Origin of the sequence: Alteromonas sp. MTD1, assembly GCF_042848195.1 — a bacterium.
Classification (GTDB): Bacteria; Pseudomonadota; Gammaproteobacteria; order Enterobacterales; family Alteromonadaceae; genus Alteromonas.
In genome coordinates, this window is sequence record NZ_BTGG01000009.1 from 173015 (window position 1) to 259207 (window position 86193).

Sequence of the window (86193 nt, forward strand, 5' to 3'; positions counted from 1 at the left end):
CAGTATCATCCTGCACTTCTGACAGTTCACTAGGTTCTTCTTCATCGACTTCATCAGCATTTAATTCGTCACTATCAACGTCTGATAATGCGTCTTCAATTTGCTGGTCGTCAGTTATCGGCTCTTCTGTTGTGTCGCCGGTTAGCTCAGTCTCATCTATTTCGCTTTCTGGCTCTGGCTCTGGCTCTGGCTCTGGCTCTGGCTCTGGCTCTGGCTCTGGCTCTGGCTCTGGCTCTGGCTCTGGCTCTGGCTCTGGCTCTGGCTCTGGCTCTGGCAGGGTGTCTTCAGTTGCTAATTCATCGTCAAGGGCATTTGACGCATCACTATCGTCAATTGACAGCTCAGTCTCAAGCGCATCTTCTAATTCAGCGCCTGCATTGTCATCACTTGTTAAAGCATCTTCGCTAGTATCATCGTCTATTTCATCAGCTTCAGAATCAACTTCAGACAGCTCTTCTTGATTTATGCTTTCTTGATCTAAGCTTTCTTGATCTAAGTCTTCTAGCTCGGAAACTTCTTGAACTGTATCCTCTGGCTCAGCATCGTCCTGCTGATCGTGGACCTGCTGATCAGGGCTTTGCTCATCATGGTCTGCAACTTCATCTGAACCGAACTCGACGGCGCTTTCAGCTAAAGTTTCATCATCTGGAGCTGAATTCTCTTCAGCTTCTGCATCTATTTCATCGTCGACAGATTGTTCAGCGATTTCATCTTCTAATGCGTTTTCCGTGATTTCGTTTTCGGCTTCTTCAGTAAGCTCTTCCGTAGCGCCTTCATCACTTTCTTCACTGGCTACTTCATCGAAGTCAACATCTTGTTCTGCTGTTTGCTCTGACTGCTGTTCTTCTGATTCTTCTAGTTCTTCAGCAAGCTCTTCATCGTCTTCTTCCGATAGCTCCGACAATAGCTCATCACTGAGAGAGTCTATATCGTCAGCATCTGTTTCTTCGGCCTCTAGCTCAGCAAGCAGTTCATCGGTTAGCGGGTCACTGAAATCATCTTCAATTTCGTCGCTTTCAGAGTCTTCAACGTTAACAGAGTCTTCAACGCCAACAGAGTCTTCAACGTTATCAGCGCTGTCATCCGAGCTCGGGCTTACTTCTTCTTCCGAATCGAGCTCAGCCTCAAGCTCAGCAAGTAACTCGTCGGTTAACGAATCGTCTAAATCATTTTCTTGCTCAGATTCAACACCAAATTCGTCATTGCCCTCATCTTCGGCCTGCAACTCGGCGATTAACTCATCAGAAAGCGGATCGCTAAAATCGGTATCACTTTCAATTTCCTCGTCAATCACTTCATCTAAATCATCGGTAATTGCATCAAGGCTTTGAATAGACTGCGGCGATGGTGTCGACGTATCGATGTCTTCTTCTTCATCATCGTCGTCGAAGTCATCAAGGCCGCCCATCATTTCAATTTGCTCAATTTCATTCAGCAAATCGTCTGTTATCTTGTTTATTTCTTTGTTCTGCTGGTTTATCTCATCATCAAGTTTTCCCAGCATGTCTTCATTAATTAAATCGTCGTTGCTGTCTAACTCATCAGTTAAACCAGCATCTACGCCGTGTTCTTCCAACAGGTCATCAATGCTTATTTCAGGCTTGTCGTCTTCGTCTTCAACACTAGGAAGTAACGATGTGGTTTCATCATTTTCTGAATCGACATTATCGTCGCTATTGTCTGTGCCAGCCCCTTCTAACAGGGCATCGATATCGTCATCATCAACGGTTTCGTTGCTGTCCTCATCAGTTTCATTATCGCTTTGCGCTACTTCTGCGAGGATGTCATCGGGGTCTACGCTTTCTTCGCTGTCAGCACTTTGGTCTTGAACACCGTCAATTAAATCGTCAACATCGAAATCGTCTGTATTGCTGTCGGCGTCACTTGTCGTCTCACTTTCATCGGTAGACTCAGCATCGTCGGTAGCTTCTTCAAAAACGTCGTCATCACCTGAAAGGTCGAACCCTTCTAAGTCATCGTTATCTTCATTAAGTACTTTGTCTGATAAATCATCGTCATCAAACAAACTATCTAATTCACTTTGATCAAGCTCATCACCACCTTCTTCAAACAATTCTTCATTGTCTTCATCAGGCACCAACATATCGTCTTCAAGGTCGGCAAACGTCTCTAGCTCATCGTCCAAGCTTTCTTCTAAATCAGAAGTAAGCACATCATCGAGCAAATCGTCGTCGTTGAATAAATCGTCATCTGATAAGTCGGCGGTATCATCTAAGTCGGCGTTGAGCGCACTCGACAAGTCAGCAACGTCCGATTCAGGCACCGGCACATCGTCGTTACCAGCGGTAATTGGAGGTGTGGTTTCAGGAGCTTGCTGCGGCGTTGAATTACGTTTGAGCAACCAGGTAATAAGACCGCCAACTAGCAGCAGCGACAAAATAGACGAACCAATGATTAAACTTAATGGGCTGGTAAGCGCAGATAAAACTGAGGTTTCTTTTTCGGCCTCTCGCTGTGCTTGTTCAGCTTTTATCATATCAAGCAACTCTTGCTGCAACGCTACTTGCATATCAAGCTGCGCCTTAACATCGCCTTCCACTTGGCCGCGCAGATTTTCTATCTCGCCGTTTACCGCGTCCACGCGCTCGTAAAGCTTTTTATTTTCGTCAAGCAGTGCCTGAACGTTATCCAGTGATGCTGCGAACTGCATGCGAAGTTCGTCGAACTGACGGTTTTGCTCAGCATCAAGCGCAGTAATTTTCTGTTCGATATCGTTTTGCGTTTGCGATAGGTCGTTTTGATTTACCAGTGGAGACGCAGGCTTGATGTTTTTAACACTGCTCCCTGGCTCATTGAGCATTTTTGCAAATTCACGGTCGTCTTGCTCGGCACGCATTTGCGCTTTGTTTTTGTCGATGCGGGCTATATAACGCTCGGAAGGCAGCTTTAACACGGCGCCATCAACCAGCAGGTTTAAGTTACCGTTTTCAAAAGCATTGGGGTTTAATTCGTAGATTGCGCTCATCACTTGATAAACGCTTAAATTGTTGTTTTGACGATAGCGTTCTGCAATGCGCCATAACGTATCGTTAGAGTCTATTGGGCCGTATTCAAGGCCTGAAAATTGATCGCTGGCGTCTTTAGGGCCTTTTAACAGGGTATTGCGCTCCTGTGCATCGACAGTAGCGATAGGGGCAGACAAACAAAGTGTAAGTAGAAGTAAGCCCGTCAAATGCAATTTCATAGCTATCCTATATGCCCTCAAGCGTCTTTACCGCCCATGACGATAAGGCGGATTTACAGCCAATCGTTTTTATAAGAAGTGTATTGGCTTTTATTTTTATTTTTTAATCACCGGCGCACCTAACATTTGGCGGTGACATATACTGTCAGCACATGTTTATCGCTAGGCTATTTCCGGAAACATGAAACACCCTAAGTAACTGACTTAATGCTATTTTTATAAAACGTCGATAAAACGACTTAATGCTATTACTCAAACTATAAACCAGTTATTCAGGTCAATCTAGTTTGACAACATGTTTTGCTGATTTCACTTGTACTCCTAGTCTATCGGCAAGCATAGAAAAAGGTTTACTTTTTCTATGCTTAGCCATTACGCCTAGAGAACTAAGCCCAGAAAGCTAGGCCTAAAAAACAAGGCATAGATTACGCCGCTTGCCACAATTACAAGTAATCGCGAATAAGCGTTTCAGCAATTTGGATGCTGTTTGTAGCAGCGCCCTTACGGATATTGTCTGATACTACCCATAAGTTAAGACCACAAGGGTGCGTAATATCGTTACGAATTCGGCCTACATGCACAATGTCGTTGCCGCTTGCACTAGATACTTGAGTTGGAAACTGCTCATTCGTGTCGTAAACCGTCACGCCGGGTGCATCCGCTAAAAGTTGCTTCACTTGCTCCGCGTCGATAGGCGAGCGCGTTTCCAAATGAATTGCTTCGGCATGACCGTAAAAAACGGGCACGCGAACCGCAGTAGCATTTACTAAAATGCTTTCGTCACCCATTATTTTCTGCGTTTCCCACAACATTTTCATTTCTTCTTTGGTGTAATCGTTATCTTGGAATACATCAATTTGAGGAATAACGTTGAATGCAATTTGGCGGCTGAATGCTTCGTTCTTAACTTCTCTGGCGTTAAGCAACCCCGCCGTTTGTTTTGCAAGCTCTTCCATTGCTTCTTTACCGGCGCCAGACACTGACTGGTAGGTACATACGTTAATTCTGTCTATACCTACGGCGTCTTGAATAGGCTTAAGTGCTACCAACATTTGAATAGTTGAGCAGTTAGGGTTAGCAATGATGTTGCGATTTCTGAAGTCAGCCAGCGCATGAGCATTTACTTCTGGTACTACAAGAGGAATGTCTGGCTCGTATCTGAAGTGTGACGTGTTGTCGATAACAATGCATCCCTCTTCTGCTGCTCTTGGGGCAAACTTCTCTGAAATGCTACCACCTGCTGAGAAGAACCCGAATTGAACAAGAGACCAATCGAAATCATCAGCATCTAGCACCTCAATATCTTCGCCTTTAAACGACACGGTGGTACCTGCTGAACGTTTACTTGCAAGCGGATACAAACGATTTACAGGAAAATCACGCTCTTCTAATAGTTCAATCATGGTTTGGCCCACTAAACCTGTGGCACCCAATACCGCTACGTCAAACGCTTGCGACATAATGCTTAATGCTCCTACTTTGGTCAAACAAGCTTGTTCTGCTTTGCTTGTTTAAAAATGAAAACTGACGTGTTTTGGTACGCCTTTATTTTGTTGTACCGTGATAATAAAGTAATAACGCTCTTTGTTTTAGCGCTATCTATTGCCTGTTAGGCTGGTTGATTACTTTTCAATCGTTATTAGTAAAACGACAAATTACATTCAGCCAAGCTGCACATAAAAACCCAATGCTGAAAAGATATTCTGTATGCTTTTGCTTGTATCGCATGGCAGCATTAATCTGTAAGCACTGCATTCTCTTCGCACACGGTATTGCTTACGCAAAGAGGCAAATATAGCGCCTTTATCGTGTAAAGCTTCGCTGTCAGATTGCGCCATTGCGCGGCGCGTGTGCTGATCGTCTATGCTGATGTCGTACACTTGATGAAATACTTTCGCTAAGTCTTCAAACACTAGTTTTTCACATTGCGCAAAATTAAGCTCAGCAGAAATAGGTGAAGTGGACTCTAGAAAATCATCTAACGATTTAGTAGCTTTTGCGCCAACAACCTCACAAATCTGTTCATAAATCATTTGTGTACCGCGCACTTTCCCCTCAACCGAGTGACCTGCGATATGCGGCGTTACAAACCATGCATGGTCAAACAAGCGTGTATCGATATTGGGTTCGTTATCGAATACATCAAGCACAATCGTGGGCGCGTTATCCTGCTTTAATCTTGCTAGCAGCGCACTTTCATCTATTACTTCACCGCGACATGCATTAATTAACATCTGTTTACTTGTAAGTGCAGCCAAAAAATCTTGGTCAATTAAATGTCCTGTGGGATGGGCGCCCGCTTTAACGTAAGGAACATGGAGTGAAATAACATCGCAGTTCGCTATTTCATGTAAACTTGAAAAACGCCTAGCATCGCCAGCCTCGTCAAGCGGCGGATCGCACAACAAATGCTTTATATTTAGCACTGAAAGAATTCGCGATAACGTGCTACCCACATTGCCTGCGCCAACAATACCCACGGTTGCAGTGTTTAAATCTACCTTGCCTGCTACATGGGCATGCAGCATTACACTTAGCACATATTCAGCTACGGCTACCGCATTACACCCCGCCGCCGAATTAAAGCCAATATTTGCGTTTGATAAATAGTCTTTATCTAGATGATTCGTACCTGCAGTTGCAGTGGTAACAAAACTAAGATGCTTTGCATTTGCAAGTAATTCAGGCGTAACTTTTGTTGTCGACCTAAGAGCAAGAATATTAGTGTGCTGCAGATCTTCAGGTTTAAGCGATTGCCACGCATAGGTGGTAACGTCACCTAGATCATCGAGGTAGTCGCGACCGAAAGGAATAGTGTCTTCAAGGAGTATTTTCATAGCGCTAAGTGTAACGCAAAGCCATGGTTTACACCTAGCGCTATGCAGCTTCTTTTACGTTTTAGTTAAAGAACCTGCCATTTGCTTTTGACTTGTTATTCATCAAAACCCGGAAAATGACGTGCAACACGACGTTTAATACCCGGCCATGCTAACGCACCGCCAGCACCTTTTGTAACCTGTTCAGCCTGCGCCCTAATACCGTCCAAAATAGCAGAATGGATAGGAATAAGCGGCTGGTTTGTAGCTTGTGCTTTAAGCTGTATTTCGCATGCGCGCTGTAAAATAAACATAAAAAGGAATGCGTCTGCAATATTGTCAGCACAGGTTAACAAGCCATGATTGCGTAAAATCATAAACTGCGTATTACCCAAATCGCGTACTAGCCGTGCTTTCTCATCAGGATTTAGGGCTACACCTTCGTACGCGTGATAAGACAGTGATGCCAATGGAAACAACGACTGTTGAGAATACGGTTGGAGCCCTTCTTCTAAAATAGAAACTGCAACGCCCTCGGCTGTGTGCAAATGTAATACACACTTTGCGTCTTCTCTTGCCTCATGCACGGCGCTGTGAATAGTAAATCCTGCCGGATTTACTTCGTGTTCACTGTCCATCACTTTGTTTCCTTGAAGATCCACTTTCACCAAGCTTGACGCAGTAACTTCGTCGAACATCATGCCATAAGGGTTTATGAGGAAGTGATGGTCGGGCCCCGGAACGCGTGCAGATATGTGGGTAAAAATTAAATCGTCCCATCCGTACATAGCCACTGCGCGATAGCATGCAGCAAGGTCAACACGCGTTTGCCATTCTTGTTCGCTTACTTGGTCTTTTACCGATTGTGTCATATCGTCCACCCCCAATACTGTTTTTGCCCGCGTTTTGTGCCCACGCGAGTCACGCTTGTAATAAGGCTACATTACTCGCTGAAACTGCTATACACTGTCGTAAACACGACAATGTTAGCAATTTGTTAAATGAAAGACTTCAAAGCAGTCCTTACAAGCTCAATCTGGTTCAGCGATATCCCAGCCTATTTACAAGATGCAATGCTTGATAAAATGCGACTAAAGTATTTAAAAGCTGGCCAACAGCTTCACGCAAAAGGTGAGGAGGGCGTTGGTTTTTATGGTGTTTGCGAGGGAAGATTGCGCGTTGTATCGGTAGGATTAGATGGCAGAGAGATGCTGTTTGCACTTTTAGGGCCTGGTACTTGGTTTGGCGAAATATCAATGTTTGATGACCTGCCCCGCACCCACGATAATTTTTGTGAAACCCCTTGTACCGTTGCCATTATCCAGAAGCCTGTTTTTAAAACACTGCTCTCACAATACCCTGAGCTGTACCCGCATTTTACGCGATTGTTGTGTACTCGCGTGCGTAGCGCGTTTCAATTTATAGACTCAAGTGCAGGGCTAAGCTTGAAGCATCAGTTGGTAAAGCGCCTACTGATGTTAACCACCAGCTATGGCCAACAATTACCAAAGCACGACGCTATAACATTAACACTGTCGCAAGAGTCCTTGGCGCAAATGATAAATAGCAGCAGACAAACCGTGAACCAGTTATTAGGTGAACTGCAAAAAGAAGGACTGATAACCCTTCACTACGGAAAGATAACCATAGGCGCTCCTGATGCACTTTTTAGTCGCTATCAGTTCTAGCTTTTTGATGATGAATAAAAAACATAAAAAAAGCGCATTGCAGCCAAGCAATGCGCTTTTGTTTAACTCTTCTTAGAATTAGCCGTTATAACGCTGCATAACAAGTGTTGCGTTAGTACCGCCGAAGCCAAAGCTATTAGACATAATAGTATTTAGCTGCGTCTCGCGCGCTTGAGTGACAATATCTAACCCTTGTGCTGCTTCGTCCAACGTATCGATATTAATAGACGGCGCAATGAAATTATTTTCCATCATGAGTAAGCTATAAATGGCTTCATTCACACCGGCTGCGCCAAGCGCATGACCTGTCAGCGACTTAGTTGCGCTAATTGGTACTCCAGATTGCCCAAACACTTCTTGAATAGCAGCGAGTTCTTTTACGTCGCCCACCGGCGTTGATGTGCCGTGTGTATTTAAGTAATCAATAGGACCATTTACATTCTGCATTGCCATCTTCATACAGCGAATTGCGCCTTCACCCGACGGAGCCACCATATCAAAACCGTCTGACGTTGCGCCGTAGCCCACTACTTCACCGTAAATTTTTGCGCCACGAGCAAGAGCATGTTCTAGTTCTTCAACCACAACCATACCGCCACCGCCAGAGCTTACAAAGCCGTCACGGGCTGCGTCGTAGGTACGTGAAGCAACAGCTGGGTTGTCGTTGTACTTTGAGCTTAGTGCTCCCATTGCGTCAAACTGACTAGACAAAGACCAATGCAGTTCCTCGCCGCCGCCGGCAAAGACAACATCCTGTTTACCAAGCTGAATAAGCTCTAGTGCGTTACCAATACAGTGAGCACTAGTAGCACATGCTGAGGCAATGGAATAGTTAACGCCACGAATTTTAAATGGCGTTGCTAAACAAGCAGAAACGGTAGACGCCATACAACGAGGTACCATGTAAGGTCCAACGCGTTTTACGCCCTTCTCTCGTAACACATCGGCTGACAATACTTGGTTCTCAGATGATGCGCCACCAGAGCCAGCAATAATACCCGTACGCTCGTTTGAAATGTCTTTTTCTTCAAGGCCCGAGTCGCTAATTGCTTGCTGCATAGCCACATAAGCATAACCGGCGGCATCGCCCATAAAGCGCATTGCTTTTCTGTCGATGTGCTCTTTCAAATCAATGTCGATATTGCCCCACACTTGACTGCGTAGACCCATTTCTGCGAATTGCTCTGAAAATGTAATTCCTGATTTACCCGCTTTCAATGAAGCAAGTACGTCTTCTTTATTCACGCCGATACTTGATACGATGCCAAGACCGGTGATAACTGCTCTTCTCATAGTTTATCCTTTGCGTTATTGCGGCTTATGGTAACGATTTTGATTGGTAAAGTGGTCTGCTTTGAGCACTTTATGTTGATAACAACTTTCGAAATCTTCGGTGCCGTTTACGCTATGTTATTGTTGCGAAATTACTTTTACGCACAAACTCAGCGTACACTTGTAAGCAATTTAAATCAATTCAGCGAGCGCAACAAACAAAACATCCCAAATAGATCTAAATCACGCGATTCAAACTATGTTGTTTTGAACTATCGAAAGTACGATTCCAATTAGAGCGTTACATAGTGACATTTGCCCGTGTTATTATTCACATAACTGCCTAGAACGTATGTATAACTGCCCAGAGCGTTTATATAACTGCCTAGAGCGTTTATATAACTACCCAGAGCGTTTATATAACTACCCAGAGCGTTTATTACACACTACGCTTTTTACAAACGAGAGCCTACACGGATAACCTAACAACAATGTTCTTATTAAATTTCTGCAAACGTTTCTGTTTTAGTTCGTTTTTGCTAGCCACGATAGCATGCAAAACGCTTGTGGCTAAAGAGATCACAACAGCGCTCTCATTGCCTCCACTTCCACAAGCTTCAACAAACAATGCAGTAGCAACGTTAAAGATTAATGACACGCAGTTTGTGTTCAGTTTTATGGGGTTATTTAAAGGTAAAACGCATCACGACGTACACAACAAAGCATGGCAATTGAAAATCGAAGACGGTGTATCAGGTCAGTGGCAGGTAATACCCGACGTACCTTCAAGTTTATCGCTTAAAGGGCGGTTAGCGTCTGTAGCAGTAGGTGTAAACCAGGCAGCATATCTTTTTGGCGGCTATACCGTTGCCAGTGATCACAGTGAAATAAGTACGCCAGACGTGTACAAGTACGATCCGTTATACGCCACGTATTCTCGTCTTGCATCCATGCCCGTTCCGGTTGATGACGCAGTAGCGTTAGTTTATGAATCGCGCTACGTGTATCTTGTGTCAGGCTGGCATAACGATGGTAATGTAAACCTAGTTCAAATATACGACACAGTTGAAAACACGTGGCAGCAAGCAAGTCCGTTTTTAGGTAAGCCTGTTTTTGGTCATGCTGGCGGGATCGTAGACAACATCATGGTAATTTGTGACGGTGTTTCTGTTGTCCCACATGAGAACAAGCGTCGCTCTTTTGCCGCAGAAACCGCCTGCTTTCGAGGTGAAATAAACATAAAAAATCCAACAAAGATTGACTGGCGTGTTATCCCTCATCCAACTCAGCAAGCACGATATAGAATGGCCAGTGCCGGCGACGCTGAACAAAAGCTTGTACATTTTGTTGGAGGGTCGACAAACCCTTACAATTACAACGGCATGGGCTACAACGGAAAACCTGCTGAGCCAGACAATGCCATTTGGTCGTATAATATTGCCAAGGGTACGTGGTCTGTCCGTTCGTCTAAGCACAGTACAATGGACCATAGAGGTTTACTGAACATTGATGGTGGCTGGTTTACTGTGGGCGGCATGAAGGCTAATCAAGTTGTTACTCATGACGCAATTCTACACTTGTAAGTGCGTTCCCCCCTTTATTGATTGTTAAGATAATTAAAAACGACGGAGACAACACTCGAGTGAAATCTAAACATGCACAGGTTGAATTTAACGACAGCGGTACACCTGTGGCCACACATTTCGATGACGTTTATTTTTCAAACGACAGTGGTATTGATGAAACCCAACATGTATTTATAGAGGGCAACGACCTCACCTCGCGTTGGTTAATGTGGGAAAAGCCAACTTTTGTTATTGCCGAAACAGGGTTTGGCACTGGGCTGAATTTCTTGGTTGCTATGCATGCCTTTAACGCGTTTAAGGCAGCGAACCCTAAACACCCGCTCAAACAATTATTTTTTATTACTACTGAAAAGTTTCCGCTTCCTCAGCACGATATGCAAAGGGCGCTGTCAGCTTTTCCAGCATTAAAGCAAGAAGCTGATGCGTTAAGTGCCAAATACCCTATGGGGCTAGAGGGTTGTCATAGACTGGATTTCCCTGAATATTCAACCACGTTAGATTTGTGGATGGGTGATGTACATGAGTTGCTGCCTCAATGGCACTGCCCGCAAAATGGCTTAATAGACGCGTGGTTTTTAGATGGTTTTGCCCCAAGTAAAAATCCAGATATGTGGACAGATGCACTGTTCTCACAAATGGCTAGATTGTCAAAATCAGGTACCACATTTGGTACTTTTACTGCCGCAGGTATTGTTAAGCGAGGCCTTGCAGCTGTGGGCTTTACCATTAAAAAGCGAAACGGTTTTGGCCGCAAACGCGACATGCTGACTGGCGTATTTGATGACGCCAACGAGCATGTGCCTACAAAGCTACGCGCCCCTCAAGGGCCTTATTACCGATATTCAAACAAAGTAAATGTGAATACAGACACTGTGGTTGTAGTTGGGTCTGGGCTTGGAGCAGCAAGTACGTGTTTATCGTTAGTAAAACGCGGTATAAAAACCACCTTGTGTTTTGATGGCCACACACCTGCTACAGGCGCTTCTGGTAACCCTCAAGGTGGTTTTTATCCTCAGCTTCACAGCGAAGCAAGTATTGCTAGCCGTATTCAAGCGCACAGTTTTTTGTATGCCAGGCAGTGTTATGACGATGTTTTGCGTTATCAGCCTGACATACCACATGCTTTTTGCGGCGTTATTCAATTAAGCTTCAACGAAAAAGTAGCCGCACGACAAACCAAATTAGGCGCTTCAGAAATTTGGCCCGACGCGTTAGTGCGCTTAATAGACGAAAACGAAGTAAGCCAAAAAGCAAACCTTAGTTTGCCCTATTCAGGGCTGTGGATTGAACAAGGTGGTTGGCTTTCACCACCCTCACTTGTAAGCGCAATGATTGCGCAGGCTGAAGCAACAGGGCTTTTAGAAGTAAAAACGAATCATCGCTATATTGGTCACACTGAAGTGAGTCAAAGTGACACTAGCAAGAATAAAACACTTCACATTTCATTCGAGGTTGGTTCTGACACTGATACTGCTCCCACTATAAACAAGCAGGCCAAAGCAAAGAGTGGACAGGAAGATGCTGTTGCAGACGCCTCTTCGCAGGTTACGCTATGCGCAAACCATTTAATATTGGCGCTTGGTGCTGGTGCTGTTACTTCAGATGTTTTTGCTTCGCTTCCACTTCGCCCTGTTCGCGGTCAGGTAGAAGCCATTCCTACGCAAGCTCCTATTTCAGCTTTAAACACGGTGTTATGTCACAAAGGCTACATGACCCCTGCCATGAACCAACGCCACGCGCTTGGTTCGACGTACGTAAAAAATGACTTATCAACGGTGGTAAGAGAGGAAGAAACACATACAAACTTGCTTACCCATGAGCAAGCATTGGAAAACACGTCTTTATTGGCAGAATTAAAGCATGATGGTGAAGCCCGAGCCGCGACGCGTTTAGGCTCTCCTGATCATCAGCCAGTTGTAGGCGCTTTACACAACTTTGATGTGCTAAAAGACGAATACAGCGACTTAGGGCAAGGTAAACCATTACAGCAGTCGCCACTGTTACCGAGCAGCTATGTATCTACGCTAACGTGTTTAGGCTCTAGAGGGCTGACTACTGCCCCGTTGATGGCCGAAGTATTAGTGAGCAGTTTATGTAACGAGCCATTACCGCTTAATAACGACCTACTAAATGCGGTGAATACAAGCCGTTTTATGACCCGACAAGCTATTCGCGGTGAGTAGGAAACATGGTTTAGCAGGCTTGCAGGTTTACTGGCGAGGCAAGCCCGCGACTTTGTTTAAATCCATTACAACAAATGCGGGGATAAAAACATTGGCGCTTGCCACTACCTGTTTACCGGTAAGTGAAACAATGCGCGCGTTTACTCGCACGCCTCTGTCATCTTCAATAATAGTGCCGGTAACTACGTGGTCCATTTCTACCTGCTTAGCAAGCTTCTCGCCGTTTCGAGTAAGTACAAAGTCACCAACTGGCGTAAGTGTAATGCCACCTGCCAGTTTGAAGTCGACAATAGCTAACCCAAAGTCTTGAAGCTCGGCAATAAGATATTCAGAAAGCTGATTTCCTAATACCGTGCTGTCGTTTAGCGACTGATTTAAACGTACAAAACTGGCAACGCCAACCCGGTCTTGATGGGTAAGGCGCGTGGCATTCTCCATCAATTCCATGGCAAGCTGCGATGCGTAGTCGTTCAAACGTTTGTGCGTTTGAGAGGGGAAAAAGCCGGTATGAAGAGGGTCTTTATAACCAGGCTCCACCGCTACGTGCTGCTGATACTCTCGGTCTCTAGAGTCAGGGGTGTATTCTAGGCCTGAGCGACTTGGCACAGGTACAGGCTCGGCATCGTGCCTAATTTCACCACTCTCGCCTAACCAAAACGACCCAATTGAATCGGTCGTTGTGCAGCCACTTAGCAAAACTGCGCCAGCTAGTACGGCGACGTATTTGATATTCAACAAAGCCGCCAATCGATTAATGTAGCTACGTTTTATGTTGGATGGCTTAATGGTACATAGTTTACGCATACCTACCCCTTAGCCTCGGCTTAGCTTAACGCCATCGCGCATACCATTTTGTTCGCTACCATCACTTGGAATAAGCGCATCAACCACATAAAACGGTACTAACATTTGTGCACTTGCAACCACGGCACGCGACTGCATTCCAAGAATACGTGCATTAACTAATACGCCACCTTGATGCTTGGTCATGGTGCCAGTAAGTACGTATTCAATTGGCAAGCTGCTGCTAAGCTCTAAATAATCTCTACTCAATACAAAGTCACCGTCTTCGGTGATACGAATATATTCGGTAGCTTTAAAGTCGATAACCGGTACACGGAATTTGTGTAATTCATGGACAAAAGATTCAGCCATTTGTCGGCCAAGCAAGTCAGTTTGCTGAAGATTTGTATCTAGCAGTGCAAAGTGGGTAACGCCAATGGGGGTTTTGTCGTTTACGTATTCCATGTTAGCAATAAGATCTTGCGTCATGTTCTTAACGTAGTCGCCAATATGCTTGGTAAGCGGTCGCCCTTTGTAAGCGCCTTGCACACTTGAATATAGCGGCGGCTGACCAATAGCACCGTACGCATCCATACCGCGAGGTTGAGTTTCGTCGGATGATGTTGCTGTAACTGGCGTTCTGTCTTCAGCCGTTACATCAATAACGTTCATGACCGGACGCGTTGGCTGCTGCTCAGCCATTTCTTCTTCGCCCATCATCATTGAGCAACCGTTAAGCGATAAAGCACAAACCGACAGTATGAATGCTGAATTAAGACGCTGATTTTTCATATTATTACCTCATACCTTCGGTTCTATAAAGTTTACCGTTTCGCGTAGTGACCTTTTCTTCCTGCCAAAATAATTCTGCTGGAAAAAAGCGTGTAGCTGCTGCTACCACGTTCTTTGTACGTGCACTGATTACACGAGCATTCACTACCGCACCAGACTCTTGGTGTATCATTGTGCCCGTGATATAAAAATCGACGCGTTCTATTGAAGAAAGTTGGTCAATGTTACGCGTTAAAATACGGTCGCTTTCGTCATTTACAATTATATCGTTCGACAACTTAAATTCTTGAGTAGAAAAGCCTCTTTTCGTGGCCTCTGTAATCATGCCTTGCTCTAGCTGATGCCCAAGCAGCATCAGTGGGTGCTGATGCTGTGCGTCGTATTTAAGTGAATCTGCCGGCACAAAGCCCACTACCGCATAACGCGATTGCGTGGCCGGCCCTACATCGGCGAAAAGCTCATTTGCGAGTAAATAAGTGTAATATTCAATATTTCCAAGCGCAGAGACGGTAGATAAATTAGTTTGAGTAAGCTGACTTTTCGAATCATCAGCCGATGAACAGGCTGAAAGTACCACTGCTAAAAGCACAACAATACTGTACTTAATGCAGCACGTAATATTGGTGCATTGATTCACACCAAACCTTTTTAAACGTTGGAAACTTGTCATCGCTATTGTTCCGCTTATGAATTCATTTTCGCCATAAAATCGGCGCTTACTTACTGTAATAAGCGCTAGGATGCAAAAAACGCTCCACCTCGCCTAACTCATCCATAACAAAGCAAGAAGTAACAAAAAGCAGTGAAACACATGCAAACGAAGGTACTAAGTTGAATTAATTAGTGAAGGATTTGGCGGAAAAGGCTTGCCACTTTTTGACAACTTATGCCGCTTTGTGCAGGTTTTTGCTCAGGTAACTGAAGGGAGGCCCTTAAAGAAAAAAGCTTGAGCAAAAGGCTAGAGAAAAAGGCTTCGGAAAAAAATAGCGCTATCGCATTGGGAACCACACATAGAAAATTGATAGCGCCTTCCAAAAGTCTAACGGGAAAAAGTGAATTCTGTTTACATTGGGTCAAGTGTAAGTAACATCCTCTTTGCTCCTTCTGAAACTGGGCACGAGCGATGCAGCGCAAGGCCTTCGCGATTGGTCAGGATATGATTGAGCACTGTTGTTTTACCAGTGCCTAAGAAGCCTGATAGCACTATAACGGGTAATACAATTGACGTAGACATAGTTGCTTCTTCACAAATTCACAAGCTTACTCACATTCACTCGATGTTATAACATAACACTTCAAATGAAAAGTGTGAGTGTGCTTGTCTACCATCGAGCATATTTTCCAATGCAAAAAAAGACGAATTACAAAAAGCACCTACATAAGGCGCAACACCAAAGAAATAATAACGCCGGTGATGAACAGCTGTACTAAGCAGTAGCCCATAATGTCTTTGGCTCGAAGCCCTGCAATAGCGAGCACAGGTAAGGCCCAAAACGGTTGTATTAGGTTAGTCCAAGCGTCTCCCCACGCTACAGCCATTGCGACTTTGTTTACGTCGGCGCCAAGCTCCAATGCTGCCGGTAATACAACCGGGGCCTGCACTGCCCATTGCCCACCGCCAGATGGCACAAAGATATTCACTATGCCCGCGCTTATAAAACTAAACACTGCCAGCGTATCGGCAGACGCTAAGCTTATGAGCGCCTCAGACATGCTTTGTGCCAGTCCGGACTGCACCATAACAGCCATAATACCGGCGTAAAAAGGAAACTGAATGACAATACCGCTACCTCCCTGAATGGCTTGCTGTAAGCTGAACAGCAAACTTTTTGGTGTACCGTGAAGCACAATAGCCAGAAACAGGAAAAGCGTGTTTACAATGTTTAGGTTTAATCCGCCGCCACTAAAGAAGTAGTTTATTAAATATGCCAGCCCGGCAAACCCAACCAAAATTGCAAGCGGCGTGCTGTTTTCAAGCTTTTCGGCAGGGCTAGCGCTTTCACTTTTCTGAAGTATTGGGTCTTCTAGCTTACTGGTATCAACAATAACGCTGTCGTCTTCAGATGGCAGCATTAATCGGTTAACGAGCGGAATAACCACAAACAAAATGGCTAAAAGCGTTAAATTGAAGGTACTGAAAATAGTTTGCGACGTTGATACTACGCCAATTTGGTCTGCTGAGAAGTGCCCCGGCGTAGCAATAGTGAGCGGTACCGAGCCTGCTAAACCGCCATGCCACACTACAAAACCAGAATATGCACTGGCGACTAGCAACCGATAGTCTACCCGCGTTTGCTTTGCCAAGGTTTTGGCAAAAAGCGCCCCCACCACTAAACCAAAGCCCCAATTTATCCAGCTTGCCATTAGCGACACAAGTGTAACTAAAACAATCGCCTTGCCGGGTGAACTACCCAACGCTGCTAGACTGTCTAACAACTTTTTCATAAGCGGTGTTGAAGCAAGCATGAAACCGGTAACCAGTACCAATAACATCTGCATAGAAAAGGTTAGTAAGCCCCAAAAACCATTGCCCCAAACGCTAATAACGGATAACACGGGTTGTTGCTGCAGAACCACAGCTGCAGCCAATGTTATTAACGTGAGCAATAAAACAAATACAAAAGGGTCTGGAAGGAAGCGCTCTACTAGCTTTACAAAGGGCTTAGACGCACGGTTTAGCATTACTTCACTCGCAATTTGTTAAAAACTTGTTGCTTGTATCGTAACGCAATTAGCGAATAAGTGAATAGCGCGTGTATTCAACGCGCTACAAATATGACAGTGAGAAGTGTGCTCTTGTTATATGAATGGCTTAATTTGCAGCGTTAAAAAGGCGTGACCATAATTGCTTTACTTGTGCGGCGTCATCACCTTCAAGCTCTTTGTTGTTAAAGGCGCTGTTTAAGCTGTCCATCATTTTTTCATCTAGAAGGGTGAGCGACGCATCGGCATGCATTTCTAACTGTCTGGCTTCAACGGCAAAATGCCCCTGCAAATAACTTGCTATAAACAACTCATCATCACTACCGTGATTTACGACGTCATCAAGTGAAGCTTCAATTTTAGCAATCGCATTTACCACTTCTTGTGGTGCAGCAGCAGGTGGTAACAAACCTATCTCCTTTTATGTTAAAAACAGTGCGTACAAGTGAGAACCTCCCCACTATACGGCGTTATATAATACTTTGTCTTTGTAGCCCGTGACGATGGTAAAAGCACCAGCGAGCGAGGCATCTAGTTCAGCGTCACCGGAATCAAGGCGAAGTGGGCGTCCATCAAGGGCTTGAATTTTTTGTTTGGTAGCCACAACCAGCATATTTGCTTTGCCAATTTGGCGAATAAACGCTGGGCTTAACTGCTGATTCCCGCGCCCCAAAATATGGCCTTGCCCACCTATTACCGTTAATACGACTTTACATGGGCTACCGTGGGTTATTTCAATAAGCGAGGGGGCAGTAACATCAGTCGCAACAAGCTCTCCGGCTTTAACAACATCTACACCAAGTAACGTGTTATCAAGGCCAAGGTATTCCATAATTGCACCAACGGTTGACCCCGACCCCATTACAAAATAGGTATCAGGCTCGTCTTCCATCAACTCACTAACAAACGCGGCTATATCGTCTAGCACAAGGGCTTCATCTTCTTTACCGCCCATTTTTACCGCTTGCACATAGCTAAGCTCAGCAGGCACGCGCATTTCACCGTAGTGTTTTGCAATTACTTTACCGCGCCTGAACGCGTCTTCATCAATATCACGAACCTCAGCGTCCATTTCACTCACCAACTCGCCAGCAATCATTTGGCTAACCACGTGTCCGGCAGCCGATGGTGAAACGCAATAAACCCCAGAATGAATTTTGCACCCTGCGGGTACTCCAAGTACGGGAACCGCACTGCCTACCACACTACAAATGTTGCGGGCAGTACCATCGCCTCCCGCGAATAATAGCAGGTCTACATTTGCCTCAACCAACGCCTTTGCTGCGCGTTCTGAATCCTCACCTTCTGTTTGTGCCTGAGGCGGAGAGTAAATAACCTCGTGCTCGAACCCCATAGATTTACACACATCCTCACCCATCTCGCCAGCCGCCGTGACAACCAAAAACTGCCCAGACAGGGCTTCTAATACGCTCAGGGCTTTCGCCATTTTTTCGTTTGCTTTTTTCTCGGCACCACTGGCAAGCGCTTTTTCACGAATGTCCTTGCCATCGCTGCCTTTTAACGCCAATGCTCCACCTATACCGGCGAACGGGTTTACTATTACACCTAAGCGAAAAGTAGGTTTACTCATGCGACTGAGGCTCCAATCTGGGTTCGATTTGAAAATGTAGCTTCGAGCGCTGCGATAAAACGCGCTGCGCGTTCAGGGTATCCGTGCTGCTCGTAGAGCGAGCGCTGTTGCGCCACGTTTTTTGTAAAGCCTTCACGGTCTGGCTCTGCACCATTTAAATTATCGGTGCTTACCTGAAAGCGTCGCCCCGCGGCTTCAGTAAACGCCCACTCTATGGCTTGAGGCTTTATTTCAACCTTCTCGAAACTGGCCTGCTGCTTTGCATCGCGACCATCAGGGCAATACCAGTATCCATAATCTTCTAGTAATCGGCGGGCCTCTCCAGCAATACACCAATGTGCAATTTCATGTAATGCACTAGAAAAAAAGCCGTGTGCAAACACGATTTGATGAAAACTACAGGTCTCATTGGCTGGCAAATAAACAGGTACATCATTACCAAGAACTAAACGTGTATTAAAATCTTCAAACGTACTGTTAAACAGTGCGATAAGCACTGGAACATCGGCATCGTTATCAAATTTCTGTGCGCCAGTTTGTGGCTGTTGAGAAAGACTTGTCATACTTCTAGAGTGGGTCGTTAAACGTTACGGTTTATCATAAAAACATAGAATTAAAAAACGCGCACAGTATATCAGGTAACATAACACTTCTCACTTGATAGCAGCGCTTTCACCAACCACTTTTGTAAAGTAGCTTAGCTTTAAAAGATAAACACAAGCGAGGTACGCGTAGTTATTACTTATTTATTTGTACGTTTAAAACACTAAATACGTGCTATGGTGCGTATAAAGATGTTCAACTAAGTTGTTGGAATCATTGTACATGGGAGCGTTGTAATTGGCACAAGCTATTATTAAACATATACACCGCGTAAACGCGCTTAGAGACTTAGCGCTCAAGCTAAACATAATGCCGCTGATCCACGCGCTTCAAGAATGGCAGTGTGAAAGGCTTTTGGTATCTCATGACGATTTAGCGCAGCAGGTGCGCTATCAAAAAGCCATGGCATTCTTTGTTGAAGAGCTCTATGGCCCGAAAGACTTCAGCCAAAGGGATGCTGACATAGCGCGGGTTATTCCCAAACTCGCCAAAGTGCTACCCGACAAAGCAATGAATGCAATGGACGACGCGCTTTCACTAAATGCATTGTCGTTCAACTTAGATATGGACATGGCACAGTACTTAAATTCGCACTATCCCAATGCCCCCATTACCAGAGACACCTACGCAGAAGCTTATCGTAATGTTGGCCGTCAAGACGACAGGCAACATCAGATAGATATTATATCTCATTTGGGCGACCAGCTTGCTGATGTGGTCAAAATTCCCGGTATAGGTATGTTGATAAAGTTATCTCGTCGACCCGCTAAACTTGCTGGCGTGTTAGCATTACACGAATTTTTAGAAAGAGGGTTTAATGCGTTTAAAGCGATTGGCGATGTGCAAAGCTTTATTCAACCCGTACTCGAGCGAGAAAAAGCGTTAATGTACAATCTTTTCGAGCCAACGCTATCGCTACCTGATGATAATCCTCTTCCTCACGTTTAATTGCAAAAAGGACCTACTGTGAACGACGACGCACTTCCATGGATGTTTGAATCTCCATTCATTAAAACGTGGCGAATAGACCATACGCATATTGACCATTATAAGCATGTAAACAATGTTGCTTATCTAGCACAAGCAGAGAAATTGGCGTGGTCACACTCAAACGCCTTAGGTCTTCATTTTGCCGATTACCAAGACCTTAACAGAGGTATGGTGATAAAGCGTCACGAGTTGAACTATCACCTGCCCTCACATGTAGACGATGAATTAAAGTGCGCTACATGGATTGTTGACTGCGACGACCGATTAACACTTAAACGCCAGTTTCAGTTTATTTGCCCTGAGCGCAAAAAAACGGTGTTTGATGCACTGACTACGTTTGTTTGCGTAAGCCTAGATACCGGTGTGCCAAAACGAATGCCAGAACTGTTCAAAAATGCTTATGGCGATGCCTGCATTTCTCACCGCAATCAAACCGCTTAGTTGAGAATGGTAAATGGCTAGATGGATAACAATACTTTTAATGGCTTTGCTTGGTTTATCGCTGGCAGTAAATGTTTATCTGTGGACAGCGTTGAATTCAACAAGTAACAGCGATGTATTTGGTGATGGCTTGCTTCTTTCTAACAAAGCACGTTCTAATAGCGCGCCTTCAGCTAGCGTTAGCTCCCCTGTTGGCAATACAGAAGCTCAACACACATCTTCTAGTGAATTGAGTAACAATAGACGCAGTGCAAATAGGGTTGAAACAACAGAAACCGGCGGCAATACCCCTTCACTTGAAATGCTTCTTGAAAAGCGGCAATTCGACCGTTTGGCTCTTGAGTTATCTAATGCGTTAAAGCAATCTCCTTTTGATGAGCGTTTGTTATTACTTGAAGCAGAAATGATTCGGCTAAATAAGCCATTAAGTATTGCTCTTGTCCATTTATACGACCTTGCCGAGCTGCCTTTGTCAGTTGATGCGCTTAAAGAGATAGGTAAAAAAATAGCGACACTGTATGAGCAAGCTCAAGAGCAGCTAAGTCGAGATCAGCAATGGGAACTGCTGGCAAAACTCAACGAGCCACTTTTTCAGCGCGTACCAGATTCACGGCAGTATGCGCTAAATTTAGCGCGGGCCTATGCCCATCAAAGAAAGCAAACGTTAATGGAAGATGCGCTTGCTCCACTGCCGTTCGACGATGCACAAGCCCAAGCAATAAGGGCGATTGCTTATACAGAAGCTGATACAAACGATGATACGTTTGGCGATACAGAATTTAACGACATGCAAGGCGACACAACAGATACAGGTTCGACACGGGTGGCACTTGTGCGCGTTGGCGACCAATATCGTTTAGATGCAAAAGCGCTGAATCAGAAAGCGGTTATGATTTTAGATACAGGTGCTAGCACAACCGCAATTTCTTCGCGGCTTTACGCTAGGTTGGGTAGAACAAGGCGATTAACGTTTATTGGCAATTTCAACGTGCGTACTGCATCGGGAACGATTGAAGCGCCTTTGGTGAAAATACCACAGTTTTATTTTGCTGGTTATGAATTTACCGACGTTTCGGCAATTGTATTACCCGAGGAAGCCTTACCAGATACTGACGGCCTATTGGGTATGAATGTATTAGGAGAGTTCGACTTTTCTATTTTGCCGCAGTCGAATGAGTTAAGGCTTGAAAAGCGGTCTTAGATTTAATGTTCGAACGCCTAACGCAGTAATTCTAAATGCCATTAATTCTTTAAACCGTTAATTCTTCAAACCGTTTACGTCTAAACCACGAGTAAGAGAACAACACAAAAAAAGCACCGCAATTGCGGTGCTTTTTGTATTTAATGTTAGCTATTACACAGCTGCACAGATACGCGTGCCCTGATCAATAGCGCGCTTCGCATCAAGCTCAAGCGCTTCATCTGCGCCCCCGATCAAGTGATACGGCATTTTTAACCCATCAACAATGTCACGCATTGGCTCTTGGCCTGCACAAATAATAACATTGTCTACAGGAAGTACCTGCTGGTTACCTTCTACCGTAATATGCAACCCTTCATCGTCAATCTTGTCGTACGACACGCCAGAGATCATGGTCACGCCCTTGGCCAACAAACCCGCACGATGTGCCCACCCTGTTGTTTTACCAAGGCCTGCACCGACTTTCGATGATTTACGCTGTAGCAAGAAAATTTCACGCGGCGAAGGCTCTGGCTGCGGCTTAACGCCTTCAATACCCGCTCGTGCAGAGAACGTCATATCAATACCCCACTCGCGCATAAAGGCTGGGATATCTTGACTTGGCGTCTCTTTACCGTGTGATAAGTATTCTGCTGTATCAAAGCCAATACCACCGGCGCCAATAATGGCAACCTTTTGACCAACAGGCTTTTTCTCTTTAAGCACTTCAAGGTAAGTTAATACTTTATCGTGCTCAATACCTTCAATGGCTGGCATGCGAGGCTTAATTCCCGTTGCCACCATTACTTCATCAAAGCCTTCATCGTTTAACGCAGCAGCATCAACAAACGTATTTAATTTAAGCGTAATATTTTTATGAAGCTCGATTTGGCGCGCAAAATAGCGAAGAGTTTCGTAGAACTCTTCTTTTCCTGGAATTTGTTTAGCCACATTAAATTGGCCGCCAATTTCACTCGCCCCATCATAAATAACAACGTCGTGACCGCGCTGCGCCGACGTAACCGCGGCAGCTAGCCCTGCAGGCCCTGCGCCAACCACTGCAACACGTTTCTTGGTTGATGCGGGTTCAATATTAATTTCAAGTTCGTGACAGGCACGTGGGTTCACCAAACAGCTTGTCATCTTCCCGCCGAATACGTGGTCAAGACAGGCCTGATTACAACCAATACAGGTATTAATTTCGTCGGCTTTGTTTTGCTGTGCTTTTCGCACAAAATCAGGGTCCGCCAAAAATGGGCGCGCCATAGATACCATATCCGCATCGCCACGAGCCAGCACGTCTTCGGCAACTTCTGGTGTATTAATTCGGTTTGATGTGATCACGGGAATAGACAAGGCTTCTCGGAATTTTGCAGTAACCCACGTAAATGCAGCTCGGGGGACTTTCGTGGCAATAGTAGGAATACGTGCCTCGTGCCAGCCAATACCGGTGTTGATGATAGTCGCACCCGCTTTTTCTATTTCTTTACCCAGCTGCACCACTTCTTCGTAGGTTGAGCCTCCCTCAACCAGATCAAGCATTGATAGGCGGTAAATAATAATAAAGCTTTTACCCACGGCTTCACGCACGCGACGCACTACTTCAATAGGTAAACGAATACGATTTTCATATTCCCCCCCCCACGCATCGTCACGGTGGTTAGTGCGCTTCGCAATAAACTGGTTCAGGAAATAACCTTCAGAACCCATTATTTCAACACCATCATAACCTGCTCGTTGAGCTTGTGTTGCTGCGGTGATGAAATCTTGAATTTGCTTTTCAATTTCATCAGCTTCTAATGCTTTAGGTTTGAAGGGGTTAATAGGTGCCTGAACCGCTGACGGTGCTACCAACTTAGGGCTATATGCATAGCGGCCAGTGTGCAGAATTTGCATGCAAATTTTACCACCCGCGATATGAACGGCATCGGTCACTTCTTTATGATTTGCAACCGCTTCATCTGTATCTAAACGAAATGTTGACGGATGAGTAGCGCCCTCTTCATTGGGCCCAATACCGCCGGTAACAATAAGCCCTACACCACCTCGTGCACGCTCGCTGTAAAATGCCGCCATACGCTTGTGTCCATCTGGCATTTCTTCAAGACCGGTATGCATTGAACCCATCAATACGCGGTTCTTTAACGTGGTGAAGCCCAAATCAAGTGGGCGGAATAAGTGTGGGTATACGGGATGATCAGTCACGGTCTGGTTCATGATAAATTCCTAAAAAAGCCCTTCGAAAAGCGTTGAATCAATGTTCAAAGAAAGATGTTATGCATTCTCTTTAAACGCTTTATCAATCTCAATAAATTAATAGTTTACAAGCGCAGGCCGCATGCCTGTTATTGCGGCGCTACACCGTTTTTTCGTGTCTATAATGTTTTTGGCGTTAGTCGCTATTGTGAATTCATTTTTTTCACTGCGCCGTACAGCGGCGGGTAATCGGGTAGTTGCTGCGTTTTTTGTGCTTCCATAGCTTTAAAAACATCTTCCATTTGGAACATACCGGCTTGCCACGTTGCCATGTAATTCAAACTTTCACTAACGGTATGCTCGGCGGCATAATTAATCATGGTTTTAGTGCCCGATACCGCCAGTGGTGAATTAGCGGCAATTTGCTGCGCAATTTTCATTACGCCTTCAAGCATACTTTGCTGATCATCAAAAACCTGATTCACAAAGCCCAAAGCGCGAGACTCTTCAGCACCAAAGTTGCGTCCCGTATATGCAAGTTCTTTTACAACACCAATAGGAATGAGCTTCGGCAAGCGCTGCAACGTGCCTACGTCAGCAGTCATACCTAGCTGGGTTTCTTTAATGGTGAAAAACGCATCTTTTGTGCAATAACGGATGTCGCATGCACTAAGCAAATCTACCGCCCCGCCAATAGCGCCGCCTTGCACTGCGCCAATAACCGGCATTCTGGCCTGCTCTATGGCGGTAAAGCTGTCTTGCAGCAACATAACAGTTCTACGCATACGCTCGGCACGTCGAGAAGGGTCACCCTTGAAGTCTTCCTTCATATTCAAAAACACCGACAAGTCCATGCCAGCAGAGAAGTGTTTACCCGTTGAGGAAATAACAATCACTCGCGCTTCAGCGGTATCATCAATGGCTCTGATAGCTGCAGGAAATTCGGTCCAAAAATCGGGGTTCATGCTATTCATCGCATCAGGGCGATTTAGGATAAGATGAGCGATATGCTCTTCTTGTTTTACTTCTAGCGTAGAGTACTTCATGGTTTGCGCTGTCTCCATGGTGATTTCCTATTAACATTTTTGCAAACTAGACAGCGTCAAGATAAAAGGCTATGTTGACACTGTCAAGATAAAAAGTAATCTAAGCGCTGTTGATTTTGTTAGAATCAGCAGTACTTAGTAAATGTAGATGTTTTTACGGAATTAGTATCAGAATATGGCAAGTGCAGCGCAAAGCTATCACCATGGCGACTTACGAAGCGCATTACTTAGTGCGGCAACCAAACGTTTGGCTGAACATGGCGTTGATAGTTTGTCTTTGCGAAAATTAGCAGAAGATGCAGGCGTATCGCGAACAGCGCCCTACCATCATTTTAAAGATAAAAGCGCACTGTTGAGCGCTATCGCTGCCAAAGGTTTTAGCGACTGGCACAGCGCTGCCAGCCGTATATTCGACCAAGAACAGAAAACCGCCCAAGCTCGATTTAGAGAGTTTGTACACGAATACGTTGGCTATGCTGCCGATAACCCTGAAATGTATGAATTAATGTTCGGTAGAACTATTTGGCAAAATAACGCGGCGACTGACGACCTTAAAAATGTAGCCTTTCCATGTTTTCAGTTTCAAGTCACCATGACACGCTATTGGCAGGAAAAAGGATTGCTTCCTGATAACCAAGATGCGCTGCGACTGGCCCAAGTTACTTGGGGAACACTACACGGAATTGCACGCTTGCTTATTGATGGGATTTACGCCGACAGCAGCCACATTGAGGAAATGTGTAACTGTGCTGCCGACCTTTTTATGCGTGTACCTGAAGCAAAATAACCGGGTATTAAATAGGTACTAAATGGGTACTGGCTGCCCTTCATGGGTAGCTTTGATAAATTCCGCCGCTCGCTCAGCAATCATTATGGTAGGCGCGTTTGTATTACCACCTATAAGACTGGGCATTACCGACGCGTCTACCACCCGCAGCCCTTCAATCCCTCGCACTTTAAGCTCGTTATTCACCACGGCCATTGGGTCGTCATCACTACCCATTTTGCAGGTGCCAATGGGGTGATAAATAGTTTCACTTCGCTCGCGCAGAAACTCTACAATTTCTTCATCCTTTTCAGCGTCTGCACCGGGGTAAAGTTCGGTTCCTTGGAACTGCTCAAACTCTGGTGCCGCAAGTATTTTTCTTGCTATGCGCACGCCGTCAATCATCACTTTTTGATCATCAGGATGAGACAAATAATTAGGGTCGATAAGTGCTTGGTCAGCCGGATGATTACTTTGAAGCGAAATAGTACCGCGACTTTTCGGATACAAACAGCACACATGAAGGCCATATCCATAACCAAAGGCAAGCTGCCGGCCGTGGTCATTTAAAATGGCGGGCAAAAAGTGAAACTGAATGTCAGGGCCCTGAGTAGCTAAACTTGAGCTTACAAAGCCACCAGCTTCTGCAATATTTGAAGAAAAAATGCCTTTTCGCTTAAAAGCATAATCTGCTGTCGCTTTTACATAAGACGGTAATGCGCCAAAGGCAACGGCATACCCTTCTCGCGCTTTACACGTAAATTGAACAATAGCATCTAGGTGGTCTTGAAGGTTCTTTCCCACTCCCGGCAAGTCTTGCTGTACAAAAATACCTTTTTCTTCAAGCTCAGCGCGTGGTCCTATGCCAGATAACATAAGTAATTGCGGCGAGTTGATAGCGCCACCACACAAAATAACTTCGCTGGTGGCAAAGTACCTGTTTACAGCGCCTTTTTCTCTTACTTGTACACCTATTGCACGTCCTTCTTTCAGCAGTACTTTTTCCGCTGCAACTTTTGTTAACACGGTAAGGTTATTGCGATGTTTTGCTTGCGTTAAATAGCCTTTAGCCGTTGAACAGCGCTGGCCATTGGCTTGAGTTACATGATAATAACCAAGCCCTTCTCGTTCATCGCGATTAAAATCATCTAGCTCTTTATACCCAGCATGAGAGGCTGAATTTACAAAAGCATCAGATAACACGCAAGTATGACGAAGCTTACTTACATTCAGTGGCCCGCCTGTGCCATGATATTCATCCGCCCCACCTTCAAAGTTCTCAGAACGTTTGAAATAAGGTAATACTTCGTCAAAAGACCAGCCCTTTGCGCCCTCTTCAAACGCCCAACGGTCGTAGTCTTCTCGCTGCCCTCTGATATAGCACATTGCATTTACAGAGCTACTTCCACCTAAGGTTTTTCCTCGCGGCCAAAATAATTCTCTATCATACATCTCTTTCTGCGGTGCCGTGTGGTAGCCCCAGCCAATTCCTTCAAAACGGCTGAGAAGCGACAAGCCAAACGGTATGTGAATGAAAGGGTTAGAGTCTTTGGACCCTGCTTCTAGTAATAACACATCCACCGCCGGGTTTTCTGAAAGACGAGTAGCAAGCACCGCACCTGCGGATCCACCTCCAACAATGATGTAATCATATTTACCTTGCACTTCACTCATTGTGTTAGCTCCTTACAGCAGGTTTAGCGAGATACCCTGAAATAGAAAAATGTTAATAAAACGTTGTGGTACGACCAGATTAACAAATTACATGATTTTGAGAACTGTTTTATTTGTAACTTTTAATAAATCTAGTGCTTTTTTAATGTCTTTTTAACCGTTTTCTGGCAAAAAGCTTAAGCAATGCCCCTGTAATAAAGGTCATCCCCCTTTGAGCAATGTTGTCAAAACGAACCAGCTAGAAGAAAGCAGACATTCATGCTTTTCTCTCGACACCTTATGGGTTTATGGTCATTATTAACGTTTATTCGCTATGCCCAGAAAATAACTACAGCATGCTGTCTAATGAATTAACCTTTAAAGAACGTGTAAAAGTCTTCGTTGCCCAAATTTTGGTTAAGTGGGGAAAGCTCACTCATGACGACTTTACACGACAAGAGCTACAAGACTTAGTTAAAGATGTGTTCCCTTATACATTTAACTTCGATATTCCAGTGGGCGCGGGTAAAATTACAGTGCTAGAAGGTAATGTTACCCTTAACAACAAGCACAATCGCATTGGCATTCAATGCCTAGCCGCTTTGAAGGTTGAAGTAGCAAAAAGCACGATTTATCGTGCCCATGTCATTTTTTCGCTTAGCGCTACACCAAGCTACAATCGAGAAAAAGCCACCCTCTTCTTGAAAGATTTAACAACCGACAACATTACCTTGGTTAATGACGATTACGCGCTTATCAAAGACACACAGTTTATCATCAGTAAATTCTTCCCAAAGCAAGTTAATACGCTGCTTGGTAAACCATTACGATCGGCACTATCGCTAATGACTGCTGGCACATCAGATATCGCGGCGAATTATCTGCAGCTTTATACCAGTGGTTCTAAACAAGCGGTACTCGATTATCACAAACCACAAATTCACAACGCGATAGCAAGTCAGTTTACGCCTGACGACTTAAGCCACAGCATGCGCGCGTCACAATGGCGCGAAGTACTGTTCTCTAGGCTTGGTAAATCGGTGCGGGTTGAAGAAAATGTATTGCGTTTTTACTTAACCGCCCCTTCTAACACTGACCAAAATTAAAATGGCTGATGGCTAAAGCCAATGCTGTTTAAATTGTTTCTAGGCTAATTATCGGCGACTATTGAAACTGGTACTTCCTCAATTTGCTCGCCAATGTCTTCGATGTTAAGCCTTGGGTTATCGACACTTGCCTCTAACATATCAAATGCTTCTGATACATAACGCGCCAACGGTTGCAGTGACTCAATGTTTTTATTACAGCAAACTAAACCCACATTAGCCGTCCCAGCATAGGTCATCAGAGTAATATTTACGCCACCACCAGGTGTCATGGTAGAGATAGGATAACAAGCCAGAAGCTCTGCGTCTTTCAAATACCTTGTATCGGTCGGTCCAGGGACGTTTGATATCAAGATATTTGCAATTGGCTTAACCACATTCGATAAGCGAAGCCATTCAAATACCAGTGCTAAAGATTGAATAACAATAGTGTATCCGCTAAACGCAGCCGGCCTAGCGTGCTGAGCTGCGTGCTTCACAATTCTGTGGTTAACCACAATTTGTCGTAGCCTTAAGTATGGATCTGTCTCGCCGTGGGCAAGCTGTACCGGCACAATCGCTATCTTGTTCCCTGTTGTTTTCTCGCCGGGCTTTCTTAAATTAATTGGCATATTAGTGAAAAGCGCCTTTTTAAAAACCTGACCATGATTTTGTAGCAACTTATGCACGCCAATATCAAAGGCGCACAACAGCACCTCATTGGCAGTTGAGCGCGTGCGTCTTGCTAGCGCTTTTACCCGAGTAAAGTCCAAATCCATAGTTGCAACAGCGCGACCTGCTTTTACCTGTCCGGTCAATACGGTTTTGGTGCCGGTAAATGGAATTGGCATATAGTGTGGATTCACACGAAGTAACTTCATGAAGATACGCAAGAAGATAATAAGCAGGTCAAGGGCCGTTTTGAGTGCATAACCAATACTTAAAAGCCGCTTAACGATACTGACTGGCTCGCGTTTTCTGTGTCGTAAACGCTTAACTGCCCATACGGGCGTAAACTTGCTGTCGTGAGAGTAAGGCACGTATCCCGACTGAAACCAGCGTACAAGCGTAGCGCCGTCGCCATACATATGGTGAACACGCGCATAAATGGCGAACGTGTCGCTGTTATCGTCAAAGATAAAATGGTATTGCCACAATGGTTTATCTGGGTCTAGCCGAGATGCATGCAGCCTTGCTACAAACGCATCAAGGGCTTCTCGATTTGTTACATCAGACACACGGTGGATTTGAACGTGATAATCCATATTCAATTTTTTAACTGGCACAAAACCGACGGGATAACCCAAAACCGTTTTCACTGCGCAATTAAAAGGCGACGTAGCGCGGGCGAAACTTCTTATTTCATTAAACAGTTCAGGAACATATTTCGTGCTATCAGCGCCTTTTGGCATGGCGAGAAGCTGAAGACACGCCACATGCTTCGGGTTCTCATCAGACTCGGTGATCCAAAACGACTTATCTAAGAAACTGAGCGTTTTTGCCATTTTTATTCCTTTAAGCGAAATCAAGGGGCGACTGTGTTTTAAAATCTTTTACAAACTCATGAGATTTAAGCACATGTTCAAGGTAAGACTTTTCACTATCAGACAAAGTAAGCCTAGGTAAAATAGTGACCATCATCAATGACAGCGCGTGAAAACGCTGCATTTCATCATCCATGTGATTGTTTAGCTCATCAAATTGGCACGACTGCGTAATTATAAGCAAGGCCAAATCAACCAACAGAGTACGGTCTGCTTTGCTTGCTACCAGGACGTTTCGCTGACTTAAAGAGTCAAACAGAAACGCTAACTGAACACGTAGTTGCTTTTGAATATTAGCCCGCGGCCGCGTAATAGAAGGATATTTTTCTGCTAGGTCTGCTGGACTGCGATAGAAAAATCGGAATACGTGAATACTGTCTACAAGCAGATACAGGTAATACATGATGTCTTCAGCGTGCAGCGTTTCAAGCTTATCGCGTCGAAGCACTTTCTGCATTTGTTGTTCATGCATTTTCATTAATGCCGTCACAAGGCTGTCCTTGCCCTTAAAGTGGTAATACAAATTTCCCGGACTAATGTCCAACTCCACCGCTATATCAACGCTAGTTACAGTGTTCTCTCCATGCTCATTGAACATGGTAAGCGCGGTAAGCAAAATTCTTTGCGCGGTTTTCATTTTCTTTTTTACCTCTAGCTACGTCTAGTGGCACCAAAACCCAAAGAGCGTATACCAATAACTTAGCCCTAGCGTACCGCAACATCCTTAACCGCTGGGGCTTTTTGGTGTTGCGCTACATGAATACAAAATATAGCTGCGCAAAGCCTGCCAACATACCCAGCAGTGCGCCTGTTACAATAAGCTTCCATTCGTCTTGCTGGTACGCAGGACGAAGCACACCTTCGAACTCTTCTGACGACAATGCCTGCATACGCTCACTAAGGTCCTGACCAACATGCAGTGCGCCGTTGGCGTAATCAAACGCGTAAAGTAAGTATTTATCAGAATGATCGAAAATTTGCTGTACTGCTAGCGATTTCATTTTGTGATAATTTTCCGAGCCAACGCCCAACGCGAAGTAAGGCTGTGCGATAGACACGTATCGCTCGATAGCATCATTAACGTGTAATTCAATTAGCTCTAGCAGCTGAGCTGAACCGGACCCATGTAGAATTATGTGCGTAATATTTTTCGGCGTTATCAGCTTTTCTTCTATAATAGACGCGTAAACCTGTGATACTTCTTTCTGCCGTTTTAAAAACATACCTTGAATAGTAACTGGCCCTAGTTTGCGCGGGCGTTTTGGCTCGAAGATAATTTTGATTGCAATCCAGTTAGTGGCGTAACCTACCAAAAGACCGCCCAGTGGCAAAATCCACCACGCCTGATAGAAGTACCACAACAGCATGGTGGGCAAACCGAACAAAAAGCCAAAATAAAAGCCGCTTTTTACAATGAACGGAAATTCTTTGCTGCCCGCCGTTAAGAAAATCTCATTTATGAGTTCAGGGGAATTGACAAGCTGCTCAACCACAAGCTCTTTAATATCGAGAATTTCCGAAATATTGTGTTGGAAGTCATCCACCATTTTATGCACAACATTTGGAATGTCGTTTTCTATACGCTGATAAACAAGATTTTTCCCTTGAACCGGAAGGGCTGCCCATAACTGAGGTGCGGATTCAGCCATTACGTCGTTCACCACTTTGCGCACGACTTGGCTGAGTCTTCGCTCTATGGCTTTGGTTAGCTCGTCAGGGTCTAATCGTTGAGCAAGCTCTTCAACGCTAAGCAACTTACCAAGCACAAGCTCAACTTCAATTTCTGCCATTTGCCGACGTTTTGCAGGAATGAGCCCTTGCCAGCCAAAAATGGGTTTTATTCCCACAAAATCTATAGGGTAAAACATCATTTTTACCGCAAGGTAATTAGTTAGCCAGCCAACAACGGCACTTATCAACGGGATTGATAAAAGGCTTAGCGTTTCAAAATTCCATTCCATACTGCGAACAAGTGGTCCGATTTTATTATTCTACTACTCAGGCTACTGAGTGGTTGGGATTTGGTCAATGTAAAAAGTAAAATTAGTGCTAATTGTTGATTGAAAACAATGCTGCATACAGCTAAATAATAATGATTGTGACGAGAACGTACCAATTAGGTAGTAGATTCTAACTTTTGTGCATACAGTGAAATATGATCAAAGATGCGACCGCTGGGCGAAGCGTCTTTCAAACTGAATAGGTAGTTGCCATGGCAGTATTCGATTTGCGATTAAAAAAAATAGAGCACGACATCGAGCATGCACAAAGTTACGATGAGTATGAAGCGGCGTGCCTAGCGCATGATGCGTTATCGGGTGCTGAAGAATGGAAAGCCACAGACGAGAGTGACAACTACGACCACCTGCTCATTCGCAAGCGTGTTCAGCGACTTCAAATTGCGCGAGGCAAAGGCGATATTCACGCGCTTATGTCTATATTACACGAGGGCCTTCATGGCAACTTAGGCAATATTGCCAATCCCATACTGCTCAGCCATTGTAAAATTGGCACAAAATACCTCATTGAACAGTTTATTGATGAAGTGACACTTGCCTTAGAACAAATTTTTAATGCAGACGAAAACGAAGTCGATTTCTACGAAAAGTTATATTTTTTTGAAGAAACCGCTCACGCGTTTGGGCGTAGCTGCTTAATGCTATCTGGTGGCGCCGGCTTGGGTTTCTTTCATGCAGGCGTTGTAAAGTCGTTAAACGAAAAAGGCCTATTACCTACCGTTGTTTCAGGAGCAAGCGCGGGCTCTATTATTGCCGCCATGCTTGGCACACGAAACCACGACGAACTGATTGAATCTTTAAGTGCCGAATTTATTTATGAAACTTTTAAGCACTGGCGCAGTTTCGCAGGTTTAGGTAAGAAGAGTTTGTTCGATAGCTCTGTACTTGAAAACGCACTAATTGAACTTTTCGACTTAACGACGTTTGAAGAGGCGTTCAAAAAAACCGGTCGTCATATTACCGTTACAGTATCCCCTGCCGACCTACACCAACACTCAAGATTACTAAACGCTAAAACATCGCCAAACGCCATTATTGCTCAAGCTGTTCGTGCATCGTGTGCAGTGCCAGTCATTTTCAGTCCGGTACAGCTTAGAGCGAAAACGCAAAGCGGTGAAATTGTGCCTTATATTCCCAACAGACGTTTCGCCGATGGCTCGTTGATGGCAGACCTTCCCTTTGAGCGCTTAGCGCGACTCTATGGTGTTAACCACAGTATTGTAAGCCAAACCAACCCTTTGGCGGTTCCTTTTATATCGAACAATCGTGTAGATCCAAATTCACTATGGGATATGTCGACAAGGCACTTAGGCCAGCTGGCTAAGTCGAACAGCATTTTTGCCATTGATATCATTGAACGACTTACAGGCAACAAAAGCGCAAAGCTGGCTATACATAAAGTACGCTCTATTATTGACCAACAGTACGTAGGGAACATTAATATACTTCCTAAGCGACAGCTTAGAAACTTGTCGCAAGTGCTATCTAATCCTACGCAAGAAAGCATTCAAAATCTTATTACCAGTGGTGAGAGAGCGTCGTGGCCTCAACTGCATGTTATTAAAAGAAATACTAAAATAAGTGAAAACTTACGCTATCATTTAACAAAGCTGAAAAAACGAGAAGCGGTAGAGCTTGGTCACGCCTAAGTTTAAGATTTACTGAATATAGTAAGACTGACAGCAAACGCTTATCGTAAGACCTTCAATAGATAACAGCCTAGTTAAGGACTCCGGTGAGCGTACATCCCCCAAACCCTGACAGCATGTATACGCAGCAGGTAAAGCAACTCATAAATATGGTATACCCACAAGAAGCGGGGTACGGCTCTATTTTTGAAGATGCACGTCACTATTTTTCTTCTGCCCCAGAACAAGAGAAACAAATACAAACATTAAAAGCGCAGCTAGCTAACGCGACTGAAAAAGAATCGGATAGCAAAGAGCAGCTTGAAGCTAAATTGAAAAAAAACACCGCGCTATTAAATAGTGACCGCAATGGGAGACTTGAGCGGTTGCAGGCGGTTATAAATAAGATTGTTCAACTTTGCGAGGGTGACTCTTTTGACGAAACTCAGCTGTTAAGCGCAAAATTTTTGGGGACATTATTGCTGCTTACTCGCGGTAATGAAGGTAACTTTGCGAAAATACATCAGCGCTACAAACCTATTTATAAAGCAGTGTTAACACTGCGTTTGGTTGATAAGCTTTTGCGACATAAAACAGTTGCACATACCTATTTATCGAAATACAAAAATACGCTGTCACGCTTCGATGACGAACAAGAGGGCTTTACAAGGTGGAAGGAAGCGCTTGCAACACCCCTTATTACCGCCGCATTGCTGCAGGATGTTGGGTTGCACTGCCCCGATGCGCTAAACATTTTAAAAGGGGAAAATGGTGATCTTGACGAATTCAGACTGCTTGAAGAGACTCAACGAAAATCCCTGCTTAAAATAAATTTTCACAATACGCTAAAGTACCTGTCGGAAGGTTTGGGTACCCCAACTTATATCGGCAATGACAAGGCAGAAAGAGAAGCATTTAATGCAAAGCAAAAAGATGCCCATGCATTTTTACTTTCCGTGGTTAAAGACGCATTTATTTCAAAAACAGGTTTAGGTGAACTTGTTAAAATTCCACAAATTTACGTGTCAATTGTACTGTCGACAAAACCCGACTACACAAGATTAAGCCTACCGAAGGGCTATATGCTTATAGAGCAACTAGCCAAGAAAGGAAGTTTAAACAAACAGCTAGCCCAAGATTTCATCGATATTGTTGGCTATTTCCCGCAAGGTTTCGGCGTAACCTTCATTCCTGTTAACGAAAAGGGTTACGAAAAAAATCAATTCGAGTGCGCTATTGTAACTGGCTTAAACCCAAGCAACCCTGCTGAGCCTACTTGTAAAGTGGTAACTCGAAATCAAAACTACATTAGCAGCGGCGCAATGGAAGTGATACCAAAGGCGCGCAATTTATATTTCCAAGGCAATAGGAAAAAGCTTATGCGAATGGGCAAAGAACGTTTAATGGAAATAATTAATCAGCTTTCAAGTAATGTAAGCTCAGATGCAGTTGAAGACTTAGTACCCAGCTTTTGGGAGCCGCATGACTTTTTTGGGTACAAAAAGCATCAAAATTTGTGGGTAAAAAAACAATAGCGCTTAGGTTCATATACAAAAAGTTCATATACCCAAAATCCAGGCACAAAAAAGCAAGCGTTAGCGCTTGCTTTTTTTCATCGTGAGCAAATAATGCGTTCGGCGTTTTAGCCCTCGCCTTTCTCTGCGTTAGCACTAGTATCTTGCGTTTTCGCCGCTGTTTTTCGTGTTGATGTACTTGCACGCTTAGAAGCGGTGCCAGACGCCGACGTTGTTTTCTTAGCTGCGGTACTTGTGCTGCGTTTAGCAGTGGTACTTGCTTTACGCGTCGTCGATGCTTTTCTTGCAGGCGCTTTTGTAGTTGCTGCTTTGGCATCAGTCGCTTTAGCTGTAGCAGCTTTAGCAGCAGGTTTTGCAGCGGCTGCGCTCTTTGTAGTACTTTTAGTAGCAGCCTTTTCAGATGCTTTGGCTGCAGCTTCTTTGGCAGCTAAAAGGGCCACTTGCTCAACCAGTAAATCTACTTTTGCGTTAAGTAATGCAAGCTGCTTGTCTTTTTTCTGACGCTTTTTACTTCCCGATAACGCACTTACCACTGGGTTGCCCAGCACTATCTTTTGCGCGGTATCGACAATTGCCATCGGATTGAGCGTACGCTTTAATTCACTTTCAACTTCAAGGCCTTTCGCCTGCATAGTTTGAATTGCTTCATGGGTATCGTCTATTCGCTGGCTTACCATACCTGCAGCAGTATCTAATTTAGCTGCAATAAGATCTGAACCGGCGGCTAGCCAACCGAATAACGGTGAAGATTTAATTGAAGATGACACGTTGCCTTCAAGTGCATTTGCAACTGCAGCGGCATCTTTATCAGTAGTCTTTGTACTCATAACGCCTCCTAACAAGGAGATTGGGGAAAATATTAGCGGGCACATGGCCCGCTACAAAGCACTAAGAATTAGTGCAGTATTTTGAACAGTAAATAAAGACGGGCAAGGTGCCCATCAGCATTACTTACTTGCAGCTAGCTTAGCTACCGCTTCAGTTAGCGCGTCAATCTTTGCAGAAAGCTCTTCAATACGCTGATCTGCAGGCTCTGAATCTAGACCAAGCTTCTTACGTACGTCTGCTACGCGGTTTTCGACGTCGTTAGTTGTTGATTTAAACTTAGTGCGAGCGTCTTCTTCAAGGGTTTCGCCTTTGCTTACCAAATCGTCGAACATCTTGTTCGCTTCTTCACTAAGCTTTTCGTAGCGACCTTGCGCTTCTTCTACGCTTTTTCCATAAGCGCCAAGACCTGCCAACCAAATTTTACGAGCCATTTCTTCAGCTTCGTTGATTTTGCCTTTAATTGTTTCTGTAGTAGTCATTTTTCAGCTCCTATGAATGCTAAATTTGAGTGTTCTTTAACACTATGTCTTAACTTTACGCATAACAATTAGAAACCGCATACTAAAAAACGAAAAAATAAAAAAAAGCCCGACATTTAGTTCGGGCTTTCATCTAAAAGCATGATTTATTGAGCATTATTTATAATGCTTTGACAACGTTATAGCTCTACGTCCGCAAGATGCATTACGAACGCGTATTCTAGTGCAGTAGATTCAAAACGCTTGAAGCGCCCTGATGCACCACCATGACCGGCCTCCATATTAGTTTGGAACAGAAGCAAATTATCGTCGGTTTTGAATTCTCTTAACTTAGCCACCCATTTCATTGGCTCGAAATACTGCACCTGAGAGTCATGTAAACCAGTTGTGACCAGCATATTGGGGTACCCTTTAGCCTCAACCTGGTCGTACGGTGAATAAGAAAGCATGTATTCAAATTCAGCTTTGCTTGCTGGGTTACCCCATTCTGTATACTCACCGGTTGTAAGCGGAATAGATGGGTCGCTCATAGTTGTTACTACGTCAACAAACGGCACGTGTGCACTCACACCTCGATACAGCGATGGCTCCATATTTACAATGGCCCCCATAAGTAGGCCGCCAGCACTGCCGCCCATAGCAAATACGCGGTCTTTGTCGGCATAGTTTTGAGCTACCAAGCCTTTAGATACATCAATAAAGTCAGTAAACGTATTAACTTTGTTTTCCATTTTCCCGTCTTCGTACCACTCTCGGCCAAGCATTTGACCACCACGAATATGGGCAATAGCAACTACAAAACCGCGGTCAAGCAAAGATACCCAACTGCTTCTGAAGGTTGGCTCTACCGTTGAGCCGTATGAACCATAGGCATATTGGTAAAGAGGATTTGTACCGTCTTTCTTAAAGCGTGCTTTTTTGTACACTAGTGAAACCGGAACCTGCGTGCCGTCTCTTGCGTCAACCATTACACGTTCAGACGCATATTCGTTTGAATCGAATGTGTCAGAAACACGGGTTTGCTTCATAACCTTGGTTTCAAAAGTGTCTAGGTTTACGTCTAGTATTGAGCCAGGTGTAGTAAGCGAGCTGTAGTAAATACGAAGTACATTGGTATCTACTTGAGTATTGGCATTGAAATATGCGCCGTAGATGGGATCTTGCGTTGGTAACACTTTCTGTTCGCCGGTTTCAATATTGTGAACCACCAAACGGAGCATGCCGTTTTCTTTCTCTTTCACCACAAGGTGATTCGCTAACACTTCAATACTTTGCACAAATACATCAGAACGATGAGGCACGACTTCTTCCCACGTCGACAAATCGTTTTTTGTCTCTGCAGGAGCCTTCATTACCTTAAAGTTCTTGGCATCAATGTTTGTTAGCACGTAATACTCATCGCCAAGCTTCGCCACGCTGTATTCTTGTCCATCTTTGATAGGCAGGAAAATTTCAGGTGCTTGCGTCGGGTTATTTGCATCAATAATCGTAACACCCGTTTTTTCGGTGTTGCTGTGATAGATGTAAATCTCATCAGCGTCTTTACTCTTGCCAATAAACGTATAAAACGTTTCATCGGTCTCTTCGTAAACTAATACGTCATCAGTCTGAGGAGTGCCCAATTTATGGCGATATACTTGATAACCCAAAAGGGTTTGAGGGTCTTTCTTTACGTAAAACAGGTGCGTGTTGTCGTTCGCCCAAAGAATAGTGCCAGATATGCCTTCTAAAACGTCATTAAGTTTTTCACCTGTCTTGAGGTTTTTTACATATGCAGTGTAAATACGACGGCTAAGGGTATCTTGTGAATAAGCTAACAGCTCATTGTTTTCACTTACTGAGTAATCACCAATACTAAAATAATCATGCCCTTCAGACATCACATTGGCATCAAGTAATACCTCTGGATCGCTGTCTAGGGTAGACTTACGTAGGTAGATAGGATACTCGTTTTCACCCGAGTAGCTCGTGTAGTACCAATACCCATTGTAAAAAGCAGGTACCGTTGAATCGTCTTTCTCAATGCGTGAGACAAGCTCTTCATAAAGCTTTTCTCGCGTTTCTTTGAGCGGGCTTAGCACCGATTCAACATAAGCATTCTCAGCTTCTAAATGCGCTAATATTTCTTTATTTGTGCGAGAGTCATCTCTCATCCAATAATAATTGTCGGTACGGTTAATACCGTGTGCCGTCATTTCAAACGGCACTTTTTTAGCAACTGGCGCAGGTACATCGGTGTTAAGCATCACGTTAGGTGCCTGTTGTTGAGAAATGGTGTTGGCTGGTTCCTGCTGCTTCTCTGCGCTGCAACCCGCTAGCAGACCGCTAACAGCAGCGGCTATCCATAAGTGTTTCATCATCTTTCCTATATATCAAAGCGCTCGACGCACGCCCTTTTTTGTTCTTGGATTCAGTATATCCAAATAATAATGTCGTTCTAGCGGTTACTGGTCAACTTCTACGGTACTGCAATATTTAAATGTTACAAGATGTGATGAACTGCGAATACACTGTCTCGTCAACGCTCAAAAAGCGATAGATACAATAAAGGCGCCATTAAGGCGCCTTTATAAATGTATTCATTTGCTAACAATGTAATTGTTAGTCTACGATGTCTTTGGGCATGTCATCGCGAATTTCCTGCCAAACTTTTCCGCTCTCAATACCATATTTTCTCACAACAACAGGCACACGGTCGTATTCGCCCTTCTCTGCCACTTCGAGAAGATCTGCGTAGTATTTGTTAGCTACATCACGCGCTTGCTGATAATCGAAAAAGAAACCACCAATACGTGAATAAAGACCTCTGAACCCATTCATCATTAGAACGAATACGTTGTTGTTCGACGCTAACGCAAGGTCGTGAGACATTTGATAATCGAACTGAGCAAATGCAAGCCCCTCTTGTTCAACATCCTTGTAACGCGCAATAATTGCTGCTGATTCTTGAGGATTGTTACGAATTGCGCCTCGGATGAATACTGCACTTAGGTTTGTGCGCGCAGCAAGCAAGTTATCGACAAGCTCGGGAATGCCTTCTTGGTCTAAACGGGCAAGCGTTTCTAATATATTCAAGCCGCATGTTTCCCAAAAGTTATTCACTTTTGTTGGCTTGCCGTGCTGTATAGTCAACCAGCCATCACGCGCTAAGCGCTGAAGTACTTCACGTAATGTTGTTCTTGTTACACCAATGAGCTCAGATAACTCTCGCTCTGCAGGCAGAATGGTGCCTGGAGGAAAGCGTCCGCTCCAAATTGACTCAACAATATATTCTTCGGCGAATCCAGCGGGACTCTGCGCCTTATAAATCATAACTAATCGCCTGCACGTTATTGTTATTTTGTAACTGATTGTACCAGATGCTCATTTATTATCACAATGAAATATGCGCCGTCCAGCAAAGGTTTTAACATCTTGTTAAAACAAACCGGTACATTTACCACATTCATTTCTCATAATGTGCATTTATTGAGCATTGCCACGAGCATTTACCGCCTAAATGATCAACATTTTGAAAATTAGACAAATATTCAGGTACTTTCACAGGGTGGGGTCTGTGAATTGCTTTCTCAAGGCGTTAATATCATGTACGCTTAAATTCCGTCTATAATGACAGCAGCGAAATCGCTTAAACTCGAAAAATATCGCGTATTCAGAGCGGTTTACGTATGCAATAACCGGAAATACACAATGTAAAGTTACACAAAAACGTGTGCTTTGTTGTAAAAGGAACAGGAACTCATGCAAACTTCAATGATCGCGGCGATCTATCAGAATTTCCTGGGACACGCGCCCGACTGGTACAAGAAAACCATAATTGCCTTTCTCATTGTAAATCCAATCATTTTTATGGTTGACCCTTACATTGCAGGTTGGACTCTTGTTATACAGTTCATATTCACCCTGGCAATGGCGCTAAAGTGCTACCCACTGCAGCCCGGGGGATTGTTACTCATTGAAGCCATGTTTATTGGGATGACCTCGCCCGGACATATGATGCATGAGATTGAGGTAAACCTTGAAGTATTGCTTCTTTTAGTATTTATGGTTGCAGGTATCTATTTTATGAAAGACCTGCTGATGTACTTGTTTACCAAACTGGTTATAAAAGTACGTAACAAACTTGTGCTTTCACTGGCCTTTATCGTTGCCTCAGCGTTTTTATCAGCTTTCTTGGATGCTCTTACCGTTGTGGCGGTAATCATAAGCGTAGGCTTAGGCTTTTATTCTATTTATCATAAAGTGGCTTCGGGCAAGGAGTTTCATTCAGACCATGACCACACCAGCGATGATGAACTGGGCAGCCACGATTTAGAAGACTTTCGTGCTTTTCTTCGCAACCTTATGATGCACTCAGCGGTTGGTACGGCGCTGGGCGGTGTAATGACGATGGTTGGCGAACCACAAAACCTAATTATTGCAGACAAAGCGGGATGGAACTTCGTAGAATTCTTTATTCGCATGGCCCCTGTCACGCTGCCTGTTTTCGTATTCGGTCTATTAACCACCATTGTTCTAGAGAAGACTGGCCTATTTACCTACGGCGCCAAGCTACCCTCTGCTGTTAGACAAATCCTTGTTGATTACAACGACCATATGGACAAAGGTCGCAGCAAACGCGAGAGCGCCAAACTTATCGTTCAAGCACTTATTGGTATTTGGCTAATTGTAGGTCTTGCTACACACATGGCTTCAGTTGGACTTATCGGCCTATCGGTTATTGTACTTGCTACATCGGCAAGTGGTGTAATTGAAGAACATGCGCTTGGTAAAGCGTTTGAAGAAGCACTGCCTTTTACTGCACTGCTATGTGTTTTCTTCGGGGTCGTGGCCGTTATTATCGACCAAGGCTTATTCCAACCTGTTATTCACTGGGTACTTTCGTTTGAAGGTGAAACGCAAATGGTTATGTTCTACCTAGCCAACGGCGTACTTTCTATGGTCAGCGACAACGTATTTGTTGGTTCCGTATACATTACTGAAGTAACGGCTGCATTAGAAGCAGGCCAAATTACGCGTGACCAATACGACATGTTAGCAGTTGCTATTAACACGGGTACAAACTTACCAAGTGTTGCTACACCAAATGGACAAGCCGCATTCCTGTTCTTGTTAACCTCTGCGATTGCGCCACTGCTTCGTCTATCTTATGGCCGCATGGTAATTATGGCGCTTCCGTACACGGTAGTACTAACCATTGTGGGTTTATTAGCAACTTACCTTGGCCTTGCAGATGCAACACAAGTGCTTTACGACATGCACTTAATTGAGCACCACACTGCCGCTGAAGCTGGCATGAAAGCGGTGGGGCATTAATTAATGCGTTCACTTATTAGAAGTATTAGCCAATGGGCAGAGCACAAGTCTTCATGGCTTGTGCTTTTTGCTACTTCTCTTGGTTTAGAAATTGCTGCGCTGTATTTTCAATATGGCATGGGCCTGAAGCCTTGCATCATGTGCATCTATCAGCGCACAGCTATGTATGGCATTGTGCTTTCGGCACTCATTGTTTTATTTAAAAACAATGGCCTTACTCGCATGATAGGTTTTGCCGGTTGGGCAGTGTCTGCTGGCTGGGGTTTTCTTATTGCAAAAGAACACATTGGCATTTTAAATGCTGCTAACCCGTTTTTTGCAAGTTGTGAAATTGTTCCTAACTTCCCTTCATGGCTACAGCTGCACGAATGGATCCCCGCTGTATTTGCAGCTGAAGGGGACTGTATGGAGGATAGCTGGCAGTTTCTTTCTATGGGAATGGCTGAGTGGATGCAAATAATCTTTGCTGCGTATTTTGCAGTATTTGCTATCGTGTTTGCGTGCCGCCTATTGGATAAAAAGCCCTTTTGATTGATTTATCCATTTTACCCTCTCGGCTACCCCCTATCCACACCGAGCAAGGTCCAGTAACCATACAACGCATCGCGCATAAACATTGCGATGCGTTGTGTGAAGCAGGTCAAAAATCTATTCATCATGTTAAGCCCTGGTTTGGTGCCTCTGTTTGCCCTGTAACACCAGCATTAGCAAAGCAGTGTATAGAGAATATGGAAAAGGCCCGTGACACCGGCTACGGGTTAACCTATTTACTTATGCACGATGAAACCTGTTTGGGTATGGGCATTATCAACTACATTAACCACACGCACCTAACAGCTAATTTGGGTTACTGGTTAAGTCCGCAGGCATGTGGAAAAGGGCTGGCCACGGCAATTTGTGAAGCGCTTAAGAAGCTGGCCTTTTCACAAATGAACTTGCACCGACTGGAGTGCTATGTAGAGCCCAACAACAAGGCCAGTTTGCGCGTTGCCGAGCGAATTGGTGGTGTTAAAGAAGGTTTATGCCGTAAGCGTATTTTTGGCAGAGACGCCCTGCTCTACGCCATTGTTAATGACTAAATCAAGCACCAGCGTCCGTTGCTTCCATCTCTTTTCTAAAAGAAGCGCTCTTCTGATCTGCGCTTTCTAATCTAAGTCTTCTAGCGGCCAAATGGCGATATAGTCTTCAAACTCGTTTAAGTCTACATCTGATTCAAACACCGTTTTGTTTCGTACCGACATGCCTGCTGCATGCATCGCATGCTTTTTACCTTTGTTTAGCAATGGATGCCACGACGGTAGCCCTCTTCCTTCGTGTAAGCGCCTGTATGCACAACTGGTAGGCATAAAGAAGATATCTTTAAGGTTGTCTTTAGTAAGCTTCACACAGTCAGGCACAAGCTCGGTGCGCCTTGCATATTGGGTACACTCACACTTTTTTGTGTTTAGGTAAGAGCAGACAATATTGGTGTAGTGAATTTGCTCATTCGCTTTTATGTGATCGGTAGGTGAATATTCCTCAACACTCTCGTCATCTATGAACTTGTGTAGGCAACATTTCGCACATCCATCGCACAACGACTCCCACTCAGTTTGGGTCATTTCCTCTAACGATTTAGTTTCCCAGAATGCCTGTGTCATTCGTTAATTACCTCGGTATCTAAGGTCAGATGCCCTTTTAGCTCCACGCTAACTTTATCACCTGCGAACAAAGGGCCTACCCCTTTTGGCGTGCCTGTAAGCACTACGTCACCAGCATCTAATCTAAATTCGCTCGACATATGGGCAATTTGCGGCACAATTTTGTGCAGCATCAACGCCGTATGCCCCTGCTGCCTTACTTCACCATTAATGGTTAATGAAAAATGTAAATCATCAAGCTCAGTTATTTGATCGATAGGAATAAAGCATGAAAGCGGCGCGCTGCCATCAAATGATTTCGCTCTCTCCCACGGCTGCCCGTCTGCTTTCAGTTTAGCTTGAACATCGCGCAGCGTTAAATCTAAGCCAAGGCCAATGCCCCAGATAGCGTCGTACACTTCTTTTTCGCTTGCATTTTTAAGCGTAGACTTAAGCAGTACCGACACCTCTAATTCGTTGTGACATTCGCCTTTGCCAGTTGGAATGGCTACTGGCTGTGATAGGGCACATAGCGCCGCCGAGGGCTTCATAAAGAGTAAGGGCTGTTCAGAGACCGCCGAGTTCATTTCTGCAATGTGGTCGAGGTAGTTACGACCGATACACATCACTTTTCCCGTAGGCAATGCAATATCGTTTCCCTGCATATCTTTATGTGAATACTGCATTAATAACCTCGCTTTATTCTTTCAGACAAATAACCCACTGAAACACCGAAATACGATGAACGATTCCATTTCATTAGCGTGTGGAAGTTGTTATAAACTAAATAAATTCGACCATCTTCACCGTCAGGTATTATCAGTGATGCTTTTATATCTACTTTAGGAAGGTCGCGCCCATCAAAACGCTTAACGCCTTGCTCTTGCCAAAAACGCAGTGGCTTCATATTTGCCTTAGACAAACCATAAATTGAAACCGGCTGAGTAAGCTTTACTTGCCGTCCCCACGTGCCTTTGTCGGTCCAACCTTCTGATGAAAGGTAGTTAGCAATTGATGCAAAAACATCGGCCTTGGTATTCCAAATATCCTTTTTACCATCGCCATCGTAATCGACCGCATAGTTGGAAAAAGAAATGGGCATAAACTGGGTTTGCCCCATGGCACCAGCCCAAGAACCTTTAAAGTCAGCTACTTTTGCATGCCCCTCATTTAAAATGTTAAGCGCGGCAAAAAAGTTATCTTTAAATAATTTTTCTCTGCGCCCCTCAAAAGCCAATGATGCAAGAGCAGACAACACACTATAATTACCCTGAATTTTACCGAAGTTAGATTCATTGCCCCAAAGCGCCACAATAAATCTAGCCTGTACACCATAGTCTTTGGCAACACGCTCTAATAAGTCTTTGTTCTCTTCGTAAAGCGCTACAGCCTGCTTAACCTTCCAATCTGGCACTCGGGTAGACAAATAACTATCTAGCGTTATTTTTCTTTCCGGCTGATTTTTATCACTTTTAATAACGGTAGGTCGAAAAGTGATGTCAGCAAACGCTTCGTCGATAAGCGCGTCTTCATAACCCTTTTCTTGCGCTTCAATGCGAAGAGCTGAAACATATTGTTCGAACTTGGCAAACTGCTCGTCGTCGCTTTGTTGTGCATGCGCCAAGGAGAAAACGCTTAAGAATAAAGACAGGGAAACTACGGCTTTACATAAAAGACTTAGGTGAATTGTAAGGCCACACTGTAAATACTGTTGTAAACGTAAATGCATAAAACCTTAAAACTTCTTATCAGGGTTTTTACTAAGACCAAGTGACTCGCGATGTTTCTCTAGCAAATTGTCTTCTTTAGGCGGCATTTGCAGGTAAAAACCTTGCTCATTAAGTGCGTCTATCAGCTTGTCCTTTTCGACACCGCCAAGGCGCTCACGCTTCTCAAGCGCAATGATTGTCACAAGTTCAGGCACGCCAAAGCGCGACATTAGCGCCTCAGGTACATCTTCAAAGTGGCCTTTCTTTGGAACGTATAAATACATTCCTTGCTTTTTGTTGGTTTTATAAACCGCACATAACATAGTGAATCTCTTGTCTCTTATTGATTATAAGGTAGAAAAATAATTACTCTGGCGCGTCGCCAAGAAGCGCTTTTACATGTGGCATAAACAGCGGCGCGCGCCAGGTTGAAAGCACATCTGGCATAAGCCCTTGCACACGCGTTTCATCAACTTGAAACCAGTACCACTTCAAAAGCTGATTTAGCTGTTTTTTAGACGCAATTACATCAGAACTTACGCCATTTTCTTCGGCAATTTTCTCTGAAATAACTTTTAAATCGCTAAGGCTCTTCTTATATTTTGGAACATCAATGAGTCGAAGTACCACAGGCAACCGCAGATTTTCGGGTGTTTGTGCGTATTTAGCTCTTGCATCATCAATAAGCGAAATAATGGTGTCGCCGTAGCGTCTAATTGATTGATGATTAATGCCATTAATGCGGGAAAGCCCACTTTTACTGTCTGGCAAACGCTGCGCAGCTTCAAACAAATGACCTTCTTTAAAAACGAAGTTTAATGCTAAGTCTTTTTCTCGCGCAGTATGCAAACGCCATGCGGCGAGTGCTTGTAATACGGTTAGCTGCTCGGCATTCAAACGCCAATTGTTCTTAATTTGTAGATAAGCAAAATCTTCGGGCATTTGTGCACGCTTTTTTGCCCCAAGCAGTGCTATTTCATCAAATATCCAATGAACTTTTCCTGCTTGTTGAATTGCTGAGGCAAGCTGTTGATAGCATGGTAAAAGATAAAGCACGTCGTTAGCCGCATAGCTTAACTGTGCTTCACGTAAAGGCCTTGCAAGCCAATCGGTGCGTGATTCACCTTTATCAAGTGATACGTCGCACAGCATTTCAACCAATTTTGCATAACCCAACGTAGGCCCTTTGCCTAATACGCTTGCAGCAAATTGGGTGTCGAATATGGGTGAAGGGAGTGTGCCAAAAGCCGTTAAAAAAGTTTCCAAGTCTTCAGAGCACGAATGCAACACCTTCACAACAGCTTCATTCTCGAGAAGCGAGACAAAAGGCTGCATGTTCTCTATGGCAAGTGGATCTATTAACACCAATTGGTGTCCATCGTAGAGCTGAATTAAGCCAAGATGGGGAGTAAGCGTGCGTGTTCGTACGAATTCAGTATCAAGCGCTATGGCTTCTTGACGCTGTGCTGCAATGCAGACTTTTTCTAGTTGTTCGTATGTTGTTATTAATTGATATTGCATATTCAGACACAGTAATAAAAAAGCCGGCAAACGCCGGCTTTAAGTATACTAATTCAGAGAAATTAGTCTCTTAACTCACGACGTAGAATTTTACCTACATTGGTTTTAGGCAGGTCGTCTTTAAATACAACCTGTTTTGGCACTTTATAGCCCGTCAGATGATTTCGGCAATGCGCAATAACATCTTCTGGCGTTAGTGAGTCGTTGCTTCTTACAACAAAAAGCTTAACAACTTCACCGCTAACCTCGTGTGGAACCCCTACCGCAGCCGCTTCAACGATATCATCATGCATTGCAGCCACTTCTTCAATTTCATTAGGGAACACGTTGAAGCCCGACACAAGGATCATATCCTTTTTACGGTCAACAATATAGAAGTAACCTTCATCATCTACGGTTGCAATGTCGCCAGTAGCAAGCCAACCATCTTTCAAGATTTCTTCTGTTGCTTCAGGACGGTTCAGATAGCCTTTCATTACCTGCGGGCCTTTTACCCACATTTCGCCTGGCTCGCCTTTTTCAACAGGGTTTCCGTCATCGTCTAAAAGCTTGATGTCTGTTGAAGGCACAGGCATACCAATAGCGCCTTTATAGGCTTCAATTTGTGGTGGATTTACTGCCACTACAGGTGAACATTCTGTAAGGCCATAGCCCTCAAGAAGAACAGTGCCCGTAACTTTTTCCCACTTTTCTGCAACAGGGCGCTGAACGGCCATACCACCGCCAAGACCAAACTTGAATTTGCTGAAGTCAAGCTCGTCGAACCCTGGGGTGTTTAGTAATCCGTTAAACAGCGTATTTACACCAGGTAAAATGGTGAACGGATATTTGCTAAGTTCATCAACAAATGCGGGCATATCACGAGGGTTAGTAATAAGTAGGTTGCGACAACCGTACTTAACAAACATCAGGCAATTCGCTAGTAGTGCAAATATATGATAAAGCGGAAGCGCAGTAACCACGAAGTCTTCCCCTTCCTCAATAACAGTCTCGAGAATGCCTGAAACCTGCTCAAGGTTAGCAACCATGTTACGGTGCGTAAGCATAGCGCCTTTCGAAACACCAGTAGTACCACCGGTATATTGCAGGAACGCTAAGTCGTTATTGCTGATATCTGGGCGAGTGTAAGTAAGCGATTGGCCTTTCTTAACCGCCGCGGTAAATGAAGTGGTTTCTGGAAGATTAAACGCTGGCACCATCTTTTTAACATACTTCACAACCGCGTTTACTATCCAGCGCTTAGGTGCTGGAAGCATATCTCCGAGTGAGGTAAGAAAAACTTCTTGCAGATTAGTATCTGCAATCACTTCTTCAAGTGTACAAGCGAAGTTCTCGACTATTACAATAGCCTTCGCGTTTGCATCGTTAAGCTGGTGCTTAAGTTCGCGTGCTGTGTAAAGCGGGTTAACATTAACCACAACCATACCCGCACGTAGAATGCCAAACATTGCTACCGGGTACTGAAGAAGGTTAGGCATCATAATTGCCACAGCATCACCGCGCTTCAAACCGCTTGACTGCAAATATGCTGCAAATTGGGCAGACAACGTATCAAGCTCTTCAAAAGTAATAGAGTGCCCCATGTTAATGAAGGCTTCTTTATTTTTAAATTTCTTTACCGATTGCTCGAATATGTCTACTACAGACGCATAGCGCTCGGCATCAATTTCAGCGGATACGCGAGGGTCGTAATGCTTAAGCCAGGTTTTTTCCACCAAAACCTCCTCTTCTTTATTCTTATTCATTGGTTGGTGTACTAAAAATCACCACCAACATAACTGGTCTGATAACTTGCGAATAGTATAGGATGTGTAAAAAAAAATAAACGATGCAATTTACAATTGCTCAACAAATTGGCTAATTAAGGCGCCTACATCCTCGGTATTTTCCATGTGAATATGATGCCCGCCTACTAATTGTTCATATCGAGCATTTTTAAACCACGACGCTCTTTTTGGGTAATTGGCTTCCAAGTTTTTAAAACTAGTTGAAGCGCCTATTATTAGCATAGGACACACAATAGCACGCAATAAGTTTTCTGCCTGTTTTTCCGTCAACCTCAATATAGATTTTGTTCTAAGACGGAAATCTGAAGACCAAAACTGCTGGCCATCAGCTTCTTCTTTTAGATTACGACTTAAAATACTTCTGGCAGCAACAGCAGGTATATCTGAAATTTTACATCTAGCTTCTACTGCCCTATCTAAATCGACGGGACGAGGCTGGCTTTGCCCTTTCTCAAAACGATTGATAATGGCGTCTCTCATTTGCTGTTGCGTAGTGCTTTCATCTTCAACAAGAGGGCCACACGCATCAATACTTACGACAGCACGAACCCTCTCTGGAAACAAGCTTGCAAACATCGATGCCAATATACCGCCAAGGGAATGCCCTACTAAAATAACATCGCTAAACTGCTCGGATTGCAAAAGCGCGTAAAGGTCTTGAATATAATCAGCTTGATTGTAGTGCGTACCTAAAGGACGATGCTGCGAACGTCCGTGCCCTGCTAAGTCTACAGCAATATAGCGATACGCCTTAAAATAAGGAGCAAGTACCTTCATACTTTCAGCATTATCTAAAAAGCCGTGTAAACCAATAACGACAGGTCCATCAACCTGATTATCCAATGCAGCTAGCTTTAAATCACCTGCCGAAAGCACAGTTTCTATCATTTTAACTCCCTCTCAGTGGCAAGATCGCAGTCAACACCCACACAATTTTTGCCGCACAATAAGAAAAAAGCGGCAAACATCTGCCGCTTTCAACTAAACCTATTTTTGTTTATCTAAACGAATTGGATGAGCCGTCGACTTTTTACGGCCTTGATTATTGGTTTGCTTTCCCTTTGGCATTGTTGAGCGGCTTGGGGCATTTTGATATCGAATAACGCGTGTTCTATTAAACCCCGGGTGAAAAAACGGGCTTCCCCACGGACGATAGAAAGGGCTTCCCCATGGGCCAAAAAAGGGCCCTGGGCCATAAAAAGGTGAATACCAGCCTGTGTGGTAATTGAAGAACATAGTATCGACTTCATACACATCACGCTTGCGCCACATGTGGTAGTCGTCGGCGATTATTGTGGGATAAATATAGGGTTGCTCACCAACTAAGCCGCTTGTTGGTAACGTGACTGTGCCTAAAAACGTGGCAGCGCGACCTTCTTCGAACACAATGGGGTCAACAAATCCGTCGATTTGCACCTTAAATCGCCCTGATGTCTCGCCGCCTGTGTTGGGCTTGCCATAATGATTTAGCGGGAAGTGAGCAAGTTCTATATACGTTTTGTAAGGCTTATTTTCTACACCAACAATAAGGCCGCCCCAACGGGCTTTTTGGCCTTGCACAGTTGCACCCGATGTTACCGCTTTAGAATATGAAACCAATGGGGTTCCGTCTGGCACATCAATGTTTTCGGGCACAATAGCACACCCTGAGAAAATGACGACGGCTAATAGAATTAAGTAACGAGACATTTTAGCGCTCCAACGATAACCTAATAGACATTGCGGTCGTTTACTATGCCTAAACTGCATATTCAGACCACAACGTCACATTGTTTATCTCTTAAAATCAATGTGAGAAAACATGCCAAAACAATAACATAACAGTAGCATTTATTATTGGCGACAACTACATCCTCAATCTTACATTTTTATAAATTTCGTTACCGTAAATCCAGCACAAATAACAATAGTGATAGTAAGACCGAATTGTTTAGATAGTTAAGGTATGGATTTGTTCAAATAGAAATTGCGTTAGGCGTAGATGTCTACGCCAAACATTGATTGAATTGATTCACGCTGTTGTTGCTTTTCAAAGCTGGTATAAGACGCAATGGCTTGTTGAGAGTATGCATTACCTTCCTCTCGAACAAACTGCTGATACGCTTTTGCATTGTCGGTACCCTGTTCATCAGGTGCCACAACGATCGCCCGCGTAGACGATTCTTCTTGACCCTTACTACTTTGCTGAGGGTCTTTAGTTACTTTTGCTACCCTTCCCTGACTACCGTCAGATGAAGGTATGGAAAAACTAGTATTGATGTTCATACAGCGCTAGTAAAGGCAAGAATCACGCCAAAGTCTTAAAACTATTATTGCTGTTATTCTCTTCCCGGTAGCTTTTTCCACGTCACCTTATCACGTAAATAAACGGGCTCGACATTTACTGCGTCTGATACATCGCCGCGATCTTTTGCCATACTCGCCAATGGCAACATAAAGATGGCATTAGGCAACGTAACGGTAACTTCTGGTGTAGCAGAATGACTTTGAAGCCATTGTTGTAGTGGCTCATAAGCGCTCCACCCCGTTCCTGCCACAACAACTTGTTTATTTGCTATCGCAGCCATTTGTTCCAACGCTGCCTCTGGGGGGCACACCTGCTCTGCTACTTCTAGCGTTAGTGCATTGCCGTCGGTTTTGTATACTGCAAAATACACCTCACCCATACGTGCGTCTGATGCTACTGCAATAAATTGTGCTGAATTGTTTGTAGGCGTTGTTTTGTTAAGCGATGCTGCAACTTCTCGGGCCATTGCCTCTAGCGTGCTAATACCAGCTACTTCAAGGCCTGTACCAAGCGCCAAACCTTGAATCATGCCAGTGGCTATCCTTACGCCCGTGAAGCTTCCCGGACCGCGACCAAATGCCAACAGATCGAGCTCGTTTAATGAGACTCCCGCTTCTTTTAGCACCTCATCCACCATAGGTAGTAAGCGTTGACTATGCTGCTGGGGGCAAACTTCAAAACGCGACACGGTAATATTTTCAAGCTGTAGTGCTACTGAACACGCTTCAGTAGCAGTATCAATTGCTAAGATATTCATGATTATCTCTGTAACTTATTTATCATCTATGTTTGCTAAAAAGCGTTCTACTTCGTCGAGACTGCGCGTACGCTTCATATCAGGCAAACTTCCTACAAACGTTTTGGCATAAGGCTTTGTTACCAAGCGGTTGTCACAAATAACCAATACACCTTTATCAGATGGATCTCTTATTAGTCGTCCAGCACCCTGTTTTAACGTAATGACCGCCTGCGGGATCTGAATGACTGCAAAAGGGTTTGCTCCACGCTTTTTCACATCTTCCATACGCGCTTGCAGTAAAGGATCGTCTGGCGATGCAAAAGGTAGCTTGTCAATCATCACGCACACCAAATCGTTTCCGCGTACATCAACACCTTCCCAAAATGCCCCCGTTCCCATTAACACCGCTTTTTCATCAGCTAGATAAGCGTCAAGCAGCGCTTGCTTAGTGGTTGTTCCTTGCACCAACAGAGGGTTGTCTACCTCATCTTCTAGCTTTTCAGCAATTTCGCGAAGCATAGCGTGGCTGGTAAATAATAAAAAGCAGCGACCGCGGCTCGCTTTTATCAAGCGCTTAGCCGTTTGCAACAGTGTTTCACGCATAGAAAAACTATTGGGCTCAGGCAAATACCTAGGCACACATAGCATAGCCTGCTCTGGATAGTTAAACGGACTATCTAAGCCAAGTGTTTTCGCCTCTTCAAGACCCATGCGACGTTGAAAATGTTCGAAGCCGCCATTAACCATGAGCGTTGCAGAAGTGAAAATCCACCCTCTTGGTGGTGAGGCCACAAAGCGGCGAAATTTCGCAGCGATAGAAAGCGGCGTTAAGTGCATAATAAGATGGCGCTGAGTGGTCTCGTACCACAAGCTAACGTTTTCTTGCTTGTCGTCACTTAACGCATCTAGTTGCTCGCGAGCCGCCACTACACGCTCATACATATTGTCTAAGTCTTTATCCCTGCCAATGTGCAGTTTGCAGACTTCATGTAAAACGCCCAATGCTTCAGCGAGTTTGCCCACCTGCATTCGTACATCATCGCGATTGAGTGCTTCAGCCCAATTCCCACGCTCAGGTGTATCAGGAAACAGTAAGCGTAAATCTGACGCAATCATTCTGCACTTATCAGCCGCTTTATCTAGCTGACCCGCATCTTTTAATACAGTTCTAAATAAAAGCGTTATGTCCTTGCTAATATCGTGAATTTGGCGCGTAGAAAGAGACTCGCCAAAGTAATCACTCGCAATATCTGGAATTTGGTGAGCTTCGTCGAATATGATTGCATCGGCTTCAGGAATGAGTTCGCCAAACCCAGTGTCTTTCAACGCCATATCGGCGAAAAACAAGTGATGGTTTACCACAATAATGTCGGCGTCTAGCGCTTTTCTGCGGGCTTTTACTAAATAACAATCTTCATAATCTGGACAGTCTCGTCCCAAACAATTGTCGACGGTGGAGGTAACAAGAGGCAGCACTTTTGCATCTTCTGGGAGGGTTTTAAGCTCGCCCATATCACCGCTTTTTGTGCTGCTAGACCAACGCTTAACTTCAGAAAGTTGTCCTAATACTTCTTTTTCTACCAGCGTAGAATTTCCACCGTGCTGTGCCAGTCGATGAAGGCACAAGTAATTAGCGCGACCTTTCAGCAAGGCCGTTTTTCTTTTACTACCAAGTGCCTTTTTTACCAGAGGCAAATCTCTGTGGAACAGCTGCTCTTGAAGATTTTTGGTGCCTGTTGACACTATCGCCTTGCCATCGCTTAACAACGCAGGCGCAAGGTAAGCGAATGTTTTACCTGTGCCAGTTCCAGCCTCAACAATTAAGCTACCTGTGGTATCAATCGCATGCTTCACCGCTTTCGCCATTTCAGTTTGAGCGTCACGCGGCACAAAACCTTGGATGGTTTTGGCAAGTAAGCCGTCTGATGAAAATACGTTATTAATAGTAGGCATGTGTAAGCGCTGTATACTTTTTCTAATTCGGCCGCGCATTATGCCAAAAACCTCAATGAATGCCCATTAAAGGTTGATGCATTTGCACTGCTCACTTAGTTTTTTCGCTTCATGGAAGTACGAATGTGTATCAACGAACTATCAAAAGATTTTATCTTTTGGAGCAAAATAATTCGCTTCTTTAAACGCGTATTAAGGCGCACTATCTTGGCTGTTGATATGACTCCCTTAACATTTCATGAAGGTAAATATGAAAACTTTAGTGTCATTACTTTTAAGCTGTTTGGCAGTGTCGGCATTCGCAAACGAAGCTAAACCAGCACCCGCAGAACTTGTTGCTGAACTTACAACATTTTGCCAAGAAGTTGCTGAAGAAGATGGAACTAACGGTAAACCGCTTAATGAGTTTTTACTTGAATGCGTAAATGAAGAGCTTGAATCAGAAGGCTTCGAAGCCGTTGACGCATTGCGTTAATTTACGCCAATAAACAAACGCGCCTCGCCTTTTAAAGCGAGGCCGTTAGCGTTCGAAAAATGCGTCTACCAAATCGGCCAACATTTCTTCCAACTGCTCTTCAAATTCATCAAGTTCTATATCAAAACTGCTCAGGTACTTTTCAGCGTTTTCTCTTGATACTGTCGAGTTCTTTATTTGAAATTCAAGCTCCGGTAAAGACTTGTCGTAGCGTGGCTTAATCGTCCAGCGCAAACAATGCCCATGTAAATCCTTAAGCTTCTTTTTCGCAAAAACACAAAACTCTTCTACATAGTCTGTTCCTTGAGGACCAAGGCAACCAGGCTCTATTCGATAGAACACTAAGAGTTTTTTGTACAGCGGGAGTTTATTTTCCATAGCGCCTTAATGATTAGATAAAATATAAGTATTGGCGAGTTGTTTTCACATTGCCAGTTTAGCGCTTAACGAAAATTTTGTACTGCCAGGGGCCTAGCGATAACTGGGTATTGGTCGAAAACGTGTGGTGCTGGCCAGTAGTAAAATCTATATAGTCATCTTCAAATAAAGTTTCATAGAAGTCAGTGTTGACCGATTCATTTGAAAAATTAATAACAACAAACACCTTTTCATCTGTATTGTGCCTGACAAAGCTAAAAACCTTGTTCATTACGCTATTAGGCACCTGAATCATTCTCGCCCCATATTCGCCGTTACCAAGCACTGCTTTTGATTTTTTAAGCGCAATCAAATCGCGATACAAATCACCAATTTCATGTTCTTGCCATTCAATTGGATCTCGCTCAAAAAACGCAAGGCGCTTCGTTTCTCCTGCTTCTTGCCCATTGTGAATAAGCGGCATACCTTCGCCTATAACAGAGAGCACTATGCTGGCTTCCAACGCATCTCCAAACTGCTCGTATTGTGTGCCGTCCCACGCGTTTTTGTCGTGATTACTTACAAACGTCATTCTATACGCTTCTTGTGGCCAGCTTCTCTCATTCCATGAATAGTATTTACGCAAACTGTCTAAACTGCGTTTCCCCATCGCTATTTCATGCATAGTCTCGTTCCATGTCCATGCGTATGTAATGTTAAAGGCACGTTCGTGCATGTCCCTGTTTTCCCATTCCGCTAGCATAAAAACAGGCTTAATAGCATCTAGTTCACAACGCGCTTGCTGCCAAAAATCATTGGGTACATAACCTGCGACATCATGCCTAAAACCGTCTATATCAAATTCTTTCACCCAATAGCACATTGCTTCAATCATGTAGTTACGCAAACCTACTTGGGTGTAATCAAATTCAATAATGTCGCTCCAATCCCACCATGGAGAAGGTCTAAAGTCTCCTTTGTAATCTTTTGCGTACCACTCTGGGTGTTTTTCGACTAATGGGTTGTCCCAAGCACTGTGATTAGGAACCCAGTCAATAATGACCTTCATCGACAAATCATGTGCGGTTTTGATGAGAGTATGTAAGTCGTCAGCGGTGCCAAACTCTGGATTAATTTGCATATAGTCTTTCACAGCATACGGGCTTCCCAATGTGCCTTTTCGCTCAACTTCACCAATAGGGTGGATAGGCATAAGCCAAATAATGTCTGCACCTAATGACTTTATTCTAGGCAACTGCTCAGTGACACCAGCAAATTTGCCTTCATTTGAAAATTGACGGGTATTAACTTGATATATAACGGCGTGTGAAGACCACTCAGGCTGAGTAACTTTGTAGGGTTGAAATGATGTGATTGAATTACTCATTGTGTGGCTCCTTTTAATCTCAATAATTACAGAAGGCTAACAAATTGTAGTCGGCAACCAAACACTAAAAAATTGGTAGACTAGCAACACCCAAGATAAACACCCAACCGCCAAAAAATAGTTTTAACTTTTGCACTGAAAAAGCCAGCACTACATGTTTGGCAAGCATGCCTCCCACGATAGCGCCAATACCGGCAAAAAGAACAACTTCAAAAACGACCGATGGACTAACAAAAAGATGGTAAGGAAGTGCAGCCCACACTGTAAATGATGACAAAATGACCGCTACAGCAATGGACATTGTTACGTTAAAGCAACGTACAATTAGATAAACTGCAACAAGCTCGCCAACACCCACCGACAACCACGCGGTAACGATTGCCCCCATAAAGCTTATGAAAGGTAGTGCAAGAATGTCAGCCTTTGTAAGCTCACAAGTAAACTGCGTTCGTTTTAATAACGGAATTGATGCGAATATTGCTAACGATAGCAAAACAGAAAACACGCCAAACAAAATGTGGAGATTGTCTAGACCTCCCCACCACTGCGTCAATAGTGTAGGTCCCACTTCAGAATATTGCGCGAACAAGATACCACACAGTGACGCAGGAACACAGAGTATTAGAGCGTTGGGCAGCACTTTCCAATGTACGTTAGATTTGTGTTCATTTTTAAAATAATACGCCCACGTAAGCGCTCCTGCGGTCATTCCACAACATTGAATTCCAAAGCTCGTGGCTACAATACTGTCTGGCGAAAATTGAAGATATTGAAAGAAAGGTACAAAGACAACCCCACCACCAGCACCAGTAGCATTCGCGAAAATAGCGCCAACAACTCCCAGGAATGCAAATACGCCATAATCTTGCATTACTAATATCGGTGACGGCTGAGAAAGAAGTAACGCCAGCCATAAACACATCAAGGCAAATAAAATTATTGGTTTATTGTTTTTGTTAACGACAGAAACCACACTTTTTCCTTCATCAATGAAACGACTTCAAAAAATCATTGATTGTTTTTCAATCTATTTGAGCAAACTGACTCGTATACACCTTTCAGAAAACGCAAAGGCTAATGATGTTTTGCGCACAGAGTAATATATAAAAACGAGATTACCTATGATTTTGATCCCTTTACCGCAAGTGTTTTTAACGGTGCAATATCAATAATGTTAGAAACGTCAACTTCAGAGCACGGAGTCATCATTAGACTACAGCCAAATCGCTCTGCAACATGGGCTCAAACCAAGTTCTTAATGTGGTCCTTCGCCATTTTTGTGAGCAGTATCGCTACTGCATGGGCGTTTGTCGGCGCTTGGGTTGTGCTGCCCTTTGCTGGCGCTGAAGTATCAGCGCTGATATTGATAATGTATTTGGTTTCCCGTGCTACATATCAATGGCAATCGATAGAGCTTACAGAAGAACAGATAAAAGTTGAAAATTCGAAGCGTGCAGCCGTGACGTTTTTACGTAGTGCTACACATCTGTACTTCTATGAAGACGTATCGCATGGCCGACTACCAAGGTTGGTATTTAAAACCACATCACATATGTATGAAATAGGTGATTTTTTGAATGAAACCGACAAGGCAGAACTTCTCAAATTACTGCAGAACCACGGTGTCATTGTGTGTAAAAACAAATGGTGGTAGCCACGTTATATGACGCAGAATTAATGATCACTTTTCATTTTTTGCGCTAATACATAAAAGTAAACACTGAGGATGCAATTATGAATTTATACATTGAGTCGCTTGAAGGTGGTAACTATTTGGTGTCAACAGGAAACGGCGCAACACGAACATTAGTGCGAGACAGCAAGGAACAACCAAAAACATTTCACTGCATAAATGAAATAAAAGAGCATTTTTATGCCCAAGAATTTGAGCACGTGTGGTTGCGACAGAACACGCCTTATGAAGAAATGGTGGGTCAACATCAACAGCCTGGTGCGTTGGAACTTGAAATAGACTTCTAACGGCTTTTCCAAAGATAAACATGCTCAATCAAACTATTGAGCATGGTTTTTGCGTATACCTTAGCAGATTGTTGTAGTTATTCTCTTATTCTGACTAATATCAGAAGATGCGAGTAAAAATCACGCCCACCATGCTAAGGAGAAATGCATGAAATTCAAAAACTTTTTTACTAATCTAATTCTCGCTTCCACTGCGCTTGTGCTGAGTGCCTGTGCCTCGATGGGTGACGGTACTGTCGCAGAAAAAAGACAAGCAATACTCGACATGCAGCAAAATGCGCTTACACGCCTTTACAGCGAAAAACCTGACACTCGCGGTCAAATCAGAGACGCCGCAGGGTATGCGGTTTTCACCAACGCAAACATAAATGTCATATTTTTCGCAGCAGGTACAGGTTATGGCGTTGTAAACAACAATGTAACGGGTGCAAAAACCTATATGAACATGGCCGAGGGTGGCGTAGGGCTTGGGCTTGGTGCCAAGGACTACCGCATTGTGATGGTTTTTCACACTCAAGACGCCATGCGTTATTTCATTGAGAACGGCTGGACAGTTGGAGGAAACGCAGATGTTGCGGCAAAAGCAGGCAATAAAGGCGCATCGGCGGAAGGTGAAGGCTACGTGGGTGATATAACTGTTTACACGATGACTGAAAGTGGCCTTGCACTTCAGGCAACGGTGAAAGGAACAAAATTCTGGAAAGATAAGAATTTAAACTAACTGATAACTTCTCCGCGATCCTGAGCTCGTACGCTTGCGCCCCCACGCTTACTTTAAAAATTTGTAAGCATGGGGGTAATCCTTCATTTCGCATACCGTATTCACCAACTAATCTATATCCCATAACTAAATGCAAATGCATGGTGCTTTTTGTACAGTTATCGGGGGATTTATTATGTTAGGCAGTTTGAAACAGTATACTCGTAAAAAGAAACAGCAATTCAAGATGCTATCGCTTGTGACTACTGGCGCTGTGGTGATGTGCTTTAGCGCTTCATCTCATGCAGGCATTATATCTAGCAGTTTCGGAAACGCACTTCACATTGACTTAGCGATCTCAGACTTATCGCCAATTGCAATCGACTTAGGTAACGCGAACGGCACAGCTCCGTCGGGATATAAGGCGACAAATTCTTTGGTTGATGTAGACCGAACTCTTCCTACACAAGACCCTCTTATTAATGCAACGGCGGATATTTTTAGTGCTATGGCTAGCTCGACGCTCGAAAATTCTACCATCGGCGATTTCACAACTATTGGAAGTAGTACTATTGAGAATCTCTCATTTACCCTGTTACAAAACTTTCTTCCAGCCCTCGACTTTATCAACATATCGAACACTACCCTTAGTTCAACATCAAAAGTCGATGCTTCTTCTAGCTCAGATGGCTACGTGTTCAGCACTGCAGGGTCGTCTGTTGTTGAAAGCATAAACATAAACATACTTGGAAATAACATTACTGCTTCGGTAATGGACGACTCTCCAATTATGAATAACGTGACACTTTTTGATGCTTTAGGGCTTGGGGTTTTCCTCAATGAAGCAACGACGTCTTGCATCCAATCATTTTGTACTGAAGAAAGAAGCGCACTTCGTATTAGCTTCGATAGCTTTTCAGTACAGAATTGGGTTACCGATATTTTAAAGCAAGATTTTCTGGGTGATGATGTATTAATCTCTGGCAATATTATTTTAGCAAGCTCGCAGGCAACTACCCAGGTAAGTGAACCCTCTGCCGCTTTACTGCTTGCACTTGGTCTTGGTTTAATTGGTCGTCGCAGACTGTTTAACAAAAAGTAAGGCCCTACTTTCGCGCGTAGTGCGCTCGACCCTAATAGAGTTGAGCGCATTTTTCCTTCCCCTTTCCCAATACTTCCTGCTCTCAAGCGCTTTCAGTGAAAACCTCTTTACTTATGTCACAAAAGCTGGGCATATTTTAATCATTCGATTTTTAAAAGGATGTTGGTATGGTTAGCGTAGTTTTCAATCAGAAAGGTGGCGTTGGAAAATCTACAATTAGCACAAACCTAGCAGCATGCTGCGCAAACCTTGGCTTTAAAACATTACTTGTTGATTTAGATTCTCAGGGAAACAGTACTCACTATGCGGGTATCGACATTACTGAAAACACATTAACCGTAGCAGACATGTTTCGACAAGTAGTAGGCTTTTTCCGCACGCCAAATAAACCCATTGAGTTTGTGCAAGCCTCACCTTTTGAAAACCTCTTCGTCTTGCCTGCATCTTCAGAACTCTCAGAATTGGAAAGGGAGTTAGAATCGCGTTATAAAATGTTCAAGCTTCGCGAGACCCTAAAAACACTGAGACCGTCTTTCGACTACATTTTTATAGACACGCCACCAAATTTTAATTTTTACTCTAAAGCAGCGTTGATTGCCGCTGATAATTATATCGTTCCTTTCGATTGCGACGCATTTTCAGCTCAGGCTATCACTCGTTTACTTGATAATATTGCTGAATTAAAAGCAGATCATAATCCAGCACTGTCGTTTTTAGGTGTTGCTATTAATCAATTTAATAGCCAGGCAAAATTACCCGAATCTTTGGTGAAAGAGCTTGAGAATGAAGGGTTGGAAGTCATTCGGCCGTTTATAAACGCGACAGTAAAGGTAAAAGAGTCACATTCAAAGCGAGTACCCTTGCCTTTCTATTTACCCAATCATAAAGTGACGAAACAGTTCCATGGCCTCTTTGAAACGCTCTATGGTACTAATGAAAATAATGGCGAATAACTCGATGTTTTGCTCAAAAAGGGCGTAATTAAACAACGTTATCAGCAGCTATTTAAAAGAGCCCATTAATGCTTTTGATAGTTAACCCCGCTTCAATATTTTTGGGCTAGCTTGAAGCGTCCTATATATTGATATCGATGTGCTTAAGTCCATCGTCATCTTGCTCAGAGTCTCGTTTACTTTTCTCGTTTCTGTCTGATGCGCGCTCCACAACCTCTGTTTTCCTTACATAGGTTTGCGCATTGTTATCGTCCTCAGAAAAATGCTCCGACTTTTTTGTTTTCTGCACTTTTTTTACACGCTCATCAATCTCAACAGGCACTTTGGTGTTGCGTGGTAAAATAGGGAACAAAAGATCGTTACTCATGCATTCCTCTGTATTGTACATAATTGAGAATACGTCACCGGCAAGTTACACCTGTATTCTCTTCAACTCATATTCTGTTATCTGCGTTTTTGCATTAAAGCTTTAGGATCACAAACGTTCATATCGAAAAGTTTTACTATATATACTTTTATTTAGACCTATTGGCGAAAAAGAGTTCACTTTTGCCTTGCAAATCTAATTTCAAAACGCTAATGTTTCAGCCGTTCGAAATTAGGATTAAAATTCATCAAATGATTAACTGCGCGGCGAAACATCACCACCATCATAAAGCATAACCTTTCAGGTTCGTGCTGGAAGGTCTATGATTCCTTCCAATGGCGCAGATAAAAAATTCTCGACCCTCGGAAGGAAACTTCCGGGGGTTTTTCGTTTTAGGCGCAATCAAAAGTTAAAATACAACGTGTAAGGAACGTTTCAATGAGTAACAGCAAAAGACTTCGAATTGCCGTACAGAAATCAGGCCGTTTGAGCGATGACAGCATCGCCCTACTTAAGGCGATTGGCATTAAGTTAAACATTCGTGATCGCCTGCTGATTGCGCATTCAACGAACCAACCAATTGATTTACTTCGCGTGCGCGATGATGACATTCCAGGTCTTGTTATGGATGGCGTTGTTGACCTTGGCTTTATTGGCGAAAACGAGCTTGAAGAAAAAATGCTAGAGCGCAAAGCAGCTGGCAAGCCATTCGAATACGAAGTATTGCGTCGTCTAGACTACGGCGGTTGCCGCCTGTCAATTGCTGTACCCAACGAAATGAAGTATGACGGTATCCAGTCTCTAGAGGGCAAGAAAGTAGCAACCACCTACCCTTACCTACTTGAGCGCTACTTCAAAGAACAGGGCATAAATGCAAAGGCTGTAATGCTACAAGGTTCTGTGGAAGTGGCCCCACGAGCAGGTGTGGCTGACGCTATCTGTGACTTGGTATCTACCGGTGCAACCCTTGAAGCTAACGGTCTTGTTGAAAAAGACGTAATTTTCCGCAGTAAGGCGGTATTGATCAAGCGCGCCGACGGTGAACTTAGCGACGAAAAAGAAACACTGGTTAACCGACTAATGCCACGTGTTGATGGCGTGTTACTAGCAAAAGAAAGCAAGTACATCATGCTGCATGCGCCAAAAGCGTATTTGGAACAAGTAAAAAGCCTACTTCCAGGTGCTGAAAACCCAACAGTTCTGCCACTTGCAGGTAATGAAGAGCAGGTTGCTATCCATGTTGTTTCTACAGAAACCTTATTCTGGGAAACCATGGAAAAACTCAAAGCCCTTGGTTGTAGTTCTATTCTTGTAATGCCAATCGAAAAAATGATGGGCTAAAGGCAGGCAATTATGATTACTTGGTCATCTCTTTCGGCAAATGAGAAAAAACAGGCGCTAGCGCGCCCGGCTATGGCCAATAGCCAACAGTTAAAGCAGACCGTGGGCGACATTATCGCCCGCGTTGAAAAAGAGGGCGATGCGGCAGTACTTGATTTCACGCGTAAATTTGACTGCCCAGACTTAACAAGCCTTGTACTTTCACAAGACAATATTGATGCCCTTGCTGCAAAGGTGACGCCAGAGGTAGCAAGTGCTATCGATACCGCGTTTAACAACATAAAAATGTTTCACGAAGCGCAAAAGCCAAGTGATATTGCGCTAACCACGACGCCGGGCGTGAAATGCGAGCTGCGCTTTACTGCCCTTGATGCAGTGGGTCTTTATATTCCAGGCGGCAGTGCTCCACTTCCATCAACCGTATTGATGCTAGGCGTACCTGCATTAGTGGCGGGCTGCGCAAATAAACTACTTTGCACTCCACCGAACAAAGAGAAACTTATTGCGCCTGAAATTGCCTATGCGGCAAGAAAGTGCGGTATCAACAAGATCTTTTTGTGTGGTGGCGCGCAAGCAATCGCCGCTATGGCCTTGGGAACAGACAGCGTTCCTCAAGTAGATAAGATTTTTGGCCCGGGCAATAGCTTTGTGACAGAAGCTAAACAGCAAGTTAGCCAGCGTGCTGATGGTGCCGCAATTGATATGCCAGCGGGCCCATCAGAAGTATTGGTACTTGCTGATGAATTTGCGAACCCAGAGTTTGTGGCGGCAGACCTGCTTTCTCAAGCTGAACACGGTCCAGACTCGCAAGCTATTTTGGTGTCTAACAGTGCCACGCTTATTGAAGAGTCGAAAGCTGCAGTTGAACGTCAACTAGGCACATTGTCTCGCGCAGACATCGCTCGCCCAGCGATGGAGAATGCTCGCTATATTTTAGCCGATTCAATTGAACAGGCCATTGAAGCAAGCAATGCCTATGCTGCAGAGCACTTGATTGTGCAAATAGAAAATGCCCGCGATTATTTATCAAAAATTAAGTACGCAGGCTCTATTTTCTTGGGCCCTTGGTCTCCAGAATCTGCTGGTGATTATGCGTCTGGAACCAATCATGTATTGCCTACATACGGCTATTCGAAAAACTATTCTAGCCTTGGGCTCTTAGATTTTATGCGCCGTTACACCATTCAAGAGCTAAGTGCAGACGGCATGCGTAATTTAGGCCCTGCAATTATGGCATTAGCAGCCGCCGAGGGGTTAGATGCACATGAACAAGCCGTAGCACTTCGCATGCAGGCACTTAAGCAAGGAGACGCCTAATGTCGACGCTTATCGACAAACTAATTAACGACAACTTGGTGCCCTTAAAGCCATATGAGTCAGCACGTCGCTTGTTCTCTGGTGGTCAAGACTGGCTTAACGCCAACGAGTCACCTTATGCCAACGAATACAGCGTAGATAGCAGCAACTTTAACCGTTATCCATCGTGTCAGCCTGAAGCCGTAGTGAGCGGGTACGCAAACTATACTGGGCTTGATAAATCGCAGCTAATTGTTACTCGCGGGGCAGATGAAGGCATCGAACTGCTTATTCGTACCTTCTGTACACCCGGCAAAGATAATATTCTTATCTGCCCGCCTACCTACGGCATGTACGCCATTAGTGCTGAAACCTGTGATGTGGGCATCAAAAAAGTACCGCTTAACGATGATTTCAGCCTGAACGTAAATGCAGTTTGTGCTGAAGATGACGTGAACGTGATTTTCATCTGCGCCCCGAATAACCCAACTGGTACGCCAGTTGCTCGTGAAGACATTAAAACCGTGCTTAATCACTTTGCCGATAAAGCACTCGTTGTTGTTGACGAAGCGTACATTGAGTTCGATGCTGACAATACGTGGGCAAATGAAATTAACAATTACCCGAACTTAGTAGTACTTCGTACGCTGTCTAAAGCATTTGCACTAGCCGGTCTTCGATGTGGTTTTACACTTGCTCAGGCACCCGTCATCCAAGCACTACTTAAAGTGATAGCGCCCTATCCCATTCCAGAGCCAGTAGCGCAGATTGCTGCACAAGCATTGTCGGCTGAATCGCTAACGTTACTTGAGCTTCAGGTGGCTACCATTAACCGGGAAAAAGAGGCCCTAGCCGAAGCGCTGGAATCTATCGAAGGCTTTGAATTAGTGGGTGATAGACGAGCAAACTTTATCTTATTCCGCTACGCAAAAGCGCAAGCCCTAATGCAGTACTTGGTAAGCCAAGGCATGCTGATTCGCGATCAATCAAAACAGCTTAACTTACAAAACTGTTTACGCGTAAGCATAGGCACTGAAGAGCAAAACCAGCGTTTAATGCAGCTAATTAACGAATTTAAAAATAATGAGGACGCGGCATGAGTCAGCAAGCCATTTTATTTATTGACCGCGACGGTACACTCGTAGAAGAGCCGCCAGTAGATAAGCAATTAGATAGTTTAGAGAAGCTTGTTTTCGAGCCAAACGTTATTCCTGTGCTACTTAAACTAAAGGCAGCAGGGTTTAAACTCGTGATGGTAAGTAACCAAGACGGCTTGGGAACAGACAGTTTCCCGCAAGAAGACTTCGACAAGCCACACAATGCCATGATGGCCATTTTCGAAAGCCAGGGCGTAGTGTTTGACGACGTGCTTATTTGCCCGCACTTCGATGCTGATAACTGCACATGCCGCAAACCCAAGCTTGGCTTAGTACAAGAATACCTACATCAAGGCAAAGTGGACTTCACTCGTTCGTTTGTTATTGGTGACAGAATTACCGATGTACAGCTTGCTGAAAACATGGGTATTCGCAGCTTTCAGTACAACCGTGAAAGCTTAAACTGGAACGATATTCAGAAAAGCTTGCTTGCGTCGTCACGCATTGCAGAGGTAGTACGTACCACCTCTGAAACCGACATTCGCGTGCGTGTAGATCTTGATTCGCAGGCTAAGTCGACAATTCAAACCGGCATGGGCTTTTTTGACCACATGCTTGACCAAATTGCGACCCACGGTGGCTTCGAGCTAAACCTGACTACCGATGGCGATTTGCACATTGACGATCACCACAGTGTAGAAGACACCGCCCTTGCCCTTGGTGAAGCGCTTAAAAAGGCACTAGGCGACAAACGCGGTATTGGTCGCTTTGGTTTCGCGTTGCCAATGGATGAATGTCGTGCGGAATGTATCATGGATATTTCTAACCGCCCACACCTTAAGTTTGACGCTGAATTTAGCCGCGACCAAGTAGGTGAAATGGCCACCGAAATGGTACCGCACTTCTTCTATTCGCTTGCACAAAGCATGGGGTTATCGCTGCACCTATCCACCAGCGAAGGTAATGCTCACCACCAGGTAGAAAGCCTGTTTAAAGTATTTGGCCGTGCGCTACGTCAAGCCATTACGCGCCAGGGTGATGCATTACCAAGCAGTAAAGGAGCACTGTAATGTCAGTGGTAAACACCAGCCAGCGACAAAAAATAGTAATCGTGAATACCGGCTGCGCCAACATTTCATCAGTACGCTTTGCCCTTGAACGCTTGGGCGTTGAAGTAGACGTATCTGACGATGTAAACGTGATTAAAAGCGCTGACAAAGTGTTTTTACCCGGCGTAGGTACAGCAGCCGCAGCTATGGCAAGCATTAAGCAAAAAGCGCTAGTTGAAACCCTTCAGTCGCTTAGCCAACCTGTACTAGGCGTGTGTTTGGGCATGCAGCTTATGGTTGAAACCAGCGCTGAAGGTGGTTTTCAAGGTACAGGCAACATCGAATGTTTGAACCTAATGCCAGGTCATGTGGCTCGCATGGAATCAAAAGGCGTGCGCTTACCTCATATGGGTTGGAACACCGTTTCTCACAACAGCGGTCATAAAGAAGAAAGTTTATTTAAGGGCATCCCACAAGATACGTACTTTTATTTTGTGCATAGCTTTGCGGTACCTGAATACGAGCATACGCTTGCTAGCTGTACTTATGGCAACACCTTTTCAGCCGCCATAAATAAAGACAATTTTTACGGGGTGCAATTTCACCCAGAACGTTCTGGCGAGGCCGGAGCACAATTACTGACTAACTTTGTGAACCTATAATGATTATTCCAGCGATTGATCTTATTGACGGACACGTAGTGCGCCTGTATCAAGGCGACTATGAGCAGAAAACCCAATACGAACTGGACCCAGTAGACGTGGTTCACGACTATGCCGACCAAGGTGCAACGTGGCTACACATTGTTGACCTAACAGGCGCTAAAGACACCAGTAAACGTCAGCTTTCACTAATTAAGTCTATGGTCGATACCAAGCGCATGAAGTTTCAAGCCGGCGGCGGTATTCGTAGTGAAGAGGAAGTGGCGCAGTTACTAGAAACTGGCGTAAGCCGCGTAGTGATTGGTTCTTTGGCGGTAAAACAACCCGAGCTTGTGAAGTCTTGGGTAGAAAAGTACGGTCCAGAGCACATTGTATTGGCCCTTGATATCAATATTAGCGACAGCGGTGAAAAGCTTATTGCTACCCACGGTTGGCAAGAGAATTCTGGCGTAGCCCTTGAAGGCTTACTGGAAGACTTCGCTACAGTGGGCGCAAAGCATGTGCTGTGTACCGACATCAGTCGCGACGGCACGTTACAAGGCGCGAACACTGAACTGTATCAAGAAATGGCAGCCCGTTTCCCACATGTTAGCTGGCAAGCGTCTGGCGGTATTGGCAGCATCGCTGATATCGAAGCGCTAAAACCCACAAACGTTGGCGGCGTTATTCTTGGGCGCGCACTACTTGAAGGTAAGTTTACGGTGAAGGAGGCTATCGCATGCTGGCAAAGCGCATAATTCCCTGTTTGGATGTACGCGACGGCAAAGTTGTTAAGGGCGTTCAGTTTAGAAACCACGAAATTATTGGCGATATTGTGCCTCTTGCGGAGCAATATGCGAAAGCAGGTGCTGACGAACTAGTATTCTATGATATTACTGCAAGCTCTGATGCCCGCGTGGTAGATAAAAGCTGGGTAAGCCGTATTGCACAGGTTATTGATATCCCGTTTTGTGTAGCTGGCGGCATAAAAAGCATTGAAGACGCTGGGCGCATTTTGGAAATGGGTGCAGATAAGATTTCGATTAACTCCCCTGCCCTTAATAATCCAGACCTTATTAATCAGCTGCACGACGTTTATGGACAACAGTGCGTCGTGATTGGTATCGACAGCTTTTATAACGAAGCAACCGACCAATACGAAGTGTACAAATTCACCGGCGATGAAGCGCGTACGCAAAAAAGCCAATGGCAAACCATTGACTGGATCAAAGAAGTTCAGTCGCGCGGTGCTGGTGAAATTGTACTGAACTGCATGAACCAAGACGGCGTGCGCAAAGGCTACGATGTGAAGCAGCTGAAAGCCGTGCGTGATGTCTGTGAAGTGCCGCTAATTGCATCGGGTGGCGCGGGTGAAATTGTCCACTTTACGGATGTGTTTCAACAGGCTGACGTAGATGGCGCGCTTGCAGCATCAGTATTTCACAAGGGCATCATCAATATTGATGAGTTAAAAGCAGAATTAACCAGCAATGGCGTTGCCATGCGTAAGCGTCACGGATTAACGGCGCAAGCAGAAGGAGTAAACCAGTGATCATTACTAATGACAATAGCAATAAACTGGCTTGGGACAAAATGGACAACCTGCTGCCCGCCATTGTGCAAGACGCACTGTCTGGCAAAGTATTAATGCAGGGCTACATGGACCAAGATGCCCTAGCGAAAACCCTTGAAACAGGTAAAGTAACCTTCTTTAGCCGCTCAAAACAGCGTCTTTGGACGAAGGGTGAAACGTCTGGTAACACGCTAGATTTAGTGAGCGTTGCTTGTGACTGCGACCAAGATTCGCTGTTGGTACTAGCCAACCCTAACGGCCCGACATGCCACACTGGTGTTGAAAGCTGCTGGTTTGACGGCAACACACCAGCCTTTACATTTCTTGCAGATTTAGAGCGTGTTTTGGCTGCCCGTAAAAATGCCGACCCCAAAAGCAGCTACACCGCTAGCCTCTACAACAAAGGCATTAAGCGCATAGCCCAAAAGGTGGGCGAAGAAGGTGTAGAAACCGCATTGGCTGCGACTGTACACGACAAAGAAGAGCTAAAGAATGAAGCCGCTGATTTGTTGTATCATCTAACAGTGTTACTTCAGGCGAGCGATATGTCGTTAAACGATGCATTAGATGTACTGCGTGAGCGCCACAAGTAAGTGACTTTGTAATACTTATTTTATTCTAAATGCCCTTATCGTTGATGCGCTAGGGGCATTTTTTTGGTCACCTTCTGACGAAATTGCAATACCCCACCTATATTTCATTACAGTACGTACTGCTTATCAGGCTTAAAGTAGGTGAATACACTTATGGAACTAGCCTGAAAGCCATCAAAGATACAGCTTCTAATTATACATGTCCGTTATCGAAACATTTTATTACAAGTGTTCCGTGAACTAATTTGACCAAATGATTTCATATGTTTACGCAAACTCGAATAATGAAGAAAGGATTTTTATGAACGCCAGCAGCGTAAAGGAAACATTTAAAAACAACCTCCCCTTTTTGCTTTTTTTAGTGCTCCTGTTTTCATTTAGAAGCAGCGTAGCAGACTGGTATCACGTTCCCTCTGGCTCGATGGAGCCTACGCTTCAAGTTGGCGACCGTGTGGTGGTTGATAAATCCGCATATACACTTGAGGTGCCTTTTACCGACATTGTGATCAAGAAGACCGGTAAAATTGCGCGTGGCGACATTGTCATTATCGACAGTACTGCCGCAGACCTGCGCCTCATTAAGCGTGTTATCGCCACAGAAGGTGACAGGGTAAAGCTGATTAAAAACAAACTTTATATAAATGGGGAGCAAGCTGAACTTACCGCATTAGAAGCACACACTTTTTATGAAGAGGTGCTTGGGCAACGCCGTGTTATTGCCCTTAACCCTATTAACAGCCCTGTTTCATCATTTAATACCGTAACCGTACCTAAGGGACATTTCCTCGCAATGGGCGATAACAGGAACAACAGTGTCGATTCTCGCTATTATGGCTTTATTCCTGTGGAAGAAGTGCAAGGAAAAGCGAGTTCTGTGGCATTTTCATTAGATGTAGCAAACAACTACATACCAAGAAAAGAACGCTTTTTTACAAAGCTTCAGTAATGACCAATTTGTAGCAACCTTAATCTACCAAATGTAAAAAAACATTCTTTCCTCACTATGCATGTTGAGAGTCTTCAAACCTACCTTTTAGAGAAGACTCTTTTCCTCAACCACACAGTTAACCTACTATTCCACTTTGCCGTAACCTCTTTTTAACCACTTCTGCCCTTCCAGTTACACATAAACAGTACGGTCACATTTACACATGTTGTAACTTTATGTCGCATTTTTCCTCATTGTTACTATTGCAACTAAAGACTAATAAGTGCTATTTCTGTTTCAGCAATAAATGACTATTGCTGAAAACATAAGTATAAGGGAAATAAGGAAATAGTAATGAAACAAGGTCGTAAACTAAGTGCTATTGCGGTGTGTTTAGCGCTTTCAGGAGTAACATCAATTAGCACCGGTTATGCGCAAGAAGCTGAAGACAATGCTGATAATTTAGAACGTATTGCGGTAACAGGTTCTCGCATAAAACGGACGGACATGGAAGGTCCATCGCCTATACAATCAATAGACTCAACCATGATTGACAGTATGGGTTATGAAAATTTACAGCAACTTCTAGAACGCATGCCCGCAACGGGCGCAGGCACCTTCTCTACACGTAATAATAGCCAAGACTCAACAGCCAACGGTGCCGCTGCGGTATCGCTTCGTGGTATGGGACCAGATGCAACGCTAGTGCTCATTAACGGTCGACGCGTGGCGATTAGTTCATTTGCTGAAAGTATTACCAATTCATTTGTTGATATTAACTCAATACCAGTCGCTGCAATTGAGCGCATCGACATTCTAAAAGATGGCGCTTCAGCCATTTATGGTTCAGACGCAGTGGCAGGTGTAGTAAACATTGTTCTGAAAAAAGACTTTGAAGGCTTGGAGCTTAATGCCGGATATGGTGGCACTACGGGGCCTAGCTACGATGAAACAACGGCCAGCTTACTTTGGGGCTCTCAAACTGAGAAAAGTAGCGCTACAGTCATTCTAGACTATTTCAACAACAGTACCCTTGGCGCCGATGAGATGGGCCGCTTTGGCACCGCCAATCAATCACCTTTTGGTGGCATGGACTTTCGTTCATCGCGCGGCTACCCAGGTTACTTTTATGTTGATGGCGTAAAAACTATCGATCCAGATTGCCCACCTGAGAACGCTACCGCTTCAGGGAGCTGCTTATTTGATTATGGCCCATTCGGCCTTACTATCCCAGCATCTGAACGCGTCGGCTTTATTGGTCAATTCGACTATAAGATATCTTCAGATACTACGGCATTCATGGAAATTGCCATGCAGCACAACACCTCAGAAGCTGGAGGTGCGGCAACACCACTTGATGAAGACGCCGGCTTAACCGTACCTGGTACTCACCCGAATAATCCGTTTGGGCAAGATATTGAGATTGGTCGATACCGCCCTGTTGATGCAGGCCCGCGCCGATGGGATATTGAATCAGACACACTTCGACTTGTTGCAGGGCTTCGTGGCCAGATAGGCGATTACGATTGGGAAGCATCGGTGCAAAAAGGCCGTAGTCGCTCTGAACAAAGTGGCGATCAATCACAAGGTTGGGTTCGTGTTGACTGGCTGCAAGAGCAAATCGACTTAGGTAACTATAACCCGTTTGGTGGTGTTACTAACCCTCAAAGCGTAATTGATGAAATTACCACAAGCCTAGTGCGTCGAGGCGAATCGCGCATGACCAGCGTTGATGCACACATCTCTGGCGAAGCATTCGAGTTTGGTGATGACGTTGTGATGATGGCTGCTGGCGTAGAATATCGTGAAGAGCAAGTATCTGATATACCCGATATTCAATTTCAACGTGGGCTTATCTTTGGTACCGAATCGGTATCTGCAGCAGCAGAGCGTGATCAATATGCAGCTTACTTAGAGCTTTCAATCCCAGTTGCAGAAACGCTTGAACTTCAACTAGCAGGTCGCTACGACCACTTCAGTGATTTCGGTAGCACTACCAATCCTAAAATTGCATTGCGCTGGGCACCAAGCGATGAAGTAACCGTACGCGGTTCTTGGGCACAAGGCTTCCGTGCGCCATCACTAGCACAAATTGGGCTAGGTCCGTCACAGAAAAGTGTTTTCTTTGTAGATCAATATCGCTGTGATGCCACAGGCCAAGACTGTGACTCATTAGACTACAATATTGAATTTGCGGGTAACCCGAATTTGGATGCGGAAGAGTCTGAATCGTGGAACGTAGGTGTTATTTATGCTCCCACTCAAGAGCTTGGGTTAAGTGTTGATGTGTGGAGCATCACGCAAGATAACAAAATTGACGAGCAACAATTTGGCTTAGTGTATGACGCCGAGTGTAATAATCAAAACAGCACGGTGTGTGTGCGTCTTGACCCACAGCCTGGCGAATCATTAGGTGTCATTCAAAAAATCTTCAACACATACCAGAACGTTTCATCGCAGGAAGCGTCTGGTATTGATTTTAATGCTAACTACACGATGGACATGAGCGAGTATGGCAACGTGCGCTTTAGCTTAGACTGGTCGTATTTGAGCAATTTTGAACGCAATAATTTAGATTTCACAGGTGAGTACGGCTATCCAGAACATCGCTGGTTGTTTGCAACAACGTGGTCGAAGGGTTCGTTTGACGCAAACTTAAACATTAGCTTTATTGGCGAGTTTGAAGATACACCAGACATTAACTTCGATGGTGTTTTAGATTTCGAAGAAAATACGTCTAGAACCGTTGACTCACAAGCGCTGGTAGATTTGCAGTTCGGTTACAATTACAGCGATAATTTTCGCTTGGTAATTGGCTCCAATAACCTACTAGACGAAGAACCTCCATTCGCCATTGGTAACGGCGACAGTGACCTTTACGGTTACGTGGGTGGCGTGCACAACCCACGTGGACGCTTTGTTTACTCTAAAGTGACTTACCGTTTCTAAGAGTCCACAACGAAAAATGCCCGCTTTACGCGGGCATTTTTATTTCAGCCATTCTTAAAGCCCAAAATGTATGAGGGTTAAATTACCCACCGCAGCACATAGCATAGCTAGAAATGTTAAAATCATGCCGGTGAAGCGCTGCCAGCTTACGCCAGCATGTTTACCTAAACCATAAGCATGAAGTACCCTTCCAAACAGCAGTGCAGTGCCCAAGCTATGAACTGCCCACATTTGTCCTGTATTCGCTTCAAAGCAAGCTATCATGATAAGTGTAATAGGTACGTATTCACTAAAGTTGCCATGCGCCCTTGCGAGGCGAGACAAGTCTTCATGGCCACCATCACCGATGCCCACTTGATGGCGTCGTCGAGCACCGATAACCAGAATAGACAAATATAAGTAACAAATACCCAAAAGGCTTGCGTAAAAGGCCGTGATAGGCAACACCATAACAAACTCCGTATATTATTGTTATAAAGGCGAGGTTAGCGGTTTAGCTAAATCGCATTGCTCGCTTTGTTGAAGCTATTAAACGTTATCCGAATACAACTTACAAGCCACAAAAAAGGCCGCAAATAAGCGGCCTTTCAAAATCTTTGGTGCTAGGTATTAACCTAGGCGTTCGGCAAGTTCTGCACTTACTTCTTCAACAGGACGTGTACCGTCTAGTTTATGGTACTCGCAGTTACCTGCATTCGCTTCAGCACTGTAGTAATCAACCAGCGGTTTCGTTTGCTCATGATAAATCGCTAAGCGCTTACGTACTGTGTCTTCTTTGTCATCGTCACGCACTATCAGATCATCGCCTGTTTCGTTGTCTTTACCTTCCACTTTAGGTGGGTTGTAAACAACGTGATAAACACGACCTGATGCTGGGTGTACGCGACGGCCGCCCATACGCTCAACAATAACGTCATCTGCCACATCAAACTCAATACAGTGATCAACTGTAACACCAGCGTCTTTCATTGCATCAGCTTGAGGAATAGTGCGAGGGAAACCATCAAGCAAGAAACCGTCTTTACAGTCGTCTTGTGCAATGCGCTCTTTTACCAAACCAATAATAATGTCGTCAGACACTAACTTACCTTCATCCATAACACGCTTCGCCTGAAGACCAAGCTCTGTGCCTGCTTTTATTGCAGCACGAAGCATGTCACCAGTTGAAATTTGAGGAATGCCATATTTGCCCATTAAAAACTGAGCTTGTGTGCCCTTACCCGCGCCAGGAGCGCCGAGAAGAATGATTCGCATGAGTGCGTTCTCCGCTTGTGTTTTTTAAACTTTTTACTTCGCGCACTTTACACATTGTGGAGTAGAGTGACAAGTGTAAGCAGTGACCTTATGTCAATCTTAAGACTAATGGCGAATATATATACAGCTTATCTGCTTGGAGCAGGTTTTAGATGTTACACAATGCCCACCATTAAAAAGACGCGTGACGTGTCAGTTAAATTTACACTTGGCGTCGCATCAAGCGCAGAAAAAAACTATACTGTTGATTTAATTACACTTTAAAAAGGGACTGATTTATGCAAGTAGCGAAACTCGCAAAGCTCTTTCAAATTATTTCAATGGATTAAAATAAATGAAGACAAATATTTCATTGCGGTCAAAACTCGGCAAATGGAGCAGTGTTGCTTTAATGACCATCTTCGGCCTGTTCTGTTCAAGTGCGGCCAATGCAGCAGTAATAAAAACCGATATTGTAATGATAGTAGATGAATCTGGTTCTATGGGGAACGTTCAGACTAACCTACGGAATAACATTGGTTTATTCGCTTCTATTCTTTCTGCAGGCGGCATCGATGCAAGTTATGCACTTGTGGGGTATGGAAGGTCAGGTGAACTTATTAGGCTTATCACTGATTTTACAGACGCTTCAGGCTTCGCCACTGCAGCTTCAAACCTTGTCGCGTCAGGTCGTACTGAGCCAGCCTATGATGCAACCGCGTTTGCACTCAACTCATTAACGTCGGAAACAGGCAATTTGTCTTATCGTGCAGATGCCGTAAAGAATATGATTCTCTATACTGACGAACGGTCGAACGGCGACTCAGAGTTTAACGCGCAGTCGACAGATGCACTATTAAAGGCGAATAACTCATTGTTCAATGCCGTCGTTTCAAGACAGGATTATACTGACCTCGTTGACCTCGCTACAAATAACGGTGGACGATTTTTTGATCTGGACTTCTTGAACACCAGCGACCAATCAGTTGTACAGACATTTGTAGAGGATTTTGCACGTGCAAAACTTCAAGAGACACTCGACTTTTGTACATCAAACCCTAACGATCCAGCATGTGCAAGCGTCTCAGTTCCATCGCCTGCTAGCCTTTCCTTGTTTCTGTTTGCCTTAATTGCTTTGGGCAATAAGCGCCTTAAAGTGTCGAAACAATAATTATTCATCAGAGCTTTGCAAAAAAAAACCGATACCATCTGGTATCGGTTTTTTTATTTGTTCGCTTTGAACTTACTTTGCCAACTTCATCAACAACTTATTCAAGTTCTGCACGAATGTTGATGGGTCTTTCAAGCTACCCTGCTCAGACAATGCGGCTTGGTCGAACAGTACACCAACCCACTGGCTGAATAGTTCTTCATCTTGCGTATCTGCAAGTAGTTTTACTAAGCTATGTTCTGGGTTTAGTTCAAAGTGATACTTCACATCTGGCACGGCCTGCCCTGCTGATTGCATCAGCTTCATCATCTGTGTTGTCATACCATTATCATCAGCAACAATCACGGCCGGTGAGTCAGTTAAGCGATGTGTAAATTTAACATCAATAACCTTATCACCTAGCGCTGCTTTGGCACGTTCAAGTACACCTTCAACTTCTTTTTCTGCTTCTTCCTGCGCCTTCTTAGACTCTTCGTCTTCTAAGTCGCCTAAATCTAAGTTAGCCTTAGCAATAGAAACGAACTGCTTCTCGCTAAACTCTGTTAGATGAGACATTAACCATTCATCAATGCGCTCGCCCATAAGCAGTACTTCAATACCCTTCTTGCGGAAAATCTCAAGGTGCGGGCTTGATTTCGCTGCCTGAAGGCTATCTGCAGTCACGTAGTAAATCTTATCCTGACCTTCCTTCATGCGCTCAATGTAATCGGCTAGTGATACCGTTTGTGCATCAGAATCGCCATGAGTTGAAGCAAAGCGAAGTAGACCAGCAATTTTCTCTTTGTTGCTAAAGTCTTCAGCTGGGCCTTCTTTTAGAACGTTACCAAACTCGTTCCAGAAAGACTGATATTTCTCAGCGTCGTTCTTCGCCATTCTCTCAAGCATTTGCAGTACGCGCTTCGTGCAACCTTGACGCAGAGCTTGAGTAATCTTGTTGTCTTGTAGAATTTCACGAGACACGTTAAGCGGTAAGTCGTTGCTATCTAGCAAACCTTTCACGAAGCGAAGGTACGTTGGCATAAACTGCTCAGCGTCATCCATAATGAATACACGCTGTACGTAAAGTTTTAGGCCGTGACTCTGATCGCGGTTCCACATATCAAACGGTGCTTTTGAAGGGATATACAGAAGACTGGTGTATTCTGTTTTACCTTCAACTTTATTGTGCGCCCATGCTAGTGGGTCGCTAAAGTCGTGAGAGATATGCTTGTAAAACTCGTTGTACTCTTCGTCAGAGATATCTGACTTTTCACGAGTCCACAGCGCTGTTGCTTTGTTTACAACTTCCCACTCGCCCGGTTGAGCTTCAATTTTCTCACCATCTATGCCTTCGCGTTCAGGTACTTCGTCTTTCCACATTTGAACAGGAATGCTGATGTGGTCAGAGTACTTACTTACGATAGAGCGCAGACGCCATGTATCGGCATACTCTTTCTCCTCTTCGCGAAGGTGAAGCGTAATTTCAGTGCCGCGGCTTGGTTTGTTAATTTCAGCAATAGTGAATTCACCTTCACCGTCTGAAATCCACTCAACGCCCGCAGAGGCATCAGCACCTGCTGCACGAGTGCGTACAGTCACTTTATTGGCAACAATGAATGCTGAGTAAAAACCAACACCAAATTGGCCAATAAGTTGTGAATCTTTTGCGCTATCGCCAGACAATTTACTGAAAAAGTCTTTCGTACCTGACTTGGCAATAGTACCTAGGTTGGCGATAACTTCATCGCGTGTCATACCAATACCGTTGTCGGTAATGGTAACGGTGTTCGCTTCTTTATCTACGCTAAGTTTAACGTTAAGGTCGCCGTCATTCTCGTATAAGCTGTCGTTTTCCAACGCGCGGAAACGAAGCTTGTCGGCAGCATCGGCGGCATTCGACACTAACTCACGTAGGAAAATCTCTTTGTTTGAATACAAAGAGTGAATCATTAGATGAAGAAGCTGTTTTACTTCTGTTTGAAAACCATGGGTTTCTTTCTGGGCTGCTTCAGCCATAATCCAATATCTCCTCATTGAATGGATTTCACTACTGTAAGCGAGGTAGGGACAAGTAGCCCACTTTTCAACGTTTAGAACGAAAATTTATTACTAATAAGGAGAAATAGAGAGATAAAAGTAGCCAAGAACGCTGATGGCTACTTAATTCACGAGTATTTAAAGCTTTCGGCGACCAGAAAATGCATGAGTAAGGGTATTGCCATCGATGTATTCTAGTTCGCCGCCAACAGGCACACCGTGAGCGATTCGCGAAGCCTCAATATCATGGGTATTACAAAGCTGTGCAATGTAATGTGCGGTCGCTTCCCCCTCAACGGTTGGGTTTGTTGCTAAGATGACTTCTGTTATGCCGCCGGCTTTAAGGCGCGCTTCTAACTCATCTAAGCCAATTTCTTGTGGTCCTACACCATCAATGGGTGAAAGATGCCCCATTAATACAAAGTATTGCCCTTTGTAACTTAGCGTTTGCTCAATAGCCAATACGTCTTGTGGGCTCTCTACAATACACAGTAAGCCGCTTGCCTCACGCTCTGGGTGTCTGCAGATATCGCAAAGCTCATCCTCTGTAAACGTTCTACAGCGCTTACAATGGTGTATATGCTCCATTGCATTGTGTAGTACGTTACTCAAGTCTATTGCGCCCGTGCGATTTCGTTCAAGCAAGTGAAACGCCATACGCTGTGCACTTTTATTGCCTACGCCAGGAAGGCAAGTTAGCGCTTGAATAAGCTCGGAAAGTAAGGGGCTAAATTTCATAATGTATTACTGCTTTGGGGCTTCTTGTTTTGAATCTTTTCGGTATTTAATCACGTTACGCTTTACTTGGTCGAGTTTAACTTCATAAACATTGCCGCCTATCAAGCCTTTAAACTCTTCATCGGTAAATACCAGTGTATTGTCATCATAAAACGTCACCGCTTCTTTTTGTGTGACAATACCAAGGTCGATACGCGAAACATCACCGTTAAAGAAGTTATCGCCTTCAAAGTTTTCAAACAACCAAAGACTGGTTGAGTCTAGTAAAACCAGCTTTGTCCTATCTGGGCTAACCGCAGCGGACGTGATCCAACAAAGTTTTTCTAATGTGGTACAGGTTTTAAACTCACCAATTAACTGCGCGTCAAAGTTGGCAGCATGGTCACCTACTTTATACAGTTTGGTTATTCCATCGAAAGGCTTTGTACGGTTTTTTGTAAACAAATACAAATGGCGGTTGAATTCAACAAACGCTTCTAAGTCGTAGTTTTTATCTTTAGGCGCTATTTCACCCTTTTCCATTTGAGGGTAGGTAAACTTTATAATTTCGGCTTCGGTAGTATCGGTTTTGATATCTATTGGGTTTTCAATTTTATAAATGGTAAGCCAGCGGCGATCGTTATCGTTATTCCCAAAATCACCTAGAAAAAAATGACCAAACCGATTTTGCGTCATATCTTCCCAATCGATGTTTTTTGCGTTAGTTACCGTAACTTCTCTCGCAATAGAGCCGTCTTTATTTAACATATACAGCTTGGGGTCATCGCCGCTATCGTTGATTGCCCACAACCGCTTATATTTGTCGAACTCAATCCCCGAAATTTCTCTTAACTTGGGGTCAACTGTGACGGTTTTCATGCGAAACAATTCGTGCACGCTCAGAAAAAATGCGGCCGCTGCTATAGGCAATAAAAACACCGTTGAAATAACTAGGCCTTTCCTTAGCAATTAATATCCCCTCTTTGAAGTAGAAATAAAATAGGTTGAGCGGTAGTTAGACCCTACTACAAACGTTTTACCAACAAAAAAGGACCAATGTATAGCGATATCATTGGCCCTTTTTTAAAGTGTGAAGCTGCTGCCATTTCAGGCTTTAAGTAGTTTAAAACGGCATTTTGAAGCCTGGTGGAAGTGGCATTCCGCCAGTCACATCGCCCATTTTTTCTTTGCTGGTTTCTTGAACACGACGAACCGCGTCGTTAAACGCCGCAGCAACAAGATCTTCAACCATGTCCTTGTCATCGTCCATTAATGTTTCATCAATGTCTACACGACGAACATTGTGGTTACATGTCATGGTAACTTTTACCATACCTGCACCTGCTTCACCTGTCACTTCAAGTTTTGCTAGGTCGTCTTGTACCTTTTGCATGCGCTCTTGCATTTGCTGCGCTTGCTTCATGATGTTGCCCATTCCACCTTTAAACATGTTTTTATCTCGCTTCGTTTTGGTGTTAATAAATCTACTATCGCGCTTTAACCGTGTCGGTTAGTACTGATGCATCGAATGTCGACAGTAGTGCTTGTATTGTGTCATCGGTATTAATAACCGTGTGTGCATGCGCGTGACGCATAGCATGAATTTCTTGCTGCAAAGAGAACGGCGTTGAGGCAGGCTCACCTAAATTGATAACAACCTCAACATTCTCGCCCATACCTTGACGCAGTGCATCAATTAGCTGTGCTTTCGTATTGTCATTAAGGAGATGCGCCTGACTATGATGAATTTCAAGGTTTACTGTATTTTCATTTTTAGAAAATGCAGCATGCAGTACAAGTTGCTTTAGCAGCCCTGCTACTGGCATTTGCTCTACTAGGTTGCTCCAACTATCAATCTGGCTTGCATGCGTAAGTTTGTTGCCGTTGTCTAAATAGGCATTAAGCGAACCATTGTAGGTATCGCTTAGTGGTGCATCGAACTCTAGACCTTCCCAACCTGAATTTTCAGAAATAGTATTTGATTCAGGGCTGTTATTGAATGCCTGAACTTCTGAATGTTCAACCCCACGTTCATCTGTATTGGCTGGAGAAGATACTGGATCATCCATCGCCCAAGGAGGCGTATCGCCGCTATCAAGAGAAGCATCAACCTCAGGATGAACTATTGCCTGTTCATGCATGTGTTCTGCGTGCGTGGCATCAAAATGCTGCTCGCCTGAGAGTGTATTTTCTTCTGTTGGCGTTGCTTGGTGCTGAACTGCTTGGTGCTGAACTTCGTCATTAGCAAAGGGAATATCAGCATCAAACTCTTCTGAATCAAATTCATTAAGCTCAGCATTTACGCTATTATTAAGACCCGCATTCCCTTCGTTAGGTTGCAGTGCAGCAGGCTGTTCCGCAGTATCAGGGGTATGTGATGCACTATACTGTAAATCGCTGGGCTGCGTATCACCTTGCGCAGAAGCACTATCTATCGAAGAGCTATTGCCTATAGGATTTGTTGTACTGTCGCTGGCAGCTTGCTGTTCTTCAGTGTTTGTCTCACTGTGCTGAACAACTGTAGACGACGCTGCTGAAGCGCCTGCTTTAACAAAGCGAGCTTGAATTTGCTCAGCACTTTCAGACTTCTCACTTGCTGTTGCTGCGCTTTTACTATCGGCTTCTTCTGCTTTTCGCTGTTTCAGTTTTTGGCGTAATGCCAACATATCAGCAGTTGAAGTTAGCTGTTCTTCAGGTGTTTGTTCTGGCTCGTTATTACTAGCATGCGCTCGGTCGATTTGAGCTTCATGTTGAAAACTTGTGTTGTCATTGTCATTAAACTCGCCATGAGCGCCAAAGCCTGAACTATGGTCGTTTTGGTCACCCTCATAGTGTGAAAGCATATCATCCATGTAGGCATCAAGAGGCGGGCCGTCATGTGGCAAAGCTTCATTATTAGGCGTCTGATCGTGAGGCATTACATTATCAGCAGCAGGATTAGCGCTAGGCTCGGACGTTATATCGCTAGAGACAAAGCTGTTGTCTTCTGCGTTGGTACCTTGGGCACAATGACCTGGTGCACCGTCACCTTGCGCAATAGTACTCTGTTCGTTAGGCCTTTGCGTTAAGCTGGGCTCAGATGCCCTATGACTACAATCAGCTTCACTTAATTCTGTAGTCGTAGGCGTATTGTTATTATCAACGTTATGCCCTACGACAGAACTATCACTATCATCGGCAACTGAAGCCGTTGAATTGCCATGGACGTTAGTGTGTTGTACTTCGCTTACTGATGTTTGAGCGCTTATATCGCTTTCAGTGTTGTGGTTTGCAAGAGTTTCGCTTGAATGCGCTTCCTCTTGCTTACTGACGTTTCCCGGGCCACCACTTGGGTCGTGGCTATTAACAGGAAGAGTTTGCTCGCTTTGGTGAGTCTCTATTGCACTTTGCGTATCACTTAATGGCACGGCTGGCGCAAAAGTCATCATCCGCATAAGCGTCATTTCAAATGCGCTTTTTCCGTCAGCAGCAAAGGGGAGATCCTTTTTACCTTGCAACGCAATTTGATATAAAAGTTGAACCTGCTCAGCGGGTATGCCTTTCGCTAACTGATAAATTGCTTTAGCCGAGGTTGTCTCTAATTTACACGCTTCAGGAACCCATTGGGTTAACGCAATTTGATGTAGCAAACTTGCTAGTTCGCTATGAACGTTGCTGTAATCAGGTGCTTGTTCAGCAATCTCAGTTACTAATTGCATGACATCAGCGGGCTGTTTATTAACAACAGCATAAACCACTTTTAGTAACTGATTTTTATCCATTAAACCGAGCATGTCGGTCACGACTGAGGCGACAACGTTGTTTCCGCCTTGCGCAATAGCTTGGTCGGTTAAGCTTAATGCATCACGCATACTCCCCTGTGCAGCCCGTGCTAATAGCGAAAGCGCTTGGGGCTCAAAAGGTAGAGACTCTTGCTCAAGAATGTGCGTTAACTGCCCAACAATTTGTTCGCGCGACATTGCTTTTAAATTGAACTGTAAGCAACGCGATAGAATTGTAATGGGAAGCTTTTGTGGATCGGTTGTCGCAAGTAGAAACTTTACGTGAGGAGGTGGTTCCTCAAGCGTTTTAAGCAGCGCGTTGAAGCTGTGCTTAGAAAGCATGTGTACTTCATCGATAAGGTACACTTTGTATCTGCCGCGAGTAGGTTTGTACTGCACGTTATCAAGAAGTTCGCGTGTATCTTCTACTTTCGTTCTTGATGCAGCATCTATTTCTAAAAGATCAACGTAATTCCCCTGCTCAATCTCTTTACAGGTATTACATTGACCACAGGGGTTAGCTCCCTGCCCTTCTTCGCAGTTCAAGCTTTTTGAAAAGATACGTGCAATGGTGGTTTTACCTACACCTCGCGTACCCGTAAACAAATACGCGTGATGCAGTCTATCGTTATCCAAAGCATTTGAGATGGCAGACACTACATGCTCTTGACCTACAAGCTCACTAAACTTGCCTGGTCGCCACTTCCTTGCTAATACCTGATAACTCATTATACCGTTTATTGCCTTTTCAAATTACAGACGATTATTCGCCTTCGAACTCGCAGATTGAATAGCTCTGAATATCTAATGCAGTCAGCTTTTCGCAACCACCAAGATCTGGTAGATTGATGATAAAGCCAGCATGATTAACTTCTCCGCCTAAAGAGCGAATAAGTTTTGCTGAGGCTGCAATAGTACCGCCAGTGGCAAGCAGGTCATCGATAAGTAAAACTTTATCGCCCGGCTCAATGGCGTCTTTATGAATTTCTAATGTATCTGTTCCGTATTCCAACTCGTAGCTTTCGCTTACTACTTCACGAGGAAGTTTGTTAGGCTTTCTTACTGGAACAAAACCAATGCCCATTTCGATAGCTAAAGGCGCACCGAAAAGGAAACCACGAGCTTCTGTGCCCGCAATCTTAGTGAATCCCATGCCCTGATATTTTTCAACAAGCAATGAGATACAGCTACTGAACGCTTTATGATCTTCTAAAACGCTGGTTACATCTCTAAATAAAATACCTGGTTTTGGATAGTCAGGTACGGTTTTCACTACTGATTTAATATATTCTGCAGTCACAATTTTGCCTTGAATGTCTGCGTTATAACCAGAAGGTGAACCAGCCGGCGATGATATGCATCAACGGAAACGCGATTAGAGTTGCTAGCGATGCTAGAAAGTACCACTTGTTATAGACTTCTTTGAAATCTGAATTGTCAGCCATTTGCACTACCTAAACAATTTTATGAACAAAAAAATGGTGCTAAATGTTAATCGAAAGCAAGCCCGATTGACAGCGCTAATATGACTGATCGGTCACTTTCAATACACTTAAAGGCTAAAGTTTAATATAAAGAGGATAAATGCAAAGTAAATAACTCACATTTCATATTTGGGTTAGCGTAAAGCAGGCTGATTTTTAAAAACACACATAGCATTACTAATTTCATGCAGGCAGCAAAATACCTTTTTTAAGCATATCATTCAGCGTTTGATTCATACCGGCCCTAAGCGCATCTTCGGGTATTTGTGGTAATTGCTCGACAAGTAACGAAGCAAGCTCGTTAATATGTAATCCTTCTTCACTCTGCTCGAGCGTATGGATTAGGATGGCTGTAACTGTATTTAAGTGAGCAAACTGAACGTCATCTTCTTGATCGCGGTAAACTACGTAGAATTGCTGCTCTGGCGATTCAGCTTCTGGCAAATAGTTTAAGCCAATAAGATGCACTGGATAAGAATAAGCCGCTAACGAAGCATAAGGCGAAACACGCACAGCACTCACTTCCATGGAATCTTCGAAATAGGTAACCGATGGCACATTCTGTCTTATGCTTACATCGAGTTCTAACCATTCATAATGGGCAAGCTGTGCAGCAAAACCCGGTAAATCGATATCCAACTGGGGAGATTTCGATAAGTATTCAACAAATTCTTTACTTATCTCAGCAAAGTAAGGCGAACGGCATTCGTGTGATATGAAAAACTGACGAACTAAGGCTTCCCAACCTTTCTCTTCATGTTCGTTAATTACTATCTCTTTTAAAACTGGAAATGCAGTACTGACAAAACCATCAATATTGTTGAAAAACAAAGATTGATAAATGCCCATTCGCCTTGCCTGATCATCATTTTCAGCATTAAACGACTTAGGGTTCTTTATTGAATTAACAAAGTTTTTTTGTACTTCTTGGAAGTTATGGGTCATGCAACACTTCCTTTTAATAACTCGCCACTAGATTGCAAACACACCTGCTGTATATCTTTAATACGTTTTACTTCACCGAGTAACTTTTCCAAAGGTGGAATATTAAAGTCGCGCTCGAGCAATGTTGGAAAAACACCGTGAGTGTTATAGGCGTGCGTCAATAAGTCCCATACCGGCTCAATTACATCCGCACCATGAGTATCAACTTTAAGGTCGTCGGCCTCATCAAAATGCCCTGCAATATGACCGTATACAATTTTATTTGTAGGCAATTCGCTGATAAAATCATTAGCATTATATTTGTGGTTGATACTGTTTACGTACACATTATTCACGTCTAACAACATCAAACAGCCCGACTCTTCCAAAATGGTCTTAGTAAAGTCGAGTTCAGACATTTGTTGTCCGGGAGCCATGTAGTAAGAAACATTTTCAAGAACAAGTGGGCGCTCTAAAATATCTTGAACCTGTTTTATGCGACCAATGACATGTTGTGAAGCTTCTTCTGTGAACGGTATAGGCATTAAATCGTACATATGTCCTTCTCCACTGCAATAACTCAAGTGCTCGCTGTAAAGCAAGATATTGTGGGCGTCTAAGAATTGTTTGATGCGCTTAACAAATTCAATATCGAGTTTGTCGCTACTGCCAATAGATAACGATAGACCGTGAGTCGTAAAAGGCGCTTGAGAGCTTGCCTCTTGAAATTGAGTTTGATACTTACCACCAAGCGGGATCCAGTTTTCAGGTGCAACTTCCCAAAAATCTACTTCGCTAGGTAATGTAGGTAGTAACTCCGCAAGCATTTCTCGTCTGAAGCCTAACCCTGCTCCACTGACATTTTTCATTACTTACTCCTCGACAAAGTTGCTCAGACAAAAATGGCCATCGATAGACGGCCATTTAATTAAAAAACACTACTCTATGCACATGTTAAGAGTACTGTAGGTTTAGATAAGGAATTACATGCTACCGCACTTACCTTCGCCACATTTGCCTTCTTTAGCTTTTTTGTCGCCGCCGCACTTACCTTCGCCACACTTGCCTTCTTTAGCTTTTTTGTCGCCGCCGCACTTACCTTCGCCACACTTGCCTTCTTTAGCTTTCTTGTCGCCGCCACATTTGCCTTCGCCGCACTTGCCTTCTTTTGCAGACTTATCACCGCCGCATTTGCCTTCGCCACACTTGCCTTCAGCTGCAAATTGGCTGTAGCCTGATTCTAGCGACTGCATACCAAATGGGTTTACGTCTGCTACTGCAACTGTGGACGCCAAAGAGCCAATTACTACTGCACCTAACGTTGTTGCCACTGATGATTTCTTGATTTGTTTCATTTATCTACCCTCAAAGATTTTTGTCATGTTTAACGTACGTTAAGCACGTGTAATAAATAAGACCCAAAAAAGTATAGTTTCATTTCAAAGAAATTAATTTTTATTTAAAAAATCACTAAAGGCATGATACATATGATTTTTATCTTCTGAATTTCAACAGTTACACAGTGCTATCTCGTTCATGAACTGCGATAGTGAACAGGCTTTTGAGATTCAGCGCTCATTAGCTCAATGATGGTATCAGCATCAGTCGAACGAAACATATCATCAAGTTCCTGTAGAAGAGGCTGTTTTAGTTTGCTCGCCTTTGAGATTGCAAAGAATGTTGGGATGTCTCTTCGAATAGAAATTACAACGTCCTTTATTACTTCAGAAGCACTGTCAATATAAGCCATATATGGCCCTTCATAGGTCACTAGGTGTGTTGTTCGTCCGAACTGAAACATTTGAATGGCATCACTACTGTTAGCCATATCAACAAAAATATAGTTGTCGTCCTCTAGCTCTTGTCTCAACCCTTCGTAATCATACCCACGAATTGCAGCTACTGTTTTTCGCTTATCAAGTTTTGGGTTAGTCATTATCATTAGTGATAGAAAACTAAATGGCTTCTCTACAAATATAACGTTGTTTTCTAGCGCTTTAGTTCCCCTGACATTTACGGTTATGTCTACATGTCCTTTTCTTATTCGTTCGAACAGCCTAGCAGGAGGCGGACATTCTACAGAGACATTGTAGCCAAGCTTTTCTAATACGAGCGAAGACACCTCAATAGCTTGGCCATGACAGCCATTGCCGTCGTTGTCTTTCATTACTAACGGAGGAAATTCAACTACACCAAGTACAACCGTGCGTTTATTGTCAACGGCACGTATTTCTTGCGTCTGAGCCGCTGCACTTGTAAGTAAGCTACTCAAGAATGATAGTAGAATAATGCTTCGTTTTTTATACATAGAAAAAACAACAACTCGATAAGAAATTTTATTTTTATTATGTATGTAGTTATATAGAAAGTTGTAAGAAATTGGTAGCCCTCACCTCTAATCTACGAGGTTGGGAGAGTATGCATACTTTTACGAATTTATTGTTTAAGTACACCTATAAAAGATGAATAGTGAATTTGAGTTCAGCTGTTGGCAACTGTGAGACTACTTTTGAACAACCACAAAAAAAGCCCTTGTCGTCAGACAAGGGCTTTTCGG

The 86193-nt window shown here is 44.0% G+C and carries 79 protein-coding genes, 1 pseudogene and 1 other annotated feature (1 of these 81 running past the window's edge); of the genes and pseudogenes, 30 read left to right on the forward strand and 50 right to left on the reverse strand.

The genetic code is table 11. The features are described 5' to 3' along the window. From ACGHAV_RS13605 to ACGHAV_RS13620, 4 genes are all read right to left on the reverse strand, one after another. On the reverse strand, positions 1 to 3205 hold the 5' portion of the coding sequence (locus ACGHAV_RS13605; protein WP_390381667.1) for a FimV/HubP family polar landmark protein. 1409 nt of this gene lie to the left of the window's left edge; 3205 of the gene's 4614 nt are visible here — the first part of the coding sequence; its start codon is at positions 3203 to 3205; its stop codon lies off the left edge, out of view. Between the two features lie 443 nt (positions 3206 to 3648). Then, the gene (locus ACGHAV_RS13610; RefSeq protein WP_390381670.1) at positions 3649 to 4665 is read right to left on the reverse strand and encodes an aspartate-semialdehyde dehydrogenase; all 1017 of its coding nucleotides are present in this window, start codon (positions 4663 to 4665) and stop codon (positions 3649 to 3651) included. A 201-nt stretch (positions 4666 to 4866) separates the two neighbouring features. Further along, positions 4867 to 6042 (reverse strand): 4-phosphoerythronate dehydrogenase, encoded by a 1176-nt coding sequence (locus ACGHAV_RS13615; protein WP_390381673.1) that lies wholly within the window; start codon positions 6040 to 6042, stop codon positions 4867 to 4869. Between the two features lie 95 nt (positions 6043 to 6137). Further along, positions 6138 to 6893 (reverse strand): class II aldolase/adducin family protein, encoded by a 756-nt coding sequence (locus ACGHAV_RS13620; RefSeq protein ID WP_390381676.1) that lies wholly within the window; start codon positions 6891 to 6893, stop codon positions 6138 to 6140. Positions 6894 to 7022: 129 nt separating this feature from the next. On the opposite strand from ACGHAV_RS13620, the gene ACGHAV_RS13625 reads away from it, so the two are divergent. Then, complete coding sequence (locus ACGHAV_RS13625; protein WP_390381679.1) at positions 7023 to 7709, forward strand: Crp/Fnr family transcriptional regulator; 687 nt, start codon at positions 7023 to 7025, stop codon at positions 7707 to 7709. Between the two features lie 78 nt (positions 7710 to 7787). Here the strand turns inward: ACGHAV_RS13625 and fabB are convergent, their stop codons facing one another. Beyond that, positions 7788 to 9002 (reverse strand): beta-ketoacyl-ACP synthase I, encoded by a 1215-nt coding sequence (fabB, locus tag ACGHAV_RS13630; RefSeq protein ID WP_334014828.1) that lies wholly within the window; start codon positions 9000 to 9002, stop codon positions 7788 to 7790. A gap of 545 nt (positions 9003 to 9547) precedes the next feature. Here fabB and ACGHAV_RS13635 point away from each other — a divergent pair. Together ACGHAV_RS13635 and mnmC are read left to right on the forward strand one after the other, a co-directional pair. Further along, positions 9548 to 10564 (forward strand): Kelch repeat-containing protein, encoded by a 1017-nt coding sequence (locus tag ACGHAV_RS13635; RefSeq protein ID WP_390381682.1) that lies wholly within the window; start codon positions 9548 to 9550, stop codon positions 10562 to 10564. Between the two features lie 59 nt (positions 10565 to 10623). Next, a complete protein-coding gene (gene mnmC / locus ACGHAV_RS13640; RefSeq protein ID WP_390381685.1) occupies positions 10624 to 12750 on the forward strand; it encodes an FAD-dependent 5-carboxymethylaminomethyl-2-thiouridine(34) oxidoreductase MnmC in 2127 nt (708 codons plus the stop codon). 27 nt (positions 12751 to 12777) lie between these two features. On the opposite strand, the gene ACGHAV_RS13645 is transcribed toward mnmC, so the two are convergent. From ACGHAV_RS13645 to ACGHAV_RS13680, 8 genes and pseudogenes are all read right to left on the reverse strand, one after another. Then, entirely contained in the window at positions 12778 to 13554 is a 777-nt protein-coding gene (locus ACGHAV_RS13645) for a FlgO family outer membrane protein (RefSeq protein WP_390381688.1), read from the reverse strand. Positions 13555 to 13563: 9 nt separating this feature from the next. Continuing rightward, a complete protein-coding gene (locus ACGHAV_RS13650) occupies positions 13564 to 14325 on the reverse strand; it encodes a FlgO family outer membrane protein (protein WP_390381691.1) in 762 nt (253 codons plus the stop codon). A 4-nt stretch (positions 14326 to 14329) separates the two neighbouring features. Further along, positions 14330 to 14995, reverse strand: coding sequence for a FlgO family outer membrane protein (locus ACGHAV_RS13655; protein ID WP_390381694.1), 666 nt, complete (start codon positions 14993 to 14995; stop codon positions 14330 to 14332). Positions 14996 to 15457: 462 nt separating this feature from the next. Continuing rightward, positions 15458 to 15559 (reverse strand): annotated as a pseudogene (locus tag ACGHAV_RS13660) (GTP-binding protein); the annotation flags it as partial. Between the two features lie 140 nt (positions 15560 to 15699). Continuing rightward, positions 15700 to 17007 (reverse strand): short-chain fatty acid transporter, encoded by a 1308-nt coding sequence (locus tag ACGHAV_RS13665; RefSeq protein WP_390381697.1) that lies wholly within the window; start codon positions 17005 to 17007, stop codon positions 15700 to 15702. Between the two features lie 130 nt (positions 17008 to 17137). Beyond that, positions 17138 to 17437, reverse strand: coding sequence for a YfcL family protein (locus ACGHAV_RS13670; protein ID WP_390381699.1), 300 nt, complete (start codon positions 17435 to 17437; stop codon positions 17138 to 17140). A gap of 51 nt (positions 17438 to 17488) precedes the next feature. Beyond that, entirely contained in the window at positions 17489 to 18619 is a 1131-nt protein-coding gene (locus tag ACGHAV_RS13675; RefSeq protein WP_390381701.1) for an ATP-NAD kinase family protein, read from the reverse strand. Beyond that, the gene (locus ACGHAV_RS13680) at positions 18616 to 19182 is read right to left on the reverse strand and encodes an elongation factor P hydroxylase (RefSeq protein ID WP_390381704.1); all 567 of its coding nucleotides are present in this window, start codon (positions 19180 to 19182) and stop codon (positions 18616 to 18618) included. Before ACGHAV_RS13680 ends, ACGHAV_RS13675 begins: the two co-directional genes overlap by 4 nt. A 277-nt stretch (positions 19183 to 19459) precedes the next feature. Between ACGHAV_RS13680 and ACGHAV_RS13685 the strand changes: the two genes are divergently transcribed. The 3 genes from ACGHAV_RS13685 to ACGHAV_RS13695 are packed head-to-tail and all read left to right on the forward strand — an operon-like array spanning position 19460 to position 21854. Then, a complete protein-coding gene (locus ACGHAV_RS13685) occupies positions 19460 to 20170 on the forward strand; it encodes a hypothetical protein (protein WP_390381707.1) in 711 nt (236 codons plus the stop codon). Positions 20171 to 20212: 42 nt separating this feature from the next. Continuing rightward, complete coding sequence (locus ACGHAV_RS13690) at positions 20213 to 20653, forward strand: acyl-CoA thioesterase (RefSeq protein WP_390381867.1); 441 nt, start codon at positions 20213 to 20215, stop codon at positions 20651 to 20653. Positions 20654 to 20666: 13 nt separating this feature from the next. Beyond that, positions 20667 to 21854, forward strand: a complete 1188-nt coding sequence (locus tag ACGHAV_RS13695; protein ID WP_390381710.1) for a TIGR02281 family clan AA aspartic protease — start codon at positions 20667 to 20669, stop codon at positions 21852 to 21854. A gap of 153 nt (positions 21855 to 22007) precedes the next feature. Here ACGHAV_RS13695 and ACGHAV_RS13700 read toward each other — a convergent pair whose 3' ends face one another. Then, positions 22008 to 24050 carry an FAD-dependent oxidoreductase gene (locus tag ACGHAV_RS13700; RefSeq protein WP_390381713.1) on the reverse strand — a complete coding sequence of 681 codons (2043 nt, stop codon included), beginning with the start codon at positions 24048 to 24050 and terminating at the stop codon, positions 22008 to 22010. 182 nt (positions 24051 to 24232) lie between these two features. Continuing rightward, positions 24233 to 25075 carry a crotonase/enoyl-CoA hydratase family protein gene (locus ACGHAV_RS13705; protein WP_390381869.1) on the reverse strand — a complete coding sequence of 281 codons (843 nt, stop codon included), beginning with the start codon at positions 25073 to 25075 and terminating at the stop codon, positions 24233 to 24235. A gap of 175 nt (positions 25076 to 25250) precedes the next feature. Here ACGHAV_RS13705 and ACGHAV_RS13710 point away from each other — a divergent pair, with 175 nt between their 5' ends. Beyond that, positions 25251 to 25862 (forward strand): TetR/AcrR family transcriptional regulator, encoded by a 612-nt coding sequence (locus ACGHAV_RS13710; protein ID WP_390381716.1) that lies wholly within the window; start codon positions 25251 to 25253, stop codon positions 25860 to 25862. An 18-nt stretch (positions 25863 to 25880) separates the two neighbouring features. Here ACGHAV_RS13710 and ACGHAV_RS13715 read toward each other — a convergent pair whose 3' ends face one another. Beyond that, on the reverse strand, positions 25881 to 27515 hold the full coding sequence (locus tag ACGHAV_RS13715; protein ID WP_390381719.1) for a GMC family oxidoreductase: 1635 nt from the start codon (positions 27513 to 27515) through the stop codon (positions 25881 to 25883). Between the two features lie 287 nt (positions 27516 to 27802). Between ACGHAV_RS13715 and ACGHAV_RS13720 the strand changes: the two genes are divergently transcribed. Beyond that, on the forward strand, positions 27803 to 28600 hold the full coding sequence (locus ACGHAV_RS13720) for a DUF1439 domain-containing protein (RefSeq protein ID WP_390381721.1): 798 nt from the start codon (positions 27803 to 27805) through the stop codon (positions 28598 to 28600). A 44-nt stretch (positions 28601 to 28644) separates the two neighbouring features. Here the strand turns inward: ACGHAV_RS13720 and ACGHAV_RS13725 are convergent, their stop codons facing one another. The 3 genes from ACGHAV_RS13725 to ACGHAV_RS13735 form a co-directional block, all read right to left on the reverse strand. Next, positions 28645 to 30084: a wax ester/triacylglycerol synthase domain-containing protein gene (locus ACGHAV_RS13725; RefSeq protein ID WP_390381724.1), complete on the reverse strand. Its 1440-nt coding sequence runs from the start codon at positions 30082 to 30084 to the stop codon at positions 28645 to 28647. A 10-nt stretch (positions 30085 to 30094) separates the two neighbouring features. After that, a complete protein-coding gene (locus ACGHAV_RS13730) occupies positions 30095 to 30760 on the reverse strand; it encodes a TetR/AcrR family transcriptional regulator (RefSeq protein WP_390381726.1) in 666 nt (221 codons plus the stop codon). A gap of 115 nt (positions 30761 to 30875) precedes the next feature. After that, the gene (locus ACGHAV_RS13735) at positions 30876 to 32084 is read right to left on the reverse strand and encodes a DUF445 domain-containing protein (protein WP_390381728.1); all 1209 of its coding nucleotides are present in this window, start codon (positions 32082 to 32084) and stop codon (positions 30876 to 30878) included. 251 nt (positions 32085 to 32335) lie between these two features. On the opposite strand from ACGHAV_RS13735, the gene ACGHAV_RS13740 reads away from it, so the two are divergent. After that, a complete protein-coding gene (locus tag ACGHAV_RS13740) occupies positions 32336 to 33790 on the forward strand; it encodes a DUF3336 domain-containing protein (protein ID WP_334014797.1) in 1455 nt (484 codons plus the stop codon). Positions 33791 to 33876: 86 nt separating this feature from the next. Further along, positions 33877 to 35304 (forward strand): hypothetical protein, encoded by a 1428-nt coding sequence (locus ACGHAV_RS13745; protein ID WP_390381731.1) that lies wholly within the window; start codon positions 33877 to 33879, stop codon positions 35302 to 35304. Positions 35305 to 35411: 107 nt separating this feature from the next. Here ACGHAV_RS13745 and ACGHAV_RS13750 read toward each other — a convergent pair whose 3' ends face one another. The 4 genes from ACGHAV_RS13750 to fadR form a co-directional block, all read right to left on the reverse strand. After that, positions 35412 to 36131, reverse strand: coding sequence for a hypothetical protein (locus tag ACGHAV_RS13750; protein ID WP_390381734.1), 720 nt, complete (start codon positions 36129 to 36131; stop codon positions 35412 to 35414). Between the two features lie 120 nt (positions 36132 to 36251). After that, positions 36252 to 36611 (reverse strand): phasin family protein, encoded by a 360-nt coding sequence (locus ACGHAV_RS13755; RefSeq protein ID WP_334014795.1) that lies wholly within the window; start codon positions 36609 to 36611, stop codon positions 36252 to 36254. A gap of 179 nt (positions 36612 to 36790) precedes the next feature. Next, a complete protein-coding gene (locus ACGHAV_RS13760; protein WP_390381872.1) occupies positions 36791 to 38968 on the reverse strand; it encodes a S9 family peptidase in 2178 nt (725 codons plus the stop codon). A gap of 244 nt (positions 38969 to 39212) precedes the next feature. Next, positions 39213 to 39923 (reverse strand): fatty acid metabolism transcriptional regulator FadR, encoded by a 711-nt coding sequence (fadR, locus tag ACGHAV_RS13765; RefSeq protein ID WP_334014794.1) that lies wholly within the window; start codon positions 39921 to 39923, stop codon positions 39213 to 39215. Positions 39924 to 40352: 429 nt separating this feature from the next. Between fadR and nhaB the strand changes: the two genes are divergently transcribed. Genes nhaB through ACGHAV_RS13780 form a run of 3 tightly spaced genes read left to right on the forward strand, consistent with a single transcriptional unit; the run spans position 40353 to position 43006 of the window. Continuing rightward, on the forward strand, positions 40353 to 41927 hold the full coding sequence (gene nhaB, locus ACGHAV_RS13770; RefSeq protein WP_390381738.1) for a sodium/proton antiporter NhaB: 1575 nt from the start codon (positions 40353 to 40355) through the stop codon (positions 41925 to 41927). Positions 41928 to 41930: 3 nt separating this feature from the next. Beyond that, positions 41931 to 42458, forward strand: coding sequence for a disulfide bond formation protein DsbB (dsbB, locus tag ACGHAV_RS13775; protein ID WP_390381741.1), 528 nt, complete (start codon positions 41931 to 41933; stop codon positions 42456 to 42458). Further along, positions 42455 to 43006 (forward strand): GNAT family N-acetyltransferase, encoded by a 552-nt coding sequence (locus tag ACGHAV_RS13780; protein WP_390381744.1) that lies wholly within the window; start codon positions 42455 to 42457, stop codon positions 43004 to 43006. Before dsbB ends, ACGHAV_RS13780 begins: the two co-directional genes overlap by 4 nt. A gap of 66 nt (positions 43007 to 43072) precedes the next feature. On the opposite strand, the gene ACGHAV_RS13785 is transcribed toward ACGHAV_RS13780, so the two are convergent. The 11 genes from ACGHAV_RS13785 to ACGHAV_RS13835 form a co-directional block, all read right to left on the reverse strand. After that, positions 43073 to 43567, reverse strand: a complete 495-nt coding sequence (locus tag ACGHAV_RS13785; RefSeq protein ID WP_390381747.1) for a YcgN family cysteine cluster protein — start codon at positions 43565 to 43567, stop codon at positions 43073 to 43075. Further along, positions 43564 to 44232 carry a fumarylacetoacetate hydrolase family protein gene (locus ACGHAV_RS13790; protein WP_390381750.1) on the reverse strand — a complete coding sequence of 223 codons (669 nt, stop codon included), beginning with the start codon at positions 44230 to 44232 and terminating at the stop codon, positions 43564 to 43566. Before ACGHAV_RS13790 ends, ACGHAV_RS13785 begins: the two co-directional genes overlap by 4 nt. Continuing rightward, on the reverse strand, positions 44232 to 45275 hold the full coding sequence (locus tag ACGHAV_RS13795; RefSeq protein WP_390381753.1) for a lytic transglycosylase domain-containing protein: 1044 nt from the start codon (positions 45273 to 45275) through the stop codon (positions 44232 to 44234). Before ACGHAV_RS13795 ends, ACGHAV_RS13790 begins: the two co-directional genes overlap by 1 nt. A 6-nt stretch (positions 45276 to 45281) precedes the next feature. After that, positions 45282 to 45578, reverse strand: a complete 297-nt coding sequence (locus ACGHAV_RS13800) for a YcgL domain-containing protein (RefSeq protein WP_390381756.1) — start codon at positions 45576 to 45578, stop codon at positions 45282 to 45284. A gap of 43 nt (positions 45579 to 45621) precedes the next feature. Beyond that, the gene (rnd, locus tag ACGHAV_RS13805) at positions 45622 to 46776 is read right to left on the reverse strand and encodes a ribonuclease D (protein WP_390381759.1); all 1155 of its coding nucleotides are present in this window, start codon (positions 46774 to 46776) and stop codon (positions 45622 to 45624) included. Between the two features lie 62 nt (positions 46777 to 46838). Further along, positions 46839 to 48491: a long-chain-fatty-acid--CoA ligase FadD gene (gene fadD / locus ACGHAV_RS13810; RefSeq protein WP_390381762.1), complete on the reverse strand. Its 1653-nt coding sequence runs from the start codon at positions 48489 to 48491 to the stop codon at positions 46839 to 46841. Positions 48492 to 48611: 120 nt separating this feature from the next. Beyond that, positions 48612 to 49451 (reverse strand): alpha/beta fold hydrolase, encoded by an 840-nt coding sequence (locus tag ACGHAV_RS13815; protein WP_390381765.1) that lies wholly within the window; start codon positions 49449 to 49451, stop codon positions 48612 to 48614. 99 nt (positions 49452 to 49550) lie between these two features. Then, entirely contained in the window at positions 49551 to 50252 is a 702-nt protein-coding gene (locus ACGHAV_RS13820; RefSeq protein WP_390381768.1) for a Slp family lipoprotein, read from the reverse strand. 282 nt (positions 50253 to 50534) lie between these two features. After that, positions 50535 to 50828, reverse strand: a complete 294-nt coding sequence (locus ACGHAV_RS13825; protein ID WP_390381771.1) for a hypothetical protein — start codon at positions 50826 to 50828, stop codon at positions 50535 to 50537. A gap of 53 nt (positions 50829 to 50881) precedes the next feature. Continuing rightward, entirely contained in the window at positions 50882 to 51607 is a 726-nt protein-coding gene (tsaB, locus tag ACGHAV_RS13830) for a tRNA (adenosine(37)-N6)-threonylcarbamoyltransferase complex dimerization subunit type 1 TsaB (protein ID WP_390381773.1), read from the reverse strand. Positions 51608 to 51622: 15 nt separating this feature from the next. Beyond that, positions 51623 to 53542, reverse strand: a complete 1920-nt coding sequence (locus ACGHAV_RS13835) for an ATP-dependent DNA helicase (protein ID WP_390381776.1) — start codon at positions 53540 to 53542, stop codon at positions 51623 to 51625. 250 nt (positions 53543 to 53792) lie between these two features. On the opposite strand from ACGHAV_RS13835, the gene ACGHAV_RS13840 reads away from it, so the two are divergent. Then, positions 53793 to 54017 carry a hypothetical protein gene (locus tag ACGHAV_RS13840; RefSeq protein WP_390381779.1) on the forward strand — a complete coding sequence of 75 codons (225 nt, stop codon included), beginning with the start codon at positions 53793 to 53795 and terminating at the stop codon, positions 54015 to 54017. Positions 54018 to 54062: 45 nt separating this feature from the next. Here ACGHAV_RS13840 and ACGHAV_RS13845 read toward each other — a convergent pair whose 3' ends face one another. From ACGHAV_RS13845 to ACGHAV_RS13855, 3 genes are all read right to left on the reverse strand, one after another. Then, positions 54063 to 54395 (reverse strand): hypothetical protein, encoded by a 333-nt coding sequence (locus tag ACGHAV_RS13845; RefSeq protein WP_390381782.1) that lies wholly within the window; start codon positions 54393 to 54395, stop codon positions 54063 to 54065. A gap of 58 nt (positions 54396 to 54453) precedes the next feature. Further along, entirely contained in the window at positions 54454 to 55761 is a 1308-nt protein-coding gene (locus ACGHAV_RS13850) for an alpha-amylase family glycosyl hydrolase (RefSeq protein ID WP_390381785.1), read from the reverse strand. Positions 55762 to 55825: 64 nt separating this feature from the next. Then, the gene (locus ACGHAV_RS13855) at positions 55826 to 56734 is read right to left on the reverse strand and encodes a sulfite exporter TauE/SafE family protein (RefSeq protein ID WP_390381788.1); all 909 of its coding nucleotides are present in this window, start codon (positions 56732 to 56734) and stop codon (positions 55826 to 55828) included. A gap of 198 nt (positions 56735 to 56932) precedes the next feature. Here ACGHAV_RS13855 and ACGHAV_RS13860 point away from each other — a divergent pair, with 198 nt between their 5' ends. The 5 genes from ACGHAV_RS13860 to ACGHAV_RS13880 all read left to right on the forward strand — a co-directional run bounded on the left by ACGHAV_RS13860 (position 56933) and on the right by ACGHAV_RS13880 (position 60496). Further along, positions 56933 to 57415 carry a DUF2244 domain-containing protein gene (locus ACGHAV_RS13860; RefSeq protein WP_390381791.1) on the forward strand — a complete coding sequence of 161 codons (483 nt, stop codon included), beginning with the start codon at positions 56933 to 56935 and terminating at the stop codon, positions 57413 to 57415. A 77-nt stretch (positions 57416 to 57492) separates the two neighbouring features. Beyond that, positions 57493 to 57741 (forward strand): DUF6482 family protein, encoded by a 249-nt coding sequence (locus ACGHAV_RS13865; protein ID WP_390381875.1) that lies wholly within the window; start codon positions 57493 to 57495, stop codon positions 57739 to 57741. A gap of 148 nt (positions 57742 to 57889) precedes the next feature. Continuing rightward, entirely contained in the window at positions 57890 to 58462 is a 573-nt protein-coding gene (locus ACGHAV_RS13870) for a YSC84-related protein (protein ID WP_390381794.1), read from the forward strand. Positions 58463 to 58637: 175 nt separating this feature from the next. After that, entirely contained in the window at positions 58638 to 59543 is a 906-nt protein-coding gene (locus ACGHAV_RS13875) for a hypothetical protein (protein ID WP_390381797.1), read from the forward strand. Between the two features lie 167 nt (positions 59544 to 59710). After that, positions 59711 to 60496: a ParA family protein gene (locus ACGHAV_RS13880; RefSeq protein ID WP_390381800.1), complete on the forward strand. Its 786-nt coding sequence runs from the start codon at positions 59711 to 59713 to the stop codon at positions 60494 to 60496. Positions 60497 to 60617: 121 nt separating this feature from the next. Here ACGHAV_RS13880 and ACGHAV_RS13885 read toward each other — a convergent pair whose 3' ends face one another. Further along, positions 60618 to 60863, reverse strand: a complete 246-nt coding sequence (locus ACGHAV_RS13885) for a hypothetical protein (RefSeq protein WP_390381803.1) — start codon at positions 60861 to 60863, stop codon at positions 60618 to 60620. 271 nt (positions 60864 to 61134) lie between these two features. Further along, positions 61135 to 61251 (forward strand) — a sequence feature (His leader region). A gap of 50 nt (positions 61252 to 61301) precedes the next feature. Here ACGHAV_RS13885 and hisG point away from each other — a divergent pair. The 10 genes from hisG (at position 61302) to ACGHAV_RS13935 (ending at position 72330) form a co-directional block, all read left to right on the forward strand. Continuing rightward, positions 61302 to 62204: an ATP phosphoribosyltransferase gene (gene hisG / locus ACGHAV_RS13890; protein WP_390381806.1), complete on the forward strand. Its 903-nt coding sequence runs from the start codon at positions 61302 to 61304 to the stop codon at positions 62202 to 62204. A gap of 12 nt (positions 62205 to 62216) precedes the next feature. Then, entirely contained in the window at positions 62217 to 63521 is a 1305-nt protein-coding gene (gene hisD / locus ACGHAV_RS13895) for a histidinol dehydrogenase (protein WP_390381809.1), read from the forward strand. After that, complete coding sequence (gene hisC, locus ACGHAV_RS13900) at positions 63521 to 64600, forward strand: histidinol-phosphate transaminase (RefSeq protein ID WP_390381812.1); 1080 nt, start codon at positions 63521 to 63523, stop codon at positions 64598 to 64600. Before hisD ends, hisC begins: the two co-directional genes overlap by 1 nt. Continuing rightward, on the forward strand, positions 64597 to 65667 hold the full coding sequence (hisB, locus tag ACGHAV_RS13905; protein ID WP_390381815.1) for a bifunctional histidinol-phosphatase/imidazoleglycerol-phosphate dehydratase HisB: 1071 nt from the start codon (positions 64597 to 64599) through the stop codon (positions 65665 to 65667). The genes hisC and hisB overlap by 4 nt, the downstream gene beginning before the upstream one ends. Then, the gene (gene hisH / locus ACGHAV_RS13910) at positions 65667 to 66308 is read left to right on the forward strand and encodes an imidazole glycerol phosphate synthase subunit HisH (protein WP_390381818.1); all 642 of its coding nucleotides are present in this window, start codon (positions 65667 to 65669) and stop codon (positions 66306 to 66308) included. Before hisB ends, hisH begins: the two co-directional genes overlap by 1 nt. Next, on the forward strand, positions 66308 to 67045 hold the full coding sequence (gene hisA / locus ACGHAV_RS13915; protein WP_105929305.1) for a 1-(5-phosphoribosyl)-5-[(5-phosphoribosylamino)methylideneamino]imidazole-4-carboxamide isomerase: 738 nt from the start codon (positions 66308 to 66310) through the stop codon (positions 67043 to 67045). The genes hisH and hisA overlap by 1 nt, the downstream gene beginning before the upstream one ends. Then, entirely contained in the window at positions 67027 to 67839 is an 813-nt protein-coding gene (hisF, locus tag ACGHAV_RS13920) for an imidazole glycerol phosphate synthase subunit HisF (RefSeq protein WP_390381821.1), read from the forward strand. Before hisA ends, hisF begins: the two co-directional genes overlap by 19 nt. Next, positions 67836 to 68453, forward strand: a complete 618-nt coding sequence (hisIE, locus tag ACGHAV_RS13925; RefSeq protein WP_390381824.1) for a bifunctional phosphoribosyl-AMP cyclohydrolase/phosphoribosyl-ATP diphosphatase HisIE — start codon at positions 67836 to 67838, stop codon at positions 68451 to 68453. The genes hisF and hisIE overlap by 4 nt, the downstream gene beginning before the upstream one ends. A gap of 301 nt (positions 68454 to 68754) precedes the next feature. Then, a complete protein-coding gene (lepB, locus tag ACGHAV_RS13930; protein WP_390381827.1) occupies positions 68755 to 69399 on the forward strand; it encodes a signal peptidase I in 645 nt (214 codons plus the stop codon). A 336-nt stretch (positions 69400 to 69735) separates the two neighbouring features. Beyond that, positions 69736 to 72330 carry a TonB-dependent receptor gene (locus ACGHAV_RS13935; RefSeq protein ID WP_390381830.1) on the forward strand — a complete coding sequence of 865 codons (2595 nt, stop codon included), beginning with the start codon at positions 69736 to 69738 and terminating at the stop codon, positions 72328 to 72330. A 54-nt stretch (positions 72331 to 72384) separates the two neighbouring features. Here the strand turns inward: ACGHAV_RS13935 and ACGHAV_RS13940 are convergent, their stop codons facing one another. Further along, positions 72385 to 72780, reverse strand: coding sequence for an MAPEG family protein (locus tag ACGHAV_RS13940; protein WP_390381832.1), 396 nt, complete (start codon positions 72778 to 72780; stop codon positions 72385 to 72387). 159 nt (positions 72781 to 72939) lie between these two features. Next, complete coding sequence (adk, locus tag ACGHAV_RS13945; protein WP_390381835.1) at positions 72940 to 73584, reverse strand: adenylate kinase; 645 nt, start codon at positions 73582 to 73584, stop codon at positions 72940 to 72942. 334 nt (positions 73585 to 73918) lie between these two features. Between adk and ACGHAV_RS13950 the strand changes: the two genes are divergently transcribed. After that, positions 73919 to 74734, forward strand: a complete 816-nt coding sequence (locus tag ACGHAV_RS13950; RefSeq protein WP_390381838.1) for a vWA domain-containing protein — start codon at positions 73919 to 73921, stop codon at positions 74732 to 74734. Positions 74735 to 74806: 72 nt separating this feature from the next. On the opposite strand, the gene htpG is transcribed toward ACGHAV_RS13950, so the two are convergent. The 10 genes from htpG to ACGHAV_RS14000 form a co-directional block, all read right to left on the reverse strand. Continuing rightward, a complete protein-coding gene (htpG, locus tag ACGHAV_RS13955) occupies positions 74807 to 76729 on the reverse strand; it encodes a molecular chaperone HtpG (RefSeq protein ID WP_390381841.1) in 1923 nt (640 codons plus the stop codon). Positions 76730 to 76888: 159 nt separating this feature from the next. Next, on the reverse strand, positions 76889 to 77488 hold the full coding sequence (gene recR, locus ACGHAV_RS13960; RefSeq protein WP_390381845.1) for a recombination mediator RecR: 600 nt from the start codon (positions 77486 to 77488) through the stop codon (positions 76889 to 76891). 6 nt (positions 77489 to 77494) lie between these two features. Continuing rightward, positions 77495 to 78391 (reverse strand): hypothetical protein, encoded by an 897-nt coding sequence (locus ACGHAV_RS13965; protein WP_390381878.1) that lies wholly within the window; start codon positions 78389 to 78391, stop codon positions 77495 to 77497. Between the two features lie 199 nt (positions 78392 to 78590). Further along, complete coding sequence (locus ACGHAV_RS13970; protein ID WP_334014754.1) at positions 78591 to 78917, reverse strand: YbaB/EbfC family nucleoid-associated protein; 327 nt, start codon at positions 78915 to 78917, stop codon at positions 78591 to 78593. Between the two features lie 37 nt (positions 78918 to 78954). Further along, the gene (gene dnaX / locus ACGHAV_RS13975; protein WP_390381849.1) at positions 78955 to 81957 is read right to left on the reverse strand and encodes a DNA polymerase III subunit gamma/tau; all 3003 of its coding nucleotides are present in this window, start codon (positions 81955 to 81957) and stop codon (positions 78955 to 78957) included. Between the two features lie 34 nt (positions 81958 to 81991). Next, positions 81992 to 82528, reverse strand: a complete 537-nt coding sequence (gene apt, locus ACGHAV_RS13980) for an adenine phosphoribosyltransferase (protein ID WP_390381852.1) — start codon at positions 82526 to 82528, stop codon at positions 81992 to 81994. Positions 82529 to 82895: 367 nt separating this feature from the next. Beyond that, a complete protein-coding gene (locus ACGHAV_RS13985; RefSeq protein WP_390381855.1) occupies positions 82896 to 83657 on the reverse strand; it encodes a DUF2063 domain-containing protein in 762 nt (253 codons plus the stop codon). Beyond that, positions 83654 to 84505, reverse strand: coding sequence for a DUF692 domain-containing protein (locus ACGHAV_RS13990; RefSeq protein WP_390381857.1), 852 nt, complete (start codon positions 84503 to 84505; stop codon positions 83654 to 83656). The genes ACGHAV_RS13985 and ACGHAV_RS13990 overlap by 4 nt, the downstream gene beginning before the upstream one ends. A gap of 114 nt (positions 84506 to 84619) precedes the next feature. Beyond that, positions 84620 to 84991: a hypothetical protein gene (locus ACGHAV_RS13995; RefSeq protein ID WP_390381859.1), complete on the reverse strand. Its 372-nt coding sequence runs from the start codon at positions 84989 to 84991 to the stop codon at positions 84620 to 84622. A gap of 179 nt (positions 84992 to 85170) precedes the next feature. Then, positions 85171 to 85944 (reverse strand): substrate-binding periplasmic protein, encoded by a 774-nt coding sequence (locus ACGHAV_RS14000; RefSeq protein ID WP_390381862.1) that lies wholly within the window; start codon positions 85942 to 85944, stop codon positions 85171 to 85173. Between the last annotated feature and the right edge of the window lie 249 nt (positions 85945 to 86193).

Coding starts and splice junctions, on each gene's coding strand:
- fabB (WP_334014828.1), bottom strand. CDS start 9,002: ATGAGAAGAGCAGTTATCACCGGTCTTGGCATCGTATCAAGTATCGGC.
- ACGHAV_RS13690 (WP_390381867.1), top strand. CDS start 20,213: ATGTTTGAATCTCCATTCATTAAAACGTGGCGAATAGACCATACGCAT.
- ACGHAV_RS13760 (WP_390381872.1), bottom strand. CDS start 38,968: ATGAAACACTTATGGATAGCCGCTGCTGTTAGCGGTCTGCTAGCGGGT.
- recR (WP_390381845.1), bottom strand. CDS start 77,488: ATGAAATTTAGCCCCTTACTTTCCGAGCTTATTCAAGCGCTAACTTGC.
- hisD (WP_390381809.1), top strand. CDS start 62,217: ATGATTACTTGGTCATCTCTTTCGGCAAATGAGAAAAAACAGGCGCTA.
- ACGHAV_RS13985 (WP_390381855.1), bottom strand. CDS start 83,657: ATGACCCATAACTTCCAAGAAGTACAAAAAAACTTTGTTAATTCAATA.
- fadR (WP_334014794.1), bottom strand. CDS start 39,923: ATGATTTATAAGGCGCAGAGTCCCGCTGGATTCGCCGAAGAATATATT.
- ACGHAV_RS13840 (WP_390381779.1), top strand. CDS start 53,793: ATGAAAACTTTAGTGTCATTACTTTTAAGCTGTTTGGCAGTGTCGGCA.
- ACGHAV_RS13990 (WP_390381857.1), bottom strand. CDS start 84,505: ATGAAAAATGTCAGTGGAGCAGGGTTAGGCTTCAGACGAGAAATGCTT.
- ACGHAV_RS13695 (WP_390381710.1), top strand. CDS start 20,667: ATGGCTAGATGGATAACAATACTTTTAATGGCTTTGCTTGGTTTATCG.
- ACGHAV_RS13655 (WP_390381694.1), bottom strand. CDS start 14,995: ATGACAAGTTTCCAACGTTTAAAAAGGTTTGGTGTGAATCAATGCACC.
- ACGHAV_RS13675 (WP_390381701.1), bottom strand. CDS start 18,619: ATGAGTAAACCTACTTTTCGCTTAGGTGTAATAGTAAACCCGTTCGCC.
- ACGHAV_RS13935 (WP_390381830.1), top strand. CDS start 69,736: ATGAAACAAGGTCGTAAACTAAGTGCTATTGCGGTGTGTTTAGCGCTT.
- hisB (WP_390381815.1), top strand. CDS start 64,597: ATGAGTCAGCAAGCCATTTTATTTATTGACCGCGACGGTACACTCGTA.
- ACGHAV_RS14000 (WP_390381862.1), bottom strand. CDS start 85,944: ATGTATAAAAAACGAAGCATTATTCTACTATCATTCTTGAGTAGCTTA.
- ACGHAV_RS13650 (WP_390381691.1), bottom strand. CDS start 14,325: ATGAAAAATCAGCGTCTTAATTCAGCATTCATACTGTCGGTTTGTGCT.
- ACGHAV_RS13735 (WP_390381728.1), bottom strand. CDS start 32,084: ATGGAATGGAATTTTGAAACGCTAAGCCTTTTATCAATCCCGTTGATA.
- ACGHAV_RS13825 (WP_390381771.1), bottom strand. CDS start 50,828: ATGAACATCAATACTAGTTTTTCCATACCTTCATCTGACGGTAGTCAG.
- ACGHAV_RS13995 (WP_390381859.1), bottom strand. CDS start 84,991: ATGAAACAAATCAAGAAATCATCAGTGGCAACAACGTTAGGTGCAGTA.
- adk (WP_390381835.1), bottom strand. CDS start 73,584: ATGCGAATCATTCTTCTCGGCGCTCCTGGCGCGGGTAAGGGCACACAA.
- hisG (WP_390381806.1), top strand. CDS start 61,302: ATGAGTAACAGCAAAAGACTTCGAATTGCCGTACAGAAATCAGGCCGT.
- dnaX (WP_390381849.1), bottom strand. CDS start 81,957: ATGAGTTATCAGGTATTAGCAAGGAAGTGGCGACCAGGCAAGTTTAGT.
- ACGHAV_RS13680 (WP_390381704.1), bottom strand. CDS start 19,182: ATGACAAGTCTTTCTCAACAGCCACAAACTGGCGCACAGAAATTTGAT.
- nhaB (WP_390381738.1), top strand. CDS start 40,353: ATGCAAACTTCAATGATCGCGGCGATCTATCAGAATTTCCTGGGACAC.
- ACGHAV_RS13875 (WP_390381797.1), top strand. CDS start 58,638: ATGTTAGGCAGTTTGAAACAGTATACTCGTAAAAAGAAACAGCAATTC.
- ACGHAV_RS13970 (WP_334014754.1), bottom strand. CDS start 78,917: ATGTTTAAAGGTGGAATGGGCAACATCATGAAGCAAGCGCAGCAAATG.
- ACGHAV_RS13860 (WP_390381791.1), top strand. CDS start 56,933: ATGTTAGAAACGTCAACTTCAGAGCACGGAGTCATCATTAGACTACAG.
- lepB (WP_390381827.1), top strand. CDS start 68,755: ATGAACGCCAGCAGCGTAAAGGAAACATTTAAAAACAACCTCCCCTTT.
- ACGHAV_RS13645 (WP_390381688.1), bottom strand. CDS start 13,554: ATGCGTAAACTATGTACCATTAAGCCATCCAACATAAAACGTAGCTAC.
- ACGHAV_RS13815 (WP_390381765.1), bottom strand. CDS start 49,451: ATGATAGAAACTGTGCTTTCGGCAGGTGATTTAAAGCTAGCTGCATTG.
- ACGHAV_RS13950 (WP_390381838.1), top strand. CDS start 73,919: ATGAAGACAAATATTTCATTGCGGTCAAAACTCGGCAAATGGAGCAGT.
- ACGHAV_RS13820 (WP_390381768.1), bottom strand. CDS start 50,252: ATGTCTCGTTACTTAATTCTATTAGCCGTCGTCATTTTCTCAGGGTGT.
- rnd (WP_390381759.1), bottom strand. CDS start 46,776: ATGCAATATCAATTAATAACAACATACGAACAACTAGAAAAAGTCTGC.
- ACGHAV_RS13700 (WP_390381713.1), bottom strand. CDS start 24,050: ATGAACCAGACCGTGACTGATCATCCCGTATACCCACACTTATTCCGC.
- hisC (WP_390381812.1), top strand. CDS start 63,521: ATGTCGACGCTTATCGACAAACTAATTAACGACAACTTGGTGCCCTTA.
- ACGHAV_RS13715 (WP_390381719.1), bottom strand. CDS start 27,515: ATGAGTGAAGTGCAAGGTAAATATGATTACATCATTGTTGGAGGTGGA.
- hisF (WP_390381821.1), top strand. CDS start 67,027: ATGCTGGCAAAGCGCATAATTCCCTGTTTGGATGTACGCGACGGCAAA.
- ACGHAV_RS13720 (WP_390381721.1), top strand. CDS start 27,803: ATGGTCATTATTAACGTTTATTCGCTATGCCCAGAAAATAACTACAGC.
- htpG (WP_390381841.1), bottom strand. CDS start 76,729: ATGGCTGAAGCAGCCCAGAAAGAAACCCATGGTTTTCAAACAGAAGTA.
- ACGHAV_RS13740 (WP_334014797.1), top strand. CDS start 32,336: ATGGCAGTATTCGATTTGCGATTAAAAAAAATAGAGCACGACATCGAG.
- ACGHAV_RS13620 (WP_390381676.1), bottom strand. CDS start 6,893: ATGACACAATCGGTAAAAGACCAAGTAAGCGAACAAGAATGGCAAACG.
- ACGHAV_RS13785 (WP_390381747.1), bottom strand. CDS start 43,567: ATGACACAGGCATTCTGGGAAACTAAATCGTTAGAGGAAATGACCCAA.
- ACGHAV_RS13880 (WP_390381800.1), top strand. CDS start 59,711: ATGGTTAGCGTAGTTTTCAATCAGAAAGGTGGCGTTGGAAAATCTACA.
- ACGHAV_RS13850 (WP_390381785.1), bottom strand. CDS start 55,761: ATGAGTAATTCAATCACATCATTTCAACCCTACAAAGTTACTCAGCCT.
- ACGHAV_RS13755 (WP_334014795.1), bottom strand. CDS start 36,611: ATGACTACTACAGAAACAATTAAAGGCAAAATCAACGAAGCTGAAGAA.
- ACGHAV_RS13625 (WP_390381679.1), top strand. CDS start 7,023: ATGAAAGACTTCAAAGCAGTCCTTACAAGCTCAATCTGGTTCAGCGAT.
- ACGHAV_RS13940 (WP_390381832.1), bottom strand. CDS start 72,780: ATGGTGTTGCCTATCACGGCCTTTTACGCAAGCCTTTTGGGTATTTGT.
- tsaB (WP_390381773.1), bottom strand. CDS start 51,607: ATGAATATCTTAGCAATTGATACTGCTACTGAAGCGTGTTCAGTAGCA.
- dsbB (WP_390381741.1), top strand. CDS start 41,931: ATGCGTTCACTTATTAGAAGTATTAGCCAATGGGCAGAGCACAAGTCT.
- ACGHAV_RS13610 (WP_390381670.1), bottom strand. CDS start 4,665: ATGTCGCAAGCGTTTGACGTAGCGGTATTGGGTGCCACAGGTTTAGTG.
- ACGHAV_RS13710 (WP_390381716.1), top strand. CDS start 25,251: ATGGCAAGTGCAGCGCAAAGCTATCACCATGGCGACTTACGAAGCGCA.
- ACGHAV_RS13665 (WP_390381697.1), bottom strand. CDS start 17,007: ATGCTAAACCGTGCGTCTAAGCCCTTTGTAAAGCTAGTAGAGCGCTTC.
- ACGHAV_RS13885 (WP_390381803.1), bottom strand. CDS start 60,863: ATGAGTAACGATCTTTTGTTCCCTATTTTACCACGCAACACCAAAGTG.
- ACGHAV_RS13870 (WP_390381794.1), top strand. CDS start 57,890: ATGAAATTCAAAAACTTTTTTACTAATCTAATTCTCGCTTCCACTGCG.
- ACGHAV_RS13750 (WP_390381734.1), bottom strand. CDS start 36,131: ATGAGTACAAAGACTACTGATAAAGATGCCGCTGCAGTTGCAAATGCA.
- ACGHAV_RS13800 (WP_390381756.1), bottom strand. CDS start 45,578: ATGTTATGTGCGGTTTATAAAACCAACAAAAAGCAAGGAATGTATTTA.
- ACGHAV_RS13730 (WP_390381726.1), bottom strand. CDS start 30,760: ATGAAAACCGCGCAAAGAATTTTGCTTACCGCGCTTACCATGTTCAAT.
- ACGHAV_RS13790 (WP_390381750.1), bottom strand. CDS start 44,232: ATGCAGTATTCACATAAAGATATGCAGGGAAACGATATTGCATTGCCT.
- ACGHAV_RS13845 (WP_390381782.1), bottom strand. CDS start 54,395: ATGGAAAATAAACTCCCGCTGTACAAAAAACTCTTAGTGTTCTATCGA.
- hisA (WP_105929305.1), top strand. CDS start 66,308: ATGATTATTCCAGCGATTGATCTTATTGACGGACACGTAGTGCGCCTG.
- ACGHAV_RS13795 (WP_390381753.1), bottom strand. CDS start 45,275: ATGCATTTACGTTTACAACAGTATTTACAGTGTGGCCTTACAATTCAC.
- ACGHAV_RS13705 (WP_390381869.1), bottom strand. CDS start 25,075: ATGAAGTACTCTACGCTAGAAGTAAAACAAGAAGAGCATATCGCTCAT.
- ACGHAV_RS13615 (WP_390381673.1), bottom strand. CDS start 6,042: ATGAAAATACTCCTTGAAGACACTATTCCTTTCGGTCGCGACTACCTC.
- ACGHAV_RS13835 (WP_390381776.1), bottom strand. CDS start 53,542: ATGCCTACTATTAATAACGTATTTTCATCAGACGGCTTACTTGCCAAA.
- ACGHAV_RS13725 (WP_390381724.1), bottom strand. CDS start 30,084: ATGGCAAAAACGCTCAGTTTCTTAGATAAGTCGTTTTGGATCACCGAG.
- hisH (WP_390381818.1), top strand. CDS start 65,667: ATGTCAGTGGTAAACACCAGCCAGCGACAAAAAATAGTAATCGTGAAT.